The sequence below is a fragment of the Staphylococcus sp. T93 genome (genome assembly GCF_016743875.1).
In the GTDB taxonomy this organism is placed as follows: Bacteria; Bacillota; Bacilli; order Staphylococcales; family Staphylococcaceae; genus Staphylococcus; species Staphylococcus aureus.
On record NZ_CP068247.1, the window covers coordinates 2,537,543 to 2,652,885 of the forward strand.

The 115,343-nt window shown below is 33.5% G+C and carries 117 protein-coding genes, 1 tRNA gene, 1 other RNA gene, 3 pseudogenes, 1 riboswitch and 1 other annotated feature (1 of these 124 cut by a window edge); of the genes and pseudogenes, 80 read left to right on the forward strand and 42 right to left on the reverse strand.

What is annotated here, in order from left to right; translation table 11 throughout:
• The 3 genes in view from JG553_RS12395 to JG553_RS12405 are tightly spaced (at most 13 nt apart) and all read left to right on the forward strand, a layout consistent with a single transcriptional unit that may run on beyond the window.
• A protein-coding gene (locus tag JG553_RS12395; RefSeq protein WP_001028221.1) for a VOC family protein crosses the window boundary here: on the forward strand, positions 1-498 show its 3' portion. 429 nt of this gene lie to the left of the window's left edge; the window shows 498 of its 927 coding nt (coding positions 430-927); its start codon lies off the left edge, out of view; it ends in the stop codon at positions 496-498.
• A 13-nt stretch (positions 499-511) separates the two neighbouring features.
• Positions 512-1,573, forward strand: a complete 1,062-nt coding sequence (locus tag JG553_RS12400) for an LLM class flavin-dependent oxidoreductase (protein WP_001096116.1) — start codon at positions 512-514, stop codon at positions 1,571-1,573.
• Between the two features lie 13 nt (positions 1,574-1,586).
• Positions 1,587-2,153, forward strand: a complete 567-nt coding sequence (locus tag JG553_RS12405) for an NADPH-dependent FMN reductase (protein WP_001028431.1) — start codon at positions 1,587-1,589, stop codon at positions 2,151-2,153.
• Positions 2,154-2,212: 59 nt separating this feature from the next.
• Here the strand turns inward: JG553_RS12405 and JG553_RS12410 are convergent, their stop codons facing one another.
• Entirely contained in the window at positions 2,213-3,208 is a 996-nt protein-coding gene (locus tag JG553_RS12410) for a YeiH family protein (RefSeq protein ID WP_000157628.1), read from the reverse strand.
• 418 nt (positions 3,209-3,626) lie between these two features.
• On the opposite strand from JG553_RS12410, the gene JG553_RS12415 reads away from it, so the two are divergent.
• From JG553_RS12415 to JG553_RS12430, 4 genes are all read left to right on the forward strand, one after another.
• Complete coding sequence (locus tag JG553_RS12415) at positions 3,627-4,172, forward strand: GNAT family N-acetyltransferase (protein WP_000467652.1); 546 nt, start codon at positions 3,627-3,629, stop codon at positions 4,170-4,172.
• Between the two features lie 267 nt (positions 4,173-4,439).
• Positions 4,440-5,294 (forward strand): iron uptake system protein EfeO, encoded by an 855-nt coding sequence (gene efeO, locus JG553_RS12420; protein WP_000737196.1) that lies wholly within the window; start codon positions 4,440-4,442, stop codon positions 5,292-5,294.
• Positions 5,291-6,520: an iron uptake transporter deferrochelatase/peroxidase subunit gene (gene efeB, locus JG553_RS12425; protein ID WP_000186217.1), complete on the forward strand. Its 1,230-nt coding sequence runs from the start codon at positions 5,291-5,293 to the stop codon at positions 6,518-6,520. The genes efeO and efeB overlap by 4 nt, the downstream gene beginning before the upstream one ends.
• The gene (locus JG553_RS12430; protein ID WP_000683699.1) at positions 6,501-8,213 is read left to right on the forward strand and encodes an FTR1 family iron permease; all 1,713 of its coding nucleotides are present in this window, start codon (positions 6,501-6,503) and stop codon (positions 8,211-8,213) included. The genes efeB and JG553_RS12430 overlap by 20 nt, the downstream gene beginning before the upstream one ends.
• Positions 8,214-8,305: 92 nt before the next feature.
• On the opposite strand, the gene tatC is transcribed toward JG553_RS12430, so the two are convergent.
• The 3 genes from tatC to JG553_RS12445 form a co-directional block, all read right to left on the reverse strand.
• Entirely contained in the window at positions 8,306-9,007 is a 702-nt protein-coding gene (gene tatC, locus JG553_RS12435) for a twin-arginine translocase subunit TatC (protein ID WP_001795631.1), read from the reverse strand.
• Between the two features lie 16 nt (positions 9,008-9,023).
• Positions 9,024-9,248 (reverse strand): twin-arginine translocase TatA/TatE family subunit, encoded by a 225-nt coding sequence (locus JG553_RS12440; RefSeq protein ID WP_001794540.1) that lies wholly within the window; start codon positions 9,246-9,248, stop codon positions 9,024-9,026.
• A gap of 99 nt (positions 9,249-9,347) precedes the next feature.
• Positions 9,348-9,737 carry a DUF1398 domain-containing protein gene (locus JG553_RS12445; protein ID WP_000886005.1) on the reverse strand — a complete coding sequence of 130 codons (390 nt, stop codon included), beginning with the start codon at positions 9,735-9,737 and terminating at the stop codon, positions 9,348-9,350.
• A 240-nt stretch (positions 9,738-9,977) separates the two neighbouring features.
• Here JG553_RS12445 and JG553_RS12450 point away from each other — a divergent pair, with 240 nt between their 5' ends.
• The 4 genes from JG553_RS12450 to JG553_RS12465 are packed head-to-tail and all read left to right on the forward strand — an operon-like array spanning position 9,978 to position 12,387.
• Entirely contained in the window at positions 9,978-10,181 is a 204-nt protein-coding gene (locus JG553_RS12450; protein ID WP_001246013.1) for a helix-turn-helix transcriptional regulator, read from the forward strand.
• Complete coding sequence (locus tag JG553_RS12455; protein WP_000698752.1) at positions 10,178-10,891, forward strand: DUF3169 family protein; 714 nt, start codon at positions 10,178-10,180, stop codon at positions 10,889-10,891. Before JG553_RS12450 ends, JG553_RS12455 begins: the two co-directional genes overlap by 4 nt.
• Before the next feature lie 24 nt (positions 10,892-10,915).
• A complete protein-coding gene (locus tag JG553_RS12460) occupies positions 10,916-11,758 on the forward strand; it encodes an ABC transporter ATP-binding protein (protein WP_000209565.1) in 843 nt (280 codons plus the stop codon).
• Positions 11,758-12,387 (forward strand): ABC-2 transporter permease, encoded by a 630-nt coding sequence (locus JG553_RS12465; protein ID WP_000677715.1) that lies wholly within the window; start codon positions 11,758-11,760, stop codon positions 12,385-12,387. Before JG553_RS12460 ends, JG553_RS12465 begins: the two co-directional genes overlap by 1 nt.
• A 366-nt stretch (positions 12,388-12,753) precedes the next feature.
• Here JG553_RS12465 and JG553_RS12470 read toward each other — a convergent pair whose 3' ends face one another.
• Positions 12,754-13,887, reverse strand: coding sequence for a low temperature requirement protein A (locus JG553_RS12470; protein ID WP_000245685.1), 1,134 nt, complete (start codon positions 13,885-13,887; stop codon positions 12,754-12,756).
• Between the two features lie 538 nt (positions 13,888-14,425).
• Here JG553_RS12470 and JG553_RS12475 point away from each other — a divergent pair.
• Positions 14,426-15,607 (forward strand): acetyl-CoA C-acetyltransferase, encoded by a 1,182-nt coding sequence (locus JG553_RS12475; RefSeq protein ID WP_000199070.1) that lies wholly within the window; start codon positions 14,426-14,428, stop codon positions 15,605-15,607.
• Between the two features lie 82 nt (positions 15,608-15,689).
• On the opposite strand, the gene JG553_RS12480 is transcribed toward JG553_RS12475, so the two are convergent.
• From JG553_RS12480 to JG553_RS12500, 5 genes are read right to left on the reverse strand one after another with little or no spacing between them, the layout of a single operon-like run.
• The gene (locus JG553_RS12480) at positions 15,690-16,442 is read right to left on the reverse strand and encodes a cyclase family protein (RefSeq protein ID WP_000195907.1); all 753 of its coding nucleotides are present in this window, start codon (positions 16,440-16,442) and stop codon (positions 15,690-15,692) included.
• Positions 16,443-16,484: 42 nt separating this feature from the next.
• Complete coding sequence (gene metE, locus JG553_RS12485) at positions 16,485-18,713, reverse strand: 5-methyltetrahydropteroyltriglutamate--homocysteine S-methyltransferase (RefSeq protein WP_000207614.1); 2,229 nt, start codon at positions 18,711-18,713, stop codon at positions 16,485-16,487.
• A complete protein-coding gene (locus JG553_RS12490; RefSeq protein ID WP_000077318.1) occupies positions 18,710-20,551 on the reverse strand; it encodes a bifunctional homocysteine S-methyltransferase/methylenetetrahydrofolate reductase in 1,842 nt (613 codons plus the stop codon). Before JG553_RS12490 ends, metE begins: the two co-directional genes overlap by 4 nt.
• Entirely contained in the window at positions 20,520-21,680 is a 1,161-nt protein-coding gene (gene metC / locus JG553_RS12495) for a cystathionine beta-lyase MetC (RefSeq protein ID WP_000175846.1), read from the reverse strand. The genes JG553_RS12490 and metC overlap by 32 nt, the downstream gene beginning before the upstream one ends.
• Positions 21,677-22,780, reverse strand: a complete 1,104-nt coding sequence (locus JG553_RS12500) for a PLP-dependent transferase (RefSeq protein WP_000655692.1) — start codon at positions 22,778-22,780, stop codon at positions 21,677-21,679. The genes metC and JG553_RS12500 overlap by 4 nt, the downstream gene beginning before the upstream one ends.
• 65 nt (positions 22,781-22,845) lie before the next feature.
• Positions 22,846-23,215 (reverse strand) — a binding site (T-box leader).
• A 228-nt stretch (positions 23,216-23,443) separates the two neighbouring features.
• On the opposite strand from JG553_RS12500, the gene JG553_RS12505 reads away from it, so the two are divergent.
• From JG553_RS12505 to ychF, 4 genes are all read left to right on the forward strand, one after another.
• Positions 23,444-24,289: a ParB/RepB/Spo0J family partition protein gene (locus JG553_RS12505; RefSeq protein WP_001550052.1), complete on the forward strand. Its 846-nt coding sequence runs from the start codon at positions 23,444-23,446 to the stop codon at positions 24,287-24,289.
• Between the two features lie 156 nt (positions 24,290-24,445).
• On the forward strand, positions 24,446-25,327 hold the full coding sequence (locus JG553_RS12510; protein WP_001077602.1) for a mechanosensitive ion channel family protein: 882 nt from the start codon (positions 24,446-24,448) through the stop codon (positions 25,325-25,327).
• A 29-nt stretch (positions 25,328-25,356) separates the two neighbouring features.
• Positions 25,357-25,560 (forward strand): DUF951 domain-containing protein, encoded by a 204-nt coding sequence (locus JG553_RS12515; protein ID WP_000157345.1) that lies wholly within the window; start codon positions 25,357-25,359, stop codon positions 25,558-25,560.
• Between the two features lie 11 nt (positions 25,561-25,571).
• The gene (gene ychF, locus JG553_RS12520; protein ID WP_001218732.1) at positions 25,572-26,669 is read left to right on the forward strand and encodes a redox-regulated ATPase YchF; all 1,098 of its coding nucleotides are present in this window, start codon (positions 25,572-25,574) and stop codon (positions 26,667-26,669) included.
• A gap of 85 nt (positions 26,670-26,754) precedes the next feature.
• Here ychF and JG553_RS12525 read toward each other — a convergent pair whose 3' ends face one another.
• Positions 26,755-26,946, reverse strand: coding sequence for a hypothetical protein (locus JG553_RS12525; RefSeq protein WP_001052483.1), 192 nt, complete (start codon positions 26,944-26,946; stop codon positions 26,755-26,757).
• Positions 26,947-27,189: 243 nt separating this feature from the next.
• Here JG553_RS12525 and rpsF point away from each other — a divergent pair, with 243 nt between their 5' ends.
• Genes rpsF through rpsR form a run of 3 tightly spaced genes read left to right on the forward strand, consistent with a single transcriptional unit; the run spans position 27,190 to position 28,304 of the window.
• Positions 27,190-27,486 carry a 30S ribosomal protein S6 gene (rpsF, locus tag JG553_RS12530; protein ID WP_001261460.1) on the forward strand — a complete coding sequence of 99 codons (297 nt, stop codon included), beginning with the start codon at positions 27,190-27,192 and terminating at the stop codon, positions 27,484-27,486.
• A 20-nt stretch (positions 27,487-27,506) separates the two neighbouring features.
• The gene (ssb, locus tag JG553_RS12535) at positions 27,507-28,010 is read left to right on the forward strand and encodes a single-stranded DNA-binding protein (RefSeq protein WP_000934799.1); all 504 of its coding nucleotides are present in this window, start codon (positions 27,507-27,509) and stop codon (positions 28,008-28,010) included.
• Between the two features lie 51 nt (positions 28,011-28,061).
• Positions 28,062-28,304, forward strand: coding sequence for a 30S ribosomal protein S18 (rpsR, locus tag JG553_RS12540; RefSeq protein ID WP_000897044.1), 243 nt, complete (start codon positions 28,062-28,064; stop codon positions 28,302-28,304).
• Positions 28,305-28,569: 265 nt separating this feature from the next.
• Here rpsR and JG553_RS12545 read toward each other — a convergent pair whose 3' ends face one another.
• Both JG553_RS12545 and JG553_RS12550 read right to left on the reverse strand, forming a co-directional pair.
• Positions 28,570-29,508, reverse strand: coding sequence for an Abi family protein (locus JG553_RS12545; RefSeq protein WP_001822249.1), 939 nt, complete (start codon positions 29,506-29,508; stop codon positions 28,570-28,572).
• A 38-nt stretch (positions 29,509-29,546) separates the two neighbouring features.
• A pseudogene (locus JG553_RS12550) lies at positions 29,547-30,248 on the reverse strand (tyrosine-type recombinase/integrase); the annotation flags it as partial.
• 205 nt (positions 30,249-30,453) lie between these two features.
• Here JG553_RS12550 and selX point away from each other — a divergent pair.
• The 3 genes from selX to JG553_RS12565 all read left to right on the forward strand — a co-directional run bounded on the left by selX (position 30,454) and on the right by JG553_RS12565 (position 32,555).
• On the forward strand, positions 30,454-31,065 hold the full coding sequence (selX, locus tag JG553_RS12555) for a staphylococcal enterotoxin-like toxin X (protein WP_000475326.1): 612 nt from the start codon (positions 30,454-30,456) through the stop codon (positions 31,063-31,065).
• A gap of 368 nt (positions 31,066-31,433) precedes the next feature.
• The gene (locus tag JG553_RS12560; RefSeq protein ID WP_000849177.1) at positions 31,434-31,802 is read left to right on the forward strand and encodes a YxeA family protein; all 369 of its coding nucleotides are present in this window, start codon (positions 31,434-31,436) and stop codon (positions 31,800-31,802) included.
• A gap of 180 nt (positions 31,803-31,982) precedes the next feature.
• Positions 31,983-32,555: a PepSY domain-containing protein gene (locus JG553_RS12565; protein WP_000769720.1), complete on the forward strand. Its 573-nt coding sequence runs from the start codon at positions 31,983-31,985 to the stop codon at positions 32,553-32,555.
• A gap of 137 nt (positions 32,556-32,692) precedes the next feature.
• On the opposite strand, the gene JG553_RS12570 is transcribed toward JG553_RS12565, so the two are convergent.
• On the reverse strand, positions 32,693-32,956 hold the full coding sequence (locus JG553_RS12570) for a helix-turn-helix domain-containing protein (RefSeq protein WP_001055897.1): 264 nt from the start codon (positions 32,954-32,956) through the stop codon (positions 32,693-32,695).
• Between the two features lie 299 nt (positions 32,957-33,255).
• Here JG553_RS12570 and JG553_RS12575 point away from each other — a divergent pair, with 299 nt between their 5' ends.
• Positions 33,256-33,507 (forward strand): GlsB/YeaQ/YmgE family stress response membrane protein, encoded by a 252-nt coding sequence (locus JG553_RS12575; protein WP_000466748.1) that lies wholly within the window; start codon positions 33,256-33,258, stop codon positions 33,505-33,507.
• Between the two features lie 38 nt (positions 33,508-33,545).
• On the opposite strand, the gene JG553_RS12580 is transcribed toward JG553_RS12575, so the two are convergent.
• Entirely contained in the window at positions 33,546-33,755 is a 210-nt protein-coding gene (locus tag JG553_RS12580) for a hypothetical protein (RefSeq protein WP_000211676.1), read from the reverse strand.
• 177 nt (positions 33,756-33,932) lie between these two features.
• Here JG553_RS12580 and JG553_RS12585 point away from each other — a divergent pair, with 177 nt between their 5' ends.
• Positions 33,933-34,514 carry a histidine phosphatase family protein gene (locus JG553_RS12585; RefSeq protein ID WP_000158374.1) on the forward strand — a complete coding sequence of 194 codons (582 nt, stop codon included), beginning with the start codon at positions 33,933-33,935 and terminating at the stop codon, positions 34,512-34,514.
• 65 nt (positions 34,515-34,579) lie between these two features.
• Here the strand turns inward: JG553_RS12585 and JG553_RS12590 are convergent, their stop codons facing one another.
• From JG553_RS12590 to ahpC, 5 genes and pseudogenes are all read right to left on the reverse strand, one after another.
• On the reverse strand, positions 34,580-34,963 hold the full coding sequence (locus JG553_RS12590) for a hypothetical protein (protein ID WP_000868248.1): 384 nt from the start codon (positions 34,961-34,963) through the stop codon (positions 34,580-34,582).
• A gap of 254 nt (positions 34,964-35,217) precedes the next feature.
• Positions 35,218-35,844 (reverse strand): NDxxF motif lipoprotein, encoded by a 627-nt coding sequence (locus JG553_RS12595; protein WP_000746687.1) that lies wholly within the window; start codon positions 35,842-35,844, stop codon positions 35,218-35,220.
• Between the two features lie 72 nt (positions 35,845-35,916).
• A pseudogene (locus tag JG553_RS12600) lies at positions 35,917-36,153 on the reverse strand (hypothetical protein); the annotation flags it as partial.
• 135 nt (positions 36,154-36,288) lie between these two features.
• Complete coding sequence (ahpF, locus tag JG553_RS12605; RefSeq protein ID WP_000930486.1) at positions 36,289-37,812, reverse strand: alkyl hydroperoxide reductase subunit F; 1,524 nt, start codon at positions 37,810-37,812, stop codon at positions 36,289-36,291.
• A gap of 15 nt (positions 37,813-37,827) precedes the next feature.
• The gene (ahpC, locus tag JG553_RS12610; protein WP_000052781.1) at positions 37,828-38,397 is read right to left on the reverse strand and encodes an alkyl hydroperoxide reductase subunit C; all 570 of its coding nucleotides are present in this window, start codon (positions 38,395-38,397) and stop codon (positions 37,828-37,830) included.
• Between the two features lie 491 nt (positions 38,398-38,888).
• Here ahpC and nfsA point away from each other — a divergent pair, with 491 nt between their 5' ends.
• The gene (nfsA, locus tag JG553_RS12615) at positions 38,889-39,644 is read left to right on the forward strand and encodes an oxygen-insensitive NADPH nitroreductase (protein WP_001289311.1); all 756 of its coding nucleotides are present in this window, start codon (positions 38,889-38,891) and stop codon (positions 39,642-39,644) included.
• 80 nt (positions 39,645-39,724) lie between these two features.
• Here the strand turns inward: nfsA and JG553_RS12620 are convergent, their stop codons facing one another.
• Positions 39,725-41,113, reverse strand: coding sequence for an L-cystine transporter (locus JG553_RS12620; protein WP_000991007.1), 1,389 nt, complete (start codon positions 41,111-41,113; stop codon positions 39,725-39,727).
• An 84-nt stretch (positions 41,114-41,197) separates the two neighbouring features.
• On the opposite strand from JG553_RS12620, the gene JG553_RS12625 reads away from it, so the two are divergent.
• The gene (locus JG553_RS12625) at positions 41,198-41,299 is read left to right on the forward strand and encodes a hypothetical protein (RefSeq protein WP_001789518.1); all 102 of its coding nucleotides are present in this window, start codon (positions 41,198-41,200) and stop codon (positions 41,297-41,299) included.
• A gap of 790 nt (positions 41,300-42,089) precedes the next feature.
• Here the strand turns inward: JG553_RS12625 and JG553_RS12630 are convergent.
• The 3 genes from JG553_RS12630 to JG553_RS12640 form a co-directional block, all read right to left on the reverse strand.
• A complete protein-coding gene (locus JG553_RS12630) occupies positions 42,090-43,046 on the reverse strand; it encodes a prolipoprotein diacylglyceryl transferase (protein WP_000956132.1) in 957 nt (318 codons plus the stop codon).
• Positions 43,047-43,163: 117 nt separating this feature from the next.
• Entirely contained in the window at positions 43,164-43,826 is a 663-nt protein-coding gene (locus tag JG553_RS12635; RefSeq protein WP_000394698.1) for a hypothetical protein, read from the reverse strand.
• Positions 43,827-43,968: 142 nt separating this feature from the next.
• Positions 43,969-44,376: a general stress protein gene (locus tag JG553_RS12640; RefSeq protein WP_000763768.1), complete on the reverse strand. Its 408-nt coding sequence runs from the start codon at positions 44,374-44,376 to the stop codon at positions 43,969-43,971.
• A 179-nt stretch (positions 44,377-44,555) separates the two neighbouring features.
• A riboswitch (purine riboswitch) is annotated at positions 44,556-44,658 on the forward strand.
• 230 nt (positions 44,659-44,888) lie between these two features.
• Here JG553_RS12640 and xpt point away from each other — a divergent pair.
• Genes xpt through guaA form a run of 4 tightly spaced genes read left to right on the forward strand, consistent with a single transcriptional unit; the run spans position 44,889 to position 49,805 of the window.
• Entirely contained in the window at positions 44,889-45,467 is a 579-nt protein-coding gene (gene xpt, locus JG553_RS12645; protein ID WP_000421410.1) for a xanthine phosphoribosyltransferase, read from the forward strand.
• On the forward strand, positions 45,467-46,735 hold the full coding sequence (gene pbuX / locus JG553_RS12650) for a xanthine permease PbuX (RefSeq protein WP_000793009.1): 1,269 nt from the start codon (positions 45,467-45,469) through the stop codon (positions 46,733-46,735). The genes xpt and pbuX overlap by 1 nt, the downstream gene beginning before the upstream one ends.
• A 37-nt stretch (positions 46,736-46,772) precedes the next feature.
• Entirely contained in the window at positions 46,773-48,239 is a 1,467-nt protein-coding gene (guaB, locus tag JG553_RS12655; protein ID WP_000264071.1) for an IMP dehydrogenase, read from the forward strand.
• 24 nt (positions 48,240-48,263) lie between these two features.
• Positions 48,264-49,805 carry a glutamine-hydrolyzing GMP synthase gene (gene guaA, locus JG553_RS12660; protein WP_000424966.1) on the forward strand — a complete coding sequence of 514 codons (1,542 nt, stop codon included), beginning with the start codon at positions 48,264-48,266 and terminating at the stop codon, positions 49,803-49,805.
• A gap of 112 nt (positions 49,806-49,917) precedes the next feature.
• Here guaA and JG553_RS12665 read toward each other — a convergent pair whose 3' ends face one another.
• The 6 genes from JG553_RS12665 to JG553_RS12690 all read right to left on the reverse strand — a co-directional run bounded on the left by JG553_RS12665 (position 49,918) and on the right by JG553_RS12690 (position 54,382).
• A complete protein-coding gene (locus JG553_RS12665; protein WP_000551776.1) occupies positions 49,918-50,454 on the reverse strand; it encodes a hypothetical protein in 537 nt (178 codons plus the stop codon).
• A 392-nt stretch (positions 50,455-50,846) separates the two neighbouring features.
• On the reverse strand, positions 50,847-51,551 hold the full coding sequence (locus tag JG553_RS12670; protein WP_000041883.1) for a type II toxin-antitoxin system PemK/MazF family toxin: 705 nt from the start codon (positions 51,549-51,551) through the stop codon (positions 50,847-50,849).
• Between the two features lie 398 nt (positions 51,552-51,949).
• Positions 51,950-52,222, reverse strand: coding sequence for a transposase (locus JG553_RS12675; protein ID WP_000159787.1), 273 nt, complete (start codon positions 52,220-52,222; stop codon positions 51,950-51,952).
• A 260-nt stretch (positions 52,223-52,482) separates the two neighbouring features.
• Positions 52,483-52,635, reverse strand: coding sequence for a hypothetical protein (locus JG553_RS12680; RefSeq protein ID WP_000248839.1), 153 nt, complete (start codon positions 52,633-52,635; stop codon positions 52,483-52,485).
• Between the two features lie 523 nt (positions 52,636-53,158).
• Positions 53,159-53,518: a DUF1304 domain-containing protein gene (locus JG553_RS12685; protein WP_001021622.1), complete on the reverse strand. Its 360-nt coding sequence runs from the start codon at positions 53,516-53,518 to the stop codon at positions 53,159-53,161.
• Between the two features lie 18 nt (positions 53,519-53,536).
• The gene (locus JG553_RS12690; protein ID WP_001024377.1) at positions 53,537-54,382 is read right to left on the reverse strand and encodes an SDR family oxidoreductase; all 846 of its coding nucleotides are present in this window, start codon (positions 54,380-54,382) and stop codon (positions 53,537-53,539) included.
• 471 nt (positions 54,383-54,853) lie between these two features.
• Between JG553_RS12690 and JG553_RS12695 the strand changes: the two genes are divergently transcribed.
• The 11 genes from JG553_RS12695 to JG553_RS12745 all read left to right on the forward strand — a co-directional run bounded on the left by JG553_RS12695 (position 54,854) and on the right by JG553_RS12745 (position 65,661).
• Positions 54,854-55,534 (forward strand): superantigen-like protein SSL1, encoded by a 681-nt coding sequence (locus tag JG553_RS12695; protein WP_000669007.1) that lies wholly within the window; start codon positions 54,854-54,856, stop codon positions 55,532-55,534.
• A gap of 285 nt (positions 55,535-55,819) precedes the next feature.
• Positions 55,820-56,515 (forward strand): superantigen-like protein SSL2, encoded by a 696-nt coding sequence (locus JG553_RS12700; RefSeq protein ID WP_000782618.1) that lies wholly within the window; start codon positions 55,820-55,822, stop codon positions 56,513-56,515.
• Between the two features lie 290 nt (positions 56,516-56,805).
• Complete coding sequence (locus JG553_RS12705) at positions 56,806-57,876, forward strand: superantigen-like protein SSL3 (RefSeq protein ID WP_000784023.1); 1,071 nt, start codon at positions 56,806-56,808, stop codon at positions 57,874-57,876.
• Between the two features lie 118 nt (positions 57,877-57,994).
• Positions 57,995-58,132 (forward strand): hypothetical protein, encoded by a 138-nt coding sequence (locus JG553_RS12710; protein WP_001791691.1) that lies wholly within the window; start codon positions 57,995-57,997, stop codon positions 58,130-58,132.
• A gap of 108 nt (positions 58,133-58,240) precedes the next feature.
• Positions 58,241-59,167, forward strand: coding sequence for a superantigen-like protein SSL4 (locus JG553_RS12715; protein ID WP_000705627.1), 927 nt, complete (start codon positions 58,241-58,243; stop codon positions 59,165-59,167).
• A 363-nt stretch (positions 59,168-59,530) separates the two neighbouring features.
• Positions 59,531-60,235, forward strand: a complete 705-nt coding sequence (locus JG553_RS12720) for a superantigen-like protein SSL5 (protein WP_000784244.1) — start codon at positions 59,531-59,533, stop codon at positions 60,233-60,235.
• Between the two features lie 445 nt (positions 60,236-60,680).
• Complete coding sequence (locus JG553_RS12725) at positions 60,681-61,376, forward strand: superantigen-like protein SSL6 (protein ID WP_000769845.1); 696 nt, start codon at positions 60,681-60,683, stop codon at positions 61,374-61,376.
• A 420-nt stretch (positions 61,377-61,796) separates the two neighbouring features.
• Complete coding sequence (locus JG553_RS12730; RefSeq protein WP_000769836.1) at positions 61,797-62,492, forward strand: superantigen-like protein SSL7; 696 nt, start codon at positions 61,797-61,799, stop codon at positions 62,490-62,492.
• Between the two features lie 343 nt (positions 62,493-62,835).
• On the forward strand, positions 62,836-63,534 hold the full coding sequence (locus tag JG553_RS12735) for a superantigen-like protein SSL8 (RefSeq protein ID WP_000673479.1): 699 nt from the start codon (positions 62,836-62,838) through the stop codon (positions 63,532-63,534).
• Between the two features lie 379 nt (positions 63,535-63,913).
• Positions 63,914-64,612 (forward strand): superantigen-like protein SSL9, encoded by a 699-nt coding sequence (locus JG553_RS12740; protein ID WP_000779446.1) that lies wholly within the window; start codon positions 63,914-63,916, stop codon positions 64,610-64,612.
• A 365-nt stretch (positions 64,613-64,977) separates the two neighbouring features.
• On the forward strand, positions 64,978-65,661 hold the full coding sequence (locus JG553_RS12745) for a superantigen-like protein SSL10 (protein WP_000673051.1): 684 nt from the start codon (positions 64,978-64,980) through the stop codon (positions 65,659-65,661).
• Positions 65,662-65,745: 84 nt separating this feature from the next.
• Here the strand turns inward: JG553_RS12745 and JG553_RS12750 are convergent, their stop codons facing one another.
• Entirely contained in the window at positions 65,746-65,847 is a 102-nt protein-coding gene (locus tag JG553_RS12750; RefSeq protein ID WP_010956543.1) for a hypothetical protein, read from the reverse strand.
• 77 nt (positions 65,848-65,924) lie between these two features.
• On the opposite strand from JG553_RS12750, the gene JG553_RS12755 reads away from it, so the two are divergent.
• The 4 genes from JG553_RS12755 to JG553_RS12770 all read left to right on the forward strand — a co-directional run bounded on the left by JG553_RS12755 (position 65,925) and on the right by JG553_RS12770 (position 71,275).
• Complete coding sequence (locus JG553_RS12755) at positions 65,925-67,481, forward strand: type I restriction-modification system subunit M (RefSeq protein ID WP_000028628.1); 1,557 nt, start codon at positions 65,925-65,927, stop codon at positions 67,479-67,481.
• The gene (locus JG553_RS12760; RefSeq protein WP_000072584.1) at positions 67,474-68,685 is read left to right on the forward strand and encodes a restriction endonuclease subunit S; all 1,212 of its coding nucleotides are present in this window, start codon (positions 67,474-67,476) and stop codon (positions 68,683-68,685) included. The genes JG553_RS12755 and JG553_RS12760 overlap by 8 nt, the downstream gene beginning before the upstream one ends.
• Positions 68,686-69,067: 382 nt before the next feature.
• Positions 69,068-69,745, forward strand: a complete 678-nt coding sequence (locus JG553_RS12765; protein ID WP_000769163.1) for a superantigen-like protein SSL11 — start codon at positions 69,068-69,070, stop codon at positions 69,743-69,745.
• A gap of 21 nt (positions 69,746-69,766) precedes the next feature.
• Positions 69,767-71,275, forward strand: coding sequence for an FKLRK protein (locus JG553_RS12770; protein ID WP_001208912.1), 1,509 nt, complete (start codon positions 69,767-69,769; stop codon positions 71,273-71,275).
• A 103-nt stretch (positions 71,276-71,378) separates the two neighbouring features.
• On the opposite strand, the gene spn is transcribed toward JG553_RS12770, so the two are convergent.
• Complete coding sequence (gene spn / locus JG553_RS12775; RefSeq protein WP_000669519.1) at positions 71,379-71,687, reverse strand: myeloperoxidase inhibitor SPIN; 309 nt, start codon at positions 71,685-71,687, stop codon at positions 71,379-71,381.
• 367 nt (positions 71,688-72,054) lie between these two features.
• On the opposite strand from spn, the gene JG553_RS12780 reads away from it, so the two are divergent.
• The 6 genes from JG553_RS12780 to JG553_RS12805 all read left to right on the forward strand — a co-directional run bounded on the left by JG553_RS12780 (position 72,055) and on the right by JG553_RS12805 (position 76,613).
• A complete protein-coding gene (locus tag JG553_RS12780; RefSeq protein ID WP_014362535.1) occupies positions 72,055-72,843 on the forward strand; it encodes a tandem-type lipoprotein in 789 nt (262 codons plus the stop codon).
• 18 nt (positions 72,844-72,861) lie between these two features.
• The gene (lpl9, locus tag JG553_RS12785) at positions 72,862-73,647 is read left to right on the forward strand and encodes a tandem-type lipoprotein Lpl9 (RefSeq protein WP_000835976.1); all 786 of its coding nucleotides are present in this window, start codon (positions 72,862-72,864) and stop codon (positions 73,645-73,647) included.
• A 182-nt stretch (positions 73,648-73,829) separates the two neighbouring features.
• Positions 73,830-74,642, forward strand: coding sequence for a tandem-type lipoprotein Lpl10 (gene lpl10, locus JG553_RS12790; protein ID WP_001805140.1), 813 nt, complete (start codon positions 73,830-73,832; stop codon positions 74,640-74,642).
• Positions 74,632-75,960, forward strand: a complete 1,329-nt coding sequence (locus tag JG553_RS12795; RefSeq protein WP_000952537.1) for a hypothetical protein — start codon at positions 74,632-74,634, stop codon at positions 75,958-75,960. The genes lpl10 and JG553_RS12795 overlap by 11 nt, the downstream gene beginning before the upstream one ends.
• On the forward strand, positions 75,957-76,280 hold the full coding sequence (locus JG553_RS12800; protein WP_000971498.1) for a hypothetical protein: 324 nt from the start codon (positions 75,957-75,959) through the stop codon (positions 76,278-76,280). The genes JG553_RS12795 and JG553_RS12800 overlap by 4 nt, the downstream gene beginning before the upstream one ends.
• 18 nt (positions 76,281-76,298) lie before the next feature.
• On the forward strand, positions 76,299-76,613 hold the full coding sequence (locus tag JG553_RS12805; RefSeq protein WP_000172543.1) for a hypothetical protein: 315 nt from the start codon (positions 76,299-76,301) through the stop codon (positions 76,611-76,613).
• Between the two features lie 289 nt (positions 76,614-76,902).
• Here JG553_RS12805 and JG553_RS12810 read toward each other — a convergent pair whose 3' ends face one another.
• A complete protein-coding gene (locus JG553_RS12810) occupies positions 76,903-77,163 on the reverse strand; it encodes a hypothetical protein (RefSeq protein WP_001795576.1) in 261 nt (86 codons plus the stop codon).
• 118 nt (positions 77,164-77,281) lie between these two features.
• Between JG553_RS12810 and JG553_RS12815 the strand changes: the two genes are divergently transcribed.
• Positions 77,282-78,484 carry a GTP-binding protein gene (locus JG553_RS12815; RefSeq protein WP_001062982.1) on the forward strand — a complete coding sequence of 401 codons (1,203 nt, stop codon included), beginning with the start codon at positions 77,282-77,284 and terminating at the stop codon, positions 78,482-78,484.
• Between the two features lie 658 nt (positions 78,485-79,142).
• Here the strand turns inward: JG553_RS12815 and JG553_RS12820 are convergent.
• From JG553_RS12820 to JG553_RS12835, 4 genes and pseudogenes are all read right to left on the reverse strand, one after another.
• Positions 79,143-79,205 (reverse strand): phenol-soluble modulin PSM-alpha-4, encoded by a 63-nt coding sequence (locus tag JG553_RS12820; protein ID WP_014532416.1) that lies wholly within the window; start codon positions 79,203-79,205, stop codon positions 79,143-79,145.
• A gap of 63 nt (positions 79,206-79,268) precedes the next feature.
• A pseudogene (locus JG553_RS13435) lies at positions 79,269-79,338 on the reverse strand (phenol-soluble modulin PSM-alpha-3).
• 51 nt (positions 79,339-79,389) lie between these two features.
• The gene (locus JG553_RS12830; RefSeq protein WP_014373780.1) at positions 79,390-79,455 is read right to left on the reverse strand and encodes a phenol-soluble modulin PSM-alpha-2; all 66 of its coding nucleotides are present in this window, start codon (positions 79,453-79,455) and stop codon (positions 79,390-79,392) included.
• Positions 79,456-79,486: 31 nt separating this feature from the next.
• Entirely contained in the window at positions 79,487-79,552 is a 66-nt protein-coding gene (locus JG553_RS12835) for a phenol-soluble modulin PSM-alpha-1 (RefSeq protein ID WP_014373781.1), read from the reverse strand.
• A gap of 520 nt (positions 79,553-80,072) precedes the next feature.
• On the opposite strand from JG553_RS12835, the gene JG553_RS12840 reads away from it, so the two are divergent.
• From JG553_RS12840 to JG553_RS12850, 3 genes are all read left to right on the forward strand, one after another.
• On the forward strand, positions 80,073-81,557 hold the full coding sequence (locus tag JG553_RS12840; RefSeq protein ID WP_202106765.1) for an NADH dehydrogenase subunit 5: 1,485 nt from the start codon (positions 80,073-80,075) through the stop codon (positions 81,555-81,557).
• A gap of 12 nt (positions 81,558-81,569) precedes the next feature.
• On the forward strand, positions 81,570-84,275 hold the full coding sequence (locus JG553_RS12845; protein WP_000211540.1) for a DUF2309 domain-containing protein: 2,706 nt from the start codon (positions 81,570-81,572) through the stop codon (positions 84,273-84,275).
• Between the two features lie 161 nt (positions 84,276-84,436).
• Positions 84,437-84,799, forward strand: coding sequence for a Na-translocating system protein MpsC family protein (locus JG553_RS12850; protein ID WP_000831495.1), 363 nt, complete (start codon positions 84,437-84,439; stop codon positions 84,797-84,799).
• A 228-nt stretch (positions 84,800-85,027) separates the two neighbouring features.
• On the opposite strand, the gene JG553_RS12855 is transcribed toward JG553_RS12850, so the two are convergent.
• Positions 85,028-85,444 carry a hypothetical protein gene (locus JG553_RS12855; protein WP_001789536.1) on the reverse strand — a complete coding sequence of 139 codons (417 nt, stop codon included), beginning with the start codon at positions 85,442-85,444 and terminating at the stop codon, positions 85,028-85,030.
• 37 nt (positions 85,445-85,481) lie between these two features.
• On the opposite strand from JG553_RS12855, the gene JG553_RS12860 reads away from it, so the two are divergent.
• The 10 genes from JG553_RS12860 (at position 85,482) to aaa (ending at position 95,174) form a co-directional block, all read left to right on the forward strand.
• Positions 85,482-86,156 (forward strand): phosphatase PAP2 family protein, encoded by a 675-nt coding sequence (locus JG553_RS12860; protein WP_000565820.1) that lies wholly within the window; start codon positions 85,482-85,484, stop codon positions 86,154-86,156.
• A gap of 36 nt (positions 86,157-86,192) precedes the next feature.
• A complete protein-coding gene (locus JG553_RS12865; RefSeq protein ID WP_001220813.1) occupies positions 86,193-86,927 on the forward strand; it encodes an alpha/beta hydrolase in 735 nt (244 codons plus the stop codon).
• Between the two features lie 177 nt (positions 86,928-87,104).
• Positions 87,105-87,218, forward strand: coding sequence for a hypothetical protein (locus tag JG553_RS12870; RefSeq protein WP_000510433.1), 114 nt, complete (start codon positions 87,105-87,107; stop codon positions 87,216-87,218).
• Between the two features lie 164 nt (positions 87,219-87,382).
• Positions 87,383-88,720, forward strand: a complete 1,338-nt coding sequence (locus tag JG553_RS12875; protein ID WP_000828729.1) for a sodium-dependent transporter — start codon at positions 87,383-87,385, stop codon at positions 88,718-88,720.
• A 216-nt stretch (positions 88,721-88,936) separates the two neighbouring features.
• Positions 88,937-89,851 (forward strand): PLP-dependent cysteine synthase family protein, encoded by a 915-nt coding sequence (locus tag JG553_RS12880; protein ID WP_000634105.1) that lies wholly within the window; start codon positions 88,937-88,939, stop codon positions 89,849-89,851.
• Positions 89,835-90,977, forward strand: a complete 1,143-nt coding sequence (locus tag JG553_RS12885) for a bifunctional cystathionine gamma-lyase/homocysteine desulfhydrase (protein ID WP_001036663.1) — start codon at positions 89,835-89,837, stop codon at positions 90,975-90,977. Before JG553_RS12880 ends, JG553_RS12885 begins: the two co-directional genes overlap by 17 nt.
• Before the next feature lie 293 nt (positions 90,978-91,270).
• On the forward strand, positions 91,271-92,296 hold the full coding sequence (locus JG553_RS12890; RefSeq protein WP_000569286.1) for a methionine ABC transporter ATP-binding protein: 1,026 nt from the start codon (positions 91,271-91,273) through the stop codon (positions 92,294-92,296).
• A 3-nt stretch (positions 92,297-92,299) separates the two neighbouring features.
• Positions 92,300-92,959 carry a methionine ABC transporter permease gene (locus tag JG553_RS12895; protein WP_000467994.1) on the forward strand — a complete coding sequence of 220 codons (660 nt, stop codon included), beginning with the start codon at positions 92,300-92,302 and terminating at the stop codon, positions 92,957-92,959.
• 36 nt (positions 92,960-92,995) lie between these two features.
• Positions 92,996-93,838 (forward strand): dipeptide ABC transporter glycylmethionine-binding lipoprotein, encoded by an 843-nt coding sequence (gmpC, locus tag JG553_RS12900; protein ID WP_000825521.1) that lies wholly within the window; start codon positions 92,996-92,998, stop codon positions 93,836-93,838.
• A gap of 331 nt (positions 93,839-94,169) precedes the next feature.
• Positions 94,170-95,174: an autolysin/adhesin Aaa gene (aaa, locus tag JG553_RS12905; RefSeq protein WP_001170264.1), complete on the forward strand. Its 1,005-nt coding sequence runs from the start codon at positions 94,170-94,172 to the stop codon at positions 95,172-95,174.
• 184 nt (positions 95,175-95,358) lie between these two features.
• Here the strand turns inward: aaa and JG553_RS12910 are convergent, their stop codons facing one another.
• Entirely contained in the window at positions 95,359-95,628 is a 270-nt protein-coding gene (locus JG553_RS12910) for a hypothetical protein (protein ID WP_001129473.1), read from the reverse strand.
• 148 nt (positions 95,629-95,776) lie between these two features.
• On the opposite strand from JG553_RS12910, the gene JG553_RS12915 reads away from it, so the two are divergent.
• Together JG553_RS12915 and JG553_RS12920 are read left to right on the forward strand one after the other, a co-directional pair.
• Positions 95,777-96,172, forward strand: a complete 396-nt coding sequence (locus JG553_RS12915; RefSeq protein ID WP_000588527.1) for an NUDIX hydrolase — start codon at positions 95,777-95,779, stop codon at positions 96,170-96,172.
• On the forward strand, positions 96,162-96,647 hold the full coding sequence (locus tag JG553_RS12920; RefSeq protein WP_000183669.1) for a GNAT family N-acetyltransferase: 486 nt from the start codon (positions 96,162-96,164) through the stop codon (positions 96,645-96,647). Before JG553_RS12915 ends, JG553_RS12920 begins: the two co-directional genes overlap by 11 nt.
• Before the next feature lie 168 nt (positions 96,648-96,815).
• Here JG553_RS12920 and JG553_RS12925 read toward each other — a convergent pair whose 3' ends face one another.
• The 3 genes from JG553_RS12925 to gltC form a co-directional block, all read right to left on the reverse strand.
• Positions 96,816-97,598: a YibE/F family protein gene (locus JG553_RS12925; protein WP_000994678.1), complete on the reverse strand. Its 783-nt coding sequence runs from the start codon at positions 97,596-97,598 to the stop codon at positions 96,816-96,818.
• A complete protein-coding gene (locus tag JG553_RS12930; protein WP_001794550.1) occupies positions 97,595-98,713 on the reverse strand; it encodes a YibE/F family protein in 1,119 nt (372 codons plus the stop codon). Before JG553_RS12930 ends, JG553_RS12925 begins: the two co-directional genes overlap by 4 nt.
• A 114-nt stretch (positions 98,714-98,827) precedes the next feature.
• On the reverse strand, positions 98,828-99,712 hold the full coding sequence (gene gltC / locus JG553_RS12935; protein WP_000403916.1) for a glutamate biosynthesis transcriptional regulator GltC: 885 nt from the start codon (positions 99,710-99,712) through the stop codon (positions 98,828-98,830).
• Positions 99,713-99,892: 180 nt separating this feature from the next.
• Here gltC and gltB point away from each other — a divergent pair, with 180 nt between their 5' ends.
• The 13 genes from gltB (at position 99,893) to JG553_RS13000 (ending at position 114,831) form a co-directional block, all read left to right on the forward strand.
• A complete protein-coding gene (gltB, locus tag JG553_RS12940) occupies positions 99,893-104,392 on the forward strand; it encodes a glutamate synthase large subunit (RefSeq protein ID WP_000551362.1) in 4,500 nt (1,499 codons plus the stop codon).
• Between the two features lie 17 nt (positions 104,393-104,409).
• On the forward strand, positions 104,410-105,873 hold the full coding sequence (locus JG553_RS12945; protein WP_000503583.1) for a glutamate synthase subunit beta: 1,464 nt from the start codon (positions 104,410-104,412) through the stop codon (positions 105,871-105,873).
• Between the two features lie 268 nt (positions 105,874-106,141).
• A tRNA-Ser gene (locus JG553_RS12950) sits at positions 106,142-106,234 on the forward strand.
• A 470-nt stretch (positions 106,235-106,704) separates the two neighbouring features.
• Entirely contained in the window at positions 106,705-108,132 is a 1,428-nt protein-coding gene (treP, locus tag JG553_RS12955; RefSeq protein WP_000279374.1) for a PTS system trehalose-specific EIIBC component, read from the forward strand.
• A 63-nt stretch (positions 108,133-108,195) separates the two neighbouring features.
• Entirely contained in the window at positions 108,196-109,836 is a 1,641-nt protein-coding gene (treC, locus tag JG553_RS12960; RefSeq protein WP_000031506.1) for an alpha,alpha-phosphotrehalase, read from the forward strand.
• 24 nt (positions 109,837-109,860) lie between these two features.
• Entirely contained in the window at positions 109,861-110,589 is a 729-nt protein-coding gene (gene treR, locus JG553_RS12965; RefSeq protein ID WP_001118675.1) for a trehalose operon repressor, read from the forward strand.
• Between the two features lie 61 nt (positions 110,590-110,650).
• Positions 110,651-110,920, forward strand: an RNA gene (ffs, locus tag JG553_RS12970) — signal recognition particle sRNA large type.
• Positions 110,921-110,988: 68 nt separating this feature from the next.
• Positions 110,989-111,090, forward strand: a complete 102-nt coding sequence (locus tag JG553_RS12975; RefSeq protein ID WP_001790661.1) for a hypothetical protein — start codon at positions 110,989-110,991, stop codon at positions 111,088-111,090.
• Between the two features lie 137 nt (positions 111,091-111,227).
• Positions 111,228-111,752 carry a GNAT family N-acetyltransferase gene (locus tag JG553_RS12980; RefSeq protein WP_001167828.1) on the forward strand — a complete coding sequence of 175 codons (525 nt, stop codon included), beginning with the start codon at positions 111,228-111,230 and terminating at the stop codon, positions 111,750-111,752.
• 68 nt (positions 111,753-111,820) lie between these two features.
• Positions 111,821-113,518 carry a DNA polymerase III subunit gamma/tau gene (gene dnaX, locus JG553_RS12985; RefSeq protein ID WP_001109047.1) on the forward strand — a complete coding sequence of 566 codons (1,698 nt, stop codon included), beginning with the start codon at positions 111,821-111,823 and terminating at the stop codon, positions 113,516-113,518.
• Between the two features lie 89 nt (positions 113,519-113,607).
• On the forward strand, positions 113,608-113,925 hold the full coding sequence (locus tag JG553_RS12990; protein WP_001213992.1) for a YbaB/EbfC family nucleoid-associated protein: 318 nt from the start codon (positions 113,608-113,610) through the stop codon (positions 113,923-113,925).
• A 6-nt stretch (positions 113,926-113,931) separates the two neighbouring features.
• A complete protein-coding gene (recR, locus tag JG553_RS12995; RefSeq protein WP_000559156.1) occupies positions 113,932-114,528 on the forward strand; it encodes a recombination mediator RecR in 597 nt (198 codons plus the stop codon).
• Positions 114,529-114,732: 204 nt separating this feature from the next.
• Positions 114,733-114,831 (forward strand): hypothetical protein, encoded by a 99-nt coding sequence (locus tag JG553_RS13000; RefSeq protein ID WP_001791812.1) that lies wholly within the window; start codon positions 114,733-114,735, stop codon positions 114,829-114,831.
• Positions 114,832-115,343 lie beyond the last annotated feature (512 nt).

The following is a 115,343-nucleotide window of genomic DNA, read 5'->3' on the forward strand; positions in this document are numbered from 1 at the left end:
TATAGTGAAATACCTCAAGCATATCAAATTTTAGGAATAGGGCCAGTCGAATTAAGAGTTAGAAATGCAGCGCGTACGGTAGAATTTTTGGAAAATGTCTTAGGTTATCGCAAAAGAGATAATAAATCATTCGATGTGCTGACATTAGCACCACAAGGTTTATATTCGGATTTTGTAGTTATTGAGCAACAGGGACAACGTGAAAGACCTGGACGAGGTTATATCCATCATATTGCAGTTAATACACCACAAATGAGTGACTTAGATGCAATTTACAAGAAATTACAACAACAACCACAAAGTAATTCAGGTATAATTGATCGCTATTTCTTTAAATCATTATACTATCGCCATAATTCAATTATGTATGAATTTGCGACTGAAGCGCCTGGATTTACTATTGATACACCTGTTGAACAATTAGGAAGTCAATTGAACTTGCCTGACTTTTTAGAAGCAGAACGTGAACAAATTGAAAGTAAGTTACACGAAATATAAAGGAGAATGTTTAATGGCCAAATTAGAAATGAATAAAAATACGCCTCTTGAGTTTGGTTTGTATTCCTTAGGTGATCATTTATTGAATCCATTGAAAGGTGAAAAAGTTAGTTATGAGCAACGTATTAATGAAATTATTGAAGCAAGTAAATTAGCAGATGAAGCAGGTATTGATGTTTTTGCAGTTGGTGAAAGTCATCAGGAGCATTTTACAACACAGGCACATACGGTTGTGTTAGGTGCAATTGCCCAAGCGACAAAGCATATTAAAGTTTCAAGTTCTTCAACGATTATTAGTGCAACAGATCCTGTAAGAGTATTTGAAGACTTCGCGACATTAGATTTGATTTCTCATGGTAGAGCCGAAATTGTAGCTGGCAGAGCATCAAGAACAGGTATTTTTGACTTGTTTGGCTATGATTTAAAAGACTATGATGAATTGTTTGAAGAAAAATTAGGTTTACTTTTAGAGTTAAATAAAACTGAGCGTATTACTTGGTCTGGAAAATATCGTCCAGAACTTAGAAATATGAAAATATTCCCAAGACCAATCGATAATATATTGCCAATATGGCGTGCTGTTGGTGGTCCACCTGCAAGTGCTATTAAAGCGGGAAAACAAGGTGTGCCAATGATGATTACAACCCTTGGTGGCCCAGCAATGAACTTTAAAGGTTCTATAGATGCTTATCGTCAAGCGGCAACTGAAGCAGGTTTCGATGCTTCGCCTAAGTCTTTACCAGTAAGTACAGCGAGTCTGTTTTATACAGCTGAAACAACTCAGGATGCTATGAGAGAATTTTATCCACATTTGAATACAGGGATGTCATTTATTCGTGGTGTTGGTTATCCGAAACAGCAATTTGCTAATTCGTCAGATTATCGAGAAGCGCTAATGGTTGGAAGCCCGCAACAAATTATTGAAAAGATATTGTATCAACACGAGTTGTATGGTCATCAACGTTTTATGGCACAGCTTGATTTTGGCGGTGTGCCATTTGAAAATGTTATGAAGAATATTGAGTTAATTGGCAACGACATTATACCGGCGATTAAAAAGCATTTATCAAAATAGGAGGGGCGTCATCATGAATATTGTATTATTGTCAGGTTCCACAGTAGGTTCTAAAACGAGAATTGCTATGGATGATTTAAAAAATGAACTAGAAGTCATCAATGAGGGACATCAAATAGAGTTGATGGATTTACGAGAACTTGAATTAGAATTTAGCGTTGGAAAGAATTATCTAGATACTACAGGAGATGTATATAAATTAACGACGTCGTTAATGCAGGCTGATGTGATTTTTATTGGTTTTCCAATTTTTCAAGCTTCCATCCCTGGTGCTTTGAAAAATGTGTTTGATCTACTTCCAGTCAATGCGTTTCGTGACAAGGTAATAGGACTTGTAGCGACAGCAGGTTCTAGTAAACATTATTTAATTCCTGAAATGCATTTAAAACCAATATTGAGTTACATGAAAGCACATACGATGCAAACGTATGTATTTATTGAAGAGAAAGATTTTTCAAATCAACAAATTGTCAATGATGATGTTGTATTTCGGTTAAAAGCGTTGGCACAATCCACAATGCGAACTGCCAAAGTACAACAACAAGTGTTTGAAGAAGAAAACAACCAATACGACTTTTAAAGTATAAAAATAAGACGCTCGGCACACTAAATTTGTAAGTGTTTGAGCGTCTTTTCATATTAACTATATAGCCAATGAACGACGATAAAGGCAAGTGATGACAAGCATATTGAGGTAATAATGATTGTCATAAGCGGTTTAAGTGCGCGATTTTTAAGATCTTTAAATGCAACATTTAACCCTAAAGCAACCATGGCCATTAATAAGCAAATTGTTGATACAGTATTTAAAATATTTAGCAATGCTGACGGAATAGTTACATATGTATTCACTAAGGCCATAATGACAAATCCAATTAAAAAGTATGGAATGCTTATTCGACCCTTGTTAGATGATTCTGATGAACGGAAACGCATAATTAAAATAAGTACGATGGTTAATGGAATCAGTAAGAATACTCTACCAAGTTTACCAAGAAGTGCAATTTTAAGTGCATCACTACCACCAAAGCCACCAGCTAAGACAACGTGTGCAATTTCATGAAGACTAACACCAGACCAAGCGCCATAAACATTTGTCGTCATTGAAAAGATAGCGTAGATAGCTGTATATATAAGTGAAAATATCGTACCAATCAATGCGATGATACCGATACTAATAGCTGTATCCTTTTCACGTGATTTGAATATTGGAGCGACTGCGGCAATAGCAGCAGCACCACAAACGCCTGTGCCGACACCTAGTAATAATGCGATGTTTTTGTCACCATGCAACAGTTTGTTGACAAAGAGCATCATTACAATACTGAAAATAACGACACCTACATCGATGGCTAATAGTTTACTACCTTGACCGATAATATCGAATATATTGAGTTTAAGTCCATATAGGATGATTGCAAATCTTAATAAATATTTAGATGAAAACGTAATACCTGAGCTATATTGTTCAGGATATCCTCTAAAGTGACGATATAGAATAGCGATTAATATCGCGATAGTTAATGCGCCAACCTTATCTAGGATTGGCAATTTAGCTGCTAAAAAGCTAAATAATGCGACTATAAATGTTAGTGATAGCCCAATCATAAAATGCTTATTTTTCAATGATGCCATGAGCAGTGCCTCCTTTAATAGCATTTTAGCACTGTTTTGTCGTATTTTTAAATATAAATTTGGAATGAATAATAAAGTAGTGATTAAATTAAGTTGTGTGATAGGAAACTTGGACATCAATCAAAGTAATAGGCACTACAACGCTTATTGGCGGGGCCCCAACAAAGAAGCTGACGAAAAGTCAGCTTGCAATAATGTGCAAGTTGGGGATGGGCCCCAACATAGAGAAATTGGGTCCGTAATTTCTACAGACAATGCAAGTTGGCGGGGCCCCAACATAGAGAATTTCGAAAAGAAATTCTACAAGCAATGCAAGTTGGGGAAGGACAACAAATTTAAGATACAATGCGTAACATTAATATGTTATTATAATGATAATTTACAGAATTATATGAAAAATGAATGAGGATGTGATGGTATGTTTGGAATGAAAGTGAATGAACAAATAACATTAAAAATTTTAGAAGCTCATGACACAGAAGCGCTTTTCAATTTAGTCAATCGTTCAAGAAATTCACTTAGGGAATGGTTACCTTGGGTAGATGCAACTGAGCAACCATCAGATACGCGTGCATTTATTAAAAGAGGACTTTTGCAATTTGCTGATGGTAATGGATTTCAGTGTGGCATTTGGTATGAAGGAACGCTAGTTGGTGTCATCGGTTTACATGAAATTAATCACATGCACAGAAAAACTTCATTAGGGTACTATTTAGATAAAGAATTTGAGGGTCATGGGATTATGACACAAGCAGTTGAGGCATTGATAAAGTATTGTTTCGAAGAGCTTGACTTAAACCGAATTGAGATTAGTGCCGCAGTTAATAATGAAAAAAGCCGGGCTATTCCTGAAAGGCTGGGATTTACTAGAGAAGGTATGTTACGTGACAATGAATTACTAAATGGTATTTATTCATCGAGTTACATCTATAGTTTATTAAAATCAGAATACGACCAAAAATGACAAATTAGACTTACAAAAGAGTGATGACATTTAAAATGGCAGCGCTCTTTTATTTAATTTTTGAAAATAAAAGGTTGTTGACAGTATTATTTTATAACAATATAATGATTTTGATAATTATTATCAACTAGATGATGTTTATGGGAGGATGCTTTAAAACAGCCGTTTTAAGTGTAATGTATTATTTTAGCGTGTAGGGAATGCGAAAATAATATTTATAAGAACACATCTATGGGGATAATAGAATTTCTATAATGAGGTGTCAAAATGAAAAAGTTAACAACGCTATTATTAGCATCAACGTTATTAATTGCTGCATGTGGGAACGACGATAGTAAGAAGGATGATTCAAAGACATCGAAAAAAGATGATGGTGTTAAAGCAGAATTAAAACAAGCAACAAAAGCATATGATAAATATACTGATGAACAGTTAAATGAATTTTTAAAAGGTACAGAAAAATTTGTTAAAGCGATTGAAAATAATGATATGGCCCAAGCAAAAGCGTTATATCCAAAAGTTCGTATGTATTATGAACGCTCTGAACCAGTTGCAGAAGCATTTGGAGATTTAGATCCTAAAATTGATGCACGTCTTGCAGATATGAAAGAAGAGAAAAAGGAAAAAGAATGGTCAGGATATCATAAGATTGAAAAAGCATTATACGAAGATAAGAAAATTGATGATGTGACTAAAAAAGATGCACAACAATTATTGAAAGATGCAAAAGAATTGCATGCCAAAGCTGATACATTAGATATCACACCAAAATTAATGTTACAAGGTTCTGTTGACCTATTAAATGAAGTTGCAACTTCTAAAATCACAGGTGAAGAAGAAATTTATTCACATACAGATTTATATGATTTTAAAGCGAACGTTGAAGGCGCACAAAAAATTTATGACTTATTTAAACCTATTTTAGAGAAAAAAGATAAAAAATTAAGTGATGATATCCAAATGAACTTCGATAAAGTGAATCAATTATTGGATAAATATAAAGATAACAACGGCGGTTATGAGTCATTTGAAAAAGTATCGAAGAAAGACCGTAAAGCATTTGCGGATGCTGTTAATGCATTAGGAGAGCCACTAAGTAAAATGGCTGTGATTACTGAATGACAAATTATGAACAAGTTAACGATAGTACGCAATTTTCAAGACGTACATTTTTGAAAATGTTAGGTATTGGCGGTGCCGGTGTTGCAATTGGCGCAAGTGGTGTTGGTAGCATGTGGTCTTTCAAATCAATGTTCAATACACCAGAAGATCCGGAAAAAGATGCGTATGAATTTTATGGTAAAGTGCAACCAGGCATTACCACACCCACGCAAAAAACATGCAATTTCGTTGCGTTAGATTTGAAGTCAAAAGATAGAGATGCAATTAAGGCAATGTTTAAAAAGTGGACGGTTATGGCTGATCGTATGATGGATGGTGATACAGTTGGCAAGCCGAGTAACAATCCTTTAATGCCACCAGTAGATACCGGTGAATCGATAGGATTAGGTGCAAGCAAGTTAACGATTACCTTTGGGATTAGTAAGTCTTTGATGAAGAAAATTGGGTTATCTAGTAAAATTCCCGATGCCTTTAAAGATTTACCGCATTTTCCGAATGATCAGTTAATAGACGATTACAGCGATGGTGATATTATGATTCAAGCATGCTCAAATGATTCGCAAGTATCCTTTCATGCGGTTCATAATTTAGTTCGTCCATTTCGAGATATTGTTAAGGTACGTTGGGCGCAATCTGGTTTTATCTCTGCTAAAGGTAAGGAAACACCTAGAAATTTAATGGCATTTAAAGATGGAACAATTAATCCTAGGAAGAATAATCAACTTAAAGATTATGTGTTTATTGATGACGGATGGGCGAAACATGGAACTTATTGCGTTGTCAGACGTATTCAAATACACATTGAAACGTGGGATCGTACTGCGCTGGAAGAACAAGAGGCTACATTTGGTCGGAAACGACATAGTGGTGCACCGTTAACAGGTGGGAAAGAGTTTGATGAAATTGACTTAAAAGCGAAAGATAGTCATGGCGAGTATATTATTGATAAAGATGCCCATACGAGGCTAGCGAAAGAAGCAAATACGTCAATTTTACGTAGAGCCTTTAATTATGTGGATGGTACGGATGACCGCACAGGTAACTTCGAAACAGGCTTACTTTTTATTGCTTTTCAAAAAGCGACAAAACAATTTATCGATATACAAAATAATTTAGGTAGTAATGATAAATTAAATGAATATATTACACATAGAGGTTCTGCTTCATTTTTAGTATTACCAGGTGTTAGTAAGGGAGGATACCTTGGTGAAACATTATTTGACTAAATTTGTAGCAATGCTAATAACTGCTGCTATGGTGTGTAGCTTTGGGTTACTGAAAAGTCAGGCAGCAGAACAACAAAGTATTAGTGATGTATATAGTGTGATAACGGATGCGAAATCTGCACTTTCTAATAATTCGATATCGAATGACAATAAGCAGAAAGCAATTGAGCAAGTGGTAAGTGCAGTTAAGAAATTATCGCTTGAAGATAATAGTGAAAGTAATGCTGTCAAATCAGATGTGAGAAAGCTTGAAGATGCAAAAGCGAATGATAATCAAAAAGATACACTTTCGCAATTAACGAAGTCATTAATTGCTTATGAAGAGAAATTGGCTAGTAAAGATGCGGGTTCTAAAATTAAACTATTGCAACAGCAAGTCGATGCTAAAGATGCTGCGATGACAAAAGCGATTAAAGATAAAAATAAAGCGGAATTAGAATCTTTGAACAATAGTTTGAATCAGATTTGGACAAGTAATGAAACAGTGATTCGCAATTATGACGCAAATCAATATGGACAAATTGAAGTCGCATTATTACAACTTAGAATTGCAATTCATAAGTCACCATTAGATACGGCAAAAGTGTCACATGCTTGGACAACTTTTAAATCAAATATTGATCATGTCGATAAAAAAAGTAATACGTCTGCAAATGATCAATACCATGTATCACAATTAAATGATGCGTTAGAGAAGGCGATTAAAGCTATCGACGACAATCAATTGTCGGATGCTGATGCTGCGCTTACACATTTTATAGAAACTTGGCCGTATGTTGAAGGTCAAATTCAAACTAAAGACGGTGCTTTGTATACGAAAATTGAAGATAAAATACCATATTATCAAAGTGTATTAGACGAACATAATAAAGCACATGTGAAAGATGGTTTAGTAGATTTAAATAACCAAATTAAAGAGGTTGTTGGCCATAGTTATAGCTTCGTCGATGTGATGATTATCTTTTTACGTGAAGGGCTAGAAGTGTTGTTAATTGTAATGACATTGACTACCATGACGCGTAATGTAAAAGATAAGAAAGGGACTGCAAGTGTGATTGGTGGTGCAATTGCCGGACTTGTACTGAGTATTATCTTAGCAATTACGTTTGTAGAAACTTTAGGGAATAGTGGCATTCTTCGTGAAAGTATGGAAGCGGGATTAGGTATCGTTGCGGTCATATTAATGTTTATCGTTGGTGTTTGGATGCACAAACGTTCAAATGCAAAACGTTGGAATGACATGATTAAAAATATGTATGCTAATGCGATTAGTAATGGTAATTTGGTATTGTTAGCGACGATTGGTTTAATATCTGTGTTGCGTGAAGGTGTCGAGGTTATCATTTTCTATATGGGGATGATAGGTGAGCTAGCGACCAAAGATTTTATTATTGGTATTGCTTTAGCTATCGTTATTTTAATCATCTTTGCATTATTATTTAGATTTATAGTTAAATTAATACCTATTTTCTATATATTTAGAGTGTTGTCGATCTTTATTTTTATTATGGGATTCAAAATGCTTGGCGTAAGTATTCAAAAGTTACAATTATTAGGTGCGATGCCAAGACATGTTATTGAAGGATTCCCAACGATTAACTGGTTGGGCTTTTATCCAAGTTATGAACCATTGATAGCACAAGGTGCTTATATTATGGTAGTTGCTATCTTAATCTTTAAATTTAAAAAATAAAAAACAGGCCGAGTGCCTGTTTTTTTTGTTGCTATATTGGAAATATTCGGTATTGCAGTATAACGATAATCACAGCATTGATTCGTATAAGGTTAATGTGTTGGCGGTTTGCCTCGGCATGTGAACTTAACGATGAACATACTGAACTCAAAGAGCAATATGAGTGGCAATGTGAGTAATATATTTAATGTTAAATCGGGTGGTGCAATGATACTTGCTAATACAAAGCAAGCGAAATAAATATATTTACGATAATGTTTCAATGATGTGGTATCTATAAGACCGAATTTTGCAAGACCCATAAATAATATTGGTAATTGAAATAGAAGACCAAATGTGAATAACCAACGTATGAGTTCAATCAAATATGCTTTAAAGCCAATGACAGGCGAAATGTTTAAAGTTAATGATAATTTTAACGCGAATTGAATGATCATTGGAAAGCCAACATAAAATGCAAAAGCGACGCCAGCACAGAATAATAACACGCTGAAAAAACTATATTTATAAATAAATTGACGTTCATTATTATGTAATCCAGGTGCAATGAATGCCCACAATTGATAAAACATGACTGGTGAAATGAAACAAAACGCGATGAAAAATATAATCATCACGTATATTTGTATCATTTCTGTGAATGAAAATGCATGTAAGGACACATGTGCACGGGTAATATACGTTATGAATGGTGTCATCCACCAAAATGATGAAACATATACGACGATGACCGTAATGACGAACGACAATAAAATTTTTACTAACCGATGGCGTAGTTCGCTAAAGTGAACCAGTAAGGTGTGGTCAGTGCTATTGCTCTCGCTGTTGTTTCGATTCCTTACTGGGTGTATCGTGAGACTCTTTATCTAAATCTTCTGTTGCAGATTTAAATTCTTTTAAAGTAGAACCGATGGCACGGCCAAATTGTGGTAATTTTTTCGGACCAAAAATAATTAAAGCGATAATGCTAATGACGACAAGACTTGTTGGGCCTGTGATGCCTAAAATAAAAGTGTTAGTTATCATGATAATCAACCTCACTCATAAGTAGTATATAGTATTTACTTTATACCGAACGATAATGATTATCAATAAAATTTTATGAAATAATTAAAATGTTGCTATAAATATAGTTTATTGAGGGATTAATTCTGAAATAACAGCTTGGTCTTGCAAGTCGATATAAGTACAAGTGCCCGCTTGAATATCGATATGCCATTTATAAATGCCAGCTTCAGCCATTTCATCACAAAATGTTTCAAAATCTGTTTGCCCTTGTTGATGTCTAGTTAAGACGTCTTGAACTATTGTTTTGTTTGATTTTTGAGCAACAGGATGATTACTTTTTACAGATGACGTAACGATATCATCTTCTGATTGATGTACGTATGTTGCAGTGCCATCTTGAATGTTGACGATATTGTAAGTCATCCCCATATCTTTAAAAGCTTTGAATAGTTTTGGAAAGTCAACACCAGTAAATTGTTGATGTGCTTGTTGAATTGCAGATAATGTAAATGCCATAATAGTCTCCTTTGAATGGTTTGATTTAGTGAAAATGCGTGCATCATACTAAAATTAGAATGCTGTTAATTATGCAGGAAGGTGTAACGAAAGTAAACAATTATGACTTGTAGGCGTTGAGGTGTTTGTTTCAAAATGTCATACATAGGTGGATAATCATATTTTTTGGTGTAGATTTGACAAATATAGTTGTCAAAAAGACGCATATCATTTACAGTGTAATTAAGGAGTTGATGCGATGTGCGTAATCGATTGAAAGAATTACGAGCACGAGATGGCTTAAACCAAACGCAACTTGCTAAACAAGCGGGCGTTTCAAGACAAACCATATCGCTAATTGAGCGAAACAATTTTATGCCATCAGTATTAACGGCAATAAAAATTGCTCGCATTTTCAATGAAACGGTGGAAACTGTTTTTATTATTGAGGAGGATGAGGCATGAAAATACTAAGATATATCGGATATCTTTTACTGGGTGGACTTGTAGGGGGTATCATAGGTGGAATTTTAGGTAATTTTGATGGATTTGGTATTGAGAACTTGACGTTTGCGACATATAACAATGTCGTTGTAATATCGATTGTTGCGACGATTATTATCATATTGGTAGAAGCCATTGTTTTGATGAATCAAAGACGTGCATTGAAGTATAAGCAACTTGTAGATAAAGAGGTAGATATCGATGCAACAGATCAATATGAGTTGCTTGCGAATCGTTATGTTTTAAATGGAAGTATATTAAGTATTCTGCAGACAGTTATTGCTTTTTTAGTATTGCTTATTTTTGTGGTAGGGCACGCTGCAGCAAATGCAATACTATTCTTTTTAATACCATTTTTTGCTAGTGCTATTTTCAATACACAATTTACACTGTTTAATAGAAGGTTTGATGACAGAATACCAAAAATTGCAGATAAGAATTACACTGAAAAGCGATTGGAAATATTGGATGAAGGTGAACGCCATATAGAATTAATTGCATTATTTAAAACATATGCGATCAACTTATCAATATTGATACTAGCCATTGTAGTAATTGGGCTTTATTCAATTACTACTGGAATTAATCAAAGCTTTAGTTTGCTACTTATCATTGCTATTTTCATATATAACGCCTTTAGTTATTTATTGAAGAGAAGACGTTTTTATTAAAATTAAACAAAGAGGAGCATGGATATGACAACATTGTTAAACGTAGATAGTGTGAACAAACAATACAAAGATTCGGATTTTAAATTGCAAGATGCATCTTTAACGATTTCTACTAATGAGACAGTTGGATTAATTGGGAAAAATGGCTCAGGTAAATCGACATTAATTAATATTCTAGTAGGCAATCGACATAAAGATAACGGTAGTATCACATTTTTTGGAGAAGAACATACCGTGGATGATGTCGAATATAAAGAACACATAGGTGTAGTGTTTGATGATTTGAGAGTGCCTAATAAATTGACTATTAAAGATATTGATAAAGTATTTCAATCTATTTATATGACTTGGAATAGTCAAAAATTCTTTGATTTAATCAAATATTTCGAGTTACCACTACAAACTAAAATTAAAACTTTTTCAAGAGGGATGCGAATGAAGATAGCTTTAACGATTGCGCTTTCTCATGATGTGAAGTTATTAATCTTAGATGAAGCAACTGCAGGTATGGATGTTTCTGGAAGAGAAGAAGTAATGGAAATACTAGAAGATTTTGTCGCACAAGGTGGAGGCATCTTAATATCATCGCATATTTCTGAAGATATAGAACATTTAGCTGATAAATTAGTGTTTATGAAAGATGGACGAATGATTTTAACTGAACAGAAAGATATACTTTTAGCACAATATGGAATTGTTACGACAGAAGATAAAGATGTTGAAATTCCTAAGCATTTAATCATTGCTTCTAGATTGTCAAAGGGGAAATATCAAATTTTAGTTAAAGATTATGCAGAAATTGAAAATGCAGAGCCTTTAAAACACATTGATGACGCTACAAAAATCATAATGCGAGGTGAAGTATAATGAAAGGTATGTTCCTAAGTAGTTTTTATGCAACGAGAAAGCAAACATATATTTATTTTATAGTCGCTATTATAGCTGCAGGATACTTTGCAGTATTTAATCCGTTGATGAGTTCGGCAATGGCTGGGGTTATGTTAATCACACCTATTACTGATAATATTAAACATGAAAAAGACTCAAGATGGATGTATTATGTATCTACTTTACCGGTTAAACGTAGTGATTATATTAAGTCATACTTTGCCTTTTATTTAATCTTATTCGGTGCAAGTTTAATGATTGGATTAGTTGTGACTACGATTGTGACCCAAAGTGTGATGATTGGTATTATGTCAGGTTTAATGAGTTTTGGTATCATAGGGGCATACTCTATCATTTTCCCATTGACATTTAAATTTGGCGCTGAAAACTCCAATGTCATTATGATATGTGCATCTATACTACTACTTATTTCTTTCGTGGTCTTTTTCTTTATATATGGTATGGTTAGTGGTGCATCTGCATTAGAATTTGAAAAAATTAGCACTGAAGGATGGCTAGTTGTCATAGCATATGCGGTCATTGGTATAGTTATAACGAGCGTTTCTTATATGTTGTCTATTAAAATTTTTAACAAACAAGAACTATAATTGTCGATTTTGGTGATGATAGTATTTGAAATAATATTTAGAGCAGGTGATAAATCTTTACGATTGTCATCTGTTCTTTTTGGTGTGGAATGAAATGTGGGGGATAAGTATAGGTGACATATCTATATTGATTTATTTGTTTTGAGGTGGTTATGTTGTGTGGGAATTATTTCCTTTTAGATAGCGGGGATTAGAGGATATATGTTATTTATAAGTATCATTTGATGATTGTATAGGCTAACGATTTCCTCGGAAATATTTAAAAACCTCGATCATGTAGCATAACTGAAGTTTGTCACAAAAGTATAATGTGAAGTTCGACACTTTTGGATTCAGTTCAAATACTTTGACCGAGGTAAATACTATTTATTCATGTTTATTACGTAGACGTTGATTTTTAAAATAAATCAGCATGATGCAGAAGGTTGCAACTGATACTGAGATAATCATTACATGGTCGTGACCTTTAAATAAAAGGCTGACAATATAAGACATAACGAGTATACCTAGTGAATATGAAATATACTTCGCGTTTGTCAGTTCATTATGGAAATAAGGCGTGATTAACCATAATCCAATATAGAATATTAAAACACTGATATACATCATATTAATTTCAAACAAGTCATTTAGTTTATTGTTATTACTAAAAACAATTGCAGCATTAATCACACCTAAAGCGATATTGATTAATAGATGCGTATACGATAAACGGAAACCGATAGATGTTAATTTATGATTAATATAATTTTCAGTAATGATCCAATATACACCGAAAAGACTAATTAAAATCATAAATTGGAATATATAAATGTAACTAAAATGATCAATGCTAAATGATGACGAAGCTAAACCAACCAGTACCTCGCCAAAGATAATAATTGTTAGTAACGAAAAACGTTCTACTAAATGCATCATATTAACAGGTGATAATACAAGATATTTCTGAAATGGAATAAGTCCTGTCGCTGCAATGAATACGCCTAAAAATCCAGGGATGTAATGGATACTTTGTGGTAGTACTAATGATAGAAATGATAAAAATGAAATCACAAAGGCTACGCTCGCAAAAGCTTGACATGTACGCTTATCGCCATAATCTAACCCTGTACGTATATGTAATAAATACTGTAATCCGATACTTAAATACATAATTGCCACGCATAAGAAGAATGGGAAGAATGTCTTTTCAAAGTCCGGATATAGGCTGTTAGATAGGAAGACCATGATGAACATATTAAACATCATAAACGAGACGTCTTTGAATGTAACTTGACCAAATCGATTTGTAAAAAATGTTTGATGAGACCACATTAACCATAAGAACAAACTCATGACGATGTATTTGAAAAATAAATCAGCTGAAATGGAACCGTTTTGTGTTGTTAAAATCACATGTGCAATTTTTTGAATGGCATAGACGAAAATTAAATCAAAGAACAACTCATGGAATCCTGCACGCTTTTCAGCTAAATGTTTTGGTGTTAATGCATTAACCATAAAATTTTAACTCCTTTAAGATGTGTAATTAATTTACTAAGTATACTATTTATTTTTTCTAGTGAATAGGGGCAGATTTGGCGATGAAGTGGAAGGAGAGGTGACTGCAAGGTAATTGCGGAATTAACAATCATCAGCGATTTAATATTTGACTGGAGACGTCATGGTAATAAAAAATTGATGAGAAATTGATGGTGAAACCAGCTGTGAATAGCGATGCAATGATAGATAGAATTTAATTAGAGTCATTACGCGAAATGATTAATGATAATTTGTGGTAAATCAAAGCATAATTTTGTACTATAGATGAGGATGATAGAGCATATTTAAGAGGGTGAAATGTTAAAGTGAAACCGTTTACGTTTCCGATTGCCCAAACAAATTACATCATTGTATAATATGATTTGTTAAATGCATAACAAGAATGAAAATGTAACATACGTAGCAATTGGTTTCATAAATTGGATGTTAGTGGCGTATTGGTTCATTAGACGTATTAGTAATAAAATTGTATATATCATAAGGAGATGAATATGACATGACGAGAGTCGTATTAGCAGCAGCATACAGGACACCTATTGGCGTTTTTGGAGGTGCGTTTAAAGACGTGCCAGCCTATGATTTAGGTGCGACTTTAATAGAACATATTATTAAAGAGACGGGTTTGAATCCAAGTGAGATTGATGAAGTTATCATCGGTAACGTACTACAAGCAGGACAAGGACAAAATCCAGCACGAATTGCTGCTATGAAAGGTGGCTTGCCAGAAACAGTACCTGCATTTACGGTGAATAAAGTATGTGGTTCTGGGTTAAAGTCGATTCAATTAGCATATCAATCTATTGTGACTGGTGAAAATGACATCGTGCTAGCTGGCGGTATGGAGAATATGTCTCAATCACCAATGCTTGTCAACAACAGTCGCTTTGGTTTTAAAATGGGACATCAATCAATGGTTGATAGCATGGTATATGATGGTTTAACAGATGTATTTAATCAATATCATATGGGTATTACTGCTGAAAATTTAGTAGAGCAATATGGTATTTCAAGAGAAGAACAAGATACATTTGCTGTAAACTCACAACAAAAAGCAGTACGTGCACAGCAAAATGGTGAATTTGATAGTGAAATAGTTCCAGTATCGATTCCTCAACGTAAAGGTGAACCAATCGTAGTCACTAAGGATGAAGGTGTACGTGAAAATGTATCAGTCGAAAAATTAAGTCGATTAAGACCAGCTTTCAAAAAAGACGGTACAGTTACAGCAGGTAATGCATCAGGAATCAATGATGGTGCTGCGATGATGTTAGTCATGTCAGAAGACAAAGCTAAAGAATTAAATATCGAACCATTGGCAGTGCTTGATGGCTTTGGAAGTCATGGTGTAGATCCTTCTATTATGGGTATTGCACCAGTTGGCGCTGTAGAAAAGGCTTTGAAACGTAGTAAAAAAGAATTAAGCGATATTGATGTATTTGAATTAAATGAAGCATTTGCAGCACAATCATTAGCTGTTGATCGTGAATTAAAATTACCTCCTGAAAAGGTGAATGTTAAAGGTGGCGCTATTGCATTAGGACATCCTATTGGTGCATCTGGTGCTAGAGTATTAGTGACATTATTGCATCAACTGAATGATGAAGTTGAAACTGGTTTAACATCATTGTGTATTGGTGGCGGTCAAGCTATCGCTGCAGTTGTATCAAAGTATAAATAATAAGAAAACAGGTTATCACAACAGTATTAATTACATGTTGGCATAACCTGTTTTTATTTGTTTATGGATTTATTGGGTAATATTAGTCATTTGATGGTTTAATTGCAAATGCTCTAACAGGGAACCCAGGTGCATCTTTTGGTTTAGGGCTGATAGCGTAAATGATGGCGCCACGAGTTGGTAATTGATCTAAATTAGTTAATAACTCGACTTGGTATTTATCCTGACCAAGAATATAACGTTCGCCAACTAAATCACCATTTTTTACAACGTCCACAGATGCATCGGTATCGAATGTTTCATGACCAACAGCTTCAACACGACGTTCTTCAATTAAGTACTTCAAAGCATCTAATCCCCAACCCGGTGCATGTTGTTGTCCGTTCGCATCTTTGTTTTCAAACTTTTCAATATTAGGCCAACGTTTTGACCAATCGGTACGAAGTGCAACAAAAGTGCCAGGTTCAATAGTACCATGCTCTTTTTCCCATGCTTCTATATGCGCACGTGTTACGATGAAATCATTGTTGTTCGCTACTTCTGTTGAAAAGTCTAATACAATTAACGGCAATACCAATTCTTTTAAATCAATGTCTTCTAAATAACGTTTATTCTCGACAAAGTGAATTGGTGCATCAATGTGAGTACCATATTGCGTTACAATATTCCAACGTTGCACATAGAAACCATGATCTTTAACCGTGAATAAAGTTGAAACTTCGCCTTTTTCAAACTCACTAAAACGTGGTATTTCCGGATCAAATGTATGCGTTAAATCAACCCAAGTTGCTTGTTTTAAAGTATTTAATTGTTGCCATAAAGGATATTGTGTCATAAAATCACCCGTTTTTAGTTTATTATATGATAAATGCTGCGATTATTCTTGGCGTTTAGCTTTAACAGCATTCACAAGCACAGTCAATGCATCTTTAACTTCTTCTTCTTTTCGCGTTTTTAAACCACAGTCAGGGTTTACCCAGAATAATGAGCGGTCGATTTGTTGTAGTGAACGATTGATTGCTGTAGTAATTTCTTCTTTTGTTGGAATACGTGGACTATGAATATCATATACACCTAGACCAATACCTAAATCATAATTAATATCTTCAAAGTCTTTAATTAAATCACCATGGCTACGAGATGTTTCAATTGAAATAACATCAGCATCTAAGTCATGAATAGCATGAATGATTTGACCGAATTGAGAATAACACATATGTGTATGGATTTGAGTTTCATCACGAACTGAAGACGTTGCAAGTTTAAATGATAAAACAGCATCTTTAAGATATTGTTCGTGATATTCAGAGCGTAATGGTAAGCCTTCACGTAATGCAGGTTCGTCAACTTGGATAACTTTGATTCCTGCAGCTTCAAGTGCTAATACTTCTTCGTTGATTGCTAAAGCAATTTGATCTTGAACGACTTTACGTGGTAAATCAACACGTTCAAATGACCAGTTTAGAATTGTTACAGGTCCAGTTAACATACCTTTAACTGGTTTATCTGTTAAGCTTTGTGCATAAACTGTTTCATCAACAGTTAAAGGCGCTGTCCATTTTACATCACCATAAATGATTGGTGGTTTTACGGCACGTGAACCATATGATTGCACCCAACCGAATTTAGTTACTAAGAAACCTTGTAATTTTTCTCCGAAGAATTCAACCATGTCATTACGTTCAAATTCACCGTGAACTAATACATCTAAGCCAATGTCTTCTTGAATTTTAATCCATCGAGCAATTTCATTTTTTAAGAATGTTTCATATGCTTCGTCTGTAATGCGTTTGTTCTTCCAATCTGCACGGTATTTTCGAACTTCTCGGCTTTGTGGGAATGATCCAATAGTTGTTGTTGGTAAATCCGGTAAGTTCAAACGTTTTTGTTGTTGTTCAATACGTTGCGCGAATGGTGATTGTCTTGAAGTACGCACGCTTTCGAAATCATAATCTAAGTTTTTGAATGATTGATTTTGGAAACGCTCATAACGTGCTTTTAATTTATCATATTTAACACTATCGTTTTGATTAAATAGGCGACGCAATGCATCTAATTCGTCTAATTTTTCAGTTGCAAAGCTTAAGCCTTCGCCAACACTTGTATCTAATGTTTCATCATCTAAAGATACTGGAACATGTAATAATGAAGATGATGGTTGAATGACAAGTTCATTAGTGTGTGCTAACAATTTATCGATTAAGACTTTTTTAGCTTCAATGTCACTTGCCCATACATTACGACCATCAATAATTCCAGCGTATAATGTTTTTGATTTATCAAAATCTCCAGCTTCAATTTGTTTAAGGTTATAGCCATTATCATGGACAAAGTCTAAACCTATACCACCAACAGGTAAAGAACTTAAGAATTTAAGATGTGCACGTTCAAAGTATGTTTGAATGACTAATTTTTTAGCAACACCAGCTTTTTCGAAATAGTCATAAGCTTCACGTGTAATATTTTCATAGCTTTCGCTGTCGTCTGTAACTAAGATTGGCTCATCAACTTGAATGTACTCAGCACCTGCATCAATTAATGATTCAAACACTTCTTTATAAAGTGGTAATAACGTTTTAACTTTTTCTTCAAAAGTTTGGTGACCGCCTTTTGATAATTTAACAAAAGTAATCGGACCAACAATGACAGGGTGAGCGTTAACGTTTAAAGATTGGGCATATTTAAAGCGATCTAATAATACATTGCGACTCACTTTAGGCTCAACATTGTCCCATTCAGGTACGATGTAATGATAGTTAGTGTTAAACCATTTTATAAGTGCACTTGCAACATGGTCTTTATTACCGCGAGCAATATCAAATAATAAATCATCATCAATAGTTCTTCCTTGGAAACGTTCAGGGATGATGTTGAATAATAATGACGTATCTAATATATGGTCATATAAAGAGAAATCACCAACTGGGATGCTATCTAAGTGATAGTACTTTTGTAATAATAAATTTTCTTTATGTAGATCAGTTAATGTTTGATCTAATTCTTCTTTAGAAATCTTCTTTGCCCAATAACTTTCGATGGCTTTTTTCCATTCTCTTTTTCTACCTAATCTTGGGAATCCTAAGTTTGATGTTTTAATTGTTGTCATAATATTGCCTCCTTGTGAGCAGTAATAGATTTTGAGTATGCTGCAAGTTCTAATGAATCTTCGACATTTTGAAACGGTGTGATAATGTATAAACCATTAAAATATTCATGAACAGTATCGATTAAATCCTTTGAAAGCTTAAGACTTAGTTCTCGTGTTTTGGCTTTATCATCTTTAACTGCTTCAAATTGTTGTAAAATTTCATCTGACATCTTGATTCCTGGCACTTCATTATGCAAAAAGAGTGCGTTTTTGTAACTTGCGATAGGCATAATGCCTATGAAAAATGGTTTGTTCAAGTGCTTAGTGGCATGGTAAATTTCAATGATTTTCTCTTTGCTGTACACGGGTTGTGTTATAAAATAAGACATTCCGCTTTCTATCTTTTTCTCTAATCTTTTGACGGCACCATATAATTTACGAACATTAGGGTTAAAGGCGCCAGCGATGTTGAAGTGTGTACGTTTCTTCAGCGCATCACCGTCAGTGTTAATACCTTGATTAAATCTTAGAGCGAGTTCAGTTAATCCTTTAGAATTAACATCATAGACATTGGTTGCACCTGGTAAGTGACCAACTTTTGAAGGATCACCAGTTATGGCTAATATTTCGTTAACGCCAATGAGCGATAATCCAAGTAAATGGGACTGCAAGCCGATTAAGTTTCGGTCTCGACATGTAATATGTACGAGTGGTTCAATATTGTAATATTGCTTAATTAAGCTAGCAGCAGCAATATTGCTAATTCTGACAGTTGCCAATGAATTATCTGCGAGTGTTACCGCATCTACATTAGCTTTATCAAGTTTAGCGATATTTTCAAAAAATCTATCCGTGTCTAAATGTTTCGGTGTATCCAATTCGATAATAACGGTTGGACGTTCTTGAACCTTAGATGTTAATGATTGTCTAACTTTATTTTGAGATGGATTGAAAAGTGCTTTCGTTGGTATCGGAATCACTTTTTTGTCATTAACAGGTTTAAGTGTCTGAATAGATTCTTTAATAAATTTGATGTGCTCTGGCGTTGTACCACAGCAACCACCAATTAAACGAACACCTTCGCGAATTAGATTTTGAGCAACTTGACCGAAATATTGTGCATTGTCACTATACTTAAATTCACTATTTTCAATATCTAATAAGCTGGCATTTGGATAACAAGATAAGAATGCGTGCTCTGGTAATTCAATATGTGTGAAAGACTCTTGCATATGGTGCGGGCCATGATGACAATTGAGTCCCACGATGTTTGCACCACATTGAACGAGTTGTTTTAATCCTTCATTGATTGCCTGACCATTAACTAAGTAATTTGTGTTTGAAGCGGTTAATTGAGCAATGATTGGAATGTCGTATTTCTTTCTCGTTCGTGAAATGACATTTGTTAACTCTTCTAGGTCGTAATACGTTTCGAAAAGTAGCGCGTCAACGCCTTCTTCAATTAAGGTGTCTATTTGAATTTCAGTATGATAAAGAATAGTTTGTAAGCTGATATCCTCTTGTTTGATACCTCTAAACCCACCAACTGTGCCTAATATATACGTATCTTTATTTGCTGCTTTTTTTGCGATGCGAACGGCGGCTTGATGTATTGCTTTAACTTTATCTTCAAGACCGAATCGTTTTAACTTTTCAAAATTTGCACCATAAGTATTGGTTTGAATGACATCAGCACCGGCTTCAATATATGAACGATGGATGCGTTCAACTTTATCTGGATGGCTAAGATTATATGCTTCTGGACAGGTGTCTAATCCTTCAGAGTATAAAATGGTTCCTATAGCGCCATCAGCTACTAAAACATTATCTTTCAATTGTGTGAGGAATTGACTCATTGAATGCCTCCTTTAATGCGTATTTGATGTCTGCAATGAGTTCATCAGGATCTTCGAGACCAACACTTAATCGGAATAGACCGAAAGTGATACCACGTTCTTGTCTCACTTCTTCAGGTAGTGCAGCGTGAGACATTGTTGCTGGATGTGAAAGGATCGTTTCAACACCGCCCAGACTCACTGAAACGAGTGGTAATGTCAGTGCATCGACAAATTGTTGTGCTTTAGACTCATCAGCTAAACGAAAGCCAATAACGGCACCGCCATTTTTAGCTTGTTCTAAATGAGCAGTAGTGAGTCCCGGATAATAAACTTCTGAAATTTCATCTTGCTTTATTAAAAATGACACGATTTTTTGAGCGTTTTCGACAGATTGTTTAAATCTGATTGGAAAAGTTTTTAAATGTTTAGCAAGTGTCCAGCTATCCTGAGCAGATAACATATTGCCTGTACCATTTTGTATTAAATAAAGAGCGTCACTAATTGCCTCATTATTAGTTATGACAGCACCAGCAATTAAATCGCTATGTCCACTTAAAAATTTTGTAGCACTATGAATGACAATATCAGCGCCAAGTAATAAAGGTGATTGACCTAACGGTGTCATAAATGTATTGTCCACAGCTACCAGTAGTTCATGCTTTTCGGCTATTTTAGAAACAGCTTTGATATCAGTAATTTTAAAACAGGGATTCGATGGTGTTTCGATATAAATTAATTTTGTGTTTGATTGAATGGCACCCTCGATTTGTTCGAGCTTTGTAGTATCTACGGTTGTAAATTCAATATTAAATCGATTCAAAATTTGCTCAGTGAGGCGAAAAGTACCGCCATATACATCATCGGGTAAGATGACATGATCACCAGATTTGAAAGTCAAAAGTACTGCTGAAATAGCAGCAATACCTGATGCAAAAGCAAAAGCGAATTTTCCCTGTTCTAATCGTGCTAACTTCTCTTCTAAAAGTTCACGGTTAGGGTTGCCACTTCGTGCATAATCATATTTAACATCGCCACCAAGACTTGTTTGATGGAATGTTGAAGAATCATAGAGTGGTGGGTTAGCTGAATGATATTCCACACCTCTACGCCAATCGAATATCACTTCTGTCTCTTTTGAAAGTGTCATACAATCTCTCCAATCTGAGCTTTATCTAATGCTTGGATGATATCGCGTTCGATGTCTTCATAATTTTCAACACCTAGTGATAAGCGGATTAAATACTCATCAATGCCACGTTTATCTTTTTCAGCATCTGGCATATCAACATGTGTTTGGGTGTAAGGGAAGGTCACTAATGTTTCAGTACCTCCTAAACTTTCTGCAAAAATGCAAATGTCTAAATTTTCTAATAATTTAGCGACGCTATAGGCCTTGTTAAGTCTTAAACTAAGCATGCCAGTTTGCCCGCTATATAGTACTTCGTCAATTGCTTGAAGTGACTGACATTTTTTAGCAAGTTTTCTAGCGTTTGATTGCGCACGCTCAATGCGTAAATGCAAAGTTTTAAGTCCACGTAACAACAAATAACTATCTATTGGTGAAAGTGTTGCGCCAGTCATGTTGTGAAAATCAAACAACTGTTGCGCGAGTGATTCATCTTTGACGGTTACGACACCTGCTAGTACATCGTTATGTCCGCCAATATATTTCGTGGCTGAATGTAAGACTATATCAGCACCTTCTGCTAGTGGTGTTGAAAGATAAGGTGTTAAAAAAGTATTGTCGATAATTGACAATAAGCCTTTAGCTTTACAAAGTTGATAGTATGGCTTTACATCAATAGCAATCATTTGTGGGTTAGATATTGGTTCAATGAATAATGCAACTGTTTTATCAGTGATTTCTTTTTCAACTTGTTCATAATCTGTAAAATCAACGTACTTAAATTTGATATCGTATTGTTGCTCGTAAAATTCAAATAATCTAAATGTGCCACCATATAAATCGAATGAAACTAAAATTTCATCATGAGGTTTAAATAGATTACATATTAATTGAATGGCTGACATTCCACTTGATGTAGCGAATGATGCAATACCATGCTCAAGTTTGGCAAAACAGGTTTCAAATGTTGAGCGTGTAGGATTTTTAGTACGTGTATAATCAAAACCTGTCGATTGTCCTAGTTTTGGATGCTTGTAGGCAGTAGATAAATGGATTGGATTCGCTATAGCACCGGTTGAATCATCGGTTAATGTGATTTGGGCTAACTGTGTATCCTTCATATTAAGACCCTCCTATAAGAAAAAATAAAAAAAGCTTCCGTCCTTCGTACCCGAATGAATCGGATAAAAAGGACGAAAGCTTATGTTTCGCGGTACCACCTTTATTTGTTATTCCATCGCTGAAATAACCTTATTCAGTACGCATTAAAAGTAAATATGCTTACTGAACAATTATCACAATTAAAGTCAGTAAGTAAGGATATAGTAATGTGCTATCCCATACTTATTAACAAAAAATCGTGCGTAAAGAATCCAGTACGCCATTTAACATCAATGTTAATACTGTATCGCTATAACGGGCGAACCCGTAGACACCTCATATTGGCATCAACACTCCAAGGCCATTTTCAAACACGCTTTCAAAATCTTCTCTCAGCTACTAAAGACTCTCTGTATAAGCAGGGTGTGTTTTACTTTCCTCTTTATTGTGTTTACGTTTCATTAAACTGTTATAAGATATTAATTAGCTTACAGAGTAAAAAAAGATTTGTCAACAATTATTCAGAAAATTTTGATTTAAAAGTTAATTTGTTTGTGAAATTGTAATTGGTATCTTGAAGTTGAAAAATGAATTATTTTTTAAATAAAGTGTGGTTAATGGTTGTCTGACTCATTTAGAATACATAAAATATATTTAACTGTTGTTATCAAATAAAAAGTGATGTGAGTGAATTGTCAAAAAGTGAAGATCAACGTATTACTAAAACAAAAGATGAACAAATTAAGCAAATAGATATATCGGATATCAAACCGAATCCGTATCAGCCCCGAAAAACTTTCGATGAAAATCATTTAAATGATTTGGCAGATTCAATTAAGCAATATGGAATTTTGCAACCAATTGTGCTTAGAAAAACAGTTCAAGGTTATTACATTGTAGTTGGTGAAAGAAGGTTTAGAGCTTCGAAAATTGCTGGTCTAAAATACGTATCAGCGATTATCAAAGATTTAACAGATGAAGATATGATGGAACTGGCGGTCATCGAAAATTTACAACGAGAAGACTTAAATGCGATTGAAGAAGCTGAAAGTTATCAACGTTTGATGACAGATTTGAAAATTACACAACAAGAAGTAGCGAAACGATTGAGTAAGTCGCGCCCGTATATAGCGAATATGTTGAGGTTATTACATTTGCCGAAAAAGATTGCTGACATGGTAAAAGATGGGCGACTGACAAGTGCACATGGACGAACGTTATTGGCAATTAAAGATGAACAACAAATGCTTAGGTTAGCGAAACGGGTTGTTAAAGAAAAGTGGAGTGTCAGATATTTAGAAAACCATGTTAATGAATTAAAAAATGTTTCGTCAAAGTCGGAAACAGACAAAGTAGATATAACTAAGCCTAAATTTATAAAGCAGCAAGAACGACAGTTGCGAGAACAGTATGGTACCAAAGTAGATATATCAATAAAAAAATCGGTTGGTAAAATCTCATTTGAGTTTGATTCACAAGAAGATTTTGTGAGAATAATTGAACAATTAAATCGTAGGTATGGTAAATAGTTACACAATTTTATATAATAACTCTTTGTGCAAGTGTAAATAAATTGTAATCAGTGAACATTTGATTCTAGATATATTGAGACTTTCGTAGGTTGGAAGTATATAAAAATATGAATACAATATTGATATATCATATAGAAGGGAGTAACGCTTATCATGAATCAAGTCATGAATATTATTTCATCTCTATTTGAGCCATTAACAAAAATAGAAACATATGAAAACATTGCAACTAAAATCGCTATGATTGTTATTTATATTATCGTAGCCCTCATAGTTATTAAAATACTGAATAAAATGATTGAACAGGGATTTAAGATTCAAAATAAAAGTAAAAAGAGTAACAAAAAGCGCTCTAAAACTTTAATATCTCTTGTTCAAAATGTAGTGAAGTATATCGTTTGGTTTATAGTTATTACGACGATTTTAAGTAAATTTGGCATTAGTGTTGAAGGGGTAATTGCCAGTGCTGGTGTCGTAGGCTTAGCAGTAGGTTTTGGTGCTCAAACTATAGTTAAAGACGTAATTACAGGATTCTTTATTATATTTGAAAGCCAATTTGATGTAGGTGATTATGTTAAGATAAATAACGGTGGTACAACTGTAGCAGAGGGAACAGTTAAATCAATTGGACTTCGTTCAACACGAATCAATACAATTTCAGGAGAATTAACAATTTTACCAAATAGTAGTATGGGTGAAATAACGAACTACTCAATTACAAATGGTACAGCTATCGTTAAAATTCCAGTGTCTGTCGAAGAAAACATTGATAATGTTGATAAAAAACTAAACAAACTATTTACTTCTTTACGTAGTAAATATTACTTATTTGTTAGTGATCCGGTTGTTATTGGTATTGATGCTATTGAAGATACAAGAGTAATATTGAGAATATCTGCAGAAACAATTCCAGGTGAAGGATTTGCTGGAGCTCGAATTATTCGCAAAGAAGTACAAAAAATGTTTTTACAAGAAGGTATTAAAACACCTCAACCAATTATGACTGCTTATAATCATAGTGAAAACGGTGTTTAGTAGTTTATAATACATGGAGGTCATATTTAATGGCGTCAAAATATGGAATAAATGATATAGTAGAAATGAAAAAACAACATGCGTGTGGAACAAACCGTTTTAAGATTATTAGAATGGGTGCAGACATAAGAATTAAATGTGAAAATTGTCAAAGAAGTATTATGATTCCACGTCAAACGTTTGATAAAAAACTTAAAAAAATCATCGAATCTCATGATGATACACAAAGATAGGAGAATGATTAATGGCTTTAACAGCAGGTATCGTTGGATTGCCAAACGTTGGTAAATCAACATTATTTAATGCAATAACAAAAGCAGGTGCTTTAGCAGCGAACTATCCATTCGCTACGATTGATCCTAATGTAGGGATAGTAGAAGTGCCAGATGCTAGATTACTTAAATTAGAAGAAATGGTTCAACCTAAAAAGACATTGCCGACTACATTTGAATTTACAGATATCGCTGGTATTGTGAAAGGTGCTTCAAAGGGAGAAGGGTTAGGTAATAAATTCTTATCACATATTAGAGAAGTAGATGCGATTTGTCAGGTCGTTCGTGCATTTGATGATGATAACGTAACTCATGTTGCTGGTCGAGTAGACCCTATTGATGATATTGAAGTTATTAATATGGAATTAGTACTAGCGGACTTAGAATCTGTTGAGAAACGTTTGCCTAGAATTGAAAAATTAGCACGTCAAAAAGATAAGACTGCTGAAATGGAAGTACGTATTTTAACAACTATTAAAGAAGCTTTAGAAAATGGTAAACCCGCTCGTAGTATTGACTTTAATGAAGAAGATCAAAAATGGGTGAATCAAGCGCAATTACTGACTTCTAAAAAAATGCTTTATATCGCTAATGTTGGTGAAGATGAAATTGGTGATGATGATAATGATAAAGTAAAAGCGATTCGTGAATATGCAGCGCAAGAAGACTCTGAAGTGATTGTTATTAGTGCAAAAATTGAAGAAGAAATTGCTACATTAGATGATGAAGATAAAGAAATGTTCTTAGAAGATTTAGGTATCGAAGAACCAGGATTAGATCGATTAATTAGAACAACTTATGAATTATTAGGATTATCAACATATTTTACTGCTGGTGTGCAAGAAGTACGTGCTTGGACATTTAAACAAGGTATGACTGCACCTCAATGTGCTGGTATCATTCATACTGATTTTGAACGTGGATTTATCCGTGCCGAAGTAACAAGTTATGACGACTATGTACAATATGGTGGCGAAAGTGGCGCTAAAGAAGCGGGCAGACAACGATTAGAAGGTAAAGAATATATTATGCAAGATGGCGATATCGTTCATTTCAGATTTAATGTATAAACGATAGAGTGAAGTTAATTAAATAGTATATATGTAGAAGAGGCGGAATCAATTGTTCGCCTCTTTTAATTATGCGTATAATTTATTAAAAGAATGGAATAATTTTACTCGCGTTAATAATATCTTGAGTGCTGAAAAATTGTTTGCCTTCGCCAGTATAAGCAGGCTCTAAAACAAGATTAGCCTTTGCACAATAAAGCCATTCAGGATGAATACCACTATTAAGTATCTCTTGGAATTCTTGAAAATCTTTAGACCAATCAATATTTAAATTCATTCCTTACCACCTCACAACTATTATAGAACATATGTTCGCTTTTGTGAAGTGTATTTTTAAAAATATCATAGAAAGTTTCAAATGAATTAATATCAAAAATGATATGAAGAGTAGTTTGAATTATTATTGTAAAAAGTAATGGCGCATGATATAATTCTTTATTGTGAGTAATGAAAATTATTCCTTGCTTATCTGTTTTAAGATTGATAAGCCGTATAGACCACAAGGAGGTGCAAATATAAAATGAGAACATATGAAGTTATGTACATCGTACGCCCAAACATTGAGGAAGATGCTAAAAAAGCGTTAGTTGAACGTTTCAACGGTATCTTAGCTACTGAAGGTGCAGAAGTTTTAGAAGCAAAAGACTGGGGTAAACGTCGCCTAGCTTATGAAATCAATGATTTCAAAGATGGCTTCTACAACATCGTACGTGTTAAATCTGATAACAACAAAGCTACTGACGAATTCCAACGTCTAGCTAAAATCAGTGACGATATCATTCGTTACATGGTTATTCGTGAAGACGAAGACAAGTAATAATTAGAGGGGGCGTTTAAATGCTAAATAGAGTTGTATTAGTAGGTCGTTTAACGAAAGATCCGGAATACAGAACCACTCCCTCAGGTGTGAGTGTAGCGACATTCACTCTTGCAGTAAATCGTACGTTCACGAATGCTCAAGGGGAGCGCGAAGCAGATTTTATTAACTGTGTTGTTTTTAGAAGACAAGCAGATAATGTAAATAACTATTTATCTAAAGGTAGTTTAGCTGGTGTAGATGGTCGCTTACAATCCCGTAATTATGAAAATCAAGAAGGTCGTCGTGTGTTTGTTACTGAAGTTGTGTGTGATAGCGTTCAATTCCTTGAACCTAAAAATGCGCAACAAAATGGTGGCCAACGTCAACAAAATGAATTCCAAGATTACGGTCAAGGATTCGGTGGTCAACAATCAGGACAAAACAATTCGTACAATAATTCATCAAACACGAAACAATCTGATAATCCATTTGCAAATGCAAACGGACCGATTGATATAAGTGATGATGACTTACCATTCTAATAAAAATTAACGAAATTAAAGCGAAAAAATTATCAAAGGAGGCACACAATCATGGCAGGTGGACCAAGAAGAGGCGGACGTCGTCGTAAAAAAGTATGCTATTTCACAGCAAATGGTATTACACATATCGACTACAAAGACACTGAATTATTAAAACGTTTTATCTCAGAACGCGGTAAAATTTTACCACGTCGTGTAACTGGTACTTCAGCTAAATATCAACGTATGTTGACTACAGCTATCAAACGTTCTCGTCATATGGCATTATTACCATATGTTAAAGAAGAACAATAATATATAATTTATTGTCAAACCCCGTAGGCATAGGCTTACGGGGCTTTTTGTGTTTTGGGGTATAGAAAAAGGGCAAAAAAGGATGATGTGAATGTTTTGTGTTCGGAATTTGCACAAAGATATGTTTATATTGCAAAAATAATATGAATTTAGATGCATAAAAAAAGAACTACGCATTTTAAATAAAATGCATAGCTCTTCTTTTTCTTGCATACGAATTAAAATAACTCGCGAGACCTATAAGTCTCTTTCCTCACTAGATAGTTTATACTTTTGGTCTGTTGAAGTCAATAATTTTATCTAAAGCTATAAAAAATCTTTTGATAGCTAATGCATTATTATAATAGCTTTCGTTTCTTTTATATCGCTTTTGAAGTTGGTCCAAATCGTGATATCTTGCTTGGATAATTGCATTACTACAAACTTGATTATGTAATTCTAGCGTAGCGAAAGTATCTATGAAATTTTTTATTCCGAACATGTTTCTAGATATGCCTATATTATTCCCTTTTTCAAATAAATATTGAGGTAATCTACTGTCATAATTTAGATTTGCTATGATGGGTTGGTTATGAGCTGATTTGTTTCTTATATTTTTAACTAAAGGCATTAAAATATTAGCAACTCTCAATTCTTCGTCATTGTACTTCTTGTAATAGAAGTTGAGAAACGAAACGAATTGACCTAGTTGCATGAATTCAATGCAAACCCATGCGGGTGGATTTTGATAGTATTTATTCAACTTCTCGGGTAGTTGTCCTCGTTTATTCATATGCTTGAATATTTCGTTTTTATTTTTGATTTTGGTTTCCATAACTTCTTCTGGTGTTCTTGAATTTGTGTCAAAATTTGAATTGCTATATGATTTATCAATACATAAGAACTCATCTATTATTTTATAACCATCTTCTTGGTTATTTTCTGTTATTAGTTTTAAGACTAGATACTTTAAACTATGTTCAATATCTAAAGTTAAATGCAACATTGTGTATCTTAATTTCATATCTATAGTTGCTAAATCTGATAAATAAGCAAATTCTATGAAATAGCCGCCATTCTTTTTTTCGAAATTTTTTCGGAAATAAGCTAGTTTGAAGAAGTAATTATTTTTTCTAAGAATTTCATTTGCTTTTTCGGTGTCAATAATATTAAAAAATATATTCATCTGTTTTAATTTTGCTATTTGCTCATCAAAATTGAGCATAGGCTTAATTTCTGCTAGTGTATCATCTTTTTCCAATTTTAACTCCCCAATCGTTCAAATTTATTCATCATATCTTTCGCCATCTGATTAGTAACATGTGTGTATATCTCTAGATTTTTTTTATAATCTGAATGACCTACATGCTCTTGCATTGCTTTTAAGTTAATTCCTAATTGAGCAAGTGTAGATATATGCGAATGATGTAATGTATGCGTCGTTATAGGTTTCTTAATAGAACTAATATCAGCGCCCCCCTTTAATAATGTGGCTAATTTTGTTCGAGTCGATAGGGCTACCAGACGTATTTGTGAATATGTACTCTCTATCAATAAACTTATCATTCCAAGCATAAGTGTTCTTAGTAAGTCGATGCTTTGGGTAGTGAGCCCTGTGGCCTTATAGCTATTACTTCTTTCAGTTGTCTCCTTTACTCCGAATGCTCCCGTCTTTTTTCAGTTATCCAATTAACTTTACCGTCGATATCTAGCGTTTTATCTTCATAGTTTATATTTACTCTCTTTATTGCAAGTAGCTCACCGATACGCATGTCATTAGCAATTTGAAACTGTACCATAGCTTTTACCATTTTATAATTACGTTTTGTCGTTGGATATTTTTATACTTAATTACATAGTCGAAACAATCCAGTAACTCCTTAACTTCATTATCTTCTAATGTGTTATTATGTTTAGCTAGTAACGCATCACTATAGGGATATCTATTTTATCTATTACACATATAACTTTGAATTGCTTGCTATTTTAAATTAACAAATTTTATTCTCTTAGATTTTGTCCAATTATGTGTAGACGATTTATAGTTATTAAATTCAGAGTGGTAGCAAATTAAAGTTAATCAAGAGTTAAGATGAATTTAATTCATGAACACGTCTATTATTTTTATAATTGTAGCAAATAAAGCTTTACATCAAGGAGGTAATTAAATATGTTCAAAAAATATGACTCAAAAAATTCAATCGTATTAAAATCTATTCTATCGCTAGGTATCATCTATGGGGGAACATTTGGAATATATCCAAAAGCAGACGCGTCAACACAAAATTCCTCAAGTGTACAAGATAAACAATTACAAAAAGTTGAAGAAGTACCAAATAATTCAGAAAAAGCTTTGGTTAAAAAACTTTACGATAGATACAGCAAGGATACAATAAATGGAAAATCTAATAAATCTAGGAATTGGGTTTATTCAGAGAGACCTTTAAATGAAAACCAAGTTCGTATACATTTAGAAGGAACATACACAGTTGCTGGCAGAGTGTATACACCTAAGAGGAATATTACTCTTAATAAAGAAGTTGTCACTTTAAAAGAATTGGATCATATCATAAGATTTGCTCATATTTCCTATGGCTTGTATATGGGAGAACATTTGCCTAAAGGTAACATCGTCATAAATACAAAAGATGGTGGTAAATATACATTAGAGTCGCATAAAGAGCTACAAAAAGATAGGGAAAATGTAAAAATTAATACAGCCGATATAAAAAATGTAACTTTCAAACTTGTGAAAAGTGTTAATGACATTGAACAAGTTTGAAATTAAGCTAAATTAGTATATATAGTGTTTTATCGCTAATACTTTGAAAGTTAGGTATCTAAAGGTGCCTAGCTTTCTTTGTTATGATTAGCACCATCATATAGAAAATTCTTTAATGACGTTTATGCCGAAATCTACAAAAATAATTTCTCTTTTATGGTTAATCAATATGTTTTTACATTCGACAACCTTAAAATTAACTTCTTTCAATTTCATAATAAAGTCTCTATAAAATAACTTAGTTTAAAAACGATTCGTATCTTTCAGATTCAAATACCATCATTTTCTCCTAATACTTACACTTTAATTACAATTATGTAAGTTGTTTTCAGATACATCCTATTTTATATTTTGTCAGAGGTGATCTTTTGAAAACGATTTTAAAAACAATAACATATCTTGTACTTACTATCATTGGCGCTTATGCTGCTTTATTCATTTTAAAAACAATAGACTCCCATGGTATAACAGATCAATTTAACCCATTAGTAAAGAAGGATGATTCTTATGTTAAAACGACAGAGGTGTCTACTAGAATGGATGATCAACTCCGAAGTTATAGTCAAAGTGTTTTTAATAAAGAAGGGAAAGAGACGCAATTAATGTATACTGCTACATTTGATGTTAAACCGCATAGATACTTGAAAATTACACATAAAGGTCATCATGTAGAAACTTTTGAAGAAGTTGAAAAGGAAGAAGTACCAAAGAAAGCATTAGACAAACTGAGTCGATAATAGCATGCTTATATTACATGGTTCATTTATAAAAGGAGTACGAACGAAAGTAACGCATGACGATTAATTTAAAAATATTTGTAATAATTATGAATAAAATTAAAAACAAGGGGTAATACAATCTATATAGCATATAAGCTTTTGTTATGAGTTTCAAAAATAGGAAGAGAGAGTGATATTATGAAATTAAAATCATTAGCAGTGTTATCAATGTCAGCGGTGGTGCTTACTGCATGTGGCAATGATACTCCAAAAGATGAAACAAAATCAACAGAGTCAAATACTAATCAAGACACTAATACAACAAAAGATGTTATTGCTTTAAAAGATGTTAAAACAAGCCCAGAAGATGCTGTGAAAAAAGCTGAAGAAACTTACAAAGGCCAAAAGTTGAAAGGAATTTCATTTGAAAATTCTAATGGTGAATGGGCTTATAAAGTGACGCAACAAAAATCTGGTGAAGAGTCAGAAGTACTTGTTGCTGATAAAAATAAAAAAGTGATTAACAAAAAGACTGAAAAAGAAGATACAATGAATGAAAATGATAACTTTAAATATAGCGATGCTATAGATTACAAAAAAGCCATTAAAGAAGGACAAAAAGAATTTGATGGTGATATTAAAGAATGGTCACTTGAAAAAGATGATGGCAAACTTGTTTACAATATCGATTTGAAAAAAGGTAATAAAAAACAAGAAGTTACTGTTGATGCTAAGAACGGTAAAGTATTAAAGAGTGAGCAAGATCACTAAAAAGATTCGTTGCATTAACGCTTGTAAAATGTCTTAATTCATATTAATTAATAAAATACCCTCACAACGTAATGTAATATATCCAGTATAGATTTGAAAGGATATATGCCAAACGTGTTGTGAGGGTTTATTTGCATCTATTTATCCATGCGAATATCGACTTCTTCTAAATGTTTCTGATATTCTTTAACCTTACTTTCTAAAAACATTTCATATGGTGCATCAAAGAAGTCAGCTAAATGCATGGCATCTTTAAATTTAGGTTCATGGTGATGATTCTCCCATTCCCAAATTTGATGTGCTTCATATTTAGTACCATATTTCTCATTTAATTGCTGTGCTAATTCGTCAATTTCTAAATTATGTTTAGTTCGTAAGTTATATAAAATATGCATATTCATTGTTCATTAACCTCGCTTCTTGATTTAAAATTCAAAGATGCTCTAATAATATGTGTATATTCTAGTCCTATAACATAAAATAATCAAGCTATGAATTCGGCAGAAAAAATAATGTAAATGTATATGATATTATCGGTACAGAGACTTTAAATAACGATAGCTACATTGAATAAAATTGATATTCAATTACTACTTTTAAAAATATTTGGATAAAAATAATTTGAATTTGTTTTAGAATTGTAAATAAGGGGTACTACTTAGAATAACGCAAAATAAATAGAAAAAGGAGACTGAAAATTATGTTTGGATTTATTGGAATGTTAATTGTCGGTGGCTTAATTGGATGGGCTGCTGGTGCTATTATGGGTAAAGATATCCCAGGTGGTATTTTAGGCAATATTATCGCAGGTATTATTGGATCATGGGTAGGTGGCAAACTATTCGGACAATGGGGTCCTGAATTAGGAAGTATTTACATCTTGCCAGCATTAATTGGTTCAATTATCTTAATTGCAATCGTAACGTTAATTTTAAGAGCTATGCGTAAATAATAAAAAAATTCAATTGGAAATTGAAATAAAGATGGCATTCAGTTGTCATCTTTTTTATTTGCGTGAAAATGGTCAATATGTATTATAATATTTGAAAATGTAGATAAGATAGGATTAAAAAGTAATAAATTAATATGAGGAAATTTTGGAAATAAAAAAGCGAGTATTTGACAAATAAAAAAAGGATGACGTTGGGTTGCGCCATCCAGGAGTATTATGTTCATGAATATAAAAGACTGTGTAGTCATTTAAGAACTACACCCATATAGTAACACATCACTTGATTAAAGACAATACTATTTTTAGAGTCATTAATTTAAAATATGAATTAATTCTTTTTTTAGAATAGAATATTAAGATTGATATCGAATTAGTAGTCAAAGTGTTATGGTAGATATGAAATACATAAGGTAAGGAGTAATATTATGACGATTTATTTAGTTAGACATGGCGAATCAAAATCGAATTATGATAATAAACATTTTCGATCTTATTTTTGTGGACAATTAGATGTGCCGTTAACGGATACTGGCACAAAAAGTGCAGACGATTTATGTGATTATTTTAAAGAGAAACAGATTAAACATGTATATGTTTCAGACTTATTAAGAACACAGCAAACGTTTGAACATATTTTTCCATATGACATTGCATCAACGACTACCCCTCTATTAAGAGAACGTTCACTTGGCGTATTTGAGGGTGAATATAAAGATGAAATCAGTGCGAATCCGAAATATGAAAAATATTTCAATGATCCAAACTTTAAAGACTTTCGTCATAGTTTTTCACAAAAAGCGCCTGAAGGAGAAAGTTATGAAGATGTATATCAACGCGTAGAACATTTTATGAATCATGTTGTCAATGAAGATACACAAAAAGATGATATTGTCATTGTTGCACATCAAGTTGTCATTCGTTGTTTGATGGTTTATTTTAACAAAGTTTCAAGGGCAGAAGCTGTGGATTTAAAGGTAGAAAATTGCAAACCATATATCATTGAATAGAAGTATAGAGGTTCTGAAAAACTGTGTTTTATAGCGGCCTTCAGAACCTTTTTTTCATTTGGAATTTAAGGGGAATCATTCTTTTCAACAGACTTACCACCAATGGCTAATGTGATAATTGTGCTTGTGAACAAAATAATTGAAGTTATAAATGACGCTAATGTAAAAGGTGTAAATTGTGTGAGCGATAATATCAATGATAAAAAGAACCAAGAGATAGCCCCTAGAAATTGTAAAATAGCAGAAGAAATTCTAAAACTCATATAATCATATATAGCTAAAACAAGTGAAGGTAATGCGACTAATACCATTATAATGATGTTGAGGGTGAATAAATATGGCTGTTCAAAAGTTACTGTGTTTGGTCCTGTTGGATGCATTGCTGCTAAGAACAAGCAAACAATCGTCGATAAAATTGCTAAAATAATAAAAGTAATTCGAACTTTCATCATGATCATCCTTTGTTTATAGAGTCAATATAAGTATGGAATATGTTAGGTATATAGTCAAATGCGTCAACTAATGGGAATTTTGGCATAGATAGAGAATTTAAGGCAATTAAAAAGGCATCAAACAGTAATATGCTGCTTGATGCCCAAATGATGACTTTAGCTAAATTGATTAGTCACTTTTAAAGATAAAGAATTGTCATGAATTAAAACTCATGTAATGATGTGTTACATTTCGCAATGATGGCTTTCAGTTATTTATCGATAACATCACTCTTGATACCTTTAGATTTTAAGAAATCTTTAATTTTATCTTGTTGCTTTTTATTAACATCACCGGCATATTTTGTTGGCACGTCGACAACATTGATTTTATTTTGCGGTTGATAGCTAAGCTTTTCAATATCTTCATCAACATTGGCGATTGTACTATTTAAAGCTTTGAAGTAATTCATCATTAATTCAACGGGTTTCTTATATTCTTTAGGAATATTGTTTTCAGTGACAAATTTCTTGAAATGCAAATCGTTTTTAACAGCTAAGTTAGATAAGTGGCTAAGTGTTTCTGCTTGTTTTTCAGTCACTTTTGTTTGACTGTCAATTTGTTTATCTAGTTTATGTTGCATAATATATTTGTTATCAAGTATATCGCTATTTACAGACAAATACTTTTCTATAGCTTGCTTCATCTCTGCATCACTAATATCACTATTTTTCTTATCTGAGTTAAAGATATCTTTTGTTTCTAATTTTTTAGCGCTTTTAGGTGCATGGATGCCAGTACTTGTATGATGATCTTCGTTATCAGATTGATCGGACGCGCAACCTGTAAGAATTAATGTCGATGCTAAAAATGTACTTAGTAGTAATCTCTTTTTCATAATGTAATATAACTCCTTAGTTTATCTTTAATTGAAAAAATATGTATTCATGTTTAATAGAGTAACATTGAATTAGTTTGGAATGTCACGATGACCTTGCAATGACCATAGACGTAAATGATTACGTGCATGAGTTGCTTTTTCTATCAATAATGCATCATTTTGGACGTTGTTAAGGATAGCTTTATCTATAAATAACTGCATAATTGGTTGTACTAATTTAGACGTAGGTATCGTACGTAAAAGCATAATAATTTCGTTCACATACTTTTCTTTCTCAATATCATTTTTCATATTGATTTGTTTGCGAGAGGTACATACTTTAAGCATTATCGCACATCTCGTTGTATATATTAAGTTTATCATAACATGATTTTATGTCGGGATAAAAAAATAACAGCATCTTAACAAATGTAAGATACTGTCAGTGAAATGAATGAAACTTTAGTTTCTGATAATATAGTCAAAGGCATTTAATGCTGCATTTGCACCAGCGCCCATTGAAATGATAATTTGTTTGTTCTTCTGATCTGTGACATCGCCAGCAGCAAATATTCCAGGAACATTCGTATTATTGTTACGATCAATCACAATTTCACCACGTTCGTTTAATTCAACAGCATCGTTTAACCATGATGTGTTTGGAAGTAAACCAATTTGAACAAAGATACCATCTAAGTTAAGTAGATGTTCTTCGCCGGTGTTCATGTCTTCGTAACGTATACCTGTAACATGGTCTTCTCCGACAACTTCAGTAGTTTTGGCATTTGTTTTGATATCAACATTTGATAAAGAACGTAAACGATCTTGTAACACGTTGTCTGCTTTTAATTCGCTAGCGAATTCGAATAATGTAACATGATTAACGATACCAGCAAGGTCAATTGCTGCTTCAACCCCAGAGTTACCGCCACCGATAACTGCTACGTCTTTATTTTCAAATAGAGGTCCGTCACAGTGAGGGCAGAATGCAACACCTTTATTAATCAATTGCTCTTCACCTGGAATGTTTAGCTTACGCCAACCTGCACCAGTAGCAATAATGACTGTTTTACTTTCTAAGACAGCACCGTTTTCTAACGTAACTTTAATTGCTTCGTCAGTCTTTTCGATATCTGTAGCACGTATACCTGTCATTGCATCAATGTCATATTGATCAATGTGCGCTGCTAAGTTAGAAGAAAATTCAGAACCAGTTGTTTCTTTAACAGTAATGAAGTTCTCAATACCAGCAGTATCATTAACTTGGCCACCGATACGATCAGCAACTATACCAGTACGTAAACCTTTACGTGCTGTGTAAATCGCTGCACTACCACTAGCAGGACCACCACCAACGATTAAGACATCATAAGGTTCTTTATTTTCAAACTCAGATGCATCTGCCGTACTGCCTAGTTTCGAAAGAATATCTTGGATTGTCATACGACCATTGCCAAATTCTTCGCCATTTAAAAAGACAGCAGGGACTGCCATGATGTTTTCAGATTCTTCACGGAACACTGCACCATCAATCATAGAATGCGTGATGTTAGGGTTGATCACACTCATTAAGTTAAGTGCTTGAACGACATCAGGACATTTTTGACACGTTAAACTAATGAATGTTTCAAAATGGAATGAACCTTCTAATTTTTTAATTTGGTCAATGATTGACTGTTTTTCTTTAGGTGCACGACCACTAACCTGTAAAATTGCTAAAACAAGTGAGTTAAACTCGTGACCTAATGGAATACCTGCAAATGTTACACCTGTTTCTTCGCCAGGACGATTGACTGAGAAACTTGGTGTACGTTTTAAAGATTTTTCAGAAAGAGATAGTCTAGGTGACATATCAGTAATTTCTGTCAACAAATCTTTAAGTTCTTTGGATTTATCATCTGAACCAAGGCTGGCAACGAATTCAACGTTGCCCTCCATTAGTTCTAATAGTTGTTTAAGTTGTTGTTTTAAATCAGCATTAAGCATGGTTGTAATGCCTCCTTAGATTTTACCTACTAAATCTAAACCAGGTTGCAATGTTTTAGCGCCTTCTTCCCATTTAGCTGGGCATACTTCGCCAGGGTTTTTACGAACATATTGAGCTGCTTTGATTTTGTGAGCTAATGTACTAGCGTCACGGCCAATTCCGTCAGCGTTAATTTCAGATGCTTGTACAACACCGTCTGGGTCGATAATGAATGTACCACGTTGAGCTAAACCAGTAGCTTCATCTAATACATCAAAATTACGAGTGATTGTTTGTGATGGGTCACCAATCATAGTGTAAGTGATTTTGCTAATTGCATCTGAATGGTCATGCCATGCTTTGTGTACGAAGTGAGTATCAGTTGATACTGAGAATACATTTACGCCTAATTTTTGTAATTCTTCATATTGGTTTTGTAAGTCTTCTAATTCAGTTGGACAAACGAATGAGAAGTCAGCAGGATAGAAGCATACTACGCTCCAAGAACCTTTTAAATCTTCTTGTGTAACTTCTTTAAATTGATCTTTTTTTGGATCGAAAGCTTGCGCTGTAAATGGTAAGATTTCTTTGTTAATTAATGACATAAATATCTTCCTCCTAAGAATTTAAGTATGAATTAGAACTATCAATTGATTGCGCTTAATTATAATAATTCTAATCTCTTAGTTAGCATTATTACATTTTGATCCAGAATAGTCAACTGGATAACTTTGTAAAGTGAATGATTACTTTTAAAATAAAGAAAGATAATATAAAGTGCTTTGATAATGGATTTTGTAGTTGATGATTTAAAAGGTTGTGTCTATATTTAATATCTTGATTTTAATGTAAAAAATGTAAAAAAAGAAGATTTGTATTCTCAACTAAGTCAACCTTATTGATAATGGTATGAGAATATTTGTTCGAGATGGATGAAGGTAATGAGTGAGAAACTGGATTTTTAAAGTATGAGACAATATTTTAAAAAGTTCAATTATTAACTTATAAGCAAATAATTGCTATAAAAAAGTTTGGACGTGTACAATTGCAATATGAAGATTTTAAATTAATTGTAAAGTATCGAGGAGTGGGTAACGTGTCAGAACATGTATATAATCTTGTGAAAAAGCATCATTCTGTTAGAAAATTTAAGAATAAACCTTTAAGTGAAGACGTTGTTAAGAAATTGGTAGAAGCTGGACAAAGCGCTTCGACGTCAAGTTTCCTGCAAGCATACTCAATTATTGGTATCGACGATGAGAAGATTAAAGAAAATTTACGAGAAGTTTCTGGACAACCTTATGTTGTAGAAAATGGCTATTTATTCGTCTTTGTTATTGATTATTATCGTCATCATTTAGTTGATCAACATGCTGAAACTGATATGGAAAATGCATATGGTTCAACGGAAGGTTTGCTAGTAGGTGCAATCGATGCAGCATTAGTTGCCGAAAATATTGCGGTAACTGCTGAAGATATGGGGTATGGCATTGTCTTTTTAGGATCATTAAGAAATGATGTTGAACGCGTTCGAGAAATTTTAGACTTACCTGACTATGTCTTCCCGGTATTTGGTATGGCAGTAGGGGAACCCGCAGATGACGAAAATGGTGCAGCCAAGCCACGCTTACCATTTGACCATGTCTTCCATCATAATAAGTATCATGCTGATAAGGAAACACAGTATGCACAAATGGCAGATTACGACCAGACAATCAGCGAGTACTATGATCAACGTACAAACGGGAATCGCAAAGAAACATGGTCGCAGCAAATTGAGATGTTCCTAGGAAACAAAGCAAGATTAGATATGTTAGAACAATTGCAAAAATCAGGCTTAATACAGCGATAGCAAGATACCAAAATAACCCGCCCCCCTCTAGCTTAAAATGATAAGTATAGCTAGAGGGGGCGGGTATTTCTTGCAATGAATTAGTGTGAAGTTAATGCAGCATTATCATTTGAATCGAAAGTATCTTTATCCCAATGTTTAGTTAACTTGGCGGTACCTGTACCAGCTAGCATTGAATCGTTCACGTTTAATGCTGTTCTACCCATGTCAATCAATGGTTCAACGGAGATGAGCACGCCGGCTAAAGCGACTGGCAAGTTTAACGTTGACAACACCAATATGGATGCAAATGTAGCCCCGCCACCGACGCCAGCAACGCCGAATGAACTAATAATCACGACAGCGATTAACGTTACAATAAATTGTAAATCAATTTCTACATTAGCGACGGGTGCGACCATAATTGCAAGCATGGCAGGGTAAATGCCTGCACAACCATTTTGTCCAATCGACAATCCAAATGTCGCAGCGAAATTGGCAATACCTTCTGGCACGCCTAGACGTCTTGTTTGTGTTTGTACATTCAATGGTAAGGCACCCGCGCTTGAGCGTGATGTGAATGCAAAGATTAATACTTCCAAAGTCTTTTTAACATAGCGAATTGGGCTAATACCTAACAGGCTTAAAATAATTAAGTGAATGATATACATCGTAATTAATGCAGCGTACGATGCGATTAAGAATTTTCCTAAAGTCCAAATGGCGCCAAAGTCACTTGTCGATAATGTGTTGGCCATAATTGCTAATACACCGTATGGCGTTAAACGTAAGACGAACGTCACAATCGCCATTACTAGTGAATAGATAGCGTCAATCGCACGCTTAAGCAATTCACCATGATCAGGTTGTTTGCGTGCTACGCGTAAATAAGCAAATCCTATAAACGAAGCAAATATCACGACAGCAATCGTGGAAGTTGCACGTTGTCCAGTGAAATCTAAGAATGGATTTTTAGGCAATAATTCCAAAATTTGTTGTGGTAACGTATGTGCTGTTAAATCTTTCGCTTGTTTAGCAATTTCGCTTCCACGTGCTTGTTCAGCGTTACCAAGGTTAATTGTTGATGCATCTAAACCAAACACCAAGGCATACACAACACCAACAATCGCAGCAATGGTGACAGTGCCAATTAAAAAGATAAAAATGAGACTACCAATTTTAGCAAACTTTTCTCCGATTTGAATTTTAGTGAATGCAGCTACAATAGAAATGAAAATTAAAGGCATAACAATCATTTGCAACAATGCAACGTAACCTTGTCCGACAATGTTGAACCAGTCACTTGTTGATGTAATAACATTCGAATGTGTGCCATAAATAAGATGCAATAACACACCGAATACTATACCAATCCCTAAAGCTGTAAACACACGTTTCGCAAAAGATATATGTTTGCGAGCCATCATGTGCAATATTACGATGAAAATCACCAATACAATAATATTAATCAGTGTAAGAAAAGCATTCATGAACGTCACTCCTTAAATTTTTGAATATAATTCCGACTAGTATGCTAAGAATAATATTAATTTTAAAATATTTCAAGAGGGCATTTGCAATTAAATGTAAACATGATGAAATTCGACCGTTGGCATAAGGGGATTTGTAAACAAATCGTTTTGAATTCAGTAGTGATAGGTGGAAAGGGTAAATAGTGTGATGAGCTAGTCGATTAAAGTTAATATTTGAAAATGAAGCAGGGCATTAAATGCAATAAATTAAATAAGTTGTCATTAAAGCATTAATAATAGAAATGATTTTAACAGGAAAAAAGTGATGAATATTTGGAAAAGATATATATCGTGCACTGTCATGAGAGATAAGATATGAGAAAACAAATTTATCCTTGAATCGAGATGTGGCTATGGCGGTTTGATAAAAATTGCTAACCTCATATTTATTGAATGAAAAGATAATAAATGATCAACCTTGAAAAGACGTTTCGAACAAACACGTTGTAAAAAATTCTGTCGAATCAAAATTAGCATCTTTTGAGTGTTCGTGTGTGCAGGTGGTAGTTCAAAAGCTACCGTAAACAAATATTTTTGTTTGAGCAAAAAGGCGTTTGTAGTAAATGTGAATATGAGTGTGCACTTGTGCGATTCGTCAGTTACTAACACAGCCAAACATTTAAATTGAATGGACTTATTAAGATGAATCTATTTAGAAGTACACAGAAGCCATCCCATTTAAAAGTAACATACTATAAAAATTTATTCAAAATTCAATATTAATCATAATGAATAATTAAAAAACCTGAAACAAATTAGTTTGATATGCTCTCTTCAAAGTAGATATTGAATGGAGTATATCAGCTTGTTTCAGGTTTTATGAATTGAGTATTAAATTTGAAAGTAAATTACAGTTCTATAGGTTTATAAAAATCAGTTTTTAAATCAAAGCTATATATGAATTGAGTATTAAATTTGTGTTCAAATCACAAGTTTACAGGTTGAATAAACGTGCGAAGAAACCTTTTTTCTCTTCTTGAGGTTTTGGTTCTGACATTTCTGACTGTGAAGCTGTGCTGTCATTTTCTGCTTTCGCTTCCAATGAATCGTTCGAAGTAGCTTGTTTAGAAGCTTCTGCATGGGCTTCTGCTACTTGTTGTTCAGCATCATGTTGCGCTTCTGCATCTACTGTAGCTTCTTTATTTGAAGTCTCAGCTGCATTGTCATTTTTAGACTGCTCAACGCTGGCTTTTTCAATTGCTTCAGTTGCAGAAATTTGATCCTCTTTATCTACTTTAGTAGCAGTGCCATCGCCTGCATTTTCTGCTTTAGTATCCGTCTTAGCGTCTGTTGATGTATTCACTCCAGCAACCTTCGAATCTTTACTGTCAGCTTTATCTTCAGTAACAGCATTCTTTTCAACTTTATTTGTTGATTCAGCTAATGCTTTTGCTTGAGAGGCTTGCGCTTCTTGGATAGCCTCTTGTGATGTTTGGATGGCTTTTAAGGATTCGCTATTTGAATCGATTTTAGATGTAAGTTGATTTTGAAGTTCTTTTAATTCTTGTTGTTGCTGATGTACTTGATTCATCATTTGACCAAGTAGGTGACGTTCTTCGCGCATTTTCTGGATTTCTAGGCGTAAATCTTCTACTAGTTGAGCGACATTTTGATTAGTAGGTAAGTTTTTGTCATCGTTTTTGACAATGACTTGCAGGAAGTCTTTTTCTTTTTCTAATTCATCAAACGCTAGATCATAACTATTTGTTTGTTTTACTTTGTCGGCAATGTCTTTGAAAAGCTCGATATCTTCTTCTTTGAAATCAGTTGCTTCACGACCACGATATTCAGTCTTGCTTAGTTGGTAACCACGTTCTTCTAAATGTTGAACAATTTTACGTACTTGCTTCTCACTTAGTTCTACGCGTTGTGCAAATTCTTTAGTTAACATACTTTAAAGTCCTTTCTGCATATACTTTATGTATACTGACGTTTGTCTACGGGCAGTGAAACGTCAGTCTTGCTTCATACATAGTTTAAACGTTATTGTTAGTGATTTCAAGTTTGTTTAAAATGGTTTACGTAAATCCATTTCTTCTAATAAAGCATAAATAATTTCACGTGCGATACCATTGGCAAATACATACTTCAAAATATAATTTGATTTAACACTTGTACCGTAGATATCCTTTGTCAGTTTAATATTTTTCTTTAAAAATAAGTCCACTTTTTTAGTGTGACCATCATTAGTTGGATGAATGTAATCAATTTCAGTTTGTCTTTCAAATTGATGTTCGTATAAAAACTGTCTACGGTGTTCAATAATGAGGCCGTTATCTTGTGTTAAATCTGCAGGTTCTTTAGGGACTTCCATCATTAAAAAGTTAATACTTCTAGAATGAACAAGGTTTGATAATAAGTTTAGTTCATGTTCAATTTGATGTAATGTTTGCGTCATTAACTCATCATGGTTGGGTAGGTCTTTTGCGAATAAATAAATTAAAAATGCTGAATTGGTTGTGGCTTCATAATGTGCAGTTGCTAGACTGACAACAACATCGTTTTCTAAGCCTACGATAAAGACATAATCGTTTTCGGTTTTGTTGTTTTCTAATGAGCGTTTGATGATACGTTTATCTTCAGTTAAAGATAAATTTAACTTAGTATCGTAAAGTTTAAGTGCTTCGTTGTAATGTGGATCTTTGACAGATTGAATGGTTTTAAATTCCATAAGAACACCTCCCCAATTTAAATAATATTATAGCATAATCGCCTGCTGTAAAAGACTGTTCATAAACTTTTAAATGGTATAAAAAACTGTACTATCTTAAATTAGACAGTACAGTAATCTCATTTTGAATTCAGTGTGATAACTAAGCTTTGGGACCTTTAGATGCTTCAGCAAAATGTGTAATATCAATCTCTTCATAAGCTGAATTATTTTCATGCACTTCTTGATGTGATGATTTGTCACGAACCGCTACAACTAACATTTTATCGTCTAAAATAAGTTGTTTATATTTTTCTAATTCATCAGGCGCTAAGTTGTAGCGTGATAAAACTGCATGTTCACCATCTTCTCCTGTTAACAGTTTAGTCATTCTATCACTAAATGTTCCACTTGTTGAGATAAGGGAGATTTCAGAGTCGTGTAAGTCATTTAGGTGTAATTTACTTTTACTAATAATTGTTAGCTCTGATTCTAAATAACCTTCAGATTTCTTTTGATTGATTACGTTGTATAATTCGCCAGTGTCATTTACTACAGTAATATCTGCCATAGTTGTCGCCCCTTTAAAAATTTGTTTATTTAATCTTTTACCCTTCTTATTATAAAGTAAAACCCTTACATTATTAAGTTATAAGTCTTCATTCGCATTAAACGTCTCTGTACATTTATAAAACTATTAAAAGATTACCTAAGCAGTTATTGAAAAAATGCCGAAAATTTGCTATTATCGTTAAATAATTTACATAAACTCATATAATCTAAAGAATATGGCTTTAGAAGTTTCTACCATGTTGCCTTGAACGACATGACTATGAGTAACAACACAATACTAGGAGTAGCTTCAGCCATTAAATTGTAACCATGGTGGGTGATTTATATCATTTTATATGATGGTCACAGTTTATTTGATGAAACTTCTTTTACATTGATTGCATGACAAATTCGTTATGCATGTTCGTTCACTCATAAACCCTGAAACTATTATTTAGTTTGGGGATTTTTTTGTATCTAGCACCAATTTAAGAGCAAAATGTTTCACACAAATCTGAGGAGGTTTTAAGAGTGGAGTTACTAGGACAAAAAGTAAAGGAAGACGGCGTTGTCATTGATGAGAAGATTTTAAAAGTCGATGGATTTTTAAATCATCAAATTGATGCAAAGTTAATGAATGAAGTTGGTCGCACTTTTTACGAGCAATTTAAAGATAAAGGGATTACTAAAATCTTAACCATTGAAGCTTCCGGTATCGCACCTGCAATCATGGCTGCACTGCATTTTGATGTGCCATGTTTATTTGCGAAAAAAGCAAAACCTAGCACTTTGACGGATGGTTATTATGAAACATCTATTCATTCATTTACTAAAAATAAAACAAGTACGGTCATTGTTTCAAAAGAGTTTTTATCAGAAGAAGATACTGTACTTATCATCGATGACTTTTTAGCAAATGGTGATGCTTCATTAGGATTATACGATATCGCACAGCAAGCGAATGCTAAGACAGCTGGTATTGGTATTGTTGTTGAAAAGAGTTTCCAAAATGGGCATCAACGTTTAGAAGAAGCAGGTTTAACAGTTTCTTCTCTCTGCAAGGTTGCTTCACTAGAAGGAAACAAAGTGACATTGGTGGGAGAAGAATAATGAAAAATTTAATCCTAAGTGTTCAACATCTTTTAGCTATGTACGCAGGTGCTATCTTAGTTCCAATCATTGTTGGTACAAGTTTGAAGTTTACACCTGAACAAATCGCTTACTTAGTTACAGTAGATATATTTATGTGTGGGGTTGCCACATTTTTACAAGCCAATAAAGTAACAGGAACAGGATTACCAATCGTTCTTGGATGTACATTCACGGCTGTTGCGCCCATGATTTTAATTGGTCAAACGAAAGGAATAGATGTACTTTATGGTTCGCTATTTTTATCAGGGATATTAGTTATTATCATCGCGCCTTTCTTTTCACATCTTGTAAAATTCTTCCCACCAGTAGTAACGGGTAGTGTTGTTACTATCATTGGTATCAATTTAATGCCAGTAGCAATGAATTACTTAGCTGGAGGTCAAGGTGCAAAGGACTATGGAGATGTTAAGAACATTTTGTTAGGTTTAATGACATTAATCATTATTCTTCTTTTACAAAGATTCACAACTGGATTTATTAAGAGTATTGCCATATTAATTGGACTCGTTTTAGGAACGATAGGTGCTGGCTTACTTGGGATGGTCGATATTAATCAAGTCAATCATGCCGGTTGGTTAGGCATCCCAGTGCCGTTTAGATTCTCTGGATTTAGCTTTGATGTGACATCGACGTTAGTGTTCTTTATTGTAGCTATCGTTAGTTTAATTGAGTCGACAGGTGTCTATCATGCGTTAAGTGAAATTACCGGTAAGAAGTTAGAAAGAAAAGATTTTCGTAAAGGTTATACTGCGGAAGGTCTAGCGATAGTGTTAGGTTCTATATTCAATTCATTTCCGTATACAGCCTATTCGCAAAATGTAGGACTTGTTTCTTTATCCGGCGCTAAGAAAAACAATGTTATATACGGCATGGTCGTGTTATTACTTATATGTGGTTGTATACCTAAGCTTGGCGCATTAGCAAATATCATACCGCTACCTGTGTTAGGCGGTGCGATGATAGCTATGTTTGGCATGGTAATGGCATATGGTGTTAGTATATTAGGACATATCGATTTTAAAAATCAAAACAATTTATTAATTATCGCTGTATCAGTAGGATTAGGTACTGGTATAAGCGCTGTACCACAAGCATTTAAAGGTTTAGGTGAACAATTTGCATGGTTGACTCAAAACGGAATTGTTTTAGGCGCAATCTCTGCAATTATTCTTAATTTCTTTTTTAATGGAATAAAGTATAAACAAACGGAAGAAAATGTGAAATAATATAACTAATTAATTTGAAAAATGGAGGCTGTTTTTAATGTGGGAAAGTAAATTTGCAAAAGAATCATTAACGTTTGATGATGTGTTATTAATTCCAGCACAATCTGATATTTTACCGAAAGACGTTGATTTAAGCGTACAATTATCAGACAAAGTTAAATTAAATATTCCAGTTATTTCTGCTGGTATGGATACTGTAACTGAATCTAAAATGGCGATTGCTATGGCTCGTCAAGGTGGTTTAGGTGTTATTCATAAAAATATGGGCGTTGAAGAACAAGCGGACGAAGTTCAAAAAGTAAAACGCTCAGAAAATGGTGTCATTTCAAACCCATTTTTCTTAACGCCAGAAGAAAGCGTTTATGAAGCAGAAGCATTAATGGGTAAATACCGTATTTCAGGTGTACCAATTGTTGATAATAAAGAAGATCGCAACTTAGTAGGTATTTTAACAAACCGTGACTTACGTTTTATTGAAGACTTCTCGATTAAAATTGTAGATGTAATGACGCAAGAAAATTTAATTACAGCTCCAGTGAATACAACACTTGAAGAAGCAGAAAAAATTCTCCAAAAACATAAGATTGAAAAGTTACCATTAGTTAAAGACGGACGTCTAGAAGGTCTTATTACTATTAAAGATATTGAAAAAGTTATCGAATTCCCTAATGCAGCAAAAGATGAACATGGTCGTCTACTTGTAGCCGCAGCAATTGGTATTTCAAAAGATACTGATATTCGTGCTCAAAAATTAGTCGAAGCAGGTGTGGATGTCTTAGTTATCGATACAGCACATGGTCACTCTAAAGGTGTTATCGATCAAGTGAAACATATTAAGAAGACTTACCCAGAAATCACATTAGTAGCAGGTAACGTAGCAACTGCAGAAGCAACAAAAGATTTATTTGAAGCGGGTGCAGATATTGTTAAAGTTGGTATTGGCCCAGGTTCAATTTGTACGACGCGTGTTGTAGCAGGTGTTGGTGTACCACAAATTACAGCAATTTATGATTGTGCAACTGAAGCACGCAAACATGGTAAAGCTATCATTGCTGATGGTGGTATTAAATTCTCAGGAGATATCATTAAAGCATTAGCTGCTGGTGGACATGCGGTTATGTTAGGTAGCTTATTAGCAGGTACTGAAGAAAGCCCAGGCGCAACAGAAATTTTCCAAGGTAGACAATATAAAGTATACCGTGGTATGGGCTCTTTAGGTGCGATGGAAAAAGGTTCAAACGACCGTTACTTCCAAGAGGACAAAGCGCCTAAGAAATTTGTTCCTGAAGGTATCGAAGGACGTACGGCTTATAAAGGTGCGTTACAAGATACAATTTACCAATTAATGGGCGGTGTGCGTGCTGGTATGGGTTATACTGGTTCACACGATTTAAGAGAATTACGCGAAGAAGCACAATTTACACGTATGGGTCCTGCTGGTTTAGCAGAAAGCCATCCACATAATATTCAAATTACGAAAGAATCACCGAACTACTCATTCTAATTAAGATAAAGGAGAACGACAAATATGGAAATGGCAAAAGAACAAGAGTTAATCCTTGTCTTAGACTTTGGTAGCCAATACAACCAATTAATTACACGCCGAATTCGTGAAATGGGCGTTTATAGTGAATTACACGATCATGAAATTTCAATTGAAGAAATTAAGAAAATGAATCCAAAAGGTATTATCTTATCAGGTGGTCCAAATTCAGTTTATGAAGAAGGTTCATTTACAATTGATCCGGAAATATATAATTTAGGAATTCCAGTACTTGGTATTTGTTACGGCATGCAATTAACTACTAAATTATTAGGTGGTAAAGTTGAACGTGCCAATGAACGTGAATACGGTAAAGCAATCATTAATGCGAAGTCAGATGAGTTATTCGCTGGCTTACCAGCAGAACAAACTGTTTGGATGAGTCATTCTGATAAAGTTATTGAAATTCCAGAAGGCTTTGAAGTTATCGCTGATAGCCCAAGCACAGACTATGCAGCAATCGAAGATAAGAAACGTCGCATTTATGGTGTTCAATTCCATCCAGAAGTACGTCATACAGAATATGGTAATGATTTATTAAATAATTTTGTCCGTCGTGTTTGTGATTGTAGAGGTCAATGGACAATGGAAAACTTTATCGAAATCGAAATTGAAAAGATTCGTCAACGCGTAGGAGACCGTCGTGTATTATGTGCGATGAGTGGCGGCGTAGATTCATCTGTTGTAGCTGTACTATTGCATAAAGCAATAGGTGATCAACTAACATGTATCTTTGTAGACCATGGCTTACTTCGTAAAGGTGAAGGCGACATGGTTATGGAGCAATTCGGTGAAGGTTTCAACATGAATATTATTCGTGTTAATGCGAAAGATCGCTTTATGAATAAATTAAAAGGTGTTTCAGATCCTGAACAAAAACGTAAAATCATTGGTAATGAATTTGTATACGTATTTGATGATGAAGCATCAAAACTGAAAGGTGTAGACTTCCTTGCGCAAGGAACACTATATACAGACGTCATCGAATCAGGTACTAAAACAGCACAAACAATCAAATCACACCACAATGTTGGTGGATTACCAGAAGACATGGAATTCGAATTAATCGAACCAATCAATACATTGTTTAAAGATGAAGTACGTAAATTAGGTATTGAGTTAGGTATTCCAGAACATTTAGTATGGAGACAACCATTCCCAGGACCTGGTCTTGGTATTCGTGTACTTGGAGAAATTACTGAAGATAAACTAGAAATCGTTAGAGAATCAGACGCGATTTTACGCCAAGTGATTAGAGAAGAAGGTCTTGAAAGAGAAATTTGGCAATACTTCACAGTGTTACCAAACATTCAATCAGTAGGTGTTATGGGAGACTACCGTACGTATGATCACACAGTAGGTATTCGTGCAGTAACATCTATCGACGGTATGACAAGTGACTTCGCACGCATCGATTGGGAAGTCTTACAAAAGATTTCTAGTCGTATCGTAAACGAAGTAGATCACGTCAACCGCGTAGTCTATGACATTACATCAAAACCACCAAGCACAATTGAGTGGGAATAATTATATATAATAAAACCACCTGTTTGCACGGGTGGTTTTTAATTTGAGTAGTTGGAAAATTACAATAAGGACGGAAAAGGGGTAAGGTGTTCTAAGTTTGCGTTTTAATTCATCAATAAGGCAATTTTCCGTGTTTATTTTTATATAAAATTTCATATTGTTTAGGATCTTCTTGTTTTAAATCATAAATTATAGTTTCGTCTACTATTTTTTCTAATTCAAGTGTATTAAAGCTCCAGTCATTTGTTGTTATTATAAATATTTTTTGGACTGGGTTGTTATTTATATGATTAATTAGCCTAGGAGTATCTGTTTCTATTATTAGAGCAGATTCTACAGGATAGTAAATAGCAAAGTCTCCGTGATAAATTGTGTTTCTTTCATAGAGGTTAACCTCTAAGGTTAAATTACTCAATTTGAAGATTGTGTTTTGAGTTATATTTTTAGGAATAATTCGATTATCTACTATTTGTTTTAGGTTGCCTATTGAACGAGTGTGTATCGTCCCTTTTGTGTAATCGGAATTATTTAAAGCTCTTAAAACAGTTGTTAATTTATACTCGTTAACATAACCCTTTACTAAAGCCATCCGTTTATCGCTACCTATAAAATCTTTCAGTTTTTTGTTGAATTCATTATTGTTGTGCATAATATTTTATCCTTTCCATTAGTTGATTGTTTTCATTTGTTCAAATCTCTATCCATTTACTCGGTTACAGGGCTGTGTATTTGCAGAGTAATATTATGATTGAAATAACCAACGCGTTCCGTATTCGTTTTGAGTGACGCAGCTAGCTGCGATAATAGTGACATGTGGCTTATAACACATTGTGTAATTTATTGTGTGTTTTGTGATGTCTAATATTGATTGCAGATTGTTGTATATTTCACTTAAAGGGCATTTATATAAAAAAAGAGGCCAGATGACGTATCATCTGACCTTCAGCTAAAACGCTGAGAATATGTCATTCTTCAAGAGAATGAAGCCGGAATGGTTACCGGGAATTTGTAAATCAATTATATCAGATGTAATATTACAATTCAATTAGAAAAGAACTTTATCTTTAATTGCTTTTCGATTTCATTCATGTCATCTTCTGAAATTATTATCGTTCCAGTAGGATCAGAATCATTTATTTTGCTTATACGTCTTTTGCTTATTGTTGTAATTGCTGATATATTAACGTATGTATCTTTCCCTTTGTGCTTGGAATAAACACCTATCACTCTATACAGTTCATTAGCTTTTTGATTTAAGTTAGACAAAAGCTTTTTATCTTCTGTGCTAAGTTTAATGTCAATTTCTCTATATTTTTGGGCTAATGCTTGTACTTTACTACTGATATCGATAATCTGTTTTTTTAAATCTGTTGCTGTTAGATTTAGCACCGATTCGTTTAACTTCAAATAATTTTTATTACCTTTGGAAGAAAGTGGAACTATTGTAACTGTTTCTTTTCCTTTATTGTCTTTGTTATCTAATATTACACAAAAATGATTACCAGAAAACTCACTTCCAATATTACTCCCTAGTTTTACATATACCACTGTTCCTCTACTATATGATTTATAATATCTTTTTTTATTGCTTGTAACATCGCTATGTATAGCAATTGAATAAAACTCTAGCCAATGAGGCATGTATATAACTTTCATGTTTTTACTGTCGGATTTTGAATAAGCTTGTTTTAGTTTTTTGTTTGACGTATTTAATTTACTATTTGCTTGATTGATATTTTTAGACATTAAATAGTGTTCTCCTAATCAATTTATTCTTCTTTATATCAGCATTATTAGCACTGAAATTAACATGAATGGTACGAAAATAGATGTTACTATAAAACCAACAATTTTTATTAGGTGGAACTCATCAATTTTGTATTTAGCAAATTTCGCAATGACCTGCTATTTATTCGCTTTTTATAGTTCATGTATGTGTAAAAAAGTCTATATTGAACATCTAATTATAAGCGAATTCCTAATGCTAAAAGCAATCTAACTTACTTAAATATTATTATGAGTTTTTATTGAAATTAAATAAATTTAAACTATTTCTTAGTCTCTCCATATCGTTGGAAGTTGGTTCTTTATATAATCAGATAAATTAGAATCTTCAAGTAATGTATCTTTAAAAAGTTCAGTTTCTAAATCAACTTTAAAATTTGCTTTAAAACATCATGTTCCATTTTTAAATGTTGAACTTCTTTGCGTAATTTTATTAACTCTTTTTCATCACTTTTTAAATTATCTTGATGATTGAAGGGTCCAGTATTTTGGTGTTGTTTTATCGAATTTGAGATAATTGAGGGTTTTAAATCATACTTTCGTATAATTTCATTCTTAAGCTTACCATTTTTATATAATCTAACCATTTGTAACTTAAACTCTGAACTAAATGTTCTTCTTTCTTTTGTCATAATAAAATTGACTACTTTCTTAATTTAACAATATCTATTCTCATAGAATTTGTTCAATTAAGTGTAGACGATTCACTGACACATCATAAGTACGTAAGGAATTTTGATCGTTCATTGTTATTGCTTTATGTTTTAGGGAATGTGCTATTGAAGGGTTTAAAGATGTTTGAAATGTCTTGGTTTCTTGACTTATATAGTTATGAAAGAGGGCGTTGTCCTTTATAGCATTTCTGAGATTAGAAATGCTATAAATAAAGTGATTAAGATTTTTTGTTTTCATGTAATTTAAGAAATGGATTTGTTTTTTGTGGGTTATTTTTAATTCTGTTCTTAAATGGTTTGAATTTTGCGATTGCAAATATGATAGCTGCTTCTTTTGACAAAGTAATAGAACCTTTTTCTTCTGGTACCATGATAATCACTCCTTGTGCAATTGGATTTAAATATTATAAAATAATTTTACTATACAAAATATATTGTGTAAATAGTTTCTTATTGTTACCAAATAATATGTTTGGAAGCGTTATGTAATGCCAATCAACACCGAAGTTCTCATGTCCTCTTTCCTTTTACGACTACATATATTGTTAATAATATTGAAATAATAAACTGATAGTGATAATATTTATTTAACTGATCCATGAGAGTAGGAACCCCATCATACGGGAATTTCGAAATCATGGGTTTTTTGTTTTAAAGGATTGATGCAATAGATAAAGTAGCCATTCTAATATATGGAGTATTTATCAGCTGAAAATTAAATCAGATATGGGTTTTCTTCATTAAATAATTTTTTTATAAGGAAACAGAGGCAACGCTACTGTCACCTCTGCTTGAAATAATTAGGATGAAATACTCTGAGTCTAAAGTCCACACACAATTCGCTCAAATCCTCCAAACCTCCGACTACATCTCCACCCCCCCAAACACCAATACTTACCAAAGCATTGATATGAGTGCCAATACTGGCAATGTGCCTTGTTTGAAAAAGATACTAATATTGCTTGAAAGGCCACCATAAATAGCAACGCCAATGATATACACTAAAATAGCTGCGCATATTTCTTTTGGATTACTGCTGATAAACAAACCGTATATTAGCAAAACTCCGATTAAACCGTTATATACGCCTTGGTTCTTCAAAAGTAGGTTAATATTTTTGTCTTTCAATTTATCGACGCTTATATTAAATGTCTCGCTAGTCTTTTTGGAAGTTGTAGCAATCGTTTCAAGGTACATAATATAGAAAAACTCTAATGCCACAAATATGATTAAAATTGTTGAGATGATATTCACTATAACGCTCCTTTATTATTAAATATTTTCTTGTAAAAATGATTGCAGTGTCTGTGGTTGATCATTGACTAATTGTTGGAAATCATTGGATTCTTGGTCTAATAGTCCTCTTGCTCCTGCGTCGTACATTGATGCCAATAATGCACCAAAGCCTTTAGGTTCATCATACATTTCTGCAAATGTCTCTAATGAAACGGGCTCATATTTAATTTCTGTGCCTGATGCCTCAGATAAAATTGCAGCAAGTTCTTTCATATCATAACTGTAGCCTGATAATAAGTAGCGTTTGCCCCAAGTATCTGGATTTTTAATAATAGCAATGACACCTCTAGCAATATCATTTCTAGTAATATAATTAATACGACCATCGCCAGCTGGATAAATCAGTTTATGCATATTCATCAATTCTGGTAAATATGGTTTAAGTGGATCCATGTACATTGCCATTCTTACATACGTATAGTCAATGCCACTTGTTGCCAATAGACGTGCTGCATAACCAAAATAAGGACTCATATGGAATGGATTATTATGCTGATCTGCGTAATAACCTATGAAAATGATATGAGCAACGCCGCTCTGCTTTGCCGCATATACTAAATTTTCCACTTCAGGAATACGTTTGAATGATGGATGGATAATACTTGGAATAAACACAACGGTATCCATTCCTTTAAATGCTTCTACCATGCTTTCTTGATTAAAATAATCTAATTGTCGAACAGGAACTTTTCCGCGCCAATCTTCTGGAACTTTCTCAACATTTCTAACACCAATGTGAAAATGATCTATGTGATTTGCAATGGCTTGATTTGTAATATGTGTGCCTAAATGACCTGTAGCACCTGTTAACATAATATTCATTCACTTCATCTCCTAATCTTTATATACATAACATAATACTTATTTGATGGTTTTCAAAACATTTGATTTTATAAAAAATTCTAATCTGTATTTATTGTCGACGTGTATAGTAAATACGTAAATATTATTAATGTTGAAAATGCCGTAATGACGCGTTTTAGTTGATGTGTATCACTAATATCATTGAAAATTTTAATCAGGTACTACGACAATATGATGTCTGTTTTGTGTCTGAAAGTTTTACAGTTTTTAAAATAAAAATGGTATAAAGTGTGATTTGTATAAAAAAGAGTCTCGACGGATAAGAATTGATTAATAACAGTTAGCATTTTATTAATTACCTTAACAATGATTCAAGTTTAGTTAAATGAGGTTTAATTTGAAAGGGGATAGCGCCTCAATATAATGTAGGTAGATTGTTCATATTACGTAATTGAAAAATCAAATTTAAATAGATTGGGGCTAAAAATTATGAAATTTAAAGCGATAGCAAAAGCAAGTTTAGCATTGGGAATGTTAGCAACAGGTGTAATTACATCGAATGTACAATCAGTACAAGCGAAAGCAGAAGTTAAACAACAAAGTGAATCAGAGTTAAAACACTATTATAATAAACCAATTTTAGAGCGTAAAAATGTGACTGGATTTAAATATACTGATGAGGGTAAACACTATTTAGAAGTCACAGTAGGGCAACAGCATTCTCGAATCACTTTACTTGGATCTGATAAAGATAAATTTAAAGACGGAGAAAACTCAAATATAGATGTGTTTATCCTTAGAGAAGGTGACAGTAGACAAGCAACAAATTACTCAATTGGTGGCGTTACAAAATCAAATAGTGTGCAGTATATTGATTATATCAATACGTCAATTTTAGAAATCAAGAAAGATAATGAAGATGTACTTAAAGATTTTTACTACATTTCAAAAGAAGACATCTCATTAAAAGAACTTGATTATAGATTAAGAGAACGTGCGATTAAACAACACGGCTTGTATTCAAATGGTCTTAAACAAGGTCAAATTACAATTACAATGAATGATGGCACAACACATACAATCGATTTAAGTCAAAAACTTGAAAAAGAACGTATGGGTGAGTCAATCGACGGCACTAAGATTAATAAAATTCTAGTAGAAATGAAATAATACTTTCTAACAACAAAGCGCTATGTTGAATAGTGCTTGTTATGGAAATATATGGAAGTTAAGCGACGTACTGTTGCTTAGCTTCTTTTTTTGAGGGGAAAAGTTACAAAACTCACACAAACAGTCGCACCACGCATTATCTTTTGCTTAAATAGCTTAATCATATTTTATGAATAGTTAAAAACAGGTTAATGTGAATATCCGAATACAGCTCCTATAATATGGGTGTATGATTCAAATTACGTAATAAAACAATCTAATTATAATAGATTGGAGCATACAACTATGAAAATGAAAAATATTGCAAAAATAAGTTTGTTATTAGGAATATTAGCAACAGGTGTAAACACTACAACGGAAAAACCAGTTCATGCCGAAAAGAAACCTATTGTAATAAGTGAAAATAGCAAAAAATTAAAAGCTTATTATAATCAACCTAGTATTGAATATAAAAATGTGACAGGTTATATCAGTTTCATTCAACCAAGTATTAAATTTATGAATATCATAGATGGTAATTCTGTTAATAATATTGCTTTAATTGGCAAAGATAAGCAACATTATCATACGGGTGTACATCGTAATCTTAATATATTTTACGTTAATGAGGATAAGAGATTTGAAGGTGCAAAGTACTCTATTGGGGGTATCACGAGTGCAAACGATAAAGCTGTCGACCTAATAGCAGAAGCAAGAGTTATTAAAGAAGATCATACTGGTGAATATGATTATGACTTTTTCCCATTTAAAATAGATAAAGAAGCGATGTCATTGAAAGAGATTGATTTTAAATTAAGAAAATACCTTATTGATAATTATGGTCTTTACGGTGAAATGAGTACAGGAAAAATTACAGTCAAAAAGAAATACTATGGAAAGTATACATTTGAATTGGATAAAAAGTTACAAGAAGACCGTATGTCCGATGTTATCAATGTCACAGATATTGATAGAATTGAAATCAAAGTTATAAAAGCATAACACATATACTTGATGACGAAATAAGTTGAAATTGAAATAGAGAGGTTAAGTGACGATCAAACGTTGCTTAACTTCTTTTTAATGCTTAAAAATTATTTCAAAGGCACATAGAAACGCTATATTAATCTCATACTCACTCATTATTTTTTGCTTAAATTACTTAATAATACTTCAATAATTGTTAAAAGGGGTTTAATGTGATTATCTTAGAACGCCATCTATAATGATGTTGTATGATTCAAATTACGTAAAAAGACAATCGAATATAATATAGATTGGAGCATACAATTATGAAAATGAGAACAATTGCTAAAACCAGTTTAGCACTAGGGCTTTTAACAACAGGCGCAATTACAGTAACGACGCAATCGGTCAAAGCAGAAAAAATACAATCAACTAAAGTTGACAAAGTACCAACGCTTAAAGCAGAGCGATTAGCAATGATAAACATAACAGCAGGTGCAAATTCAGCGACAACACAAGCAGCTAACACAAGACAAGAACGCACGCCTAAACTCGAAAAGGCACCAAATACTAATGAGGAAAAAACCTCAGCTTCCAAAATAGAAAAAATATCACAACCTAAACAAGAAGAGCAGAAAACGCTTAATATATCAGCAACGCCAGCGCCTAAACAAGAACAATCACAAACGACAACCGAATCCACAACGCCGAAAACTAAAGTGACAACACCTCCATCAACAAACACGCCACAACCAATGCAATCTACTAAATCAGACACACCACAATCTCCAACCATAAAACAAGCACAAACAGATATGACTCCTAAATATGAAGATTTAAGAGCGTATTATACAAAACCGAGTTTTGAATTTGAAAAGCAGTTTGGATTTATGCTCAAACCATGGACGACGGTTAGGTTTATGAATGTTATTCCAAATAGGTTCATCTATAAAATAGCTTTAGTTGGAAAAGATGAGAAAAAATATAAAGATGGACCTTACGATAATATCGATGTATTTATCGTTTTAGAAGACAATAAATATCAATTGAAAAAATATTCTGTCGGTGGCATCACGAAGACTAATAGTAAAAAAGTTAATCACAAAGTAGAATTAAGCATTACTAAAAAAGATAATCAAGGTATGATTTCACGCGATGTTTCAGAATACATGATTACTAAGGAAGAGATTTCCTTGAAAGAGCTTGATTTTAAATTGAGAAAACAACTTATTGAAAAACATAATCTTTACGGTAACATGGGTTCAGGAACAATCGTTATTAAAATGAAAAACGGTGGGAAATATACGTTTGAATTACACAAAAAACTGCAAGAGCATCGTATGGCAGACGTCATAGATGGCACTAATATTGATAACATTGAAGTGAATATAAAATAATCATGACATTCTCTAAATAGAAGCTGTCATCGGAAAAACAAGAAGTTAAGTGACAACGGTTTACATGTTGCTTAGCTTCTTTTATTATGCGTAATGATGTAAAAAGACGAATATTCATTTGTTTGTAAAAGTGGCATTTCTATGTCTTAAAAGTGACGAAACTTCAAATGTGCCAAGTGTTGAATCACATCAAAATCATTTTTATTTAACGAACATTATGGATTTCTTAATTTACTTAACGATGATTCAAATATAGTTAAACAAGGTTTAATGTGAATGGAGCAATACGCCATCTATAATAAAGCTGTATGATTCAATGAATGTAATCGAACAAATCTAATAATTACGAATGGAGCATACAACTATGAAAATAACAACGATTGCTAAAACAAGTTTAGCACTAGGCCTTTTAACAACAGGTGTAATCACAACGACAACGCAAGCAGCAAACGCGACAACACTATCTTCCACTAAAGTGGAAGCACCACAATCAACACCGCCCTCAACTAAAATAGAAGCACCGCAATCAAAACCAAACGCGACAACACCGCCCTCAACTAAAGTAGAAGCACCGCAACAAACAGCAAATGCGACAACACCGCCTTCAACTAAAGTGACAACACCTCCATCAACAAACACGCCACAACCAATGCAATCTACTAAATCAGACACACCACAATCGCCAACCACAAAACAAGTACCAACAGAAATAAATCCTAAATTTAAAGATTTAAGAGCGTATTATACGAAACCAAGTTTAGAATTTAAAAATGAGATTGGTATTATTTTAAAAAAATGGACGACAATAAGATTTATGAATGTTGTCCCAGATTATTTCATATATAAAATTGCTTTAGTTGGTAAAGATGATAAAAAATATGGTGAAGGAGTACATAGGAATGTCGATGTATTTGTCGTTTTAGAAGAAAATAATTACAATCTGGAAAAATATTCTGTCGGTGGTATCACAAAGAGTAATAGTAAAAAAGTTGATCACAAAGCAGGAGTAAGAATTACTAAGGAAGATAATAAAGGTACAATCTCTCATGATGTTTCAGAATTCAAGATTACTAAAGAACAGATTTCCTTGAAAGAACTTGATTTTAAATTGAGAAAACAACTTATTGAAAAAAATAATCTGTACGGTAACGTTGGTTCAGGTAAAATTGTTATTAAAATGAAAAACGGTGGAAAGTACACGTTTGAATTGCACAAAAAATTACAAGAAAATCGCATGGCAGATGTCATAGATGGCACTAATATTGATAACATTGAAGTGAATATAAAATAATCATGACATTCTCTAAATAGAAGCTGTCATCGGAAAAACAAGAAGTTAAGTGACAACGGCCTACATGTTGCTTAGCTTCTTTTGTTATGTTCGATGATTTGAGAACCCAAATTTTCGATGGGTCCAAATATGACGTGGAAGAGACCTGAATTTATCTGTAAATCCCTATCTATCGGGTGTGAAGCACAACGGGATCAGTTTTATTTAACGAACATTATAGATTCCTTAATTTACTTAATAATGATTCAATGATTATTAAACATGGTTTAATGTGAAAGGTCAAATACGCTAACTATAATAAAGCTGTATGATTCAATAGACGTAAGCGAACAAATCTAATAATTACGAATGGAGCATACAACTATGAAAATGACAGCAATTGCGAAAGCAAGTTTAGCATTAGGTATTTTAGCAACAGGAACAATAACGTCATTGCATCAAACTGTAAATGCGAGTGAACATAAAGCAAAATATGAAAATGTGACAAAAGATATCTTTGACTTAAGAGATTACTATAGTGGCGCAAGTAAGGAACTTAAAAATGTTACTGGTTATCGTTATAGCAAAGGTGGCAAGCATTACCTTATCTTTGATAAAAATAGAAAATTCACAAGAGTACAGATATTTGGTAAAGATATTGAAAGATTTAAAGCACGTAAAAATCCGGGATTAGACATATTTGTTGTTAAAGAAGCGGAAAACCGTAATGGCACAGTGTTTTCATATGGTGGTGTCACTAAGAAAAATCAAGACGCTTATTATGATTATATAAACGCACCAAGATTTCAAATCAAGAGAGATGAAGGTGACGGTATTGCTACGTACGGTAGAGTACACTACATTTATAAAGAAGAGATTTCACTTAAAGAACTCGACTTTAAATTGAGACAGTATTTAATTCAAAATTTTGATCTGTATAAAAAGTTTCCTAAAGATAGTAAGATAAAAGTGATAATGAAAGATGGCGGCTATTATACGTTTGAACTTAATAAAAAATTACAAACAAATCGCATGAGTGACGTCATTGACGGTAGAAATATTGAAAAAATAGAAGCCAACATTAGATAATTCAATGAAATATGGATAATAGTAAAATATGGATAGTATAGAGGAGTTAGGCAACATAAGTTGCTTAGCTTCTTTTTTGTGTTGGAGAGATGAAAATGAAGCGTATCGATGAATAATAAAAACACCAATAAAACTTGTGGAAATAGTTGATACTTATAGTCGCGCGTTGTCCTTTTCGTGACATGAAACAATGTGGAAAACATAGTTAAATTGAGGGAAAGTGTGAATAGTTAAAAAAGCTGCGTTAAGTTTAAAAAATAGATTAACGCTGTTAGGATTCCATTAATTAGCTTAACATTGGTTCAAAAATAGTTAAAAAGAGGTTAATTCATAGCTTAGTATTACGCTTATATAATGATAGTAGATTGTTCGTATTACGTAATTGAAATAATCATATAAAAATATATTAAGACAAAATTTATAAATAGATTGGGAGAATAGTACTATGAAATTAAAAACGTTAGCTAAAGCAACATTAGTATTGGGATTGTTAGCTACTGGTGTAATAACAACAGAAAGTCAAACAGTAAAAGCGGCAGAATCAACTCAAGGTCAACACAATTATAAATCGTTAAAATACTACTATAGCAAGCCAAGTATAGAGTTAAAAAATCTTGATGGTTTGTATAGACAGAAAGTGACAGATAAAGGAGTATATGTTTGGAAGGATCGAAAAGATTATTTTGTTGGCTTGCTTGGTAAAGATATTGAAAAATACCCTCAAGGTGAGCATGATAAGCAAGATGCATTTTTAGTCATCGAGGAGGAAACTGTTAATGGAAGACAATATTCAATTGGTGGTTTAAGTAAGACAAATAGTAAAGAATTTAGTAAAGAAGTCGATGTTAAAGTAACAAGAAAAATTGATGAATCATCGGAAAAGTCTAAAGATAGTAAATTTAAAATTACTAAAGAAGAAATCTCGTTAAAAGAGTTGGACTTTAAATTAAGAAAAAAATTGATGGAAGAAGAAAAATTATATGGTGCTGTTAATAATAGAAAAGGTAAAATTGTAGTTAAAATGGAAGATGATAAGTTTTATACTTTCGAACTTACAAAAAAACTACAACCGCATCGCATGGGTGACACGATAGATGGTACCAAAATCAAAGAAATTAATGTTGAGCTAGAATATAAATAATCTTTGGACAAGCAGACTAGTAATTGTAGGGAAGTTAAGCGATAACATATTGCTTAGCTTCTTTTTTATTTTGTTATGATGAAAAAAGGAGCGGGTTTATGATCAAGTTTTTGGAAAAACGGTTGATACTTATAGTCGCGCGTTGTCCTTTTCGTGACATGAAACAATGTGGAAAACATAATTAAATTGAGGGAAAGTGTGAATAGTTAAAAAATTAGTATTGTGTTATAAAAAATAATTAATACTGTTAGGATTTCATTAACTAACTTAACGTTGGTTCAAAAATAGTTAAAAAGAGGTTAATTCATAGCGCAGTATCTCACTTATATAATGATAGTAGATTGTTCGTATTACGTAATTGAATTAATCATATAAAAATATATTAAGACAAATTTATAAATAGATTGGGAGAATAGTACTGTGAAATTAAAAACGTTAGCTAAAGCAACATTGGCATTAGGCTTATTAACTACTGGTGTGATTACATCAGAAGGCCAAGCAGTTCAAGCAAAAGAAAAGCAAGAGAGAGTACAACATTTATATGATATTAAAGACTTACATCGATACTACTCATCAGAAAGTTTTGAATTCAGTAATATTAGTGGTAAGGTTGAAAATTATAACGGTTCTAACGTTGTACGCTTTAACCAAGAAAATCAAAATCACCAATTATTCTTATTAGGTAAAGATAAAGAGAAATATAAAGAAGGCATTGAAGGCAAAGATGTCTTTGTGGTAAAAGAATTAATTGATCCAAACGGTAGATTATCTACTGTTGGTGGTGTGACTAAGAAAAATAACAAATCTTCTGAAACTAATACACATTTATTTGTTAATAAAGTGTATGGCGGAAATTTAGATGCATCAATTGACTCATTTTCAATTAATAAAGAAGAAGTTTCACTGAAAGAACTTGATTTCAAAATTAGACAACATTTAGTTAAAAATTATGGTTTATATAAAGGTACGACTAAATACGGTAAGATCACTATCAATTTGAAAGATGGAGAAAAGCAAGAAATTGATTTAGGTGATAAATTGCAATTCGAGCGCATGGGTGATGTGTTGAATAGTAAGGATATTAATAAGATTGAAGTGACTTTGAAACAAATTTAAAGTAAGTAATCAATGACTCTAAAGTAATAAATTTGAAGCAGCTTAACGATGAAATGTTGAATAGATACGTACACCTTACATTAAGGAGCGTATTTAAAACAACCTTGTCGTTAGGCTTTTTTTTACGTTTTATAACGCAGGTTATGAGTGAGCATACTAAAAATTTACATTGCTCTTGAAAGTGATGCCCATTGAATATTAATTAGCTCTTCATTAACAATGATTTAAGTTTAATTAAACGAGTGTTAATGTCAGTCTGTCTCAATGCCCTTTATAATAAAGGTGTATTATTCAAATTACGTAATAAAAGCAATCCAATATATTAAGATTGGAGCACATGAATATGAAATTTACAGTGATAGCTAAAGCGATATTTATATTAGGAATATTAACAACAAGTGTAATGATAACAGAAAATCAATCGGTTAATGCAAAAGGAAAGTATGAAAAAATGAACCGTTTATATGATACAAACAAGTTACATCAATACTATTCAGGACCTAGTTATGAGTTAACAAATGTTAGTGGCCAAAGTCAAGGTTATTATGACTCTAACGTTTTGCTTTTTAACCAACAAAATCAAAAGTTCCAAGTGTTTTTATTGGGAAAAGATGAAAATAAATACAAAGAAAAAACACATGGTTTAGATGTCTTTGCGGTACCAGAATTAGTAGATTTAGATGGAAGAATATTTAGTGTTAGTGGTGTAACAAAGAAAAACGTAAAATCAATATTTGAGTCTCTAAGAACGCCGAACTTACTAGTTAAAAAAATAGACGATAAAGACGGTTTTTCTATTGATGAATTTTTCTTTATTCAAAAGGAAGAAGTGTCATTGAAGGAACTTGATTTTAAAATAAGAAAACTGTTGATTAAAAAATACAAACTGTATGAAGGGTCAGCTGATAAAGGTAGAATTGTTATTAATATGAAAGATGAAAATAAGTATGAAATTGATTTAAGTGATAAATTAGATTTCGAGCGTATGGCAGATGTCATTAATAGTGAACAAATTAAAAACATCGAAGTGAATTTGAAATAATCAATGATATATATAGAATGAAAGCTTAAGAAGCGGTTTAATAATCCCATGTTTAATGATTTTGATACGTGTTTTTATAATAAAAACATATCGAACATTGACTACGTTATTAAGCTGCTTTTTTGTACACTTTATAACCAATAGCTTAAGATTTAAAACTAATCGGAAAGAACAATGATTCACCAAAAAAATATTTATGTTGCTATTAAAAATCAGTTAATACGAATGTTAAAATACGTTTGATTTTCATTAATAATGATTCAAGTTTATTTAAATGAGCGTTAATGTCAGTCTGTTTTGATGCACCTTATAATAAAGACAGATAGTTCAAATTACGTAATAATAACAATCCAATACATTAAGATTGGAGCAAAAAAATATGAAATTAACAACGATAGCTAAAGCAACATTAGCATTAGGAATATTAACTACAGGTGTGTTTACAGCAGAAAGTCAAACTGGTCACGCGAAAGTAGAACTTGATGAGACACAACGCAAATATTATATCAATATGCTACATCAATACTATTCTGAAGAAAGTTTTGAACCAACAAACATTAGTGTTAAAAGTGAAGATTACTATGGCTCTAACGTTTTAAACTTTAAACAACGAAATAAAGCTTTTAAAGTATTTTTACTTGGTGACGATAAAAATAAATATAAAGAAAAAACACATGGCCTTGATGTCTTTGCAGTACCTGAATTAATAGATATAAAAGGTGGCATATATAGCGTTGGCGGTATAACAAAGAAAAATGTGAGATCAGTGTTTGGATTTGTAAGTAATCCAAGTCTACAAGTTAAAAAAGTTGATGCTAAAAATGGCTTTTCGATAAACGAGTTGTTTTTTATTCAAAAGGAAGAAGTATCATTGAAGGAACTGGACTTTAAAATAAGAAAACTCTTAATCGAAAAATATAGATTGTATAAAGGAACGTCTGATAAAGGTAGAATTGTTATCAATATGAAAGACGAAAAGAAGCATGAAATTGATTTAAGTGAAAAATTAAGTTTTGAACGTATGTTTGATGTAATGGATAGTAAGCAAATTAAAAATATTGAAGTGAATTTGAATTAGTTCGAGTTAATAGCATAATAGCTTAAGAAGCGGCTTAACGACAAAATGTGAATTGGCATTTGTGTCCTTATATAAGGAACTGTGTTAAATACATTACTGTTGTTAAGTTGTTTTTGTAATTCAAAGAGCAGAACAGAGTAACATCATCAGTTGTAGTAAACGATAATCCGGTAAAACAACTAAATGAAATAATGAAAGTCATTTAACCTGAACATTAAAATATATTTGTTTTTCATTAAGAATAATTCAAGTATATTTAAATCGAGGTTAATTATCGTATGAAACGATGCACGTTATAATAAAAATGTATGATTCAAATTACGTAATGAAAACAATCCAATATATTAAGATTGGAGCAAATAAATATGAAATTTACAGCATTAGCAAAAGCGACATTAGCTTTAGGAATTTTAACAACAGGAACTTTAACAACAGAAGTTCATTCAGGTCATGCAAAACAAAATCAAAAGTCAGTAAATAAACATGACAAGGAAGCATTATACCGATACTACACTGGAAAGACTATGGAAATGAAAAATATTAGTGCTTTGAAACATGGTAAAAACAACTTACGTTTTAAGTTTAGAGGTATTAAGATTCAAGTTTTACTGCCTGGAAATGATAAAAGTAAATTTCAACAGCGTAGTTATGAGGGGTTAGATGTTTTCTTTGTTCAAGAAAAAAGAGATAAGCACGATATATTTTATACTGTTGGTGGTGTAATACAGAATAATAAAACATCTGGAGTTGTCAGTGCACCAATATTAAATATTTCAAAAGAAAAGGGTGAAGATGCTTTTGTGAAAGGTTACCCTTATTACATTAAAAAAGAAAAAATAACACTAAAAGAACTGGATTATAAGTTGAGAAAGCATCTAATTGAAAAATACGGACTTTATAAAACAATCTCAAAAGATGGTAGGGTCAAAATTAGCTTGAAAGATGGCAGTTTTTATAACCTTGATTTAAGATCTAAATTAAAATTTAAATATATGGGGGAAGTCATAGAAAGCAAACAAATTAAAGATATTGAAGTTAACTTAAAGTAAATCATTACGAATAATTAAAAGTAATTGAAGCGGCTTAACGGTGAAATGTAAATTGGTGCGCATAGCTTATACAAAAAGGATGCATCAATCGATATCGTCGTTAAGCCGTTTTGGTTTGTGTGTCATGAATCCTATCCCAATCTCCATAAAGGTAAAATTTCCACCACCAACATCAAAATTCTCCACATCGCAACATAACCAAATGTTATAATAAATCTATTACACAAAGAGATAAATTACTTATTCAAAGGCGGAGGAATCACATGTCTATTACTGAAAAACAACGTCAGCAACAAGCTGAATTACATAAAAAATTATGGTCGATTGCGAATGATTTAAGAGGGAATATGGATGCGAGTGAATTCCGTAATTACATTTTAGGCTTGATTTTCTATCGCTTCTTATCTGAAAAAGCGGAACAAGAATATGCAGATGCCTTGTCAGGTGAAGACATCACGTATCAAGAAGCATGGGCAGACGAAGAATACCGTGAAGACTTAAAAGCAGAATTAATTGACCAAGTCGGTTACTTCATTGAGCCAGAAGATTTATTCAGTGCGATGATTCGTGAAATTGAAACGCAAGATTTCGATATCGAACACCTGGCGACGGCAATTCGTAAAGTTGAAACATCAACATTAGGTGAAGAAAGTGAAAATGACTTTATCGGTCTGTTCAGCGATATGGATTTGAGTTCAACGCGACTAGGTAACAATGTCAAAGAACGTACTGCTTTAATCTCTAAAGTCATGGTTAATCTTGACGACTTACCATTCGTTCACAGTGACATGGAAATTGATATGTTAGGTGATGCATATGAATTCCTAATTGGGCGCTTTGCGGCGACAGCGGGTAAAAAAGCAGGCGAGTTCTATACACCACAACAAGTATCTAAGATACTGGCGAAGATTGTCACAGACGGTAAAGATAAATTACGTCACGTGTATGACCCAACATGTGGTTCAGGTTCACTGTTGTTACGTGTTGGTAAAGAAACACAAGTGTATCGTTATTTCGGTCAAGAACGTAACAATACTACATACAACTTAGCACGCATGAATATGTTATTACATGATGTGCGTTATGAGAACTTCGATATCCGTAATGATGACACATTGGAAAACCCAGCCTTTTTAGGCAATACATTTGATGCGGTTATTGCGAACCCACCGTATAGTGCGAAATGGACTGCAGATTCAAAGTTTGAAAATGACGAACGATTCAGTGGTTACGGCAAACTTGCGCCTAAGTCTAAAGCAGACTTTGCCTTTATTCAACACATGGTACATTACCTAGACGATGAAGGTACCATGGCCGTTGTACTCCCACATGGTGTATTATTCCGAGGTGCTGCAGAAGGTGTCATTCGTCGTTATTTAATTGAAGAAAAGAACTACTTAGAAGCTGTGATTGGTTTGCCAGCGAATATTTTCTATGGGACAAGTATTCCAACATGTATTTTAGTATTTAAAAAATGTCGCCAACAAGACGACAACGTACTATTTATCGATGCATCCAATGATTTTGAAAAAGGAAAAAATCAAAATCATTTAAGCGATGCCCAAGTCGAACGTATTATAGACACATATAAGCGTAAGGAAACAATTGATAAATATAGCTACAGCGCGACACTACAAGAGATTGCCGATAACGATTACAACCTAAATATACCGAGATATGTCGATACATTCGAAGAAGAAGCACCGATTGATTTAGATCAAGTCCAACAAGATTTGAAAAATATCGATAAAGAAATCGCAGAAATTGAGCAAGAAATCAATGCATACCTGAAAGAACTTGGGGTGTTGAAAGATGAGTAATACACAAAAGAAAAATGTGCCAGAATTGAGGTTCCCAGGGTTTGAAGGCGAATGGGAAGAGAAGCAGTTAGGGGATCTTACAGATAGAGTAATTAGGAAAAATAAAAACTTAGAATCGAAAAAGCCTTTAACAATATCCGGACAGTTAGGTTTAATTGATCAAACAGAATATTTTAGTAAATCAGTTTCGTCGAAAAATCTAGAAAATTATACACTAATAAAGAATGGAGAATTCGCGTATAACAAAAGTTATTCTAATGGATACCCATTAGGGGCTATTAAAAGATTAACTAGATATGATAGTGGTGTATTGTCCTCTTTGTATATTTGTTTTTCTATTAAAAGTGAAATGTCTAAAGACTTCATGGAAGCATATTTTGATTCGACACACTGGTATAGAGAAGTTTCTGGAATTGCAGTTGAGGGTGCAAGAAATCACGGATTATTAAATGTTTCTGTGAATGATTTTTTTACTATTCTAATTAAATATCCAAGTTTAGAAGAACAGCAAAAAATAGGCAAGTTCTTCAGCAAACTCGACCGACAAATTGAATTAGAAGAACAAAAGCTTGAATTACTTCAACAACAGAAAAAAGGCTATATGCAGAAAATTTTCTCACAGGAACTGCGATTCAAAGATGAGAATGGTGAAGATTATCCAGATTGGGAAAATAGCAAAATAGAAAAATATTTAAAAGAGAGAAACGAACGTTCTGACAAAGGGCAAATGCTTTCAGTAACTATAAATAGTGGCATTATAAAATTTAGTGAATTGGATAGAAAAGATAATTCAAGTAAAGATAAAAGTAATTATAAAGTAGTTAGGAAAAATGATATTGCATATAATTCTATGAGAATGTGGCAAGGGGCTAGTGGTAAATCAAATTATAATGGGATTGTTAGCCCTGCATATACTGTGCTTTATCCAACACAAAATACTAGCTCATTATTTATTGGATATAAGTTTAAAACACATAGAATGATTCATAAATTTAAAATTAATTCACAAGGATTAACATCAGATACATGGAACTTAAAATATAAACAATTAAAAAATATAAATATAGATATACCTGTATTGGAGGAACAAGAAAAGATAGGTGATTTCTTTAAAAAAATGGATATATTGATAAGTAAACAGAAAATGAAAATTGAAATATTAGAAAAAGAGAAACAATCCTTTTTACAAAAAATGTTCTTATAACTTTGATAAATACATAGATTGCATAAGAATAAAATTTGTATAATTTAACATAAAAGTTGTAAAAGTAAAGTGAATTAAAAACGAACATTAAATTTAGGCACTGTGAAAGCGCAGTGTCTTTTTTGTGTCGAAATTGTGTACAGAATAAGTAGTTAAATAAAGATTAAGTTGAGATAAAGTGTTATTCGTAAATAAAAGAGAGTAGATCGATAGGAATTGAATGATATTAGTTAACTATTTATTAAATTACTTAATAATGATTAATTTTTAGTTAAAGTAAGTTTAATGTGAAGCACGACCATTGCTCATTATAATGAATGAGGATTGTTCGTATTGCGTAATAGAATAAATCAAATAGACTAAAAATTGGGAGCATAGAATTATGAAATTAAAAAATATTGCTAAAGCAAGTTTAGCACTAGGGATTTTAACAACAGGGATGATTACAACTACTGCTCAGCCAGTAAAAGCAAGTACATTAGAGGTTAGATCACAAGCTACTCAAGACTTGAGTGAATATTATAATAGACCGTTCTTTGAGTATACAAATCAGTCAGGATATAAAGAGGAAGGAAAAGTGACGTTTACTCCTAATTATCAACTTATAGATGTAACTTTAACTGGGAATGAAAAGCAAAATTTTGGTGAAGATATTTCTAATGTAGATATATTTGTTGTAAGAGAAAATTCTGATAGATCTGGTAATACAGCTTCAATTGGTGGTATTACTAAAACAAACGGTTCAAATTATATTGATAAAGTAAAAGATGTAAATTTAATAATTACTAAAAACATCGATAGTGTTACATCAACGTCAACATCATCTACATATACAATTAATAAAGAAGAAATTTCATTAAAAGAACTTGATTTTAAATTAAGAAAGCATTTAATTGATAAACATAACCTTTATAAGACAGAACCTAAAGACAGTAAAATTCGAATTACTATGAAAGATGGTGGGTTCTACACATTTGAATTGAATAAAAAGTTACAAACACACCGTATGGGTGATGTTATTGATGGCAGAAATATAGAAAAAATTGAAGTGAATTTATAAAATTATTCGAGGGAGCATATCATGAGGGAAAATTTTAAGTTACGTAAAATGAAAGTCGGTTTAGTATCTGTTGCAATTACAATGTTATATATTATGACAAACGGACAAGCAGAAGCATCTGAAAATCAAAACGCTTTAATCTCTAATATAAATGTAGACAATCAGGAAAAACAGAATAATGTAAATCAAGCTGTTCAGCCTCAAAATAATACTAATGAAACATCAAAAGTACCGGCTAATTTTGTCAAATTGAATGATATTAAACCAGGTGATACTTCTATACAAGGAACAACTTTACCAAATCAATTTATACTATTAACTATTGATAAAAAAGATGTGAGCTCAGTTGAAGATTCTGACAGCAGCTTTGTTATGTCTGATAAAGATGGGAATTTTAAGTATGACTTAAATGGTCGCAAAATTGTTCATAATCAAGAAATTGAAGTGTCTTCATCAGATCCCTATTTAGGTGACGATGAAGAAGATGAAGAAGTAGAAGAAACTTCAACTGAAGAAGTTGGTGCTGAGGAAGAAAGTACAGAAGCTAAAGCTACATATACAACACCGCGATATGAAAAAGCGTATGAAATACCGAAAGAACAGCTAAAAGAAAAAGATGGACATCACCAAGTTTTTATCGAACCTATTACTGAAGGTTCAGGTATTATTAAAGGCCATACCTCTGTAAAAGGTAAAGTTGCTCTATCTATTAATAATAAATTTATTAACTTTGAGACAAATGCTAATGGTGGTCCAAATAAAGAAGAAGCGAAATCTGGATCAGAAGGAATCTGGATGCCTATTGATGACAAAGGATACTTTAATTTTGACTTCAAAACGAAACGTTTCGATGATTTAGAGTTAAAGAAAAATGATGAGATCTCATTAACATTTGCACCTGATGACGAAGATGAGGCATTGAAGTCATTAATTTTCAAAACTAAGGTAACGAGTTTAGAAGATATTGATAAAGCAGAAACTAAATATGACCATACTAAAGTGGAAAAAGTAAAAGTATTGAAAGATGTTAAAGAAGATTTACATGTAGATGAAATTTACGGAAGCTTATATCATACAGAAAAAGGTAAAGGTATTCTTGATAAAGAAGGTACTAAAGTAATTAAAGGTAAGACTAAATTCGCAAATGCAGTTGTGAAGGTAGACTCTGAACTAGGTGAAGGTCAAGAATTCCCTGATTTGCAAGTCGATGAAAAAGGTGAATTCAGCTTTGATGTAGATCATGCTGGATTTAGATTACAAAATGGAGAAACACTAAACTTCACAGTAGTTGATCCTATTACAGGTGAATTATTAAGTGGAAATTTTGTTTCTAAAAACATAGATATTTATGAATCTCCTGAAGAAAAAGCAGATCGTGAGTTTGATGAAAGAATGGAAAACACACCTGCATATCATAAATTACATGGTGATAAAATTGTCGGCTACGATACTAACGGATTCCCGATTACCTGGTTTTATCCATTAGGTGAAAAGAAAGTTGAACGTAAGGCACCAAAATTAGAAAAATAATTAAATAAAACAGCTTAATGATGTAATGAAATTAGTGAGTTAATCACTGACTTCTACGTCATTGAGCTGTTTTTTTGTGCTTTGTTACAAAGCATTATTGAATTTATTTTACGTGTTCATATTTTGAAACATCAAAGCCGTCTTGTTTAGCTTTGTTGATAATGTCTTTGATTGAATGTAGTCCTTTATCGGCGAAGTATGATCTTAAGTTGTCTTTTGTAGCTTGGTCAGCATTCTTATCTAATAACACATCAATATAACTTAATTCATGTTCTAAGAAGTTTGCATCATCATGTAGTACGAGTCCATTTTGAGAATAAACTTTCGCATCTGCTTGATTACCATATCCAACAACGCCAGTTGCTAAAACACCTACCATTGCCGTAGCTACTAAAACCTTTTTAAATTTCATATCTATCACTCCTCTAAAAATTGTAACTCCATCATAACACTGAATATTAAGAAAATTACGTTTATTAAGTCGATTTAATAATTTTTAATAAATAGTTAAAGTGACAAATATTGTTTAAATGCAATTAATCTTTAATACGATGCTTGAGGATTTTTCCTAATAAAACCTTGATTTCAAAAAGGGTTTAAATCAAATGAAACAATAATAAAAAAATGACGCAATATAATAATAAGTACAAGTTTAATTAAGAAATTAAATTGATTGTATATGTATATTTTGGTAACGTAAAAGAGAAATATACAAAATAATTAATTATTTATATGAAAAGAGAATATAAATGAAGTATAAAACAGAGAGACGTGAAGCGATGGGATATTTAAAAAGGTTTGCATTGTACATAAGCGTTATGATTTTAATATTTGCGATAGCAGGTTGTGGCAAAGGTAATGAAACAAAAGAAGATTCAAAGGAAGAACAAATCAAAAAGAGCTTTGCGAAAACATTAGATATGTATCCAATTAAGAATCTCGAGGACTTATACGACAAAGAAGGATACCGAGATGGCGAATTTAAAAAGGGTGATAAAGGGATGTGGACGATATATACAGATTTCGCCAAAAGTAATAAACAAGGTGGATTGAGTAATGAAGGTATGGTCTTATACTTAGATAGAAATACACGGACTGCAAAGGGACATTATTTTGTTAAGACATTCTATAATAAGGGCAAATTCCCAGATAGAAAAAATTATAAAGTTGAAATGAAAAATAATAAAATTATCTTATTAGATAAAGTAGAAGATACAAATCTAAAAAAGAGAATAGAAAACTTTAAATTTTTTGGACAATATGCAAACCTTAAAGAATTGAAAAACTACAACAATGGTGATGTCTCAATTAATGAGAATGTTCCAAGTTATGACGCAAAATTTAAAATGAGCAATAAAGATGAAAATGTTAAGCAATTAAGAAGTCGTTATAATATTCCTACTGATAAAGCACCGGTATTAAAAATGCATATTGATGGTAATTTGAAAGGAAGTTCTGTGGGTTATAAAAAGTTGGAAATTGACTTTTCAAAAGGTGGAAAAAGCGATTTGTCAGTAATAGATTCTTTGAATTTCCAGCCGGCGAAGGTAGATGAAGATGATGAATGATGAGGATGGTGTGTAACAATGAAGTCTATAAAAAGGATTGGATTGTGCATTAGTTTGTTGATTTTAATCATCTTTGTTACATCTTGTGATGGTGATAATAAGATCATTGGAGATTCAAAAGAAGAACAAATCAAAAAGAGCTTTGCGAAAACGTTAGATATCTACCCTATTAAGAATCTCGAGGATTTATACGACAAAGAAGGATATCGAGATGGCGAATTTAAAAAAGATGATAAAGGTACTTGGCTAATTAGATCTGAAATGAAAATCCAATTAAAAGGAGAAAATCTGGAATCTAGAGGAGCAGTTTTAGAAATTAACAGAAATACTAGAACGGCTAAAGGGCATTATATTGTTAGAGAAGTTGTTGAAGATAGCGATGGAATGACACACAATCATACAAAAAGATATCCTGTGAAAATGGAAAATAATAAAATGATTCCATTAAAACCAATCGATGACGAAAAAGTAAAAAAAGAAATCGAAGAATTTAACTTCTTTGTACAATACGGGAATTTCAAAGAATTGGAAAACTATAAAGAGGACGAAGTGTCATATAACCCAGAAGTACCAATTTACTCTGCAAAATATCAATTGAAAAACAGTGATTACAATGTTGAACAATTAAGGAAGCGATATAATATCCCGACGCAAAAAGCGCCCAAATTATTATTGAAAGGCTCAGGTAATTTAAAAGGTTCATCAGTCGGATATAAAAATATTGAATTTACCTTTATTGAAAACAAGGAAGAAAATATTTACTTCACAGATAGTATCTACTTTAATCCAAGCGAGGATAAATAAATATAATTACTAATATAAAAAATAACGTTAGAACATTTAATAATAAAGTTAAAATGAATTACATGTATTAAATTGAATAAGTTAGTTTTGTTTGATAACATAAAAGTTGAATAATCACTATTTTAATAAGTTGTATGAAATATTCAAATGTTTATAAAATTAAAACAGAGAGATGTGAAATGATGGAGTATATAAAAAAAATTGCTTTGTACATGAGTGTATTACTTTTAATCATTTTTATTGGGGGATGTGGAAATATGAAAGATGAACAGAAAAAAGAGGAACAAACGAATAAAACAGATTCAAAAGAAGAACAAATCAAAAAGAGTTTTGCGAAAACGTTAGATATGTATCCAATTAAGAATCTCGAGGATTTATACGACAAAGAAGGATATCGAGATGGTGAGTTTAAAAAAGGCGATAAAGGTACGTGGACTATACTTACAGGTTTTTCAAAAAGTAACAAACCAGGAGTATTAGATGATGAAGGCATGGTGTTATATCTTAATAGAAATACCAAAAAGGCAACAGGTTATTATTTTGTAAATAAAGTTTATGATGATATTAGCAAAAATCATAATGAGAAAAAATATCGTGTTGAACTAAAAAATAATAAGATTGTTCTTTTGGATAATGTAGAAGACAAAAAACTTAAACAAAAAATTGAAAATTTTAAATTTTTTAGTCAGTATGCTGATTTTAAAGATTTAAAAAATTATCAAGATGGAAATATAACAACTAATGAAAACGTACCGAGCTATGAAGCACAATATAAAATGAACAATAGTGATAAAAATGTAAAAAAACTTAGAGAAATTTATCCAATTACAACTAATAACTCTCCAAATCTAAAATTATATATAGATGGTGATATAAAAGGAAGCTCAGTAGGATATAAAAAAATAGAATATAAATTTTCAAAAGATAAAGGTCAAGAGACAACATTAAGAGATTATTTGAATTTTGGACCGTCTGAAGGTGAGAATGTTGAGTAGGAAGTATAAAATAGATTTAAAAGCAATTAATCAAAATACTGAGTCTACAAGTGCTATTTCGAAAGCGTCATACGAAGTTGAGAATGCTAATAATAATGGTCTATCAAAAAGAGACGTGATTAATCAATTTAATGATTTGAAAAAAATGAAAAAATTCCCTTCTAATCTTGAATATGTTGATAGTTACACTGATTCTCTTACTGGAGTAACAACTTCTGCTTTTTTAAATAAAGATACAGGCAAAGTAACTCTCGGGATGACTGGGACTAATTTACAAGACGAAGCCTTTAAAAAGTTAAAAGAAGGTGAATTTTCAAGACAAAATGTTACCAATGCTTTGGAAACAGTTAAAGATGGATATGCAGATCTTAAAATATTATATTCTCCTGCATCTGATCAAAACTATAGATATGCGAATACACAAGAATTTATAAATAAAATAAAAAGTAAGTATGACATTGATTTTATTACTGGACATTCACTAGGTGGAAGAGATGCGGTAGTTCTAGGAATGAGTAATGGTATTCCGAACATTGTGGTTTATAATCCAGCTCCTATTTCTATAACTAGTTTGAATCCTAATTCCCCAGATGGAAAACGTTTATTAGAATTATATAAAAATTATAAAGGTAATATTACTAGGTTTGTTGCAGAAAATGATGCATTGACAGAAAATCTGAAGAAATATAAGCATTATGTTTTTTTCGGTAATGATAAAGTCTTTAAAAATGGTAAAGGTCATGAAATGGAAGGCTTTCTGACCGAAGAAGAACAAAAAGCTATAAAAAAAGAACTTAAAAAACTACAAGGTTATGCAGAAGAAAATAATAAGTCATTTGTAAAGAATTCAAATAATGCTATCTCTAAATTAGCTAGTATAGAATTACTTAGAGCAAATATGATGACTACAAATGGAGGAGGATTATCTTCTTCGCAGCAAAAAGTTTTAGAAAGTTTAACAGCTTTAACAATTGCGCAGTCATTCAGTCAACTGATAGACGATGAAATTAATCAAATCAAAAAAATGTATAATGAAAAGAAAAAGAAATTTGGAAAAAATTGGGAAGACGCTCAAAAAGCTGGAAAAGCTGTAGGTGAAGATTTGAGTGTAAATGGAGTTCTCAATGCTTTAGATGAAGGTCAAGTGAATGAAAGTAGTATGGTAAGAGAACCTGAACAAATGATATCTGCAAAAGAAAGACAACTTTCAACGATAGGGTCTTCTGTATCAAATTATATTATGAGAGTTAGACTCAGTATTAATGAAATCGTTGATAAAGATCAAGTGCTTGCATCACAAATAGGTGGATTACTATGATGTTTAATCAAATTAATAATAAAAATGAATTAGAAGAATCATATGAATCTGAGAAAAAACGTATAGAGAATGAACTGCAAAATTTAAATGAACTTAGGCATAGAACTCGAAAAGAAAATGAACGTAGTTATGATGTTTTTCAATATTTGAAGCACGAAATGAATTATAGTGAAGATGCCCAAAGGAAAATGACGAGAAATATAGAAGCGTATGAGCAAGAAATCAATGAGATAATTAGAAAGCAAGAATGGAAATTAGAAGAATATAAAGAAGACTTAAAAAAGTCTTATGAAAAGCAGTTAGATAAGCTAAGTGACTGATAATTTGGAGGAGATTAAATGACTCTAATAGAACCAGATATGACCTTAAGAATGCCAGATATAAGTACTACAGTAGAAACACTTAATCTCATATCTAAAATGGAAGCGCAAAAAGAAAATATTCGCACAGTTATTGCACCTGAACATAAGCATAAATACAAAGATATTGAAAACGGATTAAAAGGTGAAGAAAAAGTATTAATTGAACAAATGGCGCAACATTGCGAAGCTTTTAAAGCTAATTTTAAAGGTGCAGCTCAAGGAGATTGGGTTAAAAGTGCCATGTCTGAGATAGACAGCATTAAGGATGACCTGAAAAAAATTAATAGCTAAACTACATATCATACTACTAAATAAAGCGACCAATGTTCAGTATATTCACAACTGACACTAGGCCGCTTCTTTTTAATTTATATTATTCCCATGTAAAGTAATTCGAACCGAATCGAAATATCACACTCTCAATTGTAAAAAAACAACTTAAATTACTGTCCCGCATTAAACATGACCACATTCGTAACAGCAACAATAAAAATCCTCAAGTACTAAAAGCTATGATCACTTTATCAAAATCAACGCAAGTTAACCTCTCCCGAACTACCCGTTACTCATCACCTTCACCTTACAAACCATAAAGCGCTGCAGTTAAGTATTGAATGGCATAGCCAATTGAAATGAAAATAGCAATCGTTATAATAGCACTGCCAATGGTATATAAAGTATGTTTCGTAGATAATCCTTCAGTCTTTGAACCAAAAACACTGAGTAGAATAAATGCAATACCAGTAACATATAAAACTAAAATGACAAATAACATGTTTATACACCTCGATTCTCTTTCGTGAGATATATCTTTGTCTCCATTATAAAGTAAAGCGCTCAATAATTTAATTAAGTATACTATTTTTTTATTATCGAAGATTGCGAAAGAGGAAACGCTCCTATATAATGTAAAACAGAATTATTCCTATTTACAAATAAATTGAAGTGAGGGTATATATATGGCTAAAATTCCAGTTACGGTATTAAGTGGTTATTTAGGCTCGGGGAAGACAACGTTGTTAAATCATATTTTACAAAATCGAGAAGGTCGACGTATCGCGGTAATTGTAAATGATATGAGTGAAGTAAATATCGATAAAGATCTTGTCGCAGATGGTGGGGGACTATCGCGTACAGATGAAAAATTAGTCGAACTTTCTAATGGTTGTATCTGTTGTACACTTAGAGACGATTTATTAAAAGAAGTTGAGCGTTTAGTGAAAAAAGGTGGCATCGATCAAATTGTTATTGAGTCAACAGGGATTTCAGAGCCAGTACCTGTTGCACAAACTTTCTCATATATTGATGATGAACTTGGCATTGATCTTACAGCGATTTGCCGTTTAGATACAATGGTTACAGTTGTGGATGCTAACCGCTTCGTACATGACATCAACTCAGAAGATTTATTGATGGATCGTGATCAAAGCGTTGACGAAACAGATGAGCGTTCGATTGCTGATTTATTAATTGACCAAGTTGAATTTTGTGATGTATTGATTATTAATAAAATTGATTTAATTAGTGAAGAAGAACTAGCGAAGTTAGAAAAAATGTTAAGCGCATTGCAACCGACTGCTAAAATTATTAAGACAACAAATTCTGAAGTAGATTTAAAAGAAGTCTTGAATACGCAGCGTTTTGATTTTGAAAAAGCGAGCGAGTCAGCAGGATGGATCAAAGAACTTGAGTCTGGTGGGCATGCATCGCATACACCTGAAACAGAAGAATATGGTATATCATCGTTTGTATATAAACGTCGTCTACCTTTCCATGCTAAAAGGTTCAATGATTGGTTAGAAAGCATGCCAAATAATGTCGTTCGATCAAAAGGTATCGTATGGCTAGCACAATACAATCACGTAGCATGTTTATTATCTCAAGCAGGGTCATCTTGCAATATTCATCCAGTTACATATTGGGTGGCTAGTATGTCTGAAGCGCAACAAACACAAATATTAGCAGAACGTCAAGATGTCGCAGCTGAATGGGATCCAGAATATGGCGATCGTCATACACAATTTGTCATTATTGGTACAGAATTAGATGAAGAAAAATTAACAAAAGAACTCGACGCATGCTTAGTCAATGCGCAAGAAATTGATGCAGATTGGCAACAATTTGAAGATCCATATCAATGGCAAATTAGACCAGCACGATAAGTTGAATGAAGTATAATCATTTTTGAATTGTGGCTTAATTGTTTGCAATTTATGACAATTAATAAAAAGTTAAGGTGTTCTTAGGATCTTTTTGTTTTCAATCTATCTAAAGTGTGATAGTTTTGATAAAGCAGAAATTTGCATTTTATCCATAGGGCTAGGACATGTATGTGTCTTAGTCCTTTTTATATTTACGTTGATGAAAAATGGCAAAACCATCGTACCAACTGTTAATTGAAGGTACAATCATTGTTTAACAGTCATAAAAATGAGTGAAGTAAATGCAGCTATCAATGTACTATTAACACTTACGGTCACACGAGTGTTTCAGTCTAAACGTGCAACGCAATTCCGCACGTGGCCAATATATCTTGCGCTAGATCATGAAAATCATTAAGATTTCGCATGCCAAATCATGAATGTCTCAGAACTCGAGTATCAAACATAAAACACGCCACAAAAATATAACGCGTCAGACTACAAAGATCACGAATATTCCGTATGTCCCACTAAGAACGTCCTATACAAAAAACACCAAGACCATTTATTTGCAACAAACTAACAAGACTCACCTCACATCAATAAATCAACACAAAGCAAAGCCACCATCCCTATTGGTATAGTGGCCTGAGAATTTTAAGTATTCAATTCGCTTAAATTATTTTGCGAAAATGTCGATAATTGCTTTGATGATTTTAATGATAGTACCTACAATAGCCATCGTTTTGTCCTCCTGTATGTTGATTTAACATAGTGATGAGTTGTTGATCGTTAATGTTTGAGATTAGTTGTTACCTAAAAATTTACCAAGTAAATCTTTAAAGAATTTGAATAATTTTTGGTACGAATTCCATGTGAATGGCCCCCTTCAAATAAGATGTTCATATCTATGAGATTTTTATAACTTACTTACCAGTGAATTTCTCAATTAATCCTTTAATGAATTTAATGATTCCTGCAATGATACCCATGTGAAAGACCTCCTTTGTTTGTTATGAAATCTTATTTACCAGTGAATTGTTCGATTAAGCTTTTGATAACTTTAATGATGCCAGCGATGATACCCATTAAGATTACCTCCTTTGCTTATGAGTTAACTTCATTGTACATAGTTATCTTGTGCGTAATTGATTTTTTTCCTAACTTGAATTGTTATGATCATAACTGCGAATTTTTTATTTTAAAAGGACGGGAAATACTGCCTAACTGTACAGGTGCATTTACAAAATCTTTACAATCATTGGTTTAATAGAGGTTAAGCTCATGAATTTGACATGAAGCAGAAATTTAATTATATTTTATGTTATAAGTTTAAAACGAATAACACGTTAGGTCTCGTCTAGGCAAAGCATATTTATGAAGATGAATTGAACAGACAGAAGTAACATTTTATATACATATGTGCATGGGAGCACGCTTAAAGAGAACACTGCAACAAGGTATATCAACGTACCGTGATGCAGTGTCTAGTTAAACTGAAACCTGCAATAGTAAATTTTCTGCCATTATGTACAGAATCTACTATTGTAGGTTTTTATTTTTATACATAAGCAATTATGCGAGAGATTAGAAATAAGGAGGTTATGCAGTGTTAAGTTTTCAATTGCTATTTTCACTGTTTGTTATTGCGCTTATCATTGCATTGATAAGTGGCTTGTTGTTTTTAGCACCAGTTATGCCAATGAGATATATTAAATTACATTTATACATACTAGTCATGCCAGTATTATTTGCAGTCATTGGCTTTTTCGGTATTCATGGTCAACATGTCTTAGGTCCATTTAAAATAGATCGTTTATCTTGGTTATTAGCTGGCTTTGTAATGGCGCTTGGCTTTATTATTCAAAAGTTTTCAATGCGATATTTACTAGATGATCATCATTATAGACATTACTTTCCATTGTTCACTGCGATTACGTCGTTTGCATCTTTAGCATGGATGTCTGAAGACTTAAGACTGATGGCACTCTGCTGGGGTATTACATTATTATGTTTAACATTGCTGATGAACGTTAATCGTTTTTGGAAAGTGCCACGTGAGTCTGCGAAATTATCAAGCATGACATTTTTATGTGGTTGGCTTGCATTCGTTGGAGCAATTGTAACTATTTATATTGCGACTGGCGAGTGGCGGGTACCACAACATATAGTTCATCCGACATGGTCATTGTTGACGAATGTACTACTTGTATTAGCTGTCATGATACCGGCAGCACAATTTCCTTTTCATCGATGGTTGATTGAATCTGTAACGGCACCAACGCCAGTATCGGCAATTATGCATGCAGGAATTGTGAATGCAGGTGGTGTTATTCTAACTCGTTTTGCGCCGATATTTGATAATGGATTTGCGTTATCATTATTACTTATCCTTTCTAGTATTTCTGTATTGTTAGGATCGGGTATTAGCTTAGTTCAAGTTGACTATAAACGCCAATTAGTGGGCTCTACGATGAGTCAAATGGGCTTTATGTTAGTTCAATGTGCATTGGGTGTATATTCAGCAGCGATTATTCATTTAATATTGCACGGTATTTTTAAAGCAACATTATTTTTACAATCAGGTTCTATCGTGAAGCGATTCAATATTCCAAAACAAGCATCTGCTAAAGACGCTTATGGCTGGATTGTCATGGGACGTGTATTAGCTATTATCGTGGCATTTCTATTTTGGATGAGTAGTGACAGAAGTGCATATGAAGTGTTAAGTGCACTCATTCTAGGATGGTCATTACTTGTATCTTGGAATCAAATGGTAGCCTTTAGTAAAGGACGCATGGCACGTCTTGTTGGTATGATTTTGATTGCAATCGTGACATTTATCTACGTCATCACACATAATTATTTTTACGCTGTATTACAAAATATAACAACACATGCGACAACGCCGCCTACAGTGAGTGTCATCATTAGTGTTGTTATTTTAATCTTTGGCAGTTTATTAAGTATTTGGGTGGCGCGGCATCGATACTCTAAGGCTTTTGCGGTATTGTACGTGTGGTTAGTTAATCTAGGTGAAGCACGCTCGAAAGCGATAGAAAGTCATCCGAATTATTTGAAGAAGTATTTATAGGAGGTGAAAGGTATGACAACACAGTTAAATATCAATTCAGTCATTGAAAATGCGAAACGTGTTATTACACCATTATCACCAATTTCGATTTTTGCAGCACGAAATCCATGGGAAGGATTAGAAGCGGATACGTTTGAAGATGTCGCAAAATGGTTACGTGATGTTCGAGATGTGGATATTTTCCCAAATAAAGCATTAATAGAAAGCGCTGTGGCACGTGGTGAATTAGATGAAAGTGTCTTTAATCAACTTGTTACTGATATGTTACTTGAACATCACTACAATATCCCGCAACACTACATCAATCTTTATATTGATAACATTAAAACATTAAAAGACGTACCTGCATCATATATGAATCATTCAAATGTTGATGTTGTTGCTGATCTACTATTAGAAAAATCAAAACGTGATATGGCTGAATCATATCATCACTATGATGTACGTCCGATGAGTGATGCAATAATAGATGAACAAGGTGAGCCACTTAGCGAACAAGTGAATCGTCAAATGATTAAATGGACGAAACTTTATATCGATCAATTTCTATCGAGTTGGACAATGCCGAAGCGTGAGCAAAGTTTTTACCATGCATGGTTGCATTTAGCGCAACATGACCATAGTTTTACTAAAGCACAGCGCCAAGTGATTAAAGGCTTACCCAATGATCCTGAAATGACGATAGAGTCAGTATTAACTCATTTTTCAATAGATCAGGAAGACTACCAAGCTTATGTTGAAGGACATCTTTTGGCGTTACCGGGTTGGGCAGGTATGTTGTATTACCGTTCACAACAGCATCACTTTGAACAACATTTGTTAACGGATTATTTGGCAATTCGGTTAGTTGTCGAACAATTGCTAGTTGGTGATGAGTTTAAGTCAGTCGCTAAAGATTGTGAAAGTAGATCGGAAAATTGGTTTAAGCAAACTGTTGCATCATGGTGTTACTACAGTGATATGCCTAGCGATGTATTACTACAACATGACGTCAATGAAATTCAAACGTTTATTCATTTTGCAGCAACTATGAATAAAAATGTATTTAAAAATTTATGGCTAATTGCCTGGGAAATGACATACGAATCTCAGTTAAAACAAAAAATTAAAGCAGGTCATGAAAGTGTGGCGGGCGCATTAGATGTAAACCAAGTAAATGTCTCAGAAAATGATAACGCTAATCAGCCACATTCAGTATTGTTAAATGACACACAAGCAGTTGATGAAAATAATAGCGAGCTAAATCAGATGGGCACATCAACGAAAGCGCAAATTGCATTTTGTATAGATGTTCGTTCAGAACCATTTCGTAGACATATCGAAGCAGCAGGGCCCTTTGAAACGATTGGTATTGCAGGCTTCTTTGGATTACCTATTCAAAAAGATGCCGTAGACGAACAATTCAAACATGATTCATTACCTGTCATGGTACCGCCGGCATATCGCATTAAAGAATTTGCAGACCGCTACGATATGAATGTTTATCGACAACAGCAACAGACAATGTCATCGATGTTTTACACATTTAAATTGATGAAAAATAATGTCATGCCTAGTCTGTTATTGCCTGAATTAAGTGGGCCATTTTTAAGCTTAAGTACCATTGTCAATTCGATTATGCCTAGAAAAAGTCGCGCGTCTTTACAAAAAATAAAACAAAAGTGGTTGAAAAAGCCTGAAACAAAGTTGACGATTGATCGTGAGTTTGACCGAACATCAGACTTACCTGTTGGATTTACTGAGCAAGAGCAAATTGATTTCGCGTTACAAGCGTTGAAATTGATGGATTTAACCGAAGCATTTGCGCCGTTCGTTGTGTTAGCAGGTCATGCTAGTCATTCTCACAATAATCCACATCATGCATCACTTGAATGTGGGGCTTGTGGTGGCGCATCAAGCGGTTTTAATGCTAAGTTATTAGCGATGATATGTAATCGTCCAAATGTCAGACAAGGATTAAAACAATCAGGTGTGTATATTCCAGAGACAACTGTTTTTGCGGTAGCAGAACATCATACGTCTACTGATACGTTGGCATGGGTATATGTGCCAGACACATTATCTTCTATTGCTTTAGATGCATATGAATCATTGAATGACGCGATGCCGATGATTTCTGAACACGCGAATCGCGAACGTTTGGACAAACTGCCAACGATTGGTCGTGTGAATCATCCAGTGGAAGAAGCGCAGCGGTTTGCGAGTGATTGGAGTGAGGTACGTCCAGAATGGGGATTGGCTAAAAATGCATCATTTATAATTGGACGACGCCAATTAACAAAAGGCATTGATTTAGAAGGGCGGACATTTTTACACAATTATGATTGGCGTAAAGATAAAGATGGCACATTATTAAATACCATCATTTCTGGTCCGGCACTTGTGGCACAATGGATTAATTTACAATATTATGCGTCGACAGTTGCGCCGCATTTTTACGGAAGTGGGAATAAAGCGACACAAACCGTCACGTCAGGTGTTGGTGTCATGCAAGGTAATGCGAGTGATCTGATGTATGGCTTATCATGGCAATCTGTTATGGCTGCTGATCGGACGATGTATCATTCGCCAATTCGTTTACTTGTCGTTATTCAGGCACCCGACTATGTTGTAGCAAGACTACTCGCGAATAATGAGCATTTCGCTAGGAAGGTGTCTAATCATTGGCTGCGTTTAATGAGCGTTAATGAGGAAGGGCGTTTTAAAAGTTGGATTTAACGATGATATGTTGCGATGCTAAGTAACTAATATATCATCATATCTACAATGTTCTAGCTTCTTAAAATATACTAAAAATGATAAACTTAATGTAATAGTTGATGTCGTGATAACGATACAAAGATGAAGTAATCAATTTTAATATTATTGGAGTTAGTGATATGAAAAGAACGAAAGGTGAAATCGAAGCTGAAATCAGTAAAGCCATTACGCAATGGGAAAAAGATTTCCTTGGCAGAGGTTCCTTGTCAGTTAAATCAGACATTTTAAGAGATATGGTGATTATTAGTTTACAAGGTATCTTAACGCCAGCTGAATATCGTGTATGTAGTACGAATGAAGGATTATTAAATATTAAACGAACACGTTCTGAATTAGTTGAATCCGGTGAGCAAGATTTGAATGATATCATTTTTAAAATTACAGGTATCAAAGTGATGAGCTTCCATAGTGATTTAAGTACAGTTACAGGTGAACGTATTATCGTATTCAAACTTGAGGATAATTTGGAAAAGCATATTTAAGAAGGTTAGGTATGCTTCTGCTGGCTTATTAAAGCTATAGAAGTATGCTTGGTTAAACAGCGCAACGCCATATATTTGGGTGTGCTGTTTTTCTATTACATGATGTGTTTATTACGTGGATGAATGCGTGGGTCTGAATATAGCCCGTGAAAGGCGTATGTCATAAAATTTGCGAATGGTGACAAGTCGACGCAAGCATATTTGTTGCGAGACATGCCCACTATCCTTTTACATAAAGAGTATATGTGTGACGTAGGCATATAATCGATAAAGTATTCCTAAAAAATTAGGTATAATGACCATTGTTGCAATAAGTTTTTCGGCCTTGAAACCGATAACGCATAGTATAATAGGAATAAAATATAATACAAATATCCAGTAAATCAAATTTGAAAATGATGGATGAATAGGGGTAAAGAATCTAACTAATGTAATGATTAACGCTATATAGACAAAAATAACTCTATTGATACGCCTTACCCCCTCTGTATAATAAATATAAATCGTACTAAATTGAAAATAGCAAAATATTGTTATTTCAATTATACAATGTTTTATTTGCAATATACATAACAATATGAACTTTATAATTTTGATATTGTCGGTAAAGTGAAATTTGTGGCACATTGATATTATGGATAACATTTGTAAAATGAAAATGATGATACGAGGAGATTGTAAGATGATAGATAAAAAATTAACATCACCGAAAATGACAGTGCCTTTATTTTTAATCGCGCTGATTGTATTTATAGGTATGTTTTACAGTGTAGTGACAAATCAAGAATGGCTTAAAAATATAGATATGGGATCATTAACATGGTTTACAGATTATTTCGGTGAGCCACAACGTCAGTATGTTAACAATTTGTTTAATTACTATATGACGTTTAGTGCGGAAATTGGAGATGTCAAAGGTGTCGTGTTGATTTCCATTATCGTCACAATCATACTGTTTATTAAACAGAGGCATTTAGCGGTTTGGTTTGTGACATATTTGGTTTCAGGTGTCATCATGAACAAATTAATTAAAGATACTGTATTACGTCCAAGACCATATAATCATTTAGCCGTTGATACAGGCTTTTCATTTCCGAGTGGACATTCCAACGCCAGCACATTATTATATTTCGCCTTAATGATCATTATTATTTCACTTGCTGCTAAGACAATAACAAAAGTGTTGAGTGCGTTGGTTATGGGAATATTATGGCTTAGCATATTATTTTGTCGCCTTTATTTTCATGCACATTACTTTTCAGATGTCATTGGCGGCACGTCACTAGCAATCATTTGGGTAGCGTTATTCTTAATGGTATACCCATACTTTATTAATCATCGACGACAACGCGTTTAGCAAACATCTTTAGACATAGTGGAGGTATATAGAAAAATGAGAATTAAAACACCGAGTCCATCGTATTTAAAAGGCACAAATGGACATGCGATATTATTATTACATTCATTTACAGGTACAAATCGGGATGTGAAGCATCTTGCAGCTGAGTTAAATGACCAAGGATTTAGTTGTTATGCACCGAATTATCCAGGTCATGGTTTATTGTTGAAAGATTTCATGACATATAATGTAGATGATTGGTGGGAAGAAGTTGAGAAAGCTTACCAATTTTTAGTCAATGAAGGTTATGAATCTATCAGTGCAACGGGTGTGTCTTTAGGTGGATTAATGACATTAAAATTGGCGCAACACTATCCTTTGAAACGTATCGCTGTCATGTCAGCACCAAAGGAAAAGAGTGACGATGGCTTAATAGAACATTTAGTTTATTATAGTCAACGCATGTCGAATATTTTAAATTTAGATCAGCAAGCATCGAGTGCGCAATTAGCAGCAATTGATGATTATGAAGGTGAAATTACGAAGTTTCAACATTTTATTGATGATATCATGACAAATTTAAATGTTATTAAAATGCCAGCTAATATATTATTTGGTGGTAAAGATGCGCCATCCTATGAAACAAGTGCACATTTTATTTATGAACATTTAGGATCAGTAGACAAAGAATTAAATGGTCTGAAGGATTCGCATCATTTAATGACGCATGGAGAAGGCAGAGATATTTTAGAAGAAAATGTTATTCGCTTTTTCAATGCTTTAACATAATTGAAGATTTTAAAAATTAACACTTGAGTGACGATGTTATTATATTTGTCATTTGAGTGTTTTTTGTGGCGTGATAGTATAGGGAACTTAGCTAAAGTTAATTTGTAGTGTGATGTCGTGGAAATATTATGGAGTTATACCAGAAGTTGATTTGTATTGTAATGTCGTGGAAATTTTATGGGCATTGCACCTGAAGTTGTTATGTGGCGAGATGTTGGGGATATAGATGGTGTTGTATGTGGCGAGATATTGGCGCACGTATACAGCGTTGAACCAGAAAATTTAATGTAGCGTAATGACAACACATTACAAGAGTTGATTATATTATGATAAATCCAGGTGCTACCGTATTAATGAAACAATTTTGATGCAGGTGTATTGCATGTTATTTACATACATGTTAGAGTGTTACTTAAACACGTAGACGCTTTAACGCTTTAAAGGAGATGTGAATGATGAAAAGACAACAATCACAATGGAAGTCATCAACTGGATTTATTTTAGCTAGTGCGGGTTCTGCAATCGGTCTTGGTGCCATGTGGAAATTCCCATATATGGCAGGGATTTATGGCGGCGGTGCCTTTCTAGCTATGTTCTTAATATTCACCATTTTTGTTGGGTTGCCATTACTCATTATGGAATTCACTGTTGGGAAAATGGGACGGACATATACAACACAAATATATAGTAAATTAACTGGTAAAAAATGGCTCAATATCATTGGCTGGAACGGTAATTTGGCAGTGTTTATTTTATTTGGCTTCTATAGTGTTATCGGTGGTTGGATTGTCATTTACATCGGACAAGTATTATGGCAATTAGTTATATTTCAACGCATCAATCATCTCCAAGAAATGAATTTTGAAGCGGTAATATCAAATCCTTGGTTAACCGTTCTAGGGCAAGGTATATTCATATTCGCTACGATGATTATTGTCATGTTAGGTGTTGAAAAAGGATTAGAAAAGGCATCGAAAGTTATGATGCCATTGCTGTTTGTCTTTTTAATCGTCATTGTGATTAAGTCTTTAACATTAGATGGCGTCTTAGAAGGTGTGAAATTTATTTTACAACCAAGAGTATCAGAGATTACTGCTGATGGCATCTTGTTTGCGCTAGGTCAATCATTCTTTACGTTATCATTAGGAACTACAGGTATGATTACTTATGCGAGTTATGCCTCTAAAGACATGACGATTAAGTCATCAGCTATTTCTATCGTTGTTATGAATATCTTTGTATCTGTATTGGCAGGTCTAGCTATATTTCCGGCTTTACATAGTTTTGGCTATGAACCACAAGAAGGGCCTGGATTATTATTTAAAGTACTGCCAATGGTCTTTAGTCAAATGCATCTAGGCACATTATTCTATTTGGGATTCTTAGTGCTGTTCTTATTTGCGGCTTTAACGTCATCTATTTCTTTATTAGAATTAAATGTTTCTAACTTCACGAAGAATGACAATACAAAACGTAAAAAAGTCGCAGTGATCGGTAGTATTTTAGTATTTATCATTAGTATTCCAGCAACCTTATCTTTTGGTATCTTAAAAGATGTAAGATTCGGTGCGGGAACGATTTTTGATAATATGGATTTCATCGTTTCGAATGTATTGATGCCATTAGGCGCATTAGGTACTACGCTTGTCGTAGGACAATTATTAGATAAAAAATTATTACAACAATATTTTGGTAAAGATCGATTTAGATTATTCAGTGGTTGGTATTACTTAATTAAGTATGCGATGCCTGTCGTTATTATTTTAGTCTTTATCGTGCAATTATTTAGTTAATATATAGAAGCATCTGACACACAAGTATTTGTGTTGCTCAGGTGTTTTTTTGTTTGGAATTGAAAATTTAGTACTGGTTCTGAATTAATCGAAACTTAGATAATTGCAAAATAACAAAATGTCGTTTATAATTCTTATCTGAAAAGTAAGAATTAAAATTGAGACATGAAGAAAGGTTTCATTCATTTGATCGGCATGTCAGATGAGGGTGCATCTATGATTACTTATGATTTAATTGGCAATACACCATTAGTACTGTTAGAACATTATAGTGATGATAAAGTTAAAATTTATGCCAAGCTTGAACAATGGAATCCTGGAGGCAGTGTTAAAGACAGACTCGGGAAATATTTAGTAGAGAAGGCAATTCAAGAAGGGCGTGTGCGTGCAGGTCAAACTATTGTTGAAGCGACTGCTGGTAATACAGGCATAGGGTTAGCTATTGCAGCGAATAGACATCATTTGAAATGTAAGATCTTTGCGCCGTATGGTTTTTCAGAAGAAAAGATTAATATTATGATAGCGCTTGGTGCAGAAGTTTCAAGGACGAGTCAGTCTGAAGGTATGCATGGGGCACAATTAGCTGCACGTTCCTATGCTGAAAAATATGGTGCCGTTTATATGAATCAATTTGAATCCGAACATAATCCGGATACATATTTTCATACATTGGGACCCGAATTGACTTCAGCATTACAGCAAATTGATTATTTTGTGGCTGGTATTGGCTCTGGCGGTACATTTACAGGTACCGCACGTTATTTAAAGCAACATCACGTGCAATGTTATGCCGTTGAGCCAGAAGGGTCCGTGTTAAATGGAGGGCCAGCTCATGCACATGACACTGAAGGTATCGGTTCTGAGAAATGGCCGATATTTTTAGAGAGACGTCTTGTAGATGGGATATTTACGATTAAAGATCAAGATGCCTTTCGAAATGTCAAAAGTTTGGCTATAAATGAAGGGTTGTTAGTAGGCAGTTCTTCAGGTGCAGCATTACAAGGTGCATTGAATTTAAAAGCGCAATTATCTGAAGGTACGATTGTTGTCGTATTTCCAGATGGTAGTGATCGATATATGTCTAAGCAAATATTTAATTATGAGGAGAATAATAATGAACAAGAAAACTAAATTAATTCATGGTGGGCACACAACAGACGATTATACAGGTGCCGTTACAACACCAATTTATCAAACAAGTACATATTTACAAGATGATATTGGTGATTTACGTCAAGGATATGAATATTCTCGTACTGCGAATCCAACAAGAAGTTCTGTAGAAAGCGTTATTGCGACATTAGAAAATGGCAAACATGGCTTTGCATTTAGTTCAGGTGTTGCAGCAATCAGTGCAGTTGTTATGCTGTTGGACAAAGGAGATCATATTATTTTAAATTCAGATGTATACGGCGGTACTTATCGCGCATTGACAAAAGTATTTACACGATTTGGCATTGAAGTGGATTTTGTAGATACAACGCATACAGATTCAATTGTACAAGCGATACGCCCAACAACAAAGATGTTGTTTATTGAAACACCTTCTAATCCATTATTACGTGTTACTGACATTAAAAAGTCTGCTGAAATTGCGAAAGAACACGGTTTGATTTCAGTTGTTGATAACACATTTATGACACCTTATTATCAGAATCCATTAGATTTAGGTATCGATATTGTCTTACATTCTGCAACGAAATATTTAGGTGGACATAGTGATGTCGTTGCTGGTTTAGTTGCAACATCGGATGACAAGCTTGCAGAACGTTTAGCATTTATTTCAAATTCAACAGGTGGCATTTTAGGACCTCAAGATAGCTATTTACTTGTGAGGGGTATTAAAACATTAGGTTTACGTATGGAACAAATTAATCGCAGCGTTATTGAAATTATTAAAATGTTACAAGCACATCCAGCTGTGCAACAAGTGTTCCATCCAAGTATTGAAAGTCATTTAAATCATGATGTCCATATGGCTCAAGCGGATGGCCATACAGGTGTGATTGCATTTGAAGTGAAAAATACAGAAAGTGCCAAACAATTGATTAAAGCAACATCGTATTACACATTAGCTGAAAGTTTAGGTGCAGTGGAAAGTTTAATTTCAGTACCTGCATTGATGACACATGCATCCATTCCAGCAGATATTCGAGCTAAAGAAGGTATTACAGACGGACTTGTAAGAATTTCTGTAGGTATTGAAGATACTGAAGATTTAGTCGATGATTTAAAACAAGCACTAGATACTTTATAAATAATAGCAGCACTGGCATATATTTTGAGTTCAACGTTTGTTGTTCTTGAATATGCTAGTGCTTTTTTGTGCGATGTTAATATTTAGTAATTGCGTTGTGGAGGATTGGTGGACATTTTTATGGATTTAATTTGATAAATGTCATAGTAGTCTCACAATTCGTCATTGTCACATGAATTACTTATTTTTTAATTTTTTAGAAAATTCGGCAAATTGTATTGACGATATATGCAATTTTACATATAATGCTCTTATTCCTAGTGGATTAATAAGAATTTGTAGGAGGGGCGATGATGATTGAGTTTCGACAGGTAAGTAAGACCTTTAATAAAAAGAAGCAAAAAATAGATGCTTTGAAGGACGTATCATTTACGGTCAATCGCAATGATATTTTTGGTGTGATTGGATATAGTGGTGCAGGAAAAAGTACGTTGGTAAGACTCGTGAATCATCTTGAAGCTGCCTCGAATGGACAAGTGATTGTAGATGGACATGATATTACGAATTATAGCGATAAAATGATGAGGGATATTAAGAAAGATATCGGTATGATATTTCAGCATTTCAATTTATTAAATTCAGCTACCGTATTTAAAAATGTAGCAATGCCACTCATTTTAAGTAAGAAAAGCAAAACAGAAATTAAGCAACGAGTAACGGAAATGCTTGAATTTGTAGGATTGAGTGATAAAAAAGACCAATTTCCTGATGAATTATCTGGTGGGCAGAAGCAAAGGGTGGCTATTGCAAGAGCGCTTGTTACTAATCCGAAAATACTCCTATGCGATGAAGCAACAAGCGCATTGGATCCAGCAACGACTGCTTCGATATTGACGTTATTAAAGAATGTCAATCAAACCTTTGGCATTACAATTATGATGATTACACATGAAATGCGCGTTATTAAAGACATTTGTAATCGTGTTGCTGTAATGGAAAAGGGGAAAGTGGTTGAAACAGGAACTGTTAAAGAGGTGTTTAGTCATCCTAAAACGACGATTGCTCAAAATTTTGTGTCTACAGTTATACAGACTGAGCCAAGTACATCATTGATTCGTCGATTGAATGACGAACAAGTTGGCGATTTTAAAGATTATAAAATCTTCGTCGAGGAAACTCAGGTGACACAACCGATTATAAATGACTTGATTCAAATTTGTGGCAGAGAGGTTAAAATTTTATTTTCATCTATGTCAGAAATACAAGGTAACACCGTATGTTATATGTGGCTTCGATTTAATATGGATCAACAATTTGAAGACACGGCAATAAATCAATATTTCAAAGAGAAAAATATTCAATTTGAGGAGGTGCATTAACATATGTTTGGTTCTGATTTAGACAGTGCACAGTTATTACAAGCATTGTACGAAACGCTATATATGGTATCTATTGCTTTATTTTTAGGAGCAGTGATTGGTATTCCATTAGGTGTCTTATTGGTAATTACTCGAAAACAAGGCATATGGCCCAATATAGTGATACATCAAGTTTTAAATCCTTTAATCAATATTTTAAGGTCACTACCATTTATTATTTTGTTAATTGCGATTGTGCCATTCACAAAATTAGTAGTAGGTACTTCAATTGGTACGACTGCTGCCATCGTGCCTTTAACAGTATATGTGGCACCTTACATTGCAAGACTTGTTGAAAACTCATTATTGGAAGTAGACGAGGGGATTATTGAAGCGGCGAAAGCGATGGGCGCTTCACCACTACAAATCATTAGATATTTTTTAATTCCTGAAGCTTTAGGTTCGTTAGTATTAGCAATTACCACTGCGATTATTGGACTTATTGGAAGTACGGCGATGGCAGGAGCTGTTGGCGGTGGTGGTATAGGAGACTTAGCTTTAGTGTATGGTTATCAAAGATTTGATACGACGGTCATTATTATTACCGTTATTGTATTAGTCATTATTGTCCAAGTGATTCAAACGCTAGGGAATGTTCTAGCTAGATTCATACGTAGACATTAATGATATATAGTGAAGATTTTGAAAGGAATTGATAGAATGAAAAGATTGATTGGGTTAGTTATCGTAGCACTTGTATTATTAGCAGCGTGTGGTGGTAACAATGATAAAAAAGTAACAATTGGTGTCGCATCAAATGACACTAAGGCTTGGGAGAAGGTTAAAGAATTAGCTAAAAAAGATGATATTGATGTGGAGATTAAGCACTTCTCAGATTACAATTTACCGAATAAAGCATTAAATGATGGTGATATTGATATGAATGCATTCCAACATTTTGCATTTTTAGATCAATATAAAAAGGCGCATAAAGGAACAAAGATTTCAGCATTAAGTACAACAGTTTTAGCACCGTTGGGCATTTACTCAGATAAAATTAAAGATGTCAAAAAGGTTAAAGATGGTGCTAAAGTTGTCATTCCAAATGATGTGTCAAACCAAGCACGTGCACTTAAACTATTAGAAGCAGCTGGTTTAATAAAACTGAAAAAAGATTTCGGATTAGCAGGCACGGTGAAAGATATAACGTCAAATCCAAAACATTTAAAAATTACTGCAGTAGATGCACAACAAACTGCACGTGCTTTATCTGATGTCGATATTGCAGTTATTAATAACGGTGTAGCAACTAAAGCGGGTAAAGATCCTAAAAATGATCCGATATTTTTAGAAAAATCAAATTCAGATGCAGTAAAGCCATATATTAATATTGTTGCAGTTAATGACAAAGACTTGGATAACAAAACATATGCTAAAATCGTAGAATTGTATCATTCAAAAGAAGCTCAAAAAGCGTTGCAGGAAGATGTCAAAGATGGAGAGAAACCTGTTAATTTATCTAAAGATGAGATTAAGGCAATAGAAACGTCATTAGCAAAATAAATTATATTGCGTCCTACAAGCAAAGTTCATGCTTATGTTTGTAGGGCGTTATTGTTGGAGAATAAAATTATTTCCAATAGAGAAAGGGATTGTAATCATTTTATAGTGAAATATTATGAAATTGTAATAATTTAGATATTGTAAAATCTAATAAGTTGTAATAATTTTAAGGGATAATTATAAAATTTGATGATACAGTATATGATTTTTTTGTAATCATAATGTCATCAAACATCAACCTATTATACATAATAAAATCGTATAATGATGTAGTATTCATAAATTCGGATAAAAGAATGTTAGGAAAGTTAAGCAAGAGGAGGATTTTAAAGTGCAAAAAAAAGTAATTGCAGCTATTATTGGGACAAGCGCGATTAGCGCTGTTGCGGCAACTCAAGCAAATGCGGCTACAACTCACACAGTAAAACCGGGTGAATCAGTGTGGGCAATTTCAAATAAGTATGGGATTTCGATTGCTAAATTAAAGTCATTAAACAATTTAACATCTAATCTAATTTTCCCAAACCAAGTACTAAAAGTATCTGGCTCAAGTAATTCTACGAGTAATAGTAGCCGTCCATCAACGAACTCAGGTGGCGGATCATACTACACAGTACAAGCAGGCGACTCATTATCATTAATCGCATCAAAATATGGTACAACTTACCAAAACATTATGCGACTTAATGGTTTAAATAATTTCTTTATTTATCCAGGTCAAAAATTAAAAGTATCAGGTACTGCTAGCTCAAGTAACGCTGCGAGCAATAGTAGCCGTCCATCAACGAACTCAGGTGGCGGATCATACTATACAGTACAAGCAGGTGACTCATTGTCATTAATTGCATCAAAATATGGTACAACTTATCAAAAAATTATGAGCTTAAATGGCTTAAATAATTTCTTTATATATCCGGGTCAAAAATTGAAAGTAACTGGTAATGCATCTACGAACTCAGGATCTGCAACAACGACAAATAGAGGTTACAATACACCAGTATTCAGTCACCAAAACTTATATACATGGGGTCAATGTACATATCATGTATTTAATCGTCGTGCTGAAATTGGTAAAGGTATTAGTACTTATTGGTGGAATGCTAATAACTGGGATAACGCAGCGGCAGCAGATGGTTACACTATCGACAATAGACCTACTGTAGGTTCTATCGCTCAAACAGATGTAGGTTACTATGGTCATGTTATGTTTGTAGAACGTGTAAATAACGATGGTAGTATTTTAGTTTCAGAAATGAACTATTCAGCTGCACCAGGTATTTTAACTTACAGAACGGTACCAGCTTACCAAGTAAATAATTATAGATATATTCACTAAAGTCTTACGTATATAAATATATAATGAATTCCTATTACATTTCACAAGCTGAAAAGTTGGATTGAATCCTAAATTTTATGGCGGGGCTATCAAAGTCGTGATTGTTGTAATAGGAATTTTTGTATATGAAAAAGGATTGGTCGAATGAACTTCATGTTCTATGTTCGACCAATCCTTTTCTGAATTAGTATTCATGTTTTACTTTGCGAATGCTTGTAAATAATCTAGCACCGTTTGTTATTAAAGTAACAACTGCCACTGCTTTTTTGAACTTACGTGGTGACTTAATTGAAATGTAAAAGTCTAACACGGTTCCTACAGTGCTTAAACCTAATGAAAGATATACTAATTTTTTATTTTTAGCATGATATTTATAGCCATTGTAGCCGTCGACTATGAAACCTGCGACATTTAGTAAACTTGATAAACGTTGTGATTTGGAACGTTTTGCCATAATAATAATTCCCCCTAGTATCTTCTGTTTATATGAAAAGTTGGGTGCGCTGAATTGCTAACGTTTTGCGCTATAACTACTCATATATGATAACATAATTGTACAGTATAATTTGAAAAATTGATTTCACAAAGTTGGGGTGTCAAAGATGATTAAATGTGTCTGTTTAGTTGAAGAAACAGCTGATAAAATATTGCTTGTTCAAGTAAGGAATCGCGAAAAGTATTATTTCCCGGGTGGTAAAATAGAAGAAGGGGAATCACAAGTACACGCGCTGTTAAGAGAAGTAAAAGAAGAATTAAATTTAACATTAACAATGGATGAAATTGAATATGTCGGGACAATTGTAGGTCCTGCATATCCACAACAGGATATGTTAACTGAGTTAAATGGATTTCGCGCATTAACCAAAATCGATTGGGAAAACGTAACTATCAATAATGAAATTACGGATATACGCTGGATTGATAAAGATAATGATGCGTTGATTGCGCCTGCTGTCAAAGTTTGGATTGAAACTTATGGTGGTAAACATGACAAATAATGACACCATCATGTTACGACATTATGTCCCACAAGATTATTCGATGTTAGAAGCTTTTCAATTAAGTGAAAGTGATTTGAAGTTTGTTAAAACGCCAGAGGAAAATATTACAGCTGCAATGTCTGATAATGAAAGGTATCCCATCGTTGTAATGGATGGCAGGCAATGTGTGGCCTTTTTTACATTACATCGTGGAAAAGGGGTCGCACCATTTAGCGATAACCAAGATGCAGTATTTTTCAGGTCATTTAGTGTTGATCAACGTTATCGTAATAGAGGAATAGGTAAAGTGGTAATGGAAAAATTGGCGTCATTTATCACTTCAACATTTCAGGATATTAATGAGATTGTGTTAACGGTTAATACTGACAATCCACATGCCATGGCACTTTATCGCCAACAAGGATATCAATATATGGGAGATAGTATGTTCGTCGGAAGACCTGTTCATATTATGGCGTTAACTATAAAATAAATTAAATTTAAAAGCATCTTTACTCATCGTCGACCACAACAATTAATGATGAATAAAGGTGCTTTTTGTTATAGATCATCGGACAATTTACTATAGTAAAAAGCGACCTAGTGAACAATTGACATATATCCACAGGTCGCTTAACTTAAGTTATATTGCTAGTTGCGATTAATTGATAGACTCATCATTTTTGCGCTGTCGAGATGGTCTTTTTATTAAAAATGCCGTAATCCAAGCCGTAATCGGAATACTGATTGCAACGGCAATACCGCCTAAAATAATAGAAATAAATTCTTGGGCAAATATTTTCGAGTTTATAATATGACCAAATGAATATTTAAGTTTGAAAAACCAAATAAATAAAGCAAGTTGGCCACCAAAAAAGGCAAGGTAAATCGTGTTCGCAGATGTCGCTAAAATTTCTCTACCAACACGCATGCCAGATTGGAATAATTCGTATTGCGTAAGCGTTGGATTCACTTGATGCAATTCATAAATGGGTGAACTAATGGTAATTGTTAAATCTATCACAGCTGCAATAACAGCAAGAATAATAGTGAACACCATAAATTGAACCATATCAATGCCAATATTCATTGAATACACATATGTTTCATCTTGTTGTTCGGTTGAAAAGCCTTGTAGATGACCGAAGTAGACCGATAAATAAATGAGTGTAATCAACAATATTGTTGTAACGATAGTGCTGATAAATGCAGCTTGTGTTTTAACATTGTAACTATTGAGTACGAATAAATTACAAGCGCCAATAATAATGCAGAAAAAGAATGTGACGACATAAATCGGTACGCCAAAAATAATCAATACAATACTAATAATTAAAATAGCGAAATTTAAAAATAGGGTTAAATAAGAGATGAATCCCTTTTTACCTCCGAAAATTATCATCAGAAAGAGGAGCAATAACGCCAATATAAATACAGCATTCATTGTTTCGCCCTCCTTAATGTTTCAAATATTTCCATAAACAATATTGTGATAGGAATTGTAAGTACGATACCTATACCACCTGTTAGTGCGCGCGCAATTTCTAACGACCAATTCATCGAAATAGTATAAGTCACTGTATTGGCATTTTTTAAAAAGATTAAAAACATAGGTAGTGCACCGGATAAATATGAGAATAATAAGATGTTAGTCATTGTTCCCATAATATCTTGGCCGATGTTTCGCCCAGCAAGCGCCCATCTCCTCATTGAAATGTGTGGCGTACGCTGTAAAATTTCATGCATACCACTAGCAATTGTAATTGCAACATCCATAATAGCGCCAAGTGAACCTATTAACACTGAGGCTAGGAAGATATCTTTCGGTGGTAATGATAAAAAGTTCATCGTTTCATATTTAATGCCTTTACCATCTGTCATATATATGATTAATTCTGTTAAACCTATACTCAAAAAAGTTCCGATAATTGTACTGGCTATGGTAATGAGTGTACGCATATGCCAGCCTGTAACGAGCAATAAAGTGAGTATTGTTGAACAGATCATGGCAATGGTCATGAGTAAGAATAAATTAATATTGCTATGTTGAATATGAATGTAAATTGCGATTAATATGGCAATAGAATTCAAGATTAACGATAAAATCGATTGCAGTCCGACTTTGCGACCAACCAATAATACAGTTAATAAGAACAAACCAGTGATGATAACCGTTAAGGTATCACGCTTCTTTTCTATAATATAAGCATCACTCGGCTTGTTAGAAATATGTAATAATACTTTTTCGTGTGTGCGAAATGCCTCAGAATCTGCTTGCGATTTGACGTACTGATGATTAATCGTCGTCGTTTCTCCAGCAAATTGACCATTTAATATTTTGACTTTTAATTGATTTTTATATTTAATATCACGATTATTTTGTGCATCTTTTGTAGGTGTCGAAGAAACATGTTTGACATCTATAATTTGACCAATTGGTTTGTTGTAAAAGTTCTCATTATTGAATGTAAATAAAATAGCACCAATGAATGCGATGCAGAACAAACCTAAAATTATATTAAATGGCTTTGTAAATAAATTTCTATATTTCAAAAACAAAACCCCAATTCTATGAATGAATTAATATGGTGATTATACGCCCTTAATTTTTTATTTTCAAAGATATTACTGCTAAGTGTAAAACGAAAATCATCATTGATAGCATCGAATTACTTAATGGAATGTAGACGTTTTAGTCATTAATTGCTGAATAAGTGTTAATAATATGCCAATATCACTCTTTGTATAAGGCTCCTTTGTAATAGCACATATCGTTCTTTTTAATTCAGTATGATCTAATTTTATATCTATCCATGATTTAGATTCTGGTAAATGTATATTTTGTGATGAAATGATGTAACCTTCTTTTTGACGAAGGAGATACTGCGCAAGTGGTTGGCTACTGATTGTGTATACATCTGATTTAGTAATCTTGCGCAATTGTTTTTTTACAGTTTCGGCAAATGGTGCCAAGCAATAAATATGACTATGCTCAAACTGAATTAATGGTGGGTGTGTCGCCATCGTAATTGGATCGTCTGAAGGCGCATATAAATGATAGTGCTCTTCGAATAAAGGTAGCATATGTAATTGTTTGTGTTTACGTATTTCTGGTGTAAGTTCCGTGAAACCAATGTCTATATTCCCATTTAATACGCTATTTATAATTGTGTCATGTTCTAATAAGCTCGGTATGACATGTGTATCATTTTGTAAATGAAACGTTTGGATAAGTGGTAGTAACATGTGGGATACGTCACTCTCATCATAGCCAATGTAGATACTTTTATTTTTAGTTAATCCATGGCTTTGAAATTGTTCAATCGTGCTATCTAAATGTTCAATAATACGCAGAGCTTCATTAAATAATAATTTCCCTTCAGATGTGAGCGTAATATTGCGTCCTTGCTTTTTAAATAAAGACACATTAAGTTCTTGTTCTAATAATGTAATTTGACGGCTTATCGCTGATTGAGCAATGTTTAGTTCAAGTGCTGTTTCGGAGATATGTTCTCTTTTAGCGACCTCGATAAAATATCTTAATTGTTTAATTTCCATAGCGATATAGGCACCTCCAAAAATGAGTGTTTTGTAACTATTATAGCAATATTATTGATAAATGTTCTATTTTTTAGATGAATATCTTCTATTTTATATATTGAACAGATAAATTTTTTAGATTATAGTAATTATCATTAATAACTAATATCAGAATATTCTAAAAAAGGGGTGTGCATCATGCACAATGAGAAATTAATTAAAGGCTTATATGACTATCGTGAGGAACATGATGCGTGTGGTATTGGTTTTTATGCGAATATGGATAATAAAAGGTCTCACGACATCATTGATAAATCGCTTGAAATGTTGCGACGCTTAGATCACAGGGGCGGGGTCGGCGCAGATGGCATCACTGGTGATGGCGCAGGTATTATGACTGAAATACCTTTTGCATTTTTCAAACAACATGTAACGGACTTTGATATCCCAGGTGAAGGTGAATATGCCGTGGGGTTATTTTTTTCCAAAGAACGCATTTTAGGTTCTGAACATGAAGTAGTTTTTAAAAAATATTTTGAAGGCGAAGGGTTATCAATTCTTGGTTATCGTAATGTACCAGTTAATAAAGATGCCATTGCTAAACATGTAGCAGATACGATGCCAGTCATTCAACAAGTGTTTATTGATATTAGGGACATTGAAGATGTTGAAAAGCGTTTGTTTTTAGCGAGAAAACAATTAGAGTTCTATTCGACTCAGTGCGATTTAGAATTGTATTTTACGAGCTTATCACGCAAAACAATTGTATATAAAGGTTGGTTACGATCAGACCAAATTAAAAAACTATATACAGATTTATCGGATGATTTATATCAATCAAAGCTAGGGTTAGTGCATTCGAGATTTAGTACGAATACATTCCCGAGTTGGAAAAGGGCACATCCTAACCGTATGTTAATGCATAATGGTGAGATTAACACGATTAAAGGTAATGTAAACTGGATGCGAGCACGCCAACATAAATTAATCGAAACATTATTTGGCGAGGATCAACATAAAGTGTTTCAAATTGTCGATGAGGATGGTAGTGACTCTGCCATTGTAGATAATGCGCTAGAGTTCTTATCGTTAGCCATGGAGCCAGAAAAGGCAGCGATGTTACTCATACCTGAACCTTGGTTATATAATGAAGCGAATGATGCAAATGTACGTGCGTTTTATGAATTTTATAGTTATTTAATGGAACCGTGGGATGGTCCTACAATGATTTCGTTCTGTAACGGTGACAAACTTGGCGCGCTTACAGATAGAAATGGATTACGTCCAGGTCGTTATACGATTACTAAAGATAACTTTATTGTCTTTTCATCTGAAGTGGGTGTTGTGGACGTACCTGAAAGTAATGTTGCTTTTAAAGGTCAATTGAATCCTGGAAAGTTATTGCTTGTTGATTTTAAACAGAATAAAGTCATTGAAAATAATGATTTAAAAGGTGCGATTGCTGGAGAATTACCATATAAAGCGTGGATTGATAACCATAAAGTTGACTTTGATTTTGAAAATATACAATATCAAGATTCGCAATGGAAAGATGAGACGTTATTTAAATTACAACGTCAGTTTGCATACACGAAAGAAGAGATTCATAAGTATATTCAGGAACTTGTAGAAGGTAAGAAGGATCCTATCGGTGCAATGGGATATGATGCGCCAATTGCAGTGTTGAACGAGCGACCAGAATCACTATTTAATTACTTTAAACAGCTGTTTGCACAAGTTACGAATCCACCAATTGATGCGTATCGTGAAAAAATCGTAACGAGTGAACTTTCTTATTTAGGTGGCGAAGGTAACTTACTAGCACCTGACGAAACGGTTTTAGATCGTATTCAATTGAAAAGGCCGGTATTGAATGAATCACACTTAGCAGCGATTGATCAGGAACATTTTAAATTAACTTATTTATCAACGGTATATGAAGGGGATTTGGAAGATGCGTTAGAAGCATTAGGCCGAGAAGCAGTGAATGCTGTAAAGCAAGGCGCTCAAATTCTAGTGTTAGATGATAGTGGATTAGTTGATAGCAATGGCTTTGCAATGCCGATGTTACTCGCAATAAGTCATGTGCATCAATTACTTATTAAAGCAGATTTACGTATGTCTACAAGTTTAGTCGCTAAATCTGGTGAGACACGAGAAGTGCATCATGTTGCTTGTTTACTCGCATATGGCGCGAATGCAATTGTGCCATACCTAGCGCAACGTACAGTTGAACAACTGACATTGACAGAAGGGTTACAAGGCACCGTTGTCGATAATGTTAAGACATATACGGATGTATTGTCAGAAGGTGTCATTAAAGTAATGGCTAAGATGGGAATTTCGACAGTGCAAAGTTATCAAGGGGCACAAATATTTGAAGCGATTGGCTTGTCTCATGATGTGATTGATCGTTATTTTACTGGGACACAGTCTAAGTTATCTGGTATTTCGATTGATCAAATTGATGCTGAAAATAAAGCACGTCAACAAAGTGATGATAATTATCTTGCATCAGGTAGTACATTCCAATGGAGACAACAAGGTCAACATCATGCTTTTAATCCGGAATCTATTTTCTTATTGCAGCACGCATGTAAAGAAAATGACTATGCGCAATTTAAAGCATACTCTGAAGCGGTGAACAAAAATAGAACAGATCACATTAGACATTTACTTGAATTTAAAGCATGTACACCGATTGACATCGACCAAGTTGAACCGGTAAGTGACATTGTCAAACGCTTTAATACAGGGGCGATGAGTTATGGATCGATTTCAGCGGAAGCACATGAAACGTTAGCACAAGCCATGAACCAATTAGGTGGAAAGAGTAATAGTGGTGAAGGTGGCGAAGATGCAAAACGTTATGAAGTACAAGTTGATGGAAGCAACAAAGTAAGTGCGATTAAACAAGTTGCTTCTGGGCGTTTTGGTGTAACTAGTGATTATTTACAACATGCCAAAGAAATTCAAATTAAAGTTGCGCAAGGTGCAAAGCCTGGTGAAGGTGGTCAATTACCTGGTACTAAGGTATATCCGTGGATTGCGAAGACAAGAGGGTCAACGCCAGGTATCGGTCTGATTTCACCACCGCCACATCATGATATTTATTCAATAGAAGATTTAGCGCAACTGATACATGATTTGAAAAATGCGAATAAAGATGCAGATATCGCGGTAAAATTAGTTTCGAAAACAGGTGTTGGTACCATTGCATCTGGGGTGGCAAAAGCATTTGCAGATAAAATTGTCATCAGTGGTTACGATGGTGGTACAGGGGCTTCACCCAAAACGAGTATTCAGCATGCCGGTGTTCCTTGGGAGATTGGTTTAGCAGAAACACATCAAACATTAAAACTAAATGACTTAAGAAGTCGTGTTAAGTTAGAAACAGACGGTAAGTTATTAACTGGTAAAGATGTAGCGTACGCATGTGCGCTTGGAGCGGAAGAATTTGGATTTGCAACTGCACCATTAGTGGTGTTGGGCTGTATTATGATGCGTGTATGCCATAAAGATACATGTCCAGTAGGAGTTGCAACTCAAAACAAAGATTTACGTGCTTTATATAGAGGTAAAGCACATCATGTTGTTAATTTTATGCATTTTATTGCACAAGAATTAAGAGAAATTTTAGCATCTTTAGGTTTGAAACGTGTAGAAGACTTAGTTGGAAGAACTGATTTATTACAACGATCATCAACATTAAAAGCGAATAGCAAAGCGGCTAGTATTGATGTTGAAAAACTGTTATGTCCTTTCGATGGGCCAAACACAAAAGAAATTCAACAAAATCATAATCTTGAGCATGGATTTGATTTAACAAATTTATATGAAGTAACGAAGCCATATATTGCTGAAGGGCGTCGCTATACAGGTAGCTTTACAGTAAATAATGAACAACGTGATGTAGGGGTTATTACAGGTAGTGAGATTTCGAAACAATATGGAGAAGCAGGACTTCCTGAAAATACAATTAATGTTTATACGAATGGTCATGCTGGTCAAAGTCTTGCAGCATATGCACCGAAAGGCTTAATGATTCATCATACTGGAGATGCGAATGACTATGTTGGTAAAGGATTATCTGGTGGTACGGTCATTGTCAAAGCACCTTTTGAAGAACGACAAAATGAAATTATTGCTGGTAACGTCTCATTCTATGGTGCGACAAGTGGTAAGGCATTTATTAACGGTAGTGCAGGAGAAAGATTCTGTATTAGAAATAGTGGTGTAGATGTTGTCGTTGAAGGTATCGGCGACCATGGATTAGAGTATATGACTGGTGGACATGTCATTAATTTAGGTGATGTAGGTAAGAACTTCGGTCAAGGTATGAGTGGTGGTATTGCTTACGTTATCCCGTCTGATGTAGAAGCTTTTGTTGAAAATAATCAACTAGATACGCTTTCGTTTACAAAGATTAAACACCAAGAAGAAAAAGCATTCATTAAGCAAATGCTGGAAGAACATGTGTCACACACGAATAGTACGAGAGCGATTCATGTGTTAAAACATTTTGATCGCATTGAAGATGTCGTCGTTAAAGTTATTCCTAAAGATTATCAATTAATGATGCAAAAAATTCATTTGCACAAATCATTACATGACAATGAAGATGAAGCGATGTTAGCTGCATTTTACGATGACAGTAAAACAATCGATGCTAAACATAAACCAGCCGTTGTGTATTAAGGAAAGGGGGAGATACGATGGGTGAATTTAAAGGATTTATGAAGTATGACAAACAGTACTTAGGTGAATTATCACTGGTAGACCGTTTGAAGCATCATAAAGCATATCAACAACGATTTACTAAAGAAGATGCCTCTATCCAAGGTGCACGATGTATGGATTGTGGAACGCCGTTTTGTCAAACCGGACAACAGTATGGTAGGGAAACAATAGGTTGTCCAATTGGAAACTACATTCCTGAATGGAACGACTTAGTGTATCATCAAGATTTTAAAACTGCTTATGAACGCTTAAGCGAAACAAATAACTTTCCTGACTTTACAGGGCGTGTATGTCCTGCACCATGCGAAAGTGCTTGTGTGATGAAGATTAATAGAGAATCGATTGCGATTAAAGGTATTGAACGCACAATTATTGATGAAGCTTTTGAAAATGGTTGGGTAGCGCCGAAAGTTCCGAGTCGCCGTAGAGATGAAAAAGTGGCAATCGTTGGAAGCGGTCCAGCAGGATTAGCTGCTGCTGAAGAACTTAATCTACTAGGATATCAAGTAACTATTTATGAACGTGCTAGAGAATCAGGCGGTTTATTAATGTATGGTATTCCGAATATGAAACTTGATAAAGATGTGGTTCGACGTCGTATTAAGTTAATGGAAGAAGCGGGCATTACTTTCATTAATGGTGTTGAAGTCGGTGTTGATATTGATAAAGCAACGTTAGAATCTGAGTATGATGCCATTATATTATGTACTGGTGCACAAAAAGGTAGAGATTTACCTTTAGAAGGACGCATGGGTGATGGTATACATTTCGCTATGGATTATTTAACTGAACAAACGCAGTTGTTAAATGGAGAAATTGATGATATAACAATAACTGCAAAAGATAAGAATGTCATTATCATTGGTGCTGGTGATACAGGGGCAGACTGTGTAGCGACAGCATTAAGAGAAAATTGTAAATCGATTGTTCAATTTAATAAATATACGAAATTGCCAGAAGCAATTACATTTACAGAAAATGCATCATGGCCTTTAGCAATGCCGGTGTTTAAAATGGACTATGCGCACCAAGAGTACGAAGCTAAGTTTGGTAAGGAACCACGTGCATATGGTGTTCAAACAATGCGTTACGATGTTGACGATAAAGGACACATACGTGGTTTGTATACTCAAATTTTAGAGCAAGGCGAAAATGGTATGGTCATGAAAGAAGGACCTGAAAGATTTTGGCCTGCTGACCTTGTATTATTATCAATCGGCTTCGAAGGTACAGAACCAACAGTACCGAATGCTTTTAACATTAAAACGGATAGAAATCGAATCGTGGCGGATGATACAAACTATCAAACTAATAATGAAAAGGTATTTGCTGCTGGAGATGCTAGACGTGGTCAAAGTTTAGTTGTATGGGCAATTAAAGAAGGTAGAGGCGTAGCGAAAGCAGTAGATCAGTATTTAGCTAGTAAAGTTTGTGTATAATCTTTGTATGGAAATGGTGGTTACGTTGACGTTGTGACATGCTGAATCGAGTTTGAAAAAATCTAGTATCTATCAACGTCACATGCCATCTTTGTAACCTAAAAACAAAGGTTTGTAAGACAACAAATAGATTAATTATAAGTAGTGATTTTTTACATTCGTTTATAGGTCAACTGTAGTGGAAGACAATGATTTGTGGTAATCATGTAATGCTTAAAAACAATATTGACTTTTACAGAACGTTCATATATGATAAATATTGTGTTTAGGAGGAATACCCAAGTCCGGCTGAAGGGATCGGTCTTGAAAACCGACAGGGGCTTAACGGCTCGCGGGGGTTCGAATCCCTCTTCCTCCGCCATCAATATTTATATTAAATTCTATATATAATGAAGGTAAGTGCTCAAATTTTGAGTATTTACCTTTTTTATTTGTCTTTGAATGGCTCGTAATTTTTGATAATAGAAATGATAAGGCATTGAGATTGGAAGGGCATTTGGCTTGTGCAATATACATAGCTAAATGTCTTTTTTGTTTTGTGAAATATGATGGATGGCTTGTGTGGACAAGTTTGCTATTTATAGATATGCATTTTTCAATTTAGGAGTTGGCCATGCATCTACACTTTATAATGGTGAGAGCGTGGTGAGGTATTGTTAATAACGCAATTGTAGCGAGGAGTTATTGCTACATATGTCGTTATGGCTCATTGATTTTCTGAAATGGCTACCCCAGATAATTGTGACAAAATAAAAATATTTTGTTGAAAGCCTTTACATAACTTGTCTAGACAAGTTATACTCGTTTTAAGACATTAAGGGAGTGAAATATATGGCTGTAAAAAGAGAAGATGTAAAAGCCATCGTAACCGCTATTGGGGGAAAAGAAAATCTTGAAGCTGCAACGCATTGTGTAACACGATTACGTTTAGTGCTGAAGGATGAAAGTAAAGTTGATAAAGACGCATTAAGTAATAACGCGTTGGTCAAGGGGCAGTTTAAAGCAGACCATCAATATCAAATTGTCATTGGTCCAGGAACAGTCGATGAAGTGTATAAGCAGTTTATTGATGAAACAGGTGCTCAAGAAGCTTCGAAAGATGAAGCGAAACAAGCAGCTGCACAAAAAGGGAATCCAGTACAACGTTTGATCAAATTGTTGGGGGATATTTTTATACCAATATTACCTGCGATTGTGACAGCTGGTTTGTTAATGGGAATCAATAATTTACTTACAATGAAAGGTTTATTTGGTCCAAAAGCACTTATTGAGATGTATCCACAAATTGCTGATATTTCAAACATCATTAATGTGATTGCGAGTACGGCATTTATTTTCTTACCAGCATTAATTGGTTGGAGTAGTATGCGTGTATTTGGTGGTAGTCCGATTCTAGGCATAGTCTTAGGTTTGATTTTAATGCATCCGCAATTAGTATCTCAGTATGATTTGGCAAAAGGGAATATTCCGACGTGGAACTTATTTGGCTTAGAGATTAAGCAGTTGAATTACCAAGGTCAAGTGTTGCCAGTTTTAATTGCAGCTTACGTTCTAGCTAAAATTGAAAAAGGATTAAATAAAGTCGTTCACGATTCGATAAAAATGTTGGTCGTTGGACCCGTAGCGCTTTTAGTTACTGGATTTTTAGCATTTATTATCATTGGACCAGTTGCGTTATTGATTGGTACAGGTATTACATCTGGTGTTACATTTATATTCCAACATGCAGGATGGCTTGGCGGAGCAATATATGGATTGTTATATGCACCACTTGTAATTACAGGACTACACCATATGTTTTTAGCAGTAGATTTCCAATTGATGGGTAGCAGCTTAGGCGGTACGTATTTATGGCCAATTGTTGCGATTTCCAATATTTGTCAGGGCTCTGCAGCATTTGGAGCATGGTTTGTCTATAAACGTCGTAAAATGGTTAAAGAAGAAGGCTTGGCATTAACATCTTGTATTTCTGGTATGTTAGGTGTTACTGAACCAGCCATGTTCGGTGTGAACTTACCTCTGAAATATCCATTTATCGCTGCGATATCAACGTCTTGTGTATTGGGGGCAATCGTTGGTATGAATAACGTACTTGGAAAAGTTGGTGTTGGTGGCGTGCCAGCATTCATTTCAATTCAAAAAGAATTTTGGCCAGTATATCTTATTGTGACAGCTATTGCTATTGTTGTACCATGTATACTAACAATTGTGATGTCTCATTTTAGTAAACAAAAAGCGAAAGAAATTGTTGAAGATTAATAAAATAAAAAAGGGGCGTTCGTTATTTGGACGTCCTTTATTACGTTATAAGGTGGTAATTGTGTGTCGAAAGAAATAGATTGGAGAAAATCCGTTGTATATCAAATTTATCCTAAGTCGTTTAATGATACGACGGGGAATGGTATAGGAGATATCAATGGAATTATAGAAAAATTGGATTATATCAAGTTATTGGGTGTTGATTATATTTGGTTAACACCAGTGTATGAATCACCGATGAATGATAATGGCTATGATATCAGCAATTATTTAGAAATCAATGAAGACTTTGGAACGATGGATGATTTTGAAAAGTTAATCAAAGTTGCGCATCAAAAAGACTTGAAAGTGATGTTAGATATTGTCATTAATCATACGTCGACGGAGCATGAATGGTTTAAAGAAGCCCGTAAATCTAAAGATAACCCTTATAGAGATTATTACTTTTTCAGATCATCTGAAGACGGGCCGCCAACAAATTGGCATTCTAAATTCGGTGGTAATGCATGGAAGTATGATTCTGAGACAGATGAATATTATTTACATTTATTTGATGTCAGTCAAGCTGATTTAAATTGGGATAATCCGGAAGTACGTCAATCGTTATATCGCATAGTCAATCATTGGATAGACTTCGGCGTTGATGGTTTTCGATTTGATGTCATTAACTTAATTTCTAAAGGTGAATTTAAGGACTCTGACAAAATAGGTAAAGAATTTTATACGGATGGTCCTAGAGTGCATGAGTTTCTGCATGAATTAAATCGTCAAACGTTTGGTAACACTGACATGATGACTATAGGAGAAATGTCTTCGACGACGATTGAAAATTGTATTAAGTATACACAACCAGAACGCCAAGAATTGAATAGTGTTTTTAATTTTCATCATCTAAAGGTTGATTATGTTGATGGTGAAAAGTGGACAAATGCGAAGCTTGATTTTCATAAGTTAAAGGAAATTCTGATGCAATGGCAACGAGGTATTTATGACGGTGGCGGATGGAACGCGATTTTCTGGTGTAATCATGATCAGCCACGGGTAGTGTCTAGATTTGGTGATGATACGTCGGAAGAGATGAGGATACAAAGTGCTAAAATGTTAGCTATCGCACTGCATATGTTGCAAGGGACGCCATATATTTACCAAGGTGAAGAAATTGGTATGACGGACCCACATTTTACATCAATAGCACAATATCGTGATGTTGAATCGATTAATGCCTACCATCAGTTGTTAAGTGAAGGGCATGCTGAAGCGGATGTGTTAGCGATTTTAGGACAGAAGTCACGAGACAATTCGAGAACGCCTATGCAATGGAGTGATGATGTTAATGCTGGATTTACAGCTGGTAAGCCTTGGATTGATATTTCGGAAAATTATCATCAGGTCAACGTTAGACAAGCACTTCAGAATAAAGAGTCTATTTTCTATACGTATCAAAAATTAATACAATTAAGACATACGCATGATATTATTACGTATGGAGACATTGTGCCACGTTTTATGGATCATGATCATTTATTTGTTTATGAACGTCATTATAAGAATCAACAATGGCTAGTAATTGCGAATTTCTCAGCATCGGCTGTTGATTTGCCAGAAGGATTGGCTAGAGAAGGTTGTGTTGTGATTCAAACAGGCACAGTGGAAAATAATACGATAAGCGGGTTTGGTGCAATTGTAATCGAAACAAACGCGTAAAATAAATTGAGTGGATGCGTTTATATGGCGAAACAAAAAAAGTTTATGAAGATTTATGAGGCGTTGAAAGAAGATATATTAAACGGGCAGATTCAATATGGTGAACAAATTCCGTCTGAACATGATTTGGTGCAATTGTACCAGTCATCTCGAGAGACCGTGCGTAAGGCATTAGATTTGTTGGCATTAGACGGCATGATTCAAAAGATTCATGGTAAAGGGTCACTTGTCATTTATCAGGAGGTTACAGAGTTTCCATTTTCTGAACTTGTTAGTTTTAAAGAAATGCAAGAAGAAATGGGCGTCGCATATTTAACTGAAGTTGTTGTGAATGAGGTTGTTGAAGCGCATGAAGTTCCAGAAGTTCAACATGCTTTAAACATCAATTCTAGTGAATCACTCATTCATATTGTTAGAACTCGTCGGCTTAACCAACATGTGAAGATTGTTGATGAAGATTATTTTCTAAAGTCGATTGTTTCAGATATAGGTAATGATGTTGCGAGTGATTCTATTTATGATTATTTGGAAAAGGTATTAAATCTTAATATTAGTTATTCAAGTAAGTCTATTACTTTTGAACCGTTTGATGAACAAGCATATCAATTGTTTGGTGATGTATCGGTGGCTTATTCAGCAACAGTTCGAAGTATTGTGTATTTAGAAAATACAATGCCGTTTCAATATAATATTTCAAAACATCTTGCAAATGAATTTAAATTTAATGACTTCTCAAGACGTCGTATAAAGTAAACAATGATATAAATGATTTATACTTGCAATTAACTATTAAAATATAGTAATATATATCTTGCCGTGCTAGGTGGGGAGGTAGCGGTTCCCTGTACTCGAAATCCGCTTTATGCGAGGCTTAATTCCTTTGTTGAGGCCGTATTTTTGCGAAGTCTGCCCAAAGCACGTAGTGTTTGAAGATTTCGGTCCTATGCAATATGAACCCATGAACCATGTCAGGTCCTGACGGAAGCAGCATTAAGTGGATCATCATATGTGCCGTAGGGTAGCCGAGATTTAGCTAACGACTTTGGTTACGTTCGTGAATTACGTTCGATGCTTAGGTGCACGGTTTTTTATTTTTTAAATATTAAACCGATTATTAAGAGTTGAAAATATATAATTATAGAAGCTACTTTCTTGAAGACAATTCAGCGTATTATACGTGGAACATGTTTGTGGGAAGTAGCTTTTTTATATGTGAAGTTTGATTCAAGTGAACTCGATGTGCAGTTTGAATGATTTTTGTGTCAATGAAAAGTAAGAAGTTATAATTTGATGATAAAGAAATGATGGTGAAATGAGGGGGAGTATCTTACAATAGAATTATTAATGAGATACGTTATGATTATTGACAATCAAATGCCTACGGAGGACATATGCAAATATATTTAAGTACTTTAACAGAGTTAGATTATGATAAATCTTTAAATAGTATTGAAGAAAGTTTTGATGATAATCCTGAAACGAGTTGGCAAGCACGTGCGAAAGTAAAACATTTAAGAAAATCTCCTTGCTATAATTTTGAATTAGAAGTAATAGCGAAAAATGAAAATAACGATGTCGTTGGACACGTTTTATTAATTGAAGTAGAAATTAATAGTGATGATAAGACGTATTATGGTTTGGCGATTGCCTCTTTATCAGTTCATCCTGAATTACGTGGACAAAAATTAGGTCGTGGCTTGGTTCAAGCAGTAGAAGAGCGTGCCAAAGCACAAGAGTATAGTACGGTTGTTGTAGACCATTGTTTTGACTACTTTGAAAAGTTGGGTTATCAAAATGCTGCTGAGCATGACATTAAATTAGAATCTGGTGATGCACCGTTACTTGTAAAATATTTATGGGATAATTTGACGGATGCACCACACGGAATCGTAAAATTTCCAGAACATTTTTATTAATTGTTCAATTAAGAAGTAAAGGTATTATCATGCTATAATGAGAGGTAATTGTTTATGGAGGTGCTAACTTGAATTATCAAGCCTTATATCGTATGTACAGACCCCAAAGTTTCGAGGATGTCGTCGGACAAGAACATGTCACGAAGACATTGCGCAATGCGATTTCGAAAGAAAAACAGTCGCATGCTTATATTTTTAGTGGTCCGAGAGGTACGGGGAAAACGAGTATTGCCAAAGTGTTTGCTAAAGCAATCAACTGTCTAAATAGCACTGATGGAGAACCTTGTAATGAATGTCATATTTGTAAAGGCATTACGCAGGGGACTAATTCAGATGTGATAGAAATTGATGCTGCTAGTAATAATGGCGTTGATGAAATAAGAAATATTAGAGACAAAGTTAAATATGCACCAAGTGAATCGAAATATAAAGTTTATATTATAGATGAGGTGCACATGCTAACAACAGGTGCTTTTAATGCCCTTTTAAAGACGTTAGAAGAACCTCCAGCACACGCTATTTTTATATTGGCAACGACAGAACCACATAAAATCCCTCCAACAATCATTTCTAGGGCACAACGTTTTGATTTTAAAGCAATTAGCCTAGATCAAATTGTTGAACGTTTAAAATTTGTAGCAGATGCACAACAAATTGAATGTGAAGATGAAGCCTTGGCATTTATCGCTAAAGCGTCTGAAGGGGGTATGCGTGATGCATTAAGTATTATGGATCAGGCTATTGCATTTGGTGATGGTACGTTAACATTGCAAGATGCGTTGAATGTCACAGGTAGCGTACATGATGAAGCGTTGGATCACTTGTTTGATGATATTGTACAAGGTGACGTACAAGCATCTTTTAAAAAATACCATCAGTTTATAACAGAAGGTAAAGAAGTGAATCGCCTAATAAATGATATGATTTATTTTGTCAGAGATACGATTATGAATAAAACATCTGAGAAAGATACTGAGTATCGAGCACTGATGAACTTAGAATTAGATATGTTATATCAAATGATTGATCTTATTAATGATACATTAGTGTCGATTCGTTTTAGTGTGAATCAAAACGTTCATTTTGAAGTGTTGTTAGTAAAATTAGCTGAGCAGATTAAGGGTCAACCACAAGTGATTGCGAATGTAGCTGAACCAGCACAAATTGCTTCATCGCCAAACACAGATGTATTGTTGCAACGTATGGAACAGTTAGAGCAAGAACTAAAAACACTAAAAGCACAAGGAGTGAGTGTCGCTCCTGTTCAAAAATCTTCGAAAAAGCCTGCGAGAGGCATACAAAAATCTAAAAATGCATTTTCAATGCAACAAATTGCAAAAGTGCTAGATAAAGCGAATAAGGCAGATATCAAATTGTTGAAAGATCATTGGCAAGAAGTGATTGATCATGCCAAAAATAATGATAAAAAATCACTCGTTAGTTTATTGCAAAATTCGGAACCTGTGGCGGCAAGTGAAGATCACGTACTTGTGAAATTTGAGGAAGAGATCCATTGTGAAATCGTCAATAAAGACGACGAGAAACGTAGTAGTATAGAAAGTGTTGTATGTAATATCGTTAATAAAAACGTTAAAGTTGTTGGTGTACCATCAGATCAATGGCAAAGAGTTCGAACGGAATATTTACAAAATCGTAAAAACGAAGGCGATGATATGCCAAAGCAACAAGCACAACAAACAGATATTGCTCAAAAAGCAAAAGATCTTTTCGGTGAAGAAACTGTACATGTGATAGATGAAGAGTGATACATGACAAGCGATATAATCGTATGTATAATGAAAGAAACATCATTTTATTGATAAATATTTATTGATTTTCAAGGAGGAAATGGAATATGCGCGGTGGCGGAAACATGCAACAAATGATGAAACAAATGCAAAAAATGCAAAAGAAAATGGCTCAAGAACAAGAAAAACTTAAAGAAGAGCGTATTGTAGGAACAGCTGGCGGTGGCATGGTTGCAGTTACTGTAACTGGTCATAAAGAAGTTGTCGACGTTGAAATCAAAGAAGAAGCTGTAGACCCAGACGATATTGAAATGCTACAAGACTTAGTGTTAGCAGCTACTAATGAAGCGATGAATAAAGCTGATGAGCTTACTCAAGAACGTTTAGGTAAACATACTCAAGGCTTAAACATCCCTGGAATGTGATCATAGATGCATTATCCAGAACCTATATCAAAACTTATTGATAGCTTTATGAAATTGCCAGGCATTGGTCCAAAGACAGCCCAACGTCTGGCTTTTCATACCTTAGATATGAAAGAAGACGATGTTGTTCAGTTTGCCAAAGCATTAGTAGATGTTAAGAGAGAATTAACATATTGTAGCGTATGTGGTCACATTACTGAAAATGATCCATGTTATATTTGTGAAGATAAGCAAAGAGATCGTTCAGTTATTTGTGTTGTGGAAGATGACAAAGATGTCATAGCTATGGAAAAAATGAGAGAATACAAAGGTTTATATCACGTTTTACATGGGTCTATTTCGCCTATGGATGGCATTGGACCAGAAGATATTAATATTCCTTCATTGATTGAACGCTTGAAAAACGATGAAGTTAGCGAATTAATCTTAGCTATGAACCCGAACTTAGAGGGGGAATCTACAGCCATGTATATTTCTAGATTAGTTAAGCCTATAGGTATCAAAGTGACGAGATTAGCACAAGGGTTATCGGTAGGTGGCGATTTAGAGTATGCTGACGAAGTAACATTATCTAAAGCAATCGCAGGTAGAACAGAAATGTAATGTCTTCTATTAAACATTTTTGATTTTAATACTATAGTAAGAAAAGTCACAGTGTAATCATTGTGGCTTTTTTTATGGTGTGGTGTGATGTACTACTTTATTTGCGGTGTGGCGGTGGTATGGTTTACCTAGTTTTACTGAGGGATGGGTAATCTTTAGGAAGCAAGCCGTTGGTTGTGATTTGTTACTTCTAATAGTAATGATGTGAATTGGATTATCGAATTAGATCTATGGTTATGGTGTGTTGGTGCTATTAATTTGATAAATGCGGTTAATGACTATGCAAATGAAATTCTTTTGTAATTGAAATGATAGATGCTGGCTTAGTAAGTTGTACTTCTTTGGTCTAAAGCTTATTAAATCAGCCTGTATAGCGGTGTTTTGAGAGATTATTTAAAACTTGTAAATTTATTTTTAATTTCTGGTAAAAAAATAACGTTCTGTTTTGCGTTTTTTTTGATTGATATGGTTAGAGAAAAATCTGTTTCTTGTTCTAAAAAACGTACTATTTATAAGTGGGGATTTTTTAAGTTCGATTTTTAGGATAAGGGCGTTCAGTACAGATGACAAAGGTGTAATTTTTACTGTTGTTAAGCAGTTTGAAAGCCTGTATAGTATTTATTTGTTGAGGCAAACAAAACAACTCAACTTAAGAAATAACTTGAATTACTAACGAAAATTAATTTTAAAAAGTTATTGACTTAAATGTTAATAAAATGTATAATTAATTCTTGTCGGTAAGAAAAATGAACATTGAAAACTGAATGACAATATGTCAACGTTAATTCCAAAAAACGTAACTATAAGTTACAAAC

Coding starts and splice junctions, on each gene's coding strand:
- treP (WP_000279374.1), top strand. CDS start 106,705: ATGGCTGTAAAAAGAGAAGATGTAAAAGCCATCGTAACCGCTATTGGG.
- JG553_RS12665 (WP_000551776.1), bottom strand. CDS start 50,454: ATGCACAACAATAATGAATTCAACAAAAAACTGAAAGATTTTATAGGT.
- JG553_RS12585 (WP_000158374.1), top strand. CDS start 33,933: ATGACGATTTATTTAGTTAGACATGGCGAATCAAAATCGAATTATGAT.
- JG553_RS12855 (WP_001789536.1), bottom strand. CDS start 85,444: ATGTTATCCATAATATCAATGTGCCACAAATTTCACTTTACCGACAAT.
- JG553_RS12465 (WP_000677715.1), top strand. CDS start 11,758: ATGAAAGGTATGTTCCTAAGTAGTTTTTATGCAACGAGAAAGCAAACA.
- guaA (WP_000424966.1), top strand. CDS start 48,264: ATGGAAATGGCAAAAGAACAAGAGTTAATCCTTGTCTTAGACTTTGGT.
- JG553_RS12620 (WP_000991007.1), bottom strand. CDS start 41,113: ATGAATGCTTTTCTTACACTGATTAATATTATTGTATTGGTGATTTTC.
- JG553_RS12745 (WP_000673051.1), top strand. CDS start 64,978: ATGAAATTTACAGCATTAGCAAAAGCGACATTAGCTTTAGGAATTTTA.
- JG553_RS12575 (WP_000466748.1), top strand. CDS start 33,256: ATGTTTGGATTTATTGGAATGTTAATTGTCGGTGGCTTAATTGGATGG.
- JG553_RS12880 (WP_000634105.1), top strand. CDS start 88,937: ATGATTACTTATGATTTAATTGGCAATACACCATTAGTACTGTTAGAA.
- JG553_RS12565 (WP_000769720.1), top strand. CDS start 31,983: ATGAAATTAAAATCATTAGCAGTGTTATCAATGTCAGCGGTGGTGCTT.
- JG553_RS12415 (WP_000467652.1), top strand. CDS start 3,627: ATGTTTGGAATGAAAGTGAATGAACAAATAACATTAAAAATTTTAGAA.
- JG553_RS12980 (WP_001167828.1), top strand. CDS start 111,228: ATGCAAATATATTTAAGTACTTTAACAGAGTTAGATTATGATAAATCT.
- JG553_RS12455 (WP_000698752.1), top strand. CDS start 10,178: ATGAAAATACTAAGATATATCGGATATCTTTTACTGGGTGGACTTGTA.
- JG553_RS12515 (WP_000157345.1), top strand. CDS start 25,357: ATGGCGTCAAAATATGGAATAAATGATATAGTAGAAATGAAAAAACAA.
- JG553_RS12410 (WP_000157628.1), bottom strand. CDS start 3,208: ATGGCATCATTGAAAAATAAGCATTTTATGATTGGGCTATCACTAACA.
- JG553_RS12780 (WP_014362535.1), top strand. CDS start 72,055: ATGGGATATTTAAAAAGGTTTGCATTGTACATAAGCGTTATGATTTTA.
- JG553_RS12545 (WP_001822249.1), bottom strand. CDS start 29,508: ATGCTCAATTTTGATGAGCAAATAGCAAAATTAAAACAGATGAATATA.
- gmpC (WP_000825521.1), top strand. CDS start 92,996: ATGAAAAGATTGATTGGGTTAGTTATCGTAGCACTTGTATTATTAGCA.
- JG553_RS12740 (WP_000779446.1), top strand. CDS start 63,914: ATGAAATTAACAACGATAGCTAAAGCAACATTAGCATTAGGAATATTA.
- JG553_RS12715 (WP_000705627.1), top strand. CDS start 58,241: ATGAAAATAACAACGATTGCTAAAACAAGTTTAGCACTAGGCCTTTTA.
- JG553_RS12850 (WP_000831495.1), top strand. CDS start 84,437: ATGAAAAGAACGAAAGGTGAAATCGAAGCTGAAATCAGTAAAGCCATT.
- lpl10 (WP_001805140.1), top strand. CDS start 73,830: ATGGAGTATATAAAAAAAATTGCTTTGTACATGAGTGTATTACTTTTA.
- ahpF (WP_000930486.1), bottom strand. CDS start 37,812: ATGCTTAATGCTGATTTAAAACAACAACTTAAACAACTATTAGAACTA.
- JG553_RS12460 (WP_000209565.1), top strand. CDS start 10,916: ATGACAACATTGTTAAACGTAGATAGTGTGAACAAACAATACAAAGAT.
- rpsF (WP_001261460.1), top strand. CDS start 27,190: ATGAGAACATATGAAGTTATGTACATCGTACGCCCAAACATTGAGGAA.
- JG553_RS12885 (WP_001036663.1), top strand. CDS start 89,835: ATGAACAAGAAAACTAAATTAATTCATGGTGGGCACACAACAGACGAT.
- JG553_RS12670 (WP_000041883.1), bottom strand. CDS start 51,551: ATGTCTAAAAATATCAATCAAGCAAATAGTAAATTAAATACGTCAAAC.
- ychF (WP_001218732.1), top strand. CDS start 25,572: ATGGCTTTAACAGCAGGTATCGTTGGATTGCCAAACGTTGGTAAATCA.
- JG553_RS12765 (WP_000769163.1), top strand. CDS start 69,068: ATGAAATTAAAAAATATTGCTAAAGCAAGTTTAGCACTAGGGATTTTA.
- JG553_RS12760 (WP_000072584.1), top strand. CDS start 67,474: ATGAGTAATACACAAAAGAAAAATGTGCCAGAATTGAGGTTCCCAGGG.
- JG553_RS12445 (WP_000886005.1), bottom strand. CDS start 9,737: ATGGCATTTACATTATCTGCAATTCAACAAGCACATCAACAATTTACT.
- JG553_RS12500 (WP_000655692.1), bottom strand. CDS start 22,780: ATGAAGGATACACAGTTAGCCCAAATCACATTAACCGATGATTCAACC.
- JG553_RS12400 (WP_001096116.1), top strand. CDS start 512: ATGGCCAAATTAGAAATGAATAAAAATACGCCTCTTGAGTTTGGTTTG.
- JG553_RS12405 (WP_001028431.1), top strand. CDS start 1,587: ATGAATATTGTATTATTGTCAGGTTCCACAGTAGGTTCTAAAACGAGA.
- JG553_RS12920 (WP_000183669.1), top strand. CDS start 96,162: ATGACAAATAATGACACCATCATGTTACGACATTATGTCCCACAAGAT.
- JG553_RS12700 (WP_000782618.1), top strand. CDS start 55,820: ATGAAAATGAAAAATATTGCAAAAATAAGTTTGTTATTAGGAATATTA.
- spn (WP_000669519.1), bottom strand. CDS start 71,687: ATGAAATTTAAAAAGGTTTTAGTAGCTACGGCAATGGTAGGTGTTTTA.
- JG553_RS12890 (WP_000569286.1), top strand. CDS start 91,271: ATGATTGAGTTTCGACAGGTAAGTAAGACCTTTAATAAAAAGAAGCAA.
- JG553_RS12470 (WP_000245685.1), bottom strand. CDS start 13,887: ATGGTTAATGCATTAACACCAAAACATTTAGCTGAAAAGCGTGCAGGA.
- JG553_RS12705 (WP_000784023.1), top strand. CDS start 56,806: ATGAAAATGAGAACAATTGCTAAAACCAGTTTAGCACTAGGGCTTTTA.
- JG553_RS12570 (WP_001055897.1), bottom strand. CDS start 32,956: ATGAATATGCATATTTTATATAACTTACGAACTAAACATAATTTAGAA.
- JG553_RS12815 (WP_001062982.1), top strand. CDS start 77,282: ATGGCTAAAATTCCAGTTACGGTATTAAGTGGTTATTTAGGCTCGGGG.
- JG553_RS12595 (WP_000746687.1), bottom strand. CDS start 35,844: ATGAAAAAGAGATTACTACTAAGTACATTTTTAGCATCGACATTAATT.
- JG553_RS12945 (WP_000503583.1), top strand. CDS start 104,410: ATGGGTGAATTTAAAGGATTTATGAAGTATGACAAACAGTACTTAGGT.
- recR (WP_000559156.1), top strand. CDS start 113,932: ATGCATTATCCAGAACCTATATCAAAACTTATTGATAGCTTTATGAAA.
- JG553_RS12690 (WP_001024377.1), bottom strand. CDS start 54,382: ATGAATATTATGTTAACAGGTGCTACAGGTCATTTAGGCACACATATT.
- JG553_RS12770 (WP_001208912.1), top strand. CDS start 69,767: ATGAGGGAAAATTTTAAGTTACGTAAAATGAAAGTCGGTTTAGTATCT.
- guaB (WP_000264071.1), top strand. CDS start 46,773: ATGTGGGAAAGTAAATTTGCAAAAGAATCATTAACGTTTGATGATGTG.
- JG553_RS12795 (WP_000952537.1), top strand. CDS start 74,632: ATGTTGAGTAGGAAGTATAAAATAGATTTAAAAGCAATTAATCAAAAT.
- JG553_RS12695 (WP_000669007.1), top strand. CDS start 54,854: ATGAAATTTAAAGCGATAGCAAAAGCAAGTTTAGCATTGGGAATGTTA.
- JG553_RS12580 (WP_000211676.1), bottom strand. CDS start 33,755: ATGACTACACAGTCTTTTATATTCATGAACATAATACTCCTGGATGGC.
- JG553_RS12635 (WP_000394698.1), bottom strand. CDS start 43,826: ATGGAATTTAAAACCATTCAATCTGTCAAAGATCCACATTACAACGAA.
- JG553_RS12870 (WP_000510433.1), top strand. CDS start 87,105: ATGGGCATTGCACCTGAAGTTGTTATGTGGCGAGATGTTGGGGATATA.
- JG553_RS12510 (WP_001077602.1), top strand. CDS start 24,446: ATGAATCAAGTCATGAATATTATTTCATCTCTATTTGAGCCATTAACA.
- JG553_RS12755 (WP_000028628.1), top strand. CDS start 65,925: ATGTCTATTACTGAAAAACAACGTCAGCAACAAGCTGAATTACATAAA.
- gltC (WP_000403916.1), bottom strand. CDS start 99,712: ATGGAAATTAAACAATTAAGATATTTTATCGAGGTCGCTAAAAGAGAA.
- gltB (WP_000551362.1), top strand. CDS start 99,893: ATGCACAATGAGAAATTAATTAAAGGCTTATATGACTATCGTGAGGAA.
- JG553_RS12725 (WP_000769845.1), top strand. CDS start 60,681: ATGAAATTAAAAACGTTAGCTAAAGCAACATTAGTATTGGGATTGTTA.
- efeO (WP_000737196.1), top strand. CDS start 4,440: ATGAAAAAGTTAACAACGCTATTATTAGCATCAACGTTATTAATTGCT.
- JG553_RS12800 (WP_000971498.1), top strand. CDS start 75,957: ATGATGTTTAATCAAATTAATAATAAAAATGAATTAGAAGAATCATAT.
- pbuX (WP_000793009.1), top strand. CDS start 45,467: ATGAAAAATTTAATCCTAAGTGTTCAACATCTTTTAGCTATGTACGCA.
- JG553_RS12860 (WP_000565820.1), top strand. CDS start 85,482: ATGATAGATAAAAAATTAACATCACCGAAAATGACAGTGCCTTTATTT.
- JG553_RS12720 (WP_000784244.1), top strand. CDS start 59,531: ATGAAAATGACAGCAATTGCGAAAGCAAGTTTAGCATTAGGTATTTTA.
- JG553_RS12735 (WP_000673479.1), top strand. CDS start 62,836: ATGAAATTTACAGTGATAGCTAAAGCGATATTTATATTAGGAATATTA.
- JG553_RS12680 (WP_000248839.1), bottom strand. CDS start 52,635: ATGGTACCAGAAGAAAAAGGTTCTATTACTTTGTCAAAAGAAGCAGCT.
- JG553_RS12490 (WP_000077318.1), bottom strand. CDS start 20,551: ATGAGTCAATTCCTCACACAATTGAAAGATAATGTTTTAGTAGCTGAT.
- metC (WP_000175846.1), bottom strand. CDS start 21,680: ATGACACTTTCAAAAGAGACAGAAGTGATATTCGATTGGCGTAGAGGT.
- JG553_RS12630 (WP_000956132.1), bottom strand. CDS start 43,046: ATGTTAACTAAAGAATTTGCACAACGCGTAGAACTAAGTGAGAAGCAA.
- selX (WP_000475326.1), top strand. CDS start 30,454: ATGTTCAAAAAATATGACTCAAAAAATTCAATCGTATTAAAATCTATT.
- lpl9 (WP_000835976.1), top strand. CDS start 72,862: ATGAAGTCTATAAAAAGGATTGGATTGTGCATTAGTTTGTTGATTTTA.
- ssb (WP_000934799.1), top strand. CDS start 27,507: ATGCTAAATAGAGTTGTATTAGTAGGTCGTTTAACGAAAGATCCGGAA.
- ahpC (WP_000052781.1), bottom strand. CDS start 38,397: ATGTCATTAATTAACAAAGAAATCTTACCATTTACAGCGCAAGCTTTC.
- JG553_RS12990 (WP_001213992.1), top strand. CDS start 113,608: ATGCGCGGTGGCGGAAACATGCAACAAATGATGAAACAAATGCAAAAA.
- JG553_RS12865 (WP_001220813.1), top strand. CDS start 86,193: ATGAGAATTAAAACACCGAGTCCATCGTATTTAAAAGGCACAAATGGA.
- JG553_RS12525 (WP_001052483.1), bottom strand. CDS start 26,946: ATGAATTTAAATATTGATTGGTCTAAAGATTTTCAAGAATTCCAAGAG.
- efeB (WP_000186217.1), top strand. CDS start 5,291: ATGACAAATTATGAACAAGTTAACGATAGTACGCAATTTTCAAGACGT.
- JG553_RS12895 (WP_000467994.1), top strand. CDS start 92,300: ATGTTTGGTTCTGATTTAGACAGTGCACAGTTATTACAAGCATTGTAC.
- JG553_RS12480 (WP_000195907.1), bottom strand. CDS start 16,442: ATGACACAATATCCTTTATGGCAACAATTAAATACTTTAAAACAAGCA.
- JG553_RS12640 (WP_000763768.1), bottom strand. CDS start 44,376: ATGGCAGATATTACTGTAGTAAATGACACTGGCGAATTATACAACGTA.
- JG553_RS12805 (WP_000172543.1), top strand. CDS start 76,299: ATGACTCTAATAGAACCAGATATGACCTTAAGAATGCCAGATATAAGT.
- JG553_RS12915 (WP_000588527.1), top strand. CDS start 95,777: ATGATTAAATGTGTCTGTTTAGTTGAAGAAACAGCTGATAAAATATTG.
- treR (WP_001118675.1), top strand. CDS start 109,861: ATGGCGAAACAAAAAAAGTTTATGAAGATTTATGAGGCGTTGAAAGAA.
- JG553_RS12475 (WP_000199070.1), top strand. CDS start 14,426: ATGACGAGAGTCGTATTAGCAGCAGCATACAGGACACCTATTGGCGTT.
- metE (WP_000207614.1), bottom strand. CDS start 18,713: ATGACAACAATTAAAACATCAAACTTAGGATTCCCAAGATTAGGTAGA.
- JG553_RS12590 (WP_000868248.1), bottom strand. CDS start 34,963: ATGAAAGTTCGAATTACTTTTATTATTTTAGCAATTTTATCGACGATT.
- rpsR (WP_000897044.1), top strand. CDS start 28,062: ATGGCAGGTGGACCAAGAAGAGGCGGACGTCGTCGTAAAAAAGTATGC.
- JG553_RS12910 (WP_001129473.1), bottom strand. CDS start 95,628: ATGGCAAAACGTTCCAAATCACAACGTTTATCAAGTTTACTAAATGTC.
- JG553_RS12925 (WP_000994678.1), bottom strand. CDS start 97,598: ATGAATGCTGTATTTATATTGGCGTTATTGCTCCTCTTTCTGATGATA.
- JG553_RS12875 (WP_000828729.1), top strand. CDS start 87,383: ATGAAAAGACAACAATCACAATGGAAGTCATCAACTGGATTTATTTTA.
- JG553_RS12845 (WP_000211540.1), top strand. CDS start 81,570: ATGACAACACAGTTAAATATCAATTCAGTCATTGAAAATGCGAAACGT.
- JG553_RS12675 (WP_000159787.1), bottom strand. CDS start 52,222: ATGACAAAAGAAAGAAGAACATTTAGTTCAGAGTTTAAGTTACAAATG.